Here is a 115343-nt window from a genome sequence, read left to right on the forward strand (position 1 = left end):
ATTCATTTCATAAATATCTCCACGACGAATATGTTTTAAAACAGTATCTAAATGTTTTAAATATTCTTTCTTAGTAATACGTTTATGAATTTTCACGTCATGTTGAACTTGTTTTGACATCTCATCATAACCGAAAATTAGCGCGAGATCAAGGTCAATTTCATTCTCAATTTCTTCTAAATATTGAATTTCTAACTCATCATCCTTTATAAAGAATAACTTTTTAGGTTGAAAGAAATACAATTCAGGAAAATTTAATCCGTCAAAGTTATCTGATGAAAGATTCTCTATATCATTCTTTAGGTCATAACTGAAATAACCAAAAATGAAATCATTGATATCGTTTTTATACTGCTTTAACTCAGCGAAAGCATTATTAGAATCACATATTAATTGTGTTTCAGCATCCACTGCTAATACTGCTTCAAAACTTGAATAATTTTGAGGATATTCATTACTATCTAACCAAAGAACTTCATTGAATTGTTGAGACCAAGCCAGTAGCTTGGCCTTTATTTCTGGTTGATTCTGAATATTAATTTTTTTGATATTCCTTTTCACTCTCGCAAAGGTAGCAATTCAGCCTCTTTAGCCTGATTTTTTAAAAGATTATTTAAGGCTAAGTTCTTTATCAATTAAACTTGTAATTGTGTTAATCTCATCTAAAGCTTCATTATAAACCATATCTTTTTCCGTCATAATTTGGAGAAGTGAAAGAAGTAAATTTTGAAACTCATATGAATACAGCTCATTTGGTTTTTTTACTTCACCATTAGAAAATTTAATAACTTGAGTAGTAGATTGTACAACATGTGTCATCATGGCATCGTAGTGAATGTTTTCCATTCTGTTTAAGTAGATATACTTTTCTTCTAATTCTCTAACGCCATTTACAATTTTATGATTTTTAAGTAATTTAATTTCACCACTATTAACCAGGGTTTCATAAATATTACCTTGTTTGTCAAAGTCTGAATATTGAGTCATATTTCTTACAATAATTCCTAAGGTGTCAATTTTATTACGATCATTCGCTTCTAAGATGTTATTGGCATAAATAAATTGAGACATATAACCATTATTAAATACTATCTGTTCTTCAAGTAAGGTTTTATCATCTGCAATTTGATCTTTAATATTGTTGTAGTAAGTTTTTTCGGCATTCTTTTCTATTCTTTGATCATTCCATCGATTCACCTGAAAAGCTAAAAGAATTCCTATCATTACTAAAAGAATTTCGCCAATGGCATACCAAAGATATTTTTTAACTCTGCCTTCTTTAATTAAATTTTGTCGAAACTCTCTAAATAACTTCATTTGTCTAAAAGTACGTTATTTTTTAGTTGAGTTTTAGCATGAGTACTTTTAATTGATTTTACCTTCATGCCAAAAAGTACTCTAAGCAGGTTAAATGGTCGTATAAAAAGCCAATAGAGGATGCATATTAAGAATAAGGAAATAACAATAACCAACAAAGCTTGCATTCCGTAAGGTAGATTCCATTGTAGAACAACATAACCTACAATTATAAGTATGGGTTGGTGTAGCAGGTAAAAGGGATAAATAGCTTCATTGAGAGTTTTTCTGAATTTATGATCCTTATTAAAATAAGCTTTACAGTATCCTATTGCAGTTATACCGCATGAAAAGGCAATGATGATTTCTGTAATTCCATAGATAGTATTTTTACCCATGATATTGATTTTGAATAGCCAGAAAGAGAATAAGATACTAGTAAATATCAACGTTTGCAATAGATACAACCTTCTTTGATATGTTACGGCTTTAATAACCTTATTACTAGTGAAAAACACAAACCCTATAATAAAGAATAACAAATAGAAAGTAATATAAGCCCAATCATTAAACAAAGCATGGGTGCTATTGGGAAAATATTGACGTAAGATAGCTTGCGAACCAATAATAATAGGTAAAAGCCAATTCAAACGCATTTTTTTTGATACTATTGTTATGCATCTCTTTCGTGCCATTTTAAAATGATTGCTTCTACTGTATTTTATAAAAGGGGCTACAATAAGTGAGATGAAAAATAGGTAAATAATAAACCATAAGTGATGCCATGAAAAGTTACCTTCAGGATAAATACCTTCAAACATATGGGTGTAATAGTTTCCTAAAGAACTGTATTGGTCAATTTTTTCAATATATACTTGTATGGGTACTAATGTGAATATTCCTATAAGAAAAGGTAAAAATAATCTAATAAACCGCTCTTTTAGGTATTGTCTGGTGGTTCTAAAACCTAAAGCATAATAGGTGCCAACTCCAGATACTAAAAAGAGCAGCGGCATCCTCCATAGGTGTAACCAGCTCATAATAGGTTCTAAAAACGGAAAGCTCTCTAGGCTGTTTACATGCCATTGTTCTGGCCTAAAGATCATGCCCACATGAAAAAAGAAGACACTTATAATAAGCCCAATGCGTAGCCAATCAATAAAATATTTTCGTTGTTTTGGTGCTGTAGTTTGAAGGTTCATGTCTTTAAATTTTTAATGATGACACAAATCTAAATTGCGGGTTGCTTTTTAGAAGTATTTCCCTATAAAGTTGGCGTTCAAGTTTATCGGCAAGAACAATTAATTAGCTTGTCTAAATTCAGATGGTGTTAGTGAAGTGATCTTTTTAAAAGCTGTGTTAAAAGCAGATTTTGAATTATAACCTACCTGTTCAGCTATTTCCTCAATAGTTAGTTTTTTCCCTTTTTCGGTAGAAAGTATTTGCTGCGCTTCTTTCACTCTGTATGAAGCCAGTAATTCAAAAAAAGATTGATCTAATTTTTCATTAATCACTTGAGAGACATGGTGTGAACTTTCGTTAATTGTACTTGAAAGTTCTCTTAAGGATGCCATATTACTTTTGTAATAGCTGTTTTGTTCCATTTCATTTTTTATCTTATTTAAAATAACCTCTTTATTAGAAGCTGTTAATGATGACTTCTGATATTTTAAGGAAGGGAATTCTAAAAAAGAAGAAGGCTTGTTAAAATAAGATGAAGAACTGACTATTTGATAAGTTGTTGTTATCAACATAAATGTAAGGTAGATGTACAACAGATAATCACCTACATCATCTTTATAATATGCTTTCACGGTAATTAAAAGTATTAGTAATAGAAAGAAATGGTAAAAAGAATTACGTAAAGACTTTAAGGTTTCATTTTTTGTTTTAAAAATAGATTCGCCTAATGTTCTACTCTTTATCATTAACTTTCTTATTGTAAAAATGGAGTAAATAAGAATGTGAATAATGGTCAGATCGTTTACATAATTTCTTATTCCTAATGGGTTGTCTGAAAACACTTCTTTAACAGGCAAACGTTCTAAATTCAATCGCAAAGAGCTAATATGAGAATTGTATTTAAAATCTGCTGATTGAGCAAAAAAGAATATCATATAAAGTAACCAAAAGACAAAAGGGATGTAATGCATCCATTCATTTTTTAATTTTTTTTCTCCCAGTTGTTTAGATACGAATAGATAAAGTAAAGGGGCAACCAAGAAATTCGTAGGTTCTGAAAAATTGGCAAGATGTAACGCTTTAAAAATGTAGCCCGTATAATTGAGCCAACCCTCTAACATGTTCAGCGAAAAAGTTAGTAACAAAAATCCCATAAAAACATTAGGCGAATTTGTCTTGTATGATTTTTTTAGGAAAAAGTAAGAAAGGAAAAACCCCAAGAAAACGCCAACAAAAATAATGGCAGCAATAAAATCGATACGGATAACAGGTTCCATTCGATAAATGTAGAAAAAATCTTAAGATGAATGATCAGCTATAATCTTCCATTTTCCATCAATCTTTTTTAAGATGATAGAAAAATAGCCACTGGCGTCACCAACAGTTCTTTTTAGATTGTATTTGCCGATAACAAGAAAAACATCGACAGCGAGCTCTTTAAATTCTAATAGGTCAAAACTTAAAGTACCCATATGTTCTTTGGTTGGGTATCCTTTTTTATAATTTTCAAGTGTTTGTTGCCAGCCATAGGTTAAACCACGACTACCAATAAAAACTAAGCTATCAGATTTGATATAACTTTCCATAAAGGCTTCAATATTACCTTCGCTCCAATACTTAGCATCTTGGTTTAACATTTTAGTAATTTCCTTTTTGGACGTTTGATAAGAAGATGAGACTTCTTTTTCTTGGCCTATGGCCATAACTATGGTGGTTATTAAAAATACGAACGTAAAGAGAAATCTCATCTAAATAAATGTTTTAACTGTGTAATGGTCTATTATCTGTCGCAGCTAATGCAGCTTCTTTAACTGCTTCGGCATAAGTAGGATGTGCATGACTCATGCGAGCAATATCTTCGGCTGAAGCTCTGAATTCCATTGCTGTAACAGCCTCAGCAATGAGGTCCGCTACACGAGCACCGCACATATGTACACCTAATACTTCATCAGTATTTGCGTCGGCTAATATTTTTACAAATCCATCTATATCTCCACTTGCTCTAGAGCGCCCTAAAGCACGCATTGCAAATTGTCCTGATTTATAATTAACACCGGCTTCTTTTAATTCTTCTTCGGTCTTTCCAACTGCAGCAACTTCTGGCCAGGTATATACTACGCCAGGAATTAAATTGTAGTTGATATGTGGTTTTTGTCCTGCTAAAGTTTCAGCTACAAATACACCTTCTTCTTCGGCTTTATGAGCTAACATAGCACCACGCACAACATCGCCAATAGCATAAATATTAGAAACGTTGGTTTGTAAATTGTCATTCACTTCTACCATACCTCTGTCATTTGCTTTTATCCCAGCATTTTCTAGGCCTAATCCGTCAGTATAAGGTCTTCTACCTACAGAAACTAAACAGTAATCACCTTTAAATTCTACAGGATTTCCTTTCTTATCATCGACTGTAATTGTTACTTCTTTAGCAGAAGTTTTAACTGCTGTTACTTTATGTTTGGTGTAGAACTTTACACCTTGTTTTTTTAATACTTTTTGTAACTCTTTAGAGAGCGCAGCATCCATCGTAGGTATAATACGATCCATATATTCAATTACAGAAACTTCAGCACCAAGGCGACGATATACTTGTCCTAATTCTAATCCAATGACACCGCCTCCAATAACTACTAAATGTTTAGGAATTTCTTTTAAACTCAAAGCTTCAGTTGAAGTGATCACACGTTTTTTATCCAATTTAATAAATGGCAAAGTTGATGGTTTTGAACCAGTAGCTATAATTGTACTTTTAGCTTCAATCACTTCTGATTTTCCGTCCGCTTTAGCAATATTAATACGTGTTGCGTCTTTAAAAGATCCTAAACCATGGTATACATCAATCTTATTCTTATCCATTAAGTATTTTATACCAGATGTATTAGTGTCAACTACATTTTGCTTACGAGCAATCATTTTTTCTAAACTGGCTTTTACTTCACCGGTAATTTCAATACCATGTTCTTCAAAATGCTTGATAGCATCATAATAATGATGAGAAGAATCTAATAATGCTTTTGATGGAATACAGCCAACATTTAAGCAGGTACCACCAAGGGTGTCGTATTTTTCTATAATTGCAGTTTTCATACCTAGTTGTGCGCAACGAATTGCTGCTACATAACCACCAGGACCAGAGCCAATAACGGCTACATCGTATGTACTCATGTGTGTTTAAAATTTTGAAACACAAAAGTAATCATATTTGTTGAGTTCGAGAAACTAGGATTGGTGGTTTATTATAGTTTATTTTGTAGTATGACTAAGGTATTGATCATAGGTTATGTATGGGTAGAACCGAATTCTTCTGCCGCAGGAAGCAGAATGTTACAACTTATAGAAGTTTTCTTTAAACAAGGATGGAAAATCACTTTTGCTTCACCAGCACAGCGAAGTGAGAAAGCTAAAAATTTATCTGAATTAGGAATAAATGAGGTGGAAATTAAATTAAATGATGCTTCTTTTGATGCCTTTGTTAAGGAATTGAATCCGAGTATCGTAATGTTTGACCGCTTTATGATGGAAGAACAGTTTGGATGGCGTGTAGCTGAAAATTGCCCTGAAGCCTTACGAATTCTAGATACCGAAGATTTTCATACGCTTAGAAAAGCACGTCACCAAGCTTTAAAAGAAAACCGATCATTTGAAGAAGATGATTTGTTGACTTTTGACCTTACAAAACGTGAAATAGCTTCCATACTTCGTTGTGATTTATCGTTGATGATCTCCACTTATGAGATGGATTTATTACAGCGATTATTTAAGATAGATAAAAGGCTTTTATATCACATTCCTTTTTTATTAGATAAAATAGACGATGATCATATTAACTCATGGAAACCATTTGAAAAACGAGAACATTTTACCATTATTGGCAATTGTTTGCATGAACCTAATGTAGATGCTATACTTCAGCTAAAGAAAATTATTTGGCCAATTATCAGAAAGCAATTACCAAAAGCAGAATTGCATGTGTATGTAGCATATGCTACCCAGCAAGTAAATGATTTACACAATAAACGAGAAGGATTTTTAATTAAAGGTTATACAGATAATCCCGAAGAGGTTGTTAGAAATATTCGAGTAGTACTGGCACCACTTCGTTTTGGTGCGGGCATTAAGGGCAAATTAACTGAAGCCATGCTTTGTGGTGCACCAAGCATGACAACTTCTATTGGAGCAGAAGGTATGCATGGTGATTTGCCATGGAATGGATTTATAGAAGATAATCTTGAGTTATTTGCAAAAGAAGCTGTGGAATTATATTCTAATGAATCACTTTGGGACCAGTCTCAACAAAATGGAATTCAGCTCATTAATCAATTGTACAATAAAGAGCAGTTAGGTCAGAAGTTGATTGACAGAGTTGAAGAAATTCAAAGTAATTTAGAAGGCCACCGAACGAAAAACTTTATGGGTTTGTTATTACAGCATCATACCTTACAAAGCACTAAATACATGAGTAAGTGGATTGAAACTAAGAATAATAAGTCTTAAAATTATCCTAAAAAAAACTATTGGCAGTTATTAGCTTAAAAATTAAACTAACTTAGTATCAGTTATTTTAAGGTTTTGAGAACTGCAAAGTTAGATAAGAATATTGAAGTGCTCATGGGTAGTTTAGGTGCTGCTCAGAGCCTTTATATTTCACTTTATAGTTTTTTTGATAAAAAACGTGATTTCAAAAACCTCCTTCTGGCCACTTTCTTTTTTACCATAACGCTTCGCATTGTTAAATCGCTTTCATGGGTTTATATTGAAAATACGCCTAATTGGTTTTTAAATTTAGGTTTTGCTGCTCATGTTGCTTTTGGCCCATTACTTTTTTTATATGTATATCATTATATTTTTGATAAAAAATGGTCTGTTAAAAATTATTTGCACTTTATCCCCACTGTAGTATCATTATTATTTATTTTTCAACTTACTGCAGATAATTTTTGGCATGTTGGAGGATACCAACTGTTGTTATATCACCAATTAGTTTATAGTCTAATTGCGCTAATTGTTTTTGGCTATGCTTTATTTAAGAAGAATAAATATTCATTTAATGATATAGAATGGCTATGGATAGGCATTTTGACTGTAGGAACTTTGGCACTTCAATTGGCATACTTTTCTAATTATATTTTAGGATTAACGCCTTATCTTTTAGGGCCAATTGTGTACGGAGTCTTTGTATATTTTTTGAGTTTCTTTCTGGTTAGGAATCCACAGGTTATCAGAAATTTTAAAAAATATAAACATATTAAACTTAATGAGAATACTTCACAGGTCTATGCTAGCAAAGTACAAAAAATCATGTGTGAGGAAAAACCTTTTTTACAACCAGATTTTACCTTAAAGCAATTATCTGAAACACTCAGATTACCAGCTTATGTTGTCTCGCATACCATCAATAATTCTTTTTCAAAAAACTTCTCAGAATATATTAATAGCTATCGTATTGAAGAAGCAAAGAAACTATTGATTCTTAAAGAATATCAAAATCTTAAGATTTCAGCTGTCGCTTATGAGTGTGGTTTTAACTCATTGTCATCATTTAACATAGCTTTTAAGAAGCAAACAGGTAAAACACCTTCGATTTATAAAAAAAGTCTTTCTGATTTATAAATCGCTCATTCTCTTTAGTAAATCACTTATAGTTTTAGAAAGATTAACTGAATTTTTGATTTGTTTTAAATCAAGAATATGCAATATTTTTTAGATAAACTATTTATAAAATTGATGGTTCGACCTGGAGAGCAAAAAATAGTGTTTTGGTCATTTGTATACTTCTTTTGTTTAATGTCTGGATATTTTATTCTAAGACCATTAAGAGATGAGATGGGTATTATCAACGGAGCTAATAAGATGCAATGGTTGTTTACAGGTACTTTTATTGCGATGCTACTAATAGTTCCATTATTTGGCTTTGTTACAAGAAAATATGCAATTAAAAAAGTTCTTACTATTTCGTACGCATTTTTTATTATCAACTTACTTATCTTTTATATATTATTTGCTTCAACAGGTAAATCTTACGCGCTAGCAAGTGTATTTTTTATTTGGTTGAGTGTTTTTAACTTATTTGTGATTTCCTTGTTCTGGAGTTTTATGGCAGATGTTTTTTCCAGTAATGCCTCTAAAAGACTTTTTGGAATTATTGCTGCTGGAGGAAGTCTAGGAGCTTTAATAGGCCCTTTGATTTCATCATTAATAGCTCAAAATACATCTTTTAAGAATCTATTATTATTAGCGATTAGCTTTCTGATAATTGCAATAATTTCAATAGAAAAAATCACAAAGTTAAAAGTGAAAAAATTAGCAAATAGAAATTCGATCTTATTTAATCCTGATGCTATTTTAAAGAGAAATTTTTGGAAAGAACTTCAAAATATATTTCAATCAAGATATCTTTTAGCTATTATAAGTTTTATCTTATTATATACAACAATTTCTACTTTTCTATATTTTGAGCAAGCTCATATTTTAGAGAATACAATTAAAGATAGCGATAAAAGAATTGTTTATTTTTCAAGAGTAGATCTTGTCACTAATATTTTAGCTATTTCTGGTCAATTTTTAATCACAAATCGTCTTATTAATCAATACGGCTTAGCAATAGCTTTAAGCTCAATTCCTTTATTGTTGACGTTGGGGTTTTTGATTGTCAGTTATAAGTTATCATTATTAGTTATAGCTGTACTCATTATAACTCATCGAGCCGGAAATTTTTCCATTCTAAAACCTTCTCGGGAAATGTTGTATACAGTTTGCACTAAAGAGGAAAAATACAGAGCTAAGAATTTTATAGATACCGTTGTATATAGGGGTGGTGACGCTCTAACTGGATGGTTGTTTACACTCTTTATTTGTTTAGGATTCGGATTATCTATAATTGCTTTAATAGCTGTGCCTTTAATTTTACTATGGTCTTTAACGGGATATCGACTAGGTAAAAAGTACTCAAATAAAGAAAAAGAATTAATTTTAAATACCGTTCAACATGATAAGTAAATTATATAATAGGAGGGAAACACTGAAATTAACTGGTTTGGCTTCTGCTGGATTGTTAGTTAGTTCTAGTTTTTTATCATTGAATCTAAAAGCAGCGATGTTACAAAGAAAGATTCCTTCATCTAATGAGAAACTACCCGTTATTGGTTTGGGTACTTGGCAAACTTTTGATGCAGGTAATTCTGTTGAAAAAAGAAAAATATTAACTCAGGTGCTTACTGAAATGCAAAAATTTGGAGGAAGTGTTATTGATTCCTCACCTATGTATGGTAGTTCAGAAAAAGTAGTTGGTGACTTAGCTATAAGGGCTGGTTTGGCTGATAAATTTTTCTATGCTACGAAAGTCTGGACTTCTGGTAAAGAAGCAGGCATTCATCAAATGGAACGATCATTTAATTTGATGCGTAGAAAGCAAATTGATTTGATGCAAATTCATAACCTGGTAGATTGGAAAACGCATGTAAAAACATTAAAAGAATGGAAAGAGAAAGGGAAGATTAAATATTGGGGTATTACGCATTATGTTGATTCCTCTCATTCAACTTTAGAGAAAATTATAAAACAAGAAAAACCAGATTTTGTTCAATTTAATTACTCAATTAGAGATCGGCATGCGGAGAAATCTTTATTTGAAACCATTAGAGTGAATAAAACTGCAGTTTTGATTAATCAACCTTATGACGGTGGCTCACTTTTTAGAATAACACGTGGTAAGCAATTACCTGAATGGTGCAATGAGTATGATATAAATTCTTGGGGACAGTATTTTTTAAAGTTTATCCTTTCTAATGAGTTGGTAACCTGTGTTATTCCAGGCACTTCAAAACCGAAGCACATAATTGATAACATGATGGCTGGGTATGGAAAATTACCAGATGAATATGTAAAGAAAAAAATGCTAAAAACACTTAAAACCATATAAACAATGAAAAAAATAGCAACAATTTTAATAGTAGTAATTTCTATAAATTCAATTTACTCTCAATCCATCAAAGACTTAGACTTTCTAGTTGGAACTTGGGAAGTAAGAGAAGATAATATAGATAAAAACTGGTGGGAAACTGCAACTCGAATAGGAAAATATGTTTTAAAAGAAAATTTTATTGAGTTAAAAGCCGAGTCAATTGATTCTAATGGAAGAAAAAGAGAGTATCGATGGTATTTCAATTACAATAAAAGAGCGAAACAATTTGAAATGACATCCATGTTTAGTAATTGGCATAAAGTACAATCTGATATTCTAGAATGGGACGTAAAAAGTCGAACATTAACAATTAGAAATAATTCAGCAGTAAGTGAATTTCCCAAAAGATATGGTAAAATGGTCTTTAGCAAAGATTTTAAAAGCTATGTGTGGAAGGGTGAAAATAAATCTGGAGATCCAAAAAAACCGAGAATTTGGAGGTATATAGAAAAAGGTTTTAGAGTTGAATAATCCTATAATGATTAAAGTTAATCTAATTTAAAAGCCCAGCTCTTTTTAATAGTGCTTCGTTATTTGGTTTTTTGCCTCTAAAACGTTTATAAAGTGTCATTGGTTTTTCTGTACCACCCTGTGACAGTACATTTTTCTCTAATTTTTTAGCGGTTTCTTTATTAAAGATACCTGTTTCTTTAAAATATTCGAAAGCATCAGCATCTAATACTTCTGCCCATTTATATGAATAATATCCTGAAGAATAACCACCTTGAAAAATATGTGCAAAAGCGGTACTCATACAGTTTTCAGCAATATCAGGATATAATTGCGTATCAGCAAAAGCCTTGGTTTCGTAATCTTTAACCGATAAAATTGTCTCTGGCGACTCGCCGGCACCATGCCAAGCCATGTCTAGTAAACCAAAACTTAATTGACGTAATGTCTGAATACCTTCTAAGAAATTAGATGAGTCTTTTATTTTTTGAACCAATTCAATCGGGATGGGTTCATTTGTTTCATAATGTTTTGCAAATAGATCCAACGCCTCTTTTTCGTAACACCAATTTTCTAACAGTTGACTTGGTAATTCTACAAAATCCCAATAAACTGATGTACCAGAAAGACTAGGGTAAGTGGTATTAGCCAACATACCATGCAATGCGTGACCGAACTCATGAAACAACGTGGTAACTTCGTTAAATGTTAATAATGAAGGTTTTGTATCTGTTGGTTTTGTGAAATTACACACAATTGAAATATGTGGTCTTGAATTTTCACTTTCTTTTTTCCACTGGCTTTTATAAGAAGTCATCCATGCTCCATTTCTTTTTCCTTTTCTAGGGAAGAAGTCAGCGTAAAAAACTGCTATAAAATCATCTTTAGAGTTAGTAACCTCATAAGTCATTACTTCTTCATGATATTTGTCGATATCATTGACTTGTTTAAAGTTGAGGTCGAATAACTTATTTGCAATAGTAAAAACCCCTTCAATTACATTTTCGAGTTTAAAATATGGTTTCAATTGCTCCTGATCCAAATCAAACAATTGCTTTTTTAATTTTTCGGAATAATAAGCAGCATCCCATTTTTGTAGTTGTTCAATACCATCTTTTTTTGCTAATTCATCAAGCTGTTGAAATTCTTTATAAGCAGCTGGTTTTGCTTTTTTTAGTAAATCATATTCAAATGATAAAACGGTATTGGGCGTTTCTGCCATACGCTCTTCTAATACAAAACCTGCATGGGTTTTGTAGCCTAATAAATTGGCGCGTTTATGTCTTAACTTAACAATGTCGAGAACAATTTGCTCGTTGTTGTATTCATTGTTTTGAAATGATCTTGCACCAAAAACTTTTGCCAATTGCTCACGTAGATCACGATTGTCAGCATAAGTCATAAATGGAATATAACTAGGATAGTCTAAGGTGAATAGCCAACCTTTTTTTTCTTTTTTCTTTGCAACTATAGCGGCTGCCTCTTTAGCACTTTCTGGTAAACCTTTTAATTGATTCTCATCCGTAATATGCAATTCATATGCATTTGTTTCTGCTAAGACATTTTCACCGAATTTTAAAGATAATTTTGAAAGCTGTTTGTCAATTTCTCTTAATTTTTCTTTATCAGTATCATTTAAGTTAGCACCATTTCTTGCAAAACCTTTATATTTTTTTTCGAGTAAAGTGTTTTGTTCAGTTGTTAAGTCAAGGCTATGTTTATCATCATAAACTGCTTTCACTCGTTTAAACAACTCTTCATTTAAGCGAACATCATTAGAAAATTCTGAAAGCCAAGGTGAAACTTCTTGAGCTATTTTCTGAATTTCATCATTTGTTTCGGCTGAGTTAAGATTAAAGAAAATAGAAGAAACTCTATCTAATGTTTGTCCTGAAAACTCTAAGGCTTTAATAGTATTTTCAAAGCCTGGAGCTTCTGTGTTTGTGGTAATTTTATCAATTTCCACTTTAGCTCTACCAATAGCTTCTTTAAAAGCAGGCTTATAATGTTCCTCTTTAAATTTTGAAAAAGGAGCGGTCGTATATTTGGTATTAAATGTTTCTAATAATGGGTTACTCATTTCTTTAAATCTTCAGCAGCTTTATTTACTTTTTCTTTTAATCCTTCTTTATAATCTATAATTGATTGTAAAACGTCTTTATTGGCTGATCCAATGATCTGCGCTGCTAAAATGCCGGCATTCTTTGCTCCGTCTAACGCAACAGTAGCTACCGGAACTCCTCCTGGCATTTGCAAAATAGATAAAACAGAATCCCATCCATCAATAGAATTACGTGATTTAACAGGTACACCAATCACTGGTAACGGACTCATAGAAGCTACCATACCAGGTAAGTGAGCAGCACCTCCTGCACCAGCTATAATAACTGAAATTCCACGTAAGTGTGCATTTTTAGCATAGTCAACCAATTTATCTGGTGTACGATGTGCAGAAACAATATCTACTTCGTTTTCTATATTAAGGTCATGTAAAATAGCAATTGCACCCTGCATAACGGGCATGTCAGAATTGCTACCCATAATAATACCAACTTTAGCCATAGTTTTAAAGAAAAGATTATAATTTACTTAAAATCAGTCAAAACTGATATCAAGAAATATTGTATTTTTATTGGCTAAAGATACTATAAAAACTGGTTTTTAAACACTGGTTTATGGCTGAATTTAACAAACTCAAAATCAATGTTACCCTTATTCAATACTGTTGTTTCGTGGTTTTTAAAAAAGCGAAAACATCAAATGGAATTATTTTTAAAATATCCCATAGATGTACAGCAAGAATTATTGATTCGATTACTTGGAGTTGCGCAGAACACTGAATTTGGCAAGAAGTATGAATTTAAAACCATCTATGATTATAATACTTTTTCTGAAAGAGTTCCAATTCAACAATATGAATCTGTTCAACCTTTAATAGAGCGTACGCGTAAAGGAGAACAAAATCTCTTTTGGCCAAGTAATATACAATGGTTTGCTAAATCTAGTGGAACAACAAATGCTAAAAGTAAATTTATTCCTGTAAGCAATGAAGCTTTAGAAAATTGCCATTTAAAAGCTGGTAAAGACATGCTAGCTTTGTACATTAATAATAATGAAAATGCTGGCTTATTTAACGGAAAAGGATTACGTCTAGGTGGAAGTAGTGCTATTTATGAAGATAATAATTCGTATTTCGGAGACCTTTCTGCAATTATTATAGAAAACATGCCTTTTTGGGCAGATTTTAGCAGTGCTCCGAAAACAGAAGTGGCATTAATGAGCGAATGGGAAACCAAAATGGGAGCCATTATTAATGAAACTATTGATGAGAATATGACCAGTTTAGTGGGCGTACCATCTTGGATGTTAGTCTTATTAAATGGCGTACTCGAAAAATCAGGTAAAGAAAATATCTTAGAAGTTTGGCCAAACCTTGAAGTCTATTTTCATGGAGGCGTGAATTTTAATCCTTATAGAGAACAGTATAAAAAGTTATTACCTAAAAGCGATTTTAAATATTACGAAACATATAATGCTTCTGAAGGTTTTTTTGCAATTCAAGATTCTAATGATCAGAGTGATTTGCTATTGATGTTAGATTATGGAATCTTCTACGAATTCATTCCAATGGACCTATATCAAGGTGAAGACTCGGTAGCAATTCCTTTACAGGAAGTGGAAATAGATAAGAATTATGCAGTGGTAATTACTACTAATTCTGGTTTATGGAGGTACTTAATCGGTGATACGGTAAAATTTGTATCATTGAGCCCTTATCGCATAAAGATTACTGGCCGTACAAAGCATTATATAAATGCTTTTGGTGAAGAATTAATTATAGAAAATGCAGAGGATGCATTAAGACAAGCTTGTAAAAAAACAAATGCAGAAATAACCGATTATACTGCTGCCCCGATATTTATGGATGGTAATTCTAAAGGAGCTCATGAGTGGATTATTGAATTTAAAAAGGCACCAAAAAATATAGATTACTTTACCGAAATGTTAGATAATTCATTGAAATCTATCAATTCTGATTATGAAGCAAAACGTTATCATAATATGACATTAAATATGCCTAAAGTTCATATAGCCGAGCAAGGGCTTTTTTATAATTGGTTAAAACAAAAAGGAAAATTAGGTGGGCAACATAAAGTGCCTAGACTTGCAAATAATAGAGATTTTATTGAAGAATTATTAGAGCAGTCAAAACTGTTATATACTACTTAAAATAGTTAAATGAGCGCTATCGAAAAAGAAGTTCCTTATACTACTACAAATTCATATTCAACGTTAAATAGTTTAACAGATAAAACAAAAAATATTTGGTTTGTTTGCCACGGTATTGGGTATTTAAGCAGGTATTTTTTAAAATATTTTAATGAATTAAATAGTGATGAGAATTATATTATTGCTCCTCAGGCTCAGAGTAAACACTATTTGGGTTCAACATACAAACATGTTGGAGCTAGCTGGCTTACTAAAGAAAACACTGTAAAAGAGACTGAAAATGTAATGCGTTATTTTGATGCCGTTTTGGAAGTAGAAAAATTACCTAGAACTACTAATTTGATAGTTTTGGGTTATTCTCAAGGTGTGTCTGTTGCTGCAAGATATGTGGCTAAGAGAAAATTAAAATGTCAACAATTAGTATTTCTCTCGGGGAGAATCCCTAATGAACTTACTAAAGAAGATTTTGAATTTTTAGACGATAAAAATAAAGTTTCATTTATATACGGTACGCAAGATGAATATTTAAATAAAGAGCTTCTTGATAAAGAGAGGGAACATTTTTATAATTTATTTGGTGACTTGGCTACAATGACTTCTTTTGAAGGGAAACATGAAGTAAAAAAAGATGTGATTCAACTACTTATTAAAGATTAAATTTTTCTTTCTATTACATAATTAACCATTTCTATTAATGAATTTTTGTATTCTGTAGTAGGATATACATCTAAGATATCTAGCGCTTTTGTTCGATATTCATGCATTTTTTTATTGGTATATTCAATACCACCTTGCTTTTTTACAAAAGCAATTACTTCTTTAACACGCTTTCTGTTCTTATTGTGATTTTTAACTGAATTTATCAGCCATTTTTTCTCTTTTGATGATGAGTTATTAAGTGCATAGATTATCGGTAAAGTCATTTTACGCTCTTTAATATCTATACCAGTTGGTTTGCCAATTTTATCGTCTGTATAATCAAAGAGGTCATCTTTTATTTGAAATGCAATTCCTATCAATTCGCCAAACTTTCGCATTTGCTGTATTTCTTCTTCAGATGCATTTACCGAAGCGGCCCCAATACCACAACAAGCAGCGATTAATGTAGCCGTTTTCTGACGGATGATTTCAAAATACACATCCTCAGTAATATCTAGTTGTCTTGCTTTTTCAATTTGTAATAACTCACCTTCGGTCATCTCCTTTAAGGCAATAGATACTAATTTTAGCAGATCAAAATCATCATGATCAACAGATAATAATAAACTTTTTGAGAATAAATAATCTCCAACTAAAACTGCAATTTTATTTTTCCATAAAGCATTTAAAGAAAAGAATCCACGGCGGCGATTGCTATCATCAACAACATCATCATGAACCAGAGAACCTGTGTGTATTAATTCAATTAAAGAAGCGCCACGATATGTTTTTTCTTTAAAATTACCATTTGAAACCATTTTAGCTACTAAGAAAATAAACATTGGCCGCATTTGTTTTCCTTTTCGACGTATGATAAAATGCGTAATTCTGTTGAGTAACGGAACTTTAGAAATCATTGACTCTTTGAACTTTTCTTCAAAGAGTTCCATTTCTTGCTGAATAGGGGTTTTTATTTGCTCAACAACTTTCATTGAAGCGTCAAATGTACAAAAAATACATCCTGAATTAGTCGAATTTTATACTATCTCTAAATATGCTTTTAGATATATTATAATCAAAATTTTCAACTTTATAAAAATCTAGAATACTATTATAGAAAAAATCTGTAGTTATCCTTTTTGTAGAGTTCTTTGTTAAGTTTTCTACATAATTTGGAAAAGCTTCTTTAAATGAATTAGAATACCAAATTACCATCGCCGGATTTTTGCTAGCTTCATCCTCTTGAGCATGTAGCCATTTATCATTCTCACCAAGAATTTCACCATGGTCGGCTACATACATAACAATTGTTTTGGTATTTGTTTTTTCAGCCAATTTTATGACTTCATCAATAAAAAAATCTAGATAAACTAAAGTGTTATCATAAGAATTGATAATATGCTCTTCTTCTAATGAAGGAATATGTTTACTATCGATTACAGGTCTAAATTTTCTAAATTTTTCAGAATACCTATTTTCATACCACCAATGACTTCCCGTCATGTGCAACGTGATGAATTGATTATTAGTAGTGTTGTAAATTGAATCGAAAGGTTTTAGCATTTCTTCATCAAGAGCTTTGTTAAAACTCATTATAGAACGAAATTTATCTATTAAATGAACATTTTGATTACTCATAATAATAGGCTCATAGCTTTTTACCATTGTGCTATTAGCAATCCAATAAGTGTTGTATTTAACAGCATTTAAAATAGAAAACAAAGAGTATAATTTAGTTTTTTTTAATGTGTCATTAACGCTTTCATTTGTTAGTAACTGTTTTACACTTGCTACAGTCCAAGTTAAAGGCGTATAAACATTTGTATAACTGATAATATTTTTTCTTTTAGAAAGTCTAGGATTCGTTTCTCTATGATATCCATTTAACTGTAAATGATCAGCTCTTACTGACTCGCCCAGAATAAAAATAAAATTGACATCTTGAACTTTGGAAGTAACATTTTTAACAGGAATTAGTTTTATATGATCTTCTTCAAAAAATTCTTTTAAACTAAAGAAAGCCACATATGGTAACCTACTTTTAAAAGTATTAAGACGATAACTCTCAATTAAGAAATAAGATAAAATCCCTATGATAGCTAATATAAGTAAGGGTGATTTTAATTGATTTATTTTCAGCCTGTTATATTGTCTAAGTATATAAAATAGTAGACTAGAGATTACTATTATGTAAATTATAAATTGAAGAGAAAAAATGTCTAATGTTACCAGTAAACTAGTTTGAAAAATAGCCTCTATTAATGATTTAGAAATCACAATATCCTGAGAATACTTAAAAAAAGCTAGTAACGAGAGACTAATAAAAAGTAGCGAAAAACATATGCGAAATATGTATTTATTAATGCTCAAAAAATAAAGTATACCAAAAAAAGAAAATTGTAAGATGATAAAATGGACCACATACATTGCATGATCTTTAAAACCATTCAATGGGAGGTGGTAGTAGGAGGATATGGTAATAAAAAAAGCAACAACTACATTCAAAAAAAGATGAAAGTAAATTTGTTGCTTATATTTTTTTAAGAAATTCAATTGTTTGAATTACTTAATTATTCTTCTCAATCTTTGCCCAACTATCACGTAAAGGGACAGTTCTATTAAATACTAGATTTTCAGAAGTGCTGTCATCATCTACACAAAAATATCCCAAGCGTTGAAACTGAAAACGATCTCCAGCCTTAGCTTCTTTTAAACTGGGTTCAACAAAAGCACTTGTATTGATAGTCAACGAATTTGGATTGATGAATTCTTTAAAGTTTTTTTCTTTATGTCCGTCTGGAGCTTCATCACTAAAGAGTCTGTCGTACATTCTAATTTCAGCTTTTTCGGCATGTTTTACCGAAACCCAATGCAGGGTACCTTTTACTTTACGCTTGCTTTCTTCGGTGCCACTACCAGATCTACTTAATGGATCATATGTACATTGAATCTCTGTAATTTCGCCATTCTCATCTTTTGTACAAGATTCTGCCTTAATGATGTATGCATTTTTTAAACGAACTTCCTTCCCTAATTTTAATCGGAAGAATTTCTTATTTGCTTCTTCTCTGAAATCTTCTCTCTCAATGTATAATTCTCTTGAAAAAGGAACCTTTCTGCTTCCTGCACTTTCATCTTCAGGATTATTTTCTGCATCTAACCATTCTTCTTCACCTTCTGGGTAATTAGTAATGACAACCATTACAGGATTTAAGACAGCCATCACACGAGGTGCAGTTTTGTTTAGATCATCTTTCACGCAAAATTCTAAAAGAGCGACATCCGTTACATTATCCCTTTTGGCTATACCGGCAATCTCACTAAATTTTCTAATCGAATTTGGAGTATACCCCCTTCTTCTTAAACCAGAAATAGTGGGCATACGCGGATCATCCCATCCGTTTACATGGTTTTCTTCTACTAATTGTAACAATTTACGCTTACTCATTACAGTATAGCTCAAATTTCTACGCGCAAACTCACGCTGTTTAGGTCTTATTCCGTCTGAATATATTTGATCTAAAAACCAATCGTATAATTCTCTATGTGACTTAAATTCTAATGTACACAATGAATGTGAAATACTTTCTATATAATCTGATTCACCATGTGTCCAATCGTACATTGGGTAGATATTCCAATTATTACCAGTTCTATGATGCGCTTTTTTCAATACACGATAGATAATGGGATCACGCATCAACATATTTGATGAAGCCATATCTATTTTAGCACGTAAAATATGCGAACCTTCATCAAATTCACCATTTTTCATTTTTTCGAATAACTCAAGGTTTTCTTCGATAGAACGATCTCTATTCGGGCTATTTGTACCTGGTTCAGTTGGCGTTCCTTTTTGCTTAGCAATCTCTTCTGAAGTTTGATCATCGACATAAGCCTTTCCTTTTTTAATTAATAGGATTGCCCAATCATACAATTGCTGAAAATAATCTGAAGAATATAATTCATTTTCCCATTCAAAACCTAACCATTTAATATCATTTTTAATTGCATCTACATATTCTTGTTCTTCTTTTGCAGGATTTGTATCGTCGAAACGTAAATTAACGGGTGCATTATATCTTATACCTAAACCAAAATTTAGGCAAATTGAAGAGGCATGGCCAATGTGTAAATAGCCATTCGGTTCAGGTGGAAATCGAAAACGTAAGTCCTCTTTTTTAAACCCGTTTGCTAAATCTTCTTCGATGATTTGCTCTAAAAAATTCAATGATTTTTTTTCTTCAGACATTTCTAAAAATTGAACAGCAAAAGTACTGAAATTATCAATAAAAATGTACTCATATTGTTCATAAGAAAGCCATTATTTATTTTAATAGAAAGCTATTAAGGTTTTGCTATTTTAGCATGCTTTAAAATTTAAATTAATGAAGATTACTAATAGAAGTTTACATCGAGATTTCGCTTATTTTTATGTAGGATTAATTATTGCTTTTTCTTTTTCAGGAATTATACTGAATCATCGACAAGATTGGTATCCAATGGATTATACTTATGAAAGGGAGGATGTGGTAATTTCATTACCAAAAGAAGAAAAAGATATTACTAAAGAGTTTGTAGAGAAGTTTAGTAAAGAGTGGGATGTAAAATATGATGGACACAGGATTAGGGATAACAAGCTGAGAGTTTATTATAAGGATAATAAGATTTTAGATGCAGATATGTCTACTGGTAAAGGTACTTTGGAATTTAAACGAAAAACTCCTTTTATTGGCCATACTATGTATTTGCACAAGTCTACCGATAAGTTTTGGATCTGGTATTCTGATATTTTTGGAGCAGCAATGTTACTTATTGCTATTACCGGTATGTTAATACCTGCTGGTAAAAATGGGTTTAAAAATCGTGGGTGGAAACTAGCTTTAGCTGGGATGATTCTTCCGTTGATTTTCTTGATATTTTTATAAAATTCTAAAAGCCTAAAATCAATTTGGCAATATAGAAGAATAAAAAGATACCAAAAATATCATTACTGGTTGTAATAAACGGACCAGTGGCTATTGCAGGATCAATACCGCGTTTATCTAAAACAATAGGTACAAAAGTCCCAATGAGTGCAGCTACAATAATAACGCTTACCATAGAGATGGCAACTGTAAAGCTAAAGGTAATATCCATTTTCATGGCAAATCCTGCTAGAATGACTAAAAAGCCTAAGACTAAACCATTAATTAAACTTAGTCCAACTTCTTTGACTAAACGATTAAATAAACTCCCTTTTACTGTGTCATTTGCTAAACCTTGAACTATAATTGCGGAAGATTGTACACCAACATTTCCCGCCATAGCGGCAATTAAAGGGGTAAAGAAAAATAAATGTTTGTATTTAGCTAGTGCATCTTCAAAACCTTCCATTATAATAACAGAACCAAGACCACCTATTAGTCCAAGAACAAGCCATGGTAAGCGAGCTTTTGTGAGTTCAAAAATAGAATCATCTGCTTCAACATCTTCGGTAATACCAGCAGCTAATTGATAATCTTTGTCAGCCTCTTCCTTTAATACATCAACTATGTCGTCAATAGTAATTCTTCCGAGAAGGACATCATTATCATCGATTACGGGTATGGCTTCAAGATCATATTTTGCCATAACTTTAGCAACTTCTTCACCGTGATCATCAACATGAACTGAATCTACATTCGTAATATAGATATCAGCAATTTTTTCTTCGTTTTTGGCAATAATTAAATCCTTCAAAGAAAGACGACCAATTAATTGATCTTGTTTATTAACTACATAAATAGAATGGACTCTTCTTACATCTTTTGCTTGCCCTCTAATTCTTCGTAAACATCCAGCAACGGTCCAAGTTTCATAAACTTTAACCAGCTCTTTTGCCATTAAACCGCCCGCCGTATCTTCATCATATGCCAGTAATTCCTCAATTTCTGCTTTATGCTCCTCATCTTCAATAGCTGAGATGACACTTTCTTGACGTTCTTCGGGTAATTCGGCAACCATGTCGGCCGCATCATCGGTGTCAAGTTCTTCTAGCTCTTCTGCAATTTCTTTAGCAGATAGGTTTTTAAGGATTTTTTCACGAGTGTCCTCGTCGAGTTCCATTAAAATATCCGAAGTCTTTTCGCTATCCAATAATTTGATAATGTAAACGGCTTCGTCAAAGTTTAACTCTTCTAAAACTTCAGCAATATCAGCATAATGCTCGTCTTCCAACAGCGTAAGAATAGCCTTCTCGTCTGACTGAGAGATGAGTAATTCTATTTGTTCTATAAATTCTTTGGTTAACTCAAATGGCATCGTTTGCTATTTTTTGCGTCAAACTGACAAATTCCTCGACGGATAATTGTTCAGGGCGTTGCGCAAATATAGCATCTTCTCTTAATTTATCTGAAAGATTAAAAGCTTTTAAACTACCACGTAACATTTTTCTACGTTGATTAAAAGCCGTTTTGACTACGCGAAAAAATAATTTTTCATCAACAGGAAGGGTGTAATTTTCTTTACGAACAAGCCTAATCACTCCAGAATCTACCTTTGGTGGCGGATTAAATACACTTGGTGAAACAGTAAAAAGGTATTCGGCACTATAAAAAGCTTGAGTTAGTACTGAAAGAATACCATAAGTTTTAGAACCTGGTTTTTCAGCAATACGCTGAGCAACTTCTTTTTGAAACATACCAGAAAATTCTGGTATACGATCACGATTCTCTAAAGCTTTAAAAACAATTTGAGATGAGATATTGTAAGGAAAATTACCAATTATTGCAAGTGGCTTGTCATCAAAAAAATCATCTAAATTAATTTTTAAAAAATCTTTGGAAATGATTCGATCAGCCAAATTTAAATAATGAGCTTTCAAATACTCAACAGACTCTGTATCTATTTCAATAACATGTGTAACGAATTTTTTTTCAAGTAGATATTTGGTCAATACGCCCATACCTGGGCCAATTTCTAAGACATCATTGTAATTTTTTCCTGTAAGTGAATCCGCTATTTTTTTTGCGATGTTTTCATCTTTTAAGAAATGCTGACCAAGATGTTTTTTGGCTTTTACCGACATTAAGAGTTAATGAAGTTTTTAGTATGATGAACTACATCTAATTCAGTTCTAAAAGCCACAAATTTATTACCGAAAAGTTTTATGGCCTCTTCACGTAATCTATCAGCATCATGATAATAATAAAGATCAAGTGTTTCTTTGCTATCAGTTGTATATTGAACCGAATAAGTAACACCACCCATTTCTTCTTCAACCATAACCTGACTCATCTTTGCTTCGGTAAATTTACCCGTTTCTAGCATTTCTGGAATATGTTTTTCTTGCATCCACCTTAACCAGTCGTTTTCAACCGATTCGTCTATATTTATTGTTACGTTGTATATATACATTTCTTTAATTTATTTAACAGCCCATTGGAATTTCAAAAGAAATAGTTTCTTCTTTCTTTTCCCCGGTATTTGAATTTATTAAATTAATTTTTAAAAAAATTCTACTCATGCTGACGTCGACAGGCGAAAATTCAGGGTTGTCAAGGTTTTTTAGGAGTTTATGCCAACGTTCTCCGCAATAATCGAAAACAGTTTTTTCTAATTCATCTTTAGTATAAGTGACAAATTTTCCCCAGTCATCTTGAGAGTAGGAATCAGTTATAAAAATATTGCTTTTACTATATAACTTTTTCCAATTAGAATAATAATGTTTCCAATCCAATAAATCACAATGAGGACCTTCATCCATAATAGTAATACTATTTTCATGACGTTGATAAACTACTATTTTATCAAATCCATTAGGTATAATTTTAAAAGTTTTACCTTCTATGGTCTTGCCTAATTCTAAAAACACAAATGCAGTATCTTTTTGTATTTGTTTTAACTTATGTTCATTATCCCATATTCCAATACTATCTAAAAGAATACTAAAATCATTAAATTTGATTTCTAAAGTGTTTTTTGGCTCTTCAAGTTGAACGTAAATTAAAGAATCAGTTTTACTATTTAGTTTTTTTGTTTCAACCTCAGAACTAGCAATACTTTCTTTTGAGGAATTTTTGCTTTTTTCTTTACAAGCAAGTATTGATAAAACAAGAACTATTAAAAATACATAACTTTTCATTCAATTTTAGTTGATTTGATCTCCTCGTAATTTCCTAAAGCGTTTGCGGGCATCGACCAAGTAAATACTGGACGGATGTTCAAAAATGATCTTTTGATACATTTCTTTGGCTTTTTCAGGAATGTTAAGTCTATTCTCATACAATTCTCCTAATCTAAAATAACTATTGTCTAGTAAAATACTAGCGTATTGCATGTCAATTATTTTTTGATAGTTAATTTCTGCTTTTGTGAATTGCGAAGTTTTTTCAAAAAGTTGTGCTTGTTTAAATAAAGCAACGTCTTCTATTTCATGATCTTTATGGTTTTTTAGTACGAAATCTAAACTATCAATTGCTTCCTTGTTTTTGTTTTGAAAAGCTAATAAATCTGCTTTAGCGTATAATTGTAAGGCTTTAGGAATAGAGTCATATCCTAAATTATCTGAAATCAATAAAAATAAATCAACAGCATCATTTGCAATCAATTGGGAAGTTGAACCTTTTAATACTTTTAATTGGGTTGATGCCCATTTAAAATCACCTTTAAAATAAGAGGTTTGCGCTACTTTAAAACGGGCAGTTTGCGCTAATGTGCTATTCTTTAATTTGGTTTGAACTTGTGTGTAATGAATTAATGCTTGGTTAAATTGATTTGTATACACCAAGACATCGGCTAATTTAATTTTTACTTCACCTTTCTGAAAGTCAGATACTGTTCTAGACAAAGCACCATTTAATATTTCTATTGCTTTTTGAGGGTTATTCTTTTTGAATGTTAAAAAATCAGCATAAGCTACTTGAAGATCGATCGTATTACTATTAATACCATACTGTTGAAACAACTCATTAAATCGTTGATCTAATACATCTAATTCTTCTTTAGATGTTGCTGTTGCGATGCCAGCGTCTAACAAATACAGTTGAGCTTCTAATTGTACATTTTGATCAGGAGTATTTTCTAACACATATTGAAAAGTATTTTTTACAGTTTCAAAATCTTCATTATTAAATGCCAGGTCGCCAACTTCAATAATTCTTTCTAGACCTTCTTGATTACGTAGGTAAAGAGCCTTCTCTTGTACTAAGGCCTTGTCATAATCCTTTTGTTGCATGTATAACCAACTAAGCAACATATTCCAAGAGTTATTAGGATTACTTTGTAGTCGCTTTAACAATAACTTTCTAAAAAGTACATTATTTGCATCTTGATTATCATCTGACAAAAAACGACCTGCATAGCGCTGTACAGTAGAAAAATAACTAGGATTTTTATCAACCATGCTTAGATAAGAATCGAACATGTTTTCTATTTCTGCTTTTTCTCCATAAATAAAAGCGATATAAGCATCATAGTTAAGGTTTGAATTTAATTCCATTGCCTTTCTATAAGCTTTTAAAGCATAATCTAGTAAATGATTATCCTGAAAAGTCTTCCCGATAAGGTATCCAGAATTAGGATTCTTTTCAACCGATCGTAAAGCAGATTCATAATAGGGCAGTGCTAAATCTGGCTGATCTTGTAATTGTAAATTATAACCAATTTCGATGTCTAAATATTGTTGAGATGGAAATCTTAACTTCTGTTGATTTAATAAATCTGTGGCTTCTTTAAATTTTTCAGTTAACTGATAACAAGACAGTAACCTTTTAAAATAATCACGTCTAATAGCATTCTTTTCATGCAATTGTTCATACAGTACCGAGGCCTTTTCATACTCTCCTTTTCTAAAATAACTATAAGCTAACTGAGAGCTTTGCGAAAAGCTAAATGTTGTAAAGAATAATAATATGGCAATAAAAGTAATTCGCATAGCGTTATAACGTGAGTAAACTAAAATTTATTTGCTACTTGACCAAAGGTAGTAAAAGAAGTGTTAAAAATTTGATAAAACGTATGAGTTGAACCTTTACTTTGTAACATTTTGGCATGACATTTGTCTTATAAGTAACAACAACTAAATACTTTTACAATGATCGAATTAAAGAAACACTACACGATAGCTAAGAAAAAAGCAAATCTTTTTATGAAGTCTGGTAATATAAACGCATATGTAGATGCGCTTATAGAAATGAACAGATATAAAAAATTAATGGTAGCTGTTACCAATAATTAGTTTATGATCTTAAAACCAGTATATTTCTGTAATACATCAGGTATTACTATGCCTTCTTCTGTTTGGTAATTTTCTAAGATACCCGCTAATACTCTAGGCAATGCTAAAGAACTCCCGTTCAATGTATGCGCCAATTGACTTTTACCTTCGCTATTTTTAAAACGTAATTTTAAGCGGCTTGCTTGAAAAGTTTCAAAATTTGAAATTGAACTTATTTCTAACCATCGATCTTGAGCTGTAGAAAACACTTCGAAATCGTAAGTTAAAGCGGAAGCAAAAGTTAAATCGCCACCACATAATCGTAAAATTCTGTAAGGGAGTTTTAATTCTCTAAGAATTTCTTTTACATGATCGACCATTCCATCTAGAGCTTCGTAGGAATTATCAGGATGCTCTATTCTAACAATTTCTACTTTATCGAATTGATGTAATCTGTTTAGCCCTCTAACATGTGCACCATACGAACCTGCTTCTCGTCTAAAACAGGGAGTATAACCAGTATTCAAAATAGGAAAATCACTTTCTTTAAGTAAAGTGTCGCGATATAAGTTAGTAACTGGAACTTCAGCAGTAGGTATTAAATATAAATTATCACCAGTTACATGATACATTTGACCTTCTTTATCCGGGAGCTGACCGGTACCAAAACCAGAAGCTTCATTCACTAAATGTGGAACTTGAACTTCTTGATAACCAGCCTTAGTATTTTTATCTAAAAAATAGCTAATTAATGCACGTTGTAATTTGGCGCCTTTGCCTTTGTATACGGGAAAACCAGTTCCAGTAATTTTATTACCAAGTTCAAAATCGATAATGTCATATTTCTTAGCTAGTTCCCAATGAGGTAAAGCATTTTCGCTCAATTTAGGCACATCACCTTCACGGAAAGTTTCTTCATTATCATCTTCTGTATTGCCGAAAGGAACTAATGAATTAGGGATGTTAGGTATTTGATATAGTAACTGATTTAATTCTTCTTGAGAAGAGTTTAGTTTCTCTGTTAATAGTTTAGATTGCTCTTTTAACTGACCAGTTTTTTCTTTTAATAAGTTGGCTTTTTGAACTTCACCAGACTTGAAAAGCAAGCCAATTTCTTTAGAAATTTTATTAGATTCTGCAAGAATTGTATCTAACTCTGCTTGTATGTTTCTTCTAGTCTCATCTGTGTTCAAAACCTTTTCGATTGTGCTATCCGCATCTGCGAAATTACGAACCTCTAATCCTTTTAAAACACGTTCTTTATTCTCCCTTATAAAAGCTACCTGTAACATTGTGGTTCAATTTTAAGTGAGCAAAGATAATGATTGCCTCTAGATTTACGAATGAAGATTTATATTTTTAATCTAGAAAAAACGAGTGTGACATCGATGCGCTTTAGAGCTTTCTGTAAATCGATAGGATAGTACAAATTCATGACTACCATCATTAAATTGATTTAAACTTTTTAATGAATAATCAAACGAATAGCCAATAGTAAAAACTGAACTCAAATCGGCACTTACAACTACACTCAATGATTCACCGTTGTTATATGATAGTCCTCCTGTAAACTTTTCATCAAACATAATATTAGCTGCAACATTTAAAGATAAAGGGGCTCCGCTTACAGCTTTAGTTAAAAGAGTGGGTTTGAATTTTAACACTCTACTCAATTCAAATACATAACCACTCATTAGAAAATAGTAAGGTCTATCAGTAATTTCTCCACCAAAATGATTAGTATGCAATAGGTTTAATACTGATAAGCCTACATACCAATTGTCTCCGTACCAAAAAGCACCAGCTCCTAAAGTTGGTGAAAATTTAGATTCTATGGATTCTGCTAATAATGGATCGTTAGAGTCTTGTGGAGAACCTTTACTAAGGTCTACAGTTAAAATCTCACCGCCTATTTTTAAGCCGAATGCTAATTGTGACTTTTCTGTTGCTCTTATAATATAAGAACCATCAATATTTATGTTTTTTTGATCAACTGGGCCTAAACGATCTATTGAAAAAGAAGCACCTATACCAATAGGTCTGTTTTCTAACTTTGTTTGTGCAAAAATATTATGTGTTTGTGGTGCTCCATTTATTGGAGTCCACTGAATTCTAGAAGATAAGGTTAAGCTTAAAAATTCTTTACTACCAACATATGCTGGGTTATATAGCTGCGAGTTGAAAATGTATTGTGTATAATGTGGTGTTTGTTGAGCTTGAGTGTCTAATAATGGTATCAATAGAAAACAACTAAGAATAATATGTTTCAGATAGTTTATCATTATCTAGTTAGGTACAACCACCCAGAGAATTTTTTGTTGTCAAAGTTTAAATCGATAGTGTAGAAGTAAGTTCCAGTTGGTAATCTTTTTGATCCATTAACTGTAGCTCCGGTAGTAGCTATACCATTCCAATCGTTTTGATAACCAATCTTTTCAAAAACCAAATTTCCCCAACGATTATAAATTTGAAGTTTACTGTTTGGAAAGGCTATAATACCACTAATATTAAAAAAGTCATTAAACCCGTCATCATTAGGCGTAAAAATGGTATTCACATTTATGGCTATAAACGTAATGGTAGCCGGTCGAGAATTTTCAAAACAAGTAAGGCTTTGACCTGAGATTTGAACTCTAAATTGTGTTCTGCTAATGGATTGAGAGACATTAGTTAATGTTAATATGTTTGTATCTGTTCCTGTATAATCAAAACCGTCATCTAGATCCTCCCAATCATTTGTAGTAATATTAAACACCTGCCATTGGTAAGAAAGAGTTTCATTACTAGAGGCGTCAACACTCAAAGTAATATTATCGTTATCTAGAAAAAGTTGATTTTGCGGTTGATCATTGATAGTAATACATGCTTGGCCATATGACTTTATACTAAAAACAGAAAAGCAAACTAAAAGGAGAATTAATCTATACATTAGAAATGAGAAAACCTACAACAAAAGAACGGTTAGTAAGTAGCTATATTGTCTTAAATCTTATTAGTTTTTTCCTGAAGGTAACAACCATTTGTTATGTTTAAAATGATCCCATTTTGCTAAGGCTAAATCAATAGTATCATTAACTAAAGGTTTTCTTTCTTTACCATTAACGCTTATATTTCCTTTTACAAAAACAGCAATATCTTTTCCATTTGCAGCATATATTTTTTTAAGACGTTGAGAAAATTGCCAAATCATATCAGGTTTCGCCATTACCGACCGTAGTTGTTTATCGGTAAGGTATTGCCTTAGATTTATTATTTCCTTTTTACCGGTTTCCTTATCAACTATAGTAAAAGTTTGAAAACCTGATTTGGCTCTCAACATCATTCGCCAACTTAAACGATGCCCTTCTTCTGTCCAGAGCACATTATCTTTAATTGTCCAATGTCTTAACGGAAGTACAAATTGAATGATAAAGTAAATTCCAAAAAAAAGAATTATAGTTTTCTTGAAATTAGGTACTATTACTTCATTTTTATTATAAAATGGTTTCCTTTTAAGAAAGATTTTATGAATTGTTCTTGGCTCAAAGAAAAATAAAGCAAAAGCTAAACTTAAGAAGGGAAAAATACCAACTTGAAAAACGATGGCATTAAAAAGGTGAAAAAATATAGAAATAGCAAAAGCAAAAACTCGTGTTCTTTTGAATAATAATAAAGGAACAATCAATAAGTCAAAAAATAATCCGCCATAGCTTAAAAAATATGGAAACCAGCCGTTATTTAATAATTTACCTATTACTGGAAAATTGATTTTAGTTGATAAAAATAATTTTGCAGGAATCGCTTGTAGCCAATCTGGATATATTTTGGCAATTCCGCCATAAAAATAAACCAACCCTATCTGTAACATTAAGATTAGTGAAGTCCAAAATGGAACTGAAATTGCTTTTAGAGAAGGTTTTCTTTTTACATCAAAAGATAAGTAGTTGTTAGCTGGTAAAAAGATCATTAAAAAACTTAATAGAGCTGTTAAGTAGTAATGATTATTATACGAGGATTTTTGCATTAAGTATGTAGCAGACCACATCAAAAAAAAGGAAACTATTGCTAGCCGATATCGATACCCTATCATCACACAAAACCCAAAAACACCCATTATTAGGTAGTAATAGTACATGCCATTTCCTGGTAAGGGCTGCAAGAAATCAAATCCTATAAAATTAAAAGTGAATTTGGGTTCAACCATTGTTTTAGTAACCCATCCAGTAAGGATTGCTCCCCAAGATTCTAGAAAAAGTAATAATCCGAAGATGATTCGAAATATAATTAATGGGGAATTATCTATATGTCTAAATAGAAATTTCTCCACTCTTTATCAGCTCACGTGCTTTTTGTTCATCTTTTTTTATCTGAGCAAATAGATGCTCTACAGAAGCAAACTTTTGCTCGTCACGCAAACGCTTTAATAAACTTACTTGAATATTTTCTCCGTAAAGATTGGCGTCAAAATCAAGAAGATGTACTTCAATAGTTTTGCGTTTGCCATTTAACGTTGGCCTTTTACCAATATTCATAATACCAAAATAATGTTTGTTATTTATATTGGTTTCAACAATATAAACACCAGACTTTGGTATTAACTTGTAATCCTCTTTTATATGCATGTTTATAGTAGGATAATTAAACTGTCTACCTAAAGCTTTACCAGCAACGACCTCGCCTGTAAGTCTAAATGCGTAGCCTAAGTATTCGTTTGCTTTTTCAATGTCTCCATCTTCAAGAGCTTTTCTAATTTTGGTAGAGCTCACAGAAATATTTTCAATGTCTTGAGCTGGAATTTCTTCTACTTCAAATCCATAAATACTTCCATATTCTTGTAATTGCTCAAAATTACCTTCACGGTTTCTACCGAAACGATGATCATACCCAATAACTAATTTTTGAGCACTCAGACTTTTTTTTAATATGTCTCGCGCAAAATCTAATGCCGTAAGTCTTGAGAATTCTTTTGTGAAAGGTTCTATTATTAAATGATCAAGCCCTATTTTTTGAATTAGATCAATTCTTTCATTTATGGTATTTAATAATTTTATAGAATTACCTTTTTGTAATACCATTCTTGGGTGAGGAAAAAAAGTTAGAATCACAGATTCCCCATTATTATCTCTGGCGTTTTTTATTAGATTTTTTATAATGGCTTGATGCCCAACATGTACACCGTCAAAGGTTCCTATAGTAACTATTGAGGTATCTTTTTTATTAAAATCTTGATAGGAGTGATGTATTTTCACTGAAGAGACTTATTGGTCTAAACTTATTTTTTCGTCAATTTTATTAAGTAGCATAGGTATATTTTTGATACTTAAATCTGCGCTCAAAGTTAATTGATTTTTTTTGATATTAAGAGATAGATTGCCTTCTGTTATTTTGAAATATCCAGCAGTTCCTTTACAGTAACATAATCTATGTAAGGTGGCTGATACTTTCTGTAAATCTTTATTAGATAACACTAGATTTTTTGTTTCTTTTGGGATGGATAAATAAATAGTTTCAGAATAATGACTATCAGTGGTGTTTTTTAATTCATTACGTTTGTAAGTGTATTCTAAAAGAATAGAATCTTTATTAACTTTCTCTCCGTAATACATGCCAAATTCATCCTTTTTTAATTTCAAGGTTTTGTTCGGGATAATTTTCAAAAGACAAGTTCCATCTTTTGGACAATTAGCTATAGTAAAAGATTTACTCCTCTTTAATTCTGCTAAAAATGATACTTTTTTTTGAGCAGAGCATGACGATAAAAAAATAATCATACAGAAAGTGAAAGTAATTTTCATAACCTTCTTTTCGTAAAAATATAAAATTTAATTACCTAAATTTGTTTGAATACTTTAATTATTTATGAATTAATGAAGAAAGATATATCACTATTTTTTACAGTTATATTGTTATTATTTTGCTTAGTTTCTTTAGGGCAAGAGAAAACCCTATGGGTAAAATCTAGTACTGAAAAATCATTCTTAACAAAGAAACGAAATATTCCAAAAGCAAATAACATCTATCATTTAGATATTAGTGCTCTTAAAACTAGTTTATCAGAGGTTGCTAAGCACATAAATCCGTCTTCGGTTTTAAAAACGGTAATTCAATTTCCTAACGCTAAAGGTAAATTGATAAAATATAAGGTAGAGGAAGCGTCAATAATGCATCCTGATTTGGCAAATAAATTCTCTAACTTAAAATCTTATATAGGTAAGGGAGTTGATGATAAATCAACTTCACTAAGATTTAGTCTGACTCCTTTTGGTTTACATGCTATGATTTTCACAAATGGAAAAAGTACGTTGTATATTGATCCATTAGAATCTAAAAAGAACATATATATAGCCTACAAGCGTAAAGATATAAATGTAAAGAAAGAATTTACATGCTTTGTAGAAAACCAGTTATCGGTATCAAAAACTAAAAATTTAAACTTTAAAAACGCTAATGATGGTCTACTAAGAACTTTTGAATTAGCACTTGCTACAACCGAAGAATATTCAGATTTTCACACTTCTGGTTTACCTGCAAATAGCACAAGAACGGATTCCATAAACGCTGTTATGAGTGCTATAAATGTAACTATGACTAGAGTGAGTGCGATTTTTGAGCGTGAAGTTGCGTTAACCTTGCAATTAGTTCCAAATAATGATCAACTCATTTTTTTAAGTTCTGATCCGGGTGAAGACCCATATACAAATGGAGACGGTTCAAGCATGTTGAGTCAGAATCAGACGACTATAGATAATATTATAGGTGCCGCAAATTACGATATTGGTCATGTATTTAGTACTGGTGGAGGAGGTGTGGCTTTTTTGGGTTCACCTTGCGGAGCTTCAAAGGCAGGAGGCGTTACAGGACAGAGTGCTCCTGTTGGTGATCCATTTGATGTAGATTTTGTTGCTCACGAATTAGGTCATCAATTTGGAGCAAATCATACATTCAATGGAACTGCTCGTAGTTGCGGAGGAGGTAATAGAAATGATGCAACTGCGGTTGAACCAGGTAGTGGAACAACAATTATGGCTTATGCTGGTATTTGTGCTCCACAAAATGTGCAGTTAAATAGTGATGATTATTTTAATTTAGTGAGCATTCAAGAGATATATAACTTTATATCTTCTGGAAGCTCATTATGTGATGATGAAACGACTTTAACAGGAAATACTAATGCCCCAACAGTTAATGCCGGAGATAATTTTACAGTACCAAAATCGACACCTTTGGTATTAAGAGGTCAGGGTTCTGATATTGATGGAGACGCCATTACTTTTTGTTGGGAGCAACAAGATAATGGAGTTGTCCGTATTTCTAGTCCACCATTATCTACTCAAACACAAGGGGCGGTCTTTAGGTCATTAGACCCAACGACATCGTCAGATCGTTATTTACCTGCACTTAACACAGTCATTGCTGGTAATTTATCATCAACTTGGCAGGTATTACCTAGTGTGGGGAGAACTATGGACTTTAGTTTAACGGTGCGTGATAATGTTGCTGGCGGTGGACAAACTGCCTCGGATGATATGACCATAACAATTGATAATAATTCAGGTCCTTTTATGGTGACAAGCCAAAATACTAACGAAGTTTTTTGGGCATCTGGTACTATAGAAACCATAACTTGGGATGTAGCTGGCACAAATAATGCTCCAGTAAATGCTGCTAATATAAATATTTTATTATCTCTCGATGGTGGATTTACGTATCCAATAACTTTAGCTTCTAATACACCAAATGATGGGGCTCAAATTATCACAGTGCCATCCAATATAACCAATTCGGCAAGAATAAAAATTGAATCAGCTAACAATATTTTTTATGCGCTAAATGATACTAATATTAATATTGTTAATGATTTTGCGGCGAGTGTATCTCAAAGCACTCAAACAGTTTGCTCGCCAGATAATGCTGTCTATAATTTTAATGTAAACTTTGCAAGTGGTTTTACAGAGACTGTTAGCTTTTCGACAAACAATTTACCTTCAGGAGCAGATGCGGTTTTCAATCCAACATCAGCAAATACTAATGATAATGTTCAATTAACCATTGAGGGTATTGTTAATCTTAATCCAGGGTCATATAATTTTGAAATAGTATGTACTTCAACTTCAGTAACTAGAATATTAGATGTTGTACTAAATGTGTTTGAAAGTACTATTTTAAGTCCAACGCTAACATCACCATCTAACGGAACAACAGGAGTGTTGGCTAATGGTAGTATGTTGTTATGGGATGAAGATGTGAATGTTCAAAATTATGATATTGATATAGCTACAGATGCAGGGTTTAATACTATCATAGAAACTGCCACTATCCAAACAAATTCTTATTTGCCGCAAAATTTACAGGATGCCACAACTTATTATTGGAGGGTAAAACCTACTAATAATTGTACCTCAGGTAGTTTTTCTGCAACAAGTGTATTTATAACAAGTGAAATTGTTTGTGAAAATTATAATGCTTCAGATACTCCTTTAGGTATACCTGATGATATTCCTTTAGGTATAAATTCAGTTGTTAACGTAACAGATGATTTTATTGTGAGTGATGTTAATGTAACTATAAGTGTTAGTCATACTTGGATGAGGGATTTAATTTTTACTCTAGAAAGTCCTCAAGGTACAAGTGTTGAGTTGGTAAACCGACAATGTAGTGGAGCTGGAGGGAATGTGAATATGTCTGCAACTTTTGACGATTTGGGGGTTGATTTAGTTTGTGCTAATTCTTCTCCTGTTATAACAGGAACAATCAAATCTTTAGAAGTTTTAGCAGCATTTAATGGAGAGTCATCATCTGGTAATTGGACGCTTAATGTATCTGACAATGCCGGTGACGATATCGGTACCATTAATAGTTGGAGTTTAGAATTGTGTGAAAGTGTGGCAGTAGCTAATACAAATAATGAAGTATTTCAAGACTTATCTATCTGGCCAAACCCTACAAATGGTTTAGTAAATATTTCTTTTGTTTCTTTTAGAACTGATAACACTAGCGTTTCAATTTATGATACTTTAGGAAGAAGAATAATCTCGAAAAGATATGGCCTTGAAAGCATTGTATTCAATGAAGAGTTGGACATTAGCGTATTGTCTAAAGGTTTGTATTTTATTGAAATTAAAAAAGGGAAAGAATCGGCAGTTAAAAGATTACTAGTATTCTGATTTATTAATCCTCTAATTTATTATGCATGCATTGTAAAATGTAAAAAAAATTGTACTTTGCGACATTGTTAACCATATAATTATACATTATGAATAAACTTTTTACTCTTGTAGCTGTGCTATTAATTAGTGTTACTGCTGTTGCGCAAACCGTAGTTACAGGAACGGTTACTGATGCAGCTAATAATGATCCAATACCTGGTGTGAATATTAGACTTGAAGGTAAATTTATTGGTACGAGTACTGATTTTGATGGTAATTTCACCTTGAATGTTACTGAACCATTACCTTTTAAAGTGGTTTTTACGTCTGTAGGGTATGAGAGTCAAACAGTAGAAGTAACCGAGAATAATCAAAAACTCACAATAGCTTTAGTAGAGGGTACTCAGCTAGATGAGGTTGTTGTTTCGGCTTCGAGAACTCCAGAAAGTGTTCGCGAGTCTCCCGTTACGATTGAGAGAATGGACGCCAGAGCAATAAAAAATACTTCTACAGCAAATTTTTATCAAGGGTTAGAAAATTTGAAAGGAGTTGATGTAAACACGAGTAGTTTAACGTTTAACTCAGTTAATACAAGAGGATTTGCAACATTTGCCAATACTCGTTTTGTTCAGTTAGTTGATGGGATGGATAATTCATCACCAGCATTGAACTTTGTATTGGGTAACTTAATTGGTATAAATGAACTAGATGTGCAGAGTGTTGAACTACTTCCAGGAGCATCTTCTGCATTATATGGGGCAAATGCTTTTAATGGTATTTTATTTATGACAAGTAAAAACCCTTTTGAGCATCAAGGTATAAGTGCCTATGTTAAAACGGGGTTAACTGTACAAGATGCTGCTGGAGATAACAATTTTACTGATTTTGGTATTCGTGCAGCACATGCATTCAGCGAAAAGTTTGCAGCAAAAGCTTCTTTTTCATATATGAAAGGAACTGATTGGGTTGCAAATGATACGAATCAATATAGTGATGTTGGTGCACAGGTAGGCGATCCAGATTTTATTATTCCTGCTGACCCTTCAAGACATGCACATGATGGTTTAAATATTTATGGTGATGAAATTTCGACTGGGGCTCTTGGACTTACTTTAAGAGATGTCGGTGTGATCTTAGAAAACACACCAGGAACTGGTTTTCCTGCGGGTGCTGCTGCTTTATTACCTGCAGTAAATGTTGGTCGCACAGGTTATTTAGAGCAAGATTTGACAGATTATAACGCTGAAAGTATGAAGGCCGATTTTTCACTAAATTACAGACCCTTTGAAAATGATATAGAAGTAATCTGGAATTCACGGTTAGGATTTGGAGGAAGTATTTATCAAGGATCTAACAGATATCAATTAAAGAATTTCTTTATTCAACAACATAAACTTGAAGTAAAAGGTGATAATTTCTTTGTAAGAGGGTATACTACCTCTGAAGATGCGGGTGATTCTTACGATATGCGTTTTACAGGGATTAATATGAACAGAGTAAATGCTTTAGAATGGTTTGGTACCTATGCAGGAGGTTATCTACAAACCGTTTTAGGTGGAGGATCTGATGCACAAGCTCACGCTAATGCAAGAACTGCAGCTGATGCAGCTTATAGACCTGAACCTGGAACACCAGAATTTAGAGCTTTATTTAATCAAGTAACATCTGACCCAGATGTGGCTACTGGTTCTAAATTTTTAGATAATACAAAGTCATATCATGCTGAAGGGAATTATAATTTTTCGAAGATGCTGAATGATGCTATGGATCTTCAAGTAGGCGGGTCTTATAGACGGTATGCATTAAATTCATTTGGAACTATTTTTACAGATTACGATGGGCCTATAGAGTATAGTGAGGTAGGTGCCTACGTTCAGGCAAGTAAGAAATTTGCTGATGAACGATTAAAACTTACAGGATCGATTCGTTATGATAAAAATGAATTTTTTGATAGTAATATTTCGCCAAGAGCATCTTTAGTGTATTCTGCAGGCGAAAATAGAAATCATAATTTTAGAGCATCTTATCAAACAGGTTTTAGAAACCCAGATACACAAGCCTTATTTATTGGCTTTAATATAGGTAGAGCTATTTTAGTAGGTGGTTCACCTGATAATTTGGATAGAATATTGCCTGGTACTACGTTGACAGGTAGAGATGCTTATTTCAATTCTTATACAAGAACTTCTGTAGATGCATTTAGGGTTAGTCAAAATCCAGCTGACTTAATTCAAGCACCAGCTGATTTAGTGGCTCCTGAAAAAGTATCAGCTTATGATGTGGGATATAGAGGACGAATAGCGAAAGTTGATATGGATGTGAATTTTTATTATAATAATTACGAAGGTTTTATAAGTCAGGAAGTTGTTATTACACCTAACAATGGAAGCGTGACGGATCTAACAGGAGTCCAAGACCTTGTTGCGGGTGACGTAACAGCCTTTCAAACCTACACCAATACGTCAGCAGATGTTACTTCTTATGGGGCGAATATTGGGTTAAATACAAAGATTGCAGGTTTTGATATTGGTGCTAGCTATACCTATTCTAAACTAGATTTCGATCAAGCAGAGGACCCTGATTTCTTAGTTGGTTTTAATACTCCTGAACATAAGGCTAAGTTGTCATTAGGACATAATAACTTATTTGAGAATTTTGGTTTTAATATTAATGCCAGATGGCAAGAGGAATATTTATGGCAGGCAGGTATTGCTAATGCATTAGTTTCTGAAAGAACAGTTATTGATGCTCAGGTAAATTTAAGAGTACCTAAATTAAAATCAACTTTTAAAATAGGTGGTTCAAATCTAGGTGGTGATGAATACCGTAGTGCTGTTGGAACAGGTGCTGTTGGATCTCAGTTTTTTGTTTCTTGGGTAGTTAATAATTAAAATAAAATGAAAATGTATAAAAAATATAAATATTTACTTATAGCCGTATTTTCTCTAAGTTTTGTTGCTTGTGAAATAGACGATACTATAGAACCGAATTTACCGCCAGAAGCTGTTTACCCTGCCTTAACTACAGGAAGCGCTGATTTTTCTAATTATGTTGCCATAGGAGCTTCATTTACTGCAGGTTTTACAGACGGAGCTTTATTTGTTGCTGGACAGCAAAATTCATTTCCTAATATTATTGCTGGGCTAGCAGGAACTTCTTTAAGTCAGCCTTTAACCAATGATAATATTGGTGGTTTATTGATTAATGGAACTACAACTGATGCGGCCTTACCAAGATTATTTTTTGATGGTGCTGGACCAGTTAGGCTACCAGCTACACCAACAACAGAAGTGCTGGCCGGTACGCCTGGACCCTATAATAATATGGGTGTGCCTGGTGCAAAAAGTTTTCATTTATTATTTAACGGGTATGGTAACCCTGCCAATTTAGGCGTTAGTGCTAACCCTTATTTTGTAAGAATGGCATCTAGCCCTACTGCATCAATGTTAACTGATGCATTGGCTCAAAATCCTACATTTTTTACCTTATCTGAAATTGGAGGTAATGATGTTTTAGGTTATGCGACTACAGGTGGTGATGGTACAGACCCTATCACACCTTCTGCAGGACCTGCAGGTGTTGGTTTCGATGCTACGTTTGCCACTTTAGTTGGTGCATTAACTGGCGGTGCTGCAAAAGGAGTGGTTACCAACGTACCTTATATTACAGATTTACCACACTTTACAACAGTTAATCACGACCCGCTGTTACCCTCTAATCCAGCTTATGGACCATTAATTCCTACACTGAATACAGTATATGGTGCCTTGAACGGAGTTTATGCATTTTTACAATCACAAGGTGCAATTAATGACGCTACAGAAAGAACAATTATTTTTTCTGAATCAGCGGCAAGTGCTGTAGTTATTCATGATGAGAATTTGCCGAATATCGCTGCTCAAATTGCCGGCGTATTAAGTGTTAGCCCTCAATTTGCTGGTTTATTGGCGCAATTTGGGCTGCCCACCGATCCAGGGACTATTGGTGCAGTTGCTGCTTTATTTGGAGCAACTTATGGACAAACTAGACAGGCAACGGCAGATGATCTACTTCTTTTACCTCTTGCTTCTGTGATTGGTACTGTTAATACAGATGTTGTGGCGGCTTTAATGGGGCAAGGCTTGCCTCAAGCAATAGCTGGCCAATTTGCTGTAGAAGGAGTTACATTACCTCTTGCAGATAAATGGGTTTTATTGCCTAGCGAGCAAGATGAAATTAGAGATGCTACAGATGCATATAACTTAACTATTGCAGCTGTTGCAGGTTCAAATCCTAATGTTGCCATGCTAGATTTGAATAGTATTTTAACTGAAGCATCTACAACCGGTGTAGCATTTGATGACTTTACGTTAACAACTGATTTGGTTACTGGTGGTTTAGTTAGTTTAGATGGTATTCATTTAACAGCGAAAGGATATGCTCTAATGGCTAATAAATTTTTAGATGTTATAGATGCGACGTTTGGTTCTAATTTTATAGAATCAAATACCACAGCTAAAGCAGTTGATTATCCTACTAACTATTCACCTTCTTTGCAATAAATTTCAAAAAAATATATATGTAAAGCGCTTCTAATTTAGAAGCGCTTTTTTATTCTAAAAAAAGACTAAAAAACGATTTCTATTTTAAATTAAAAATTTATCTTTGCAGCGCGAAAACCGATAGGGTTTTCTATTAAGTAAAAAGCATAATATTAAATAGATAAGTAATGTCAAAAGTTACAGGTAAGATTGCCCAAATTATTGGTCCTGTTATCGATGTAGAATTCGAATCAGGAGCTGACCTTCCAAAAATTTATGATTCGCTCGAAATAACTAAAAAAGATGGATCATTGTTGGTATTAGAAGTAGAACAACATACAGGTGAAGATACTGTTCGTTGTATTGCAATGGATTCTACTGATGGTTTAAGTAGAGGTCATGAAGTGGTTGCTACGGGTAATCCTATTCAAATGCCGGTAGGTGACGATATTTACGGTCGTTTATTTAATGTAACCGGTGATGCTATCGACGGTTTAGGTAATTTACCAAAAACTGAAAAAGATGGTTTGCCAATTCACAGAGAAGCGCCTAAGTTTGAAGAATTATCAACTTCTACTGAAGTTTTATTTACAGGTATTAAAGTAATCGATTTAATTGAGCCTTATGCAAAAGGTGGTAAAATTGGATTATTTGGTGGTGCTGGTGTAGGTAAAACTGTATTAATTCAAGAGTTGATTAACAATATCGCTAAAGGTCATGGTGGTTTATCTGTGTTTGCAGGAGTAGGAGAGAGAACTCGTGAAGGAAATGATTTACTTCGTGAAATGCTAGAATCTGGGATTATCAAATACGGTGATGACTTTATGCATTCTATGGAAGAAGGCGGATGGGATCTTCAAAAAGTTGATAAAGCTGGAATGAAAGATTCTAAAGCAACTTTCGTATTCGGTCAAATGAACGAACCTCCCGGAGCACGTGCTCGTGTGGCATTGTCTGGTTTAACAATTGCTGAGTATTTCCGTGATGGAGCAGGTGATGGTCAAGGTAAAGATGTATTATTTTTCGTAGACAATATCTTTAGATTTACACAAGCTGGTTCTGAGGTATCTGCACTTTTAGGTCGTATGCCTTCTGCTGTAGGTTATCAGCCAACACTAGCAACAGAAATGGGTGCTATGCAAGAACGTATTACTTCTACTAAAACAGGTTCTATTACATCTGTACAAGCAGTTTATGTACCTGCGGATGATTTAACAGATCCTGCACCAGCAACAACGTTTGCTCACTTAGACGCTACTACTGTATTATCTCGTAAGATTGCTGAGCTAGGTATTTACCCTGCGGTTGACCCATTAGATTCTACATCTAGAATTTTAACGGCCGATATCTTAGGTGATGAGCACTATAATACTGCACAGCGTGTAAAAGAGTTGTTACAGCGTTATAAAGAATTACAAGATATTATTGCCATCTTAGGTATGGAAGAGTTATCTGAAGAGGATAAATTAGTTGTACATAGAGCTCGTAGAGCGCAACGTTTCTTATCACAACCTTTCCACGTAGCTGAACAGTTTACAGGAATACCAGGTGTATTAGTTGATATTAAAGATACTATTAAAGGCTTTAATATGATTATGGATGGTGAATTAGATAAGTATCCAGAAGCAGCATTTAACCTAAGAGGATCTATTCAAGATGCAATTGATGCAGGTGAGAAAATGTTAGCTGAAGCTGAGGCTTAAACAATTTAAAAAGAAATTATGTTTTTAGAAATTGTAACCCCAGAAGCTGTTGTATTTAGTTCTAACGTAGATTCTGTAACTGTACCTGGTATTAATGGTGAGTTTCAAATGTTAGACAATCATGCTCCTATTGTTTCTTTATTATCTAAAGGAGATGTAAAAGTACATGTACATACTCAAGAACATTTAGAATTAGATGAGTTAAGCGGGCATTTAAAAGCTCATATTGATGATGATAAGGTGTTAGTGATGCCAATCAATTCTGGGACAATAGAGTTAAATGAAAACAAAATAATTATTCTAGCAGATTGATATAGAATAATTTTTAATTGATAAAAAAACTCGAAGCATTTGCTTCGAGTTTTTTGCTTTTAAGCTATATATTTATGTAAGGTAGAGTAGTGATTTTAGAATTGACCTGTAATCCATTTATATACATCGTTTCCGTTTGCATATAGAAGCAGTGCAATTAGAAGAATAAAACCTGTCACTTGAGCATATTCTAAAAACTTGTCACTAGGTTTTCTACCCGAGATCATTTCATACAAAGTAAATACCACATGACCGCCATCTAACGCTGGTATTGGTAATAGGTTCATAAAGGCTAACATAATTGATAAAAATGCAGTTAAACTCCAAAAGCGTTGCCAATCCCAAGTTCTAGGGAAAATACTTAAAATGGTTCCAAATCCACCAAGACTGCTTGCTCCTTTCTTCGTAAATACATATTTAAACTGACCAATGTAATCTCTCAATGTCCAATATGCTAAAGATGTGCCCTTTGGTATACTCTCTAGAAAGTTATAATCTTTATGGTCAATCTTAACTTGTTCTGAAATAGTATTTTTTGGGAATACACCAATTTTACCATCTTCTGAGCTTACTTGTAAACTATCTAAAGTACCATTTCTATCTACTATAATACTCATTTGAGTATTCTTATCATTCTTTCTAACTGTCGATGTGAATTCATCCCAAAATTGGATTGTCTTACCATTGACATTGATAACTTTATCACCTTTTTTTAAACCTGCTTTAGCCGCGGGCATACTTGGAATTAAGCTATCAATTACTGGAGAAAATCTAGGAGTAAAAGGCTCCATATTACCATTTGTCCACATTTGCAGCCCTATATCTTCAGGAAGATTTATTGATTCAATTTGTCCATCCAAATGTTTCACTTCAATATTTTCCACATTACGTAGAAATAAACTCTTATTTACATCTGTAACATCAAAAGGTGTCTCACCATTTACTTTTAGAATTTGATCACCATCTTTAAAACCTAAACTTTCAAAGCTTTCAGGAACAGAAAATCCATTTTTTACATTATCAACTGAAACATAATCTTCGCCCCAAACATTAAGTATCATGGTATATATTAGAAATCCAAGAACGAAATTAACTGTTACACCACCGAGCATTATAATTAATCGTTGCCAAGCTGGTTTTGATCTAAACTCCCAAGGTTTTGGTTCTTGTTTCATTTGCTCAGTATCCATACTTTCATCGATCATACCAGCAATCTTTACATAACCTCCTAGAGGAATCCAACCAATACCATAAACGGTTTCACCTATTTTCTTTTTAAATAATGAAAATTTATAATCAAAAAACAAATAGAATTTTTCAACTTTGGTTTTAAATAACTTTGCAGGAATAAAATGTCCTAGCTCATGTAACACAATTAAAATAGATAAGCTTAAAATAAATTGTGAAACTTTTATAAATACTTCCATTAAAATCAAATAAATTTAAAAACGCACAAATGTAGCATTTTATAGCCAATTGAAGGGCTTGGCTATAAATGAAATCGCGTTAAACTTAAGCTAAAGTTACTTTTTAAGTATGGTTTTATGTAGAGTACCTTGAGAAGTTTCAATCTTAACTAAATGCATACCCTCTGATAATGGTTTTAAGTTTATTGAAACGAGAGGATTTGATTCTTCTAAGACTAATTTACCTAGCATATTATAGATAGATACTTTCTCTACAATTGCTTCACTAGAATTTTGAATCTTTATAAGATCTATTGCCGGATTTGGATATAAAGAAATTTCTTTATTTAAAACTTCTTGATCAATACCAGCTTTTACTATGTTATTATTTGATATTAATTGAGATTCTGGATCAATCTCTATTGTTTCAATTTTAAATGGTAAAGAGGCATTGAAACTTTGACCATTCTCGCTAAGTTCAAGGCGTACTAATTGAGATTGCCCTTTTGTACCAATTAACTTGATTGGTACAGGTAGTTCAAAAAAAGAAACAGAAGTATCAGACTGTAATTGCTTTACAGTAAAACTAACTTCATTAGTGTTTTCATTTTGAAACCAACTGATTTGATAAGATGGATGCCCTTTGCTTTTAAACCAATCGTTAAAAAAATAAGTTAATTCTGTATCACTTTCATCTTCAAGGTAATATTGTAGATCTAAAAGATCGACACTTATGTTTTGTTCCTCAATATCGTTTTTATAGCCTTCTATCGCTTTGTAAAAAACAGCATCACCTAATTTATACTTAAGCATATGTAAAACCATAGCAGTTTTAAGAAAACTAGCTTCTTGAATATTGCTCTTAGAGGTTATTTTTTTTACAGTTTCTTTACGCCAATCTAGGTTATCTGTATCTATACCAACAAAAGAATTTTCTTCAAAAGAATTGATGAATTCACTTATATACATGTTTTGCATACTAAATGTTTCGTTTTCTTGAGAAGCGACGACTAGAGGAAATATGAATAAAAATAAACGTAGTATTTTATTCATATAACTTAAATTTGTGATATGTAATTCATAGCAAAGGGGGTAATAGTATAACAAACATACAAAAATTTAATGAGTTTTAGTTTTTTTAATAAGTCGTTTAAATCAATAGCCATTGTATTATCAATATTTCTTATTTCAGTAATTGTCGGCTATTTTTTATTGACTCCAAAAGAAACTTTACCAGTTTATAGTCCGTCTGATGTAAACCCAAGACTGGTTGATTATTCAATTCAGCATATTAAGAATAATCATGAGATTGCTGATTTTAGTTTGATAGATCAAAATGGTTACACAATTACCAATGATACTTATAAAGATAAAATCTATATAGCAGATTTCTTTTTTACACGTTGTGCCACAATTTGTCCGATAATGACCAATAATATGTTAGAGTTACAGAAAATTTATAAAAATGACGATGATATAAAGCTTTTATCGCATTCTGTTACTCCAATTATGGATAGTGTGCCAATTTTAAAGATGTATGCTAGTAATAAAGGGATTATTGATTCTAAATGGCATATTACAACTGGTGACAAGAAACATATTTATGATTTAGCTCGAAAATCGTACTTTGCTACATTAGAAGATGGTGATGGTGGAGATCAAGATTTTATTCATACAGAGCAATTTATTTTAGTGGATAAAAAAAGACAAATAAGGGGTTTTTACGACGGTACTGATAAAGAAGAAATAGAACGTATAAAAGCAGATATAGAAATACTAAAAAAAGAATAAAAGCCGATGAAATTTTCATCGACTTTTTTTAAAATTATATACTCTTAACTAGTACGATTTTTTCTGTCTCTTTTTTAATCTTTTGACTATAAAAATCTTTTAATGAAGGATAATACTGCGGTCCAATTATGGACATATTTATTTTAGTTGAACATAGAATTTGAATTTTATTTTGTTTTTGTGATATAATAAATTTAAAAGAACCCATGTTTTCGGGAAGACCTATTAGTAATTTTTCAGGTAATGATTCAACAGAATAACCTTCAGGTATTTCAATGCTTATTGTAGTTTTATCTTGCCATGGAGAACCGAAATCTACAGGGTAATTGCGTTCCTCTAATTTAAAAGGATTATTGTTGTTAATCATAAATAATAGTGTAGAAAAGTACATTTTATTACCTACTACCTCAACTTGGTCCTCACTTTCGAACTTAAAAAGCTCTGTTATGGGTTTGTAAATATTTTTTTTATTTGTGATTTTCAACTCTTCAATTTCTATAGCGTTATTACTATCTTCTAATTTTCTAATCATGTCATCTTCAGAAATGTTAGCCTTGTTTTTTCTATAATTTAAGGCGTTCAAATTAGTGAATGAAGTACGTTTTATACCTGAAATGATACCATCTTGATCAATTTTGGCGTTTAAAAAAGTAATTTCTTTAGCATGTTTTTTAGGGAATAAATTTATAGAAGCTGAACTACCATCATTACGAACTATTCTTCCTTGCCAGTTCAGATCTCTTAGAGGCAATACATTTGGAAAACTATACGGTTCGGTAGCATCCAAAAGAATTACACCGTTTTGAATTTCTACGCCAGCGATTACATAATTAAATCCTTCGGAGGTTGGAAACAATGGAATACCATGACTTCTTGTACTTAAGAGAATTGGATTAGATGATATGCCTACCTCTCGAAGCATTGCTACTAAAGTTAGATTTATTTCTGCGACATTACCAGTGCCTTCTTTGTATGCCTTTTTAACTCCTTTTGTTGCATATTTTCCATAATAGCCATCCCATTTTATTTTTTCTTTTACTAGTTGCAAAACTTTAAGAATTTTTTCTTCAGTTGGGGCAGAAATATTAATCAGAGTATTTAAGTCTTCTTTAAAATGTGATTTTTTTTCTAACTGAACACCGAAATTAGAACTTTTATAAATAGTTTTTGTAACGTCGCTCCAAGTATTATTAAAATATTCATGTGAACCATATTTTGGTGTATAAGCAGTAAATTCAAATGATGTTTTGCATCTGTAATTATCAATATTGTTCACAAAAGGTTCTTCCTTAAGAGCAGGAATATTTTTCTCTAAAGCAGAATATGTTGTTTCTTGTAGTTCGACTTTAGCATTATGTGAAGATGTTACTGGACTGCCACCAACTCTTCTGTCATTCTTTTCTCTATAAGTAAAATTCAATGCTCTACTTTTTTGGGCTTTATCAATTGTAACAGGGTAAAATAGATTCGGTGTATACTTAAACTTAAAATATTCAGGTATTCTAATTTGTGTGTCAATATATTTTACAGGTATTTTGTATTGAAATACCATATCATCAATATTTGAATAATATGGTGAAGTGATAGTATACTCCCATTCAACTATACTACCTATTTTTAAGTTAGGCATTGTGAATTTCTTCTGTTTCCAATACTTATTAACTTCTTCATTAAAGATTTCACTACTTTTAAGTTTTACTTTCTCTATTTTTTCATCACTTATGTTAAAAGTATAGGCCTTTATAGACACTTTTTCATCTTTACCACCCTTAGTGTAAAGCCTTATTTTTTTTGTTGCCCAATCATTTCCTTCTTTATTATAAATTTTTCTTCGCTCATGTACTTTGGTGATTAATTTCCATCCTTCATTTCCATAGTATTCATAATAGGTCCTTCTTTTTTTATAAAGTACTGCTGCATTAGCAGAAGAATCTAAAGGGTAGAATTTTTCTTCTAGCTCTTCTTTGGTTACTTTACCGAACTTTATTTTTTGTGCATTATTTATTTGTATGATGAATAATAGTAGTACTAGTGTAATTAAACTTTTTTTCATTGATCAATTTTTGGTTAATATAATTTTGGCGTTATCTAGTTTGGCAATCGATTTTCTAAATTTTCTATAAGCTTTATAATCGTCTTTAGGATATAATCCTTTTTTAATTAGTAGTTTTCTTTTGTACTTAATTTGATTTTCAGCTATTTTTTCGATAGAAATTTCATAACTCCCAAATTTTGTATCTAACTTTTCATGATTTGGTATGGCATCTATTACAAACTTATCAGGTAGGTCAATTAAAAACTCATCTTCATCTAATAACCCACGTGAGATATGCACAGGAAATTTTCTGTTTCTATATCTTTTTGGAATAGATATATATTTATTAAATGCGTTTAATGCAATCAACATATTGCTCCCACTGGTAGAAGCGTAATTCTTGGAAGATAGTGTAAGAGATTCTTTAAAGGAAATATTTTTTCTATCGTTTTTAAATTTTACATCGTCTAAAAATAAATCATTCAGATAAGGCCAGTAATCACTTTTGTAGTAATTATCAATATCTTTTTTCGATTTCTTTTCTAGTACATAATGATTTTTATATTGGGTGCCTTTACTAGTAATAGTTACTCTACCAGATAAATTTCCTAATGAGTCAATTGCATATTTAGCATCGGTCTTTTGATAATTATTTTCTACAGGCAAAGCCGTCGTTTTTTTGATTTTGCCACCATCAGCAGAAAGAACTAATACATTTCTATCATCCGTAAATGTGCCTTGATATCCAAATGGCGTTGTTTGACTTGTACATTCTAACCAATAGTCCTTTTCAGGTGAAGGAACATATAGAAAAGCATGATTCCCTTGTACAGAAACTACATCATCTTCCATACTTCTTTTATCACTTCCAGCATAAACAGCTGTGTAATATGATTCTACCCCTACTGCATCTAATAAAGATTTAGTATAATTTGTTAAAGCTTTGCAATCTCCATAACTTAATCTATCAACTTCTTCTGCTAGCATAGGCATCCATCCCCCAATACCAACTTGCACACTTATATAACGTGTCTTTTTTTGAACAAAATCATAAATTAGTCGTGCTTTTTCAATAGGGTCATCAACACCTTTAACTAAAGTTTGAGCCTTTACTTTTGTCTCTTCAGAAATAGATTCTCTATTCTTTATCAAGTTATTATACATCCACGCTCCAAATTCACTCCATGAATTCGCAACTCCATCATAACCTTCGAGATGAAACTTGTTAGAGGCTAATTTTACTGATGGAAATAATTCAATAAATGTAGGGCTATAGTCTTCTGGTTTTGTGGCTATACAATCTTTAATACTATATTCTAACTTATTTTCTTGTATATCACTAATTATTTTAAAGTTCTTGAAATTGCGTTCACTTTTTTGAATGCTCAAACTTATAGGATAAGAAATACTAAAAGAAGCTTTTTCTACACTTTGTAAATAAGAATCTATAGGCATCCATCTTGGTATAAATGCGGTGTTTGAAGTTTCTATTTCTTGTTCATAAAATATGGTATATGGATAAGATATGGGTATATATCTATAATATTTTAATCTATTATCATTAAAAAGTGAAATACCATCTGCAGCTGCATAATCTTCAAACTTATTTTTAGTCACTTTTTTTATTTCTTTTCCCATAGCATCATATGCCACTGCTTTTAAAGATTTAATATTGGTGTTTTTATCATAATACACCATAATCTTCGACTCATGATCGCCTAATTTATTTAAAACTGTTATTGCTTTTTTACGCTTAATGATCATTTTTTTGTGCGATATTAATTCAATATTAGTATCAAAAAAACGAACTATAGAATTTGCATTTTTAGTTAAACTATCAGGTATGGTTAAAATGCTTAGATCTAAATTTTGAGAAAAAGTTGTATGAATTGAAAAAAAAACAAATAGGAGAATACTAATTTTTGTTTTCATGCAATTTTGTTTAGCGATTTTACTAATATAAAAAAATTATTCTTTTAAGCAAGAGTCAATAATTATGGTTACAGGTCCGTCATTTATTAATTCAACTTTCATATCTGCGCCAAAGACACCTGTGCCGACTTTTTTAACGAGCTCATTCTCCATTTGTTGTATAAACTCCTCATAAAGCGGAATGGCTAATTCAGGCGTCGCTGCGTTAATATAAGATGGGCGATTTCCTTTTTTTGTTGATGCGTATAGCGTAAATTGACTGACCACAATGACATTACCCTTGATGTCTAAAATAGATTTGTTCATTACGCCATTTTCATCATTAAAAATTCGAAGATTGGCTATTTTTTTGCATAACCAATCAATGTCTTTTTGAGTGTCATTTTTTGTGATGCCCAGTAGAATCAACAATCCCTTGTCAATAGAGCTAATAACTTTATTATCTACTGTTACTGATGCTTTTAAAACTCTTTGAACTACTACGCGCATACACTAAATATAATTATCAACTCTATAGTTTTCATCTTCACCAGCAAGTAATTGCAAATAGCTTCTGTATCTTGAAAAAGCAATATCATTATTTTCTACAGCTTTTTTTACTGCGCATTTTGGTTCATTGGTATGTAAGCAATTGTTGAATTTACATTCTTGTTTTAGAGCGAAGATTTCTGGAAAAAAATCACCAATTTCTTCTTCTTGAAAATCGACTACTCCAAAACCCTTAATTCCTGGTGTATCTATAATACTTCCACCAAAAGGTAAGTCAAACATTTCAGCAAAAGTAGTTGTATGCTGCCCTTGTTTATGTTGTGTTGAAATTTCTGCTGTTTTTAAATTTAAGCTTGGTGCAATTTTATTAATTAGAGTAGATTTTCCAATACCGGAATGTCCTGAAAACATATTCACCTTTCCTTTCATTAATTCTATCAATTTTTCGATATTAATGTTTTCTTGTGCAGATACATTAATAGATTGATAACCAATATTATTGTAAATAGATTCTAGAGCACTCTTATCTTTTAATTCTTCTTTATTGTAAATGTCAATTTTATTAAAAAGTACTATTACTGGAATAGAATAAGCTTCTGCAGTAGCTAAAAAACGATCAATGAAACTAGTAAATGTTTGAGGCTCTTTAAGTGTAACTAATAGAAATACCTGATCAATATTAGCAGCAATTATATGTGTTTGTTTTGATAAGTTTACCGATTTACGGATGATATAATTCTTGCGATCGTGAATATTGGTGATAATTCCTTTTTTGGATTCTTCTAACTCTAGGTCCACTATATCACCAACGGTAACAGGATTGGTACTTTTAATTCCTTTTAATCTAAATTTTCCTCGTATTCGACAATCAATCAACTGATGATCTTCGGTTTTAACAATGTACCAGCTACCTGTAGATTTTGTAACGACGCCTGTCATTCAATTAAATTTGAACAATAATAACACTATTTCGCTTTTTTGACATTATATTAGTGTCTAAATTTAATAACTATTAAAAACCAATCAATGAAAAAAATCTTTTTAGTAGCAATTTTATTAATTGCCACAGAATTCACTGTTAACGCTCAGTCTGTAGAATATAAAATAGTGACTAGTGTAGAATCTATTGTGCCTAGTGGCTTAGGTAGATCTAGAATCATCTCTTCTAATGATGCAAGAGATTATAAAGCATATACTTCAACTCAAACCGAAGATGATAATACGAGGAATAAATCTGATCGAAAAGAAATGAGGGTAAAAGGGTTCGATGAAACTAAACTTTTGAATTTTTTTAATCTTGGTGGAATTAGATTTCAGAATATAGCAACTAATGATGCAATTGTTTCTTCAAAAATAAATACTATGATCGCTGAAGGTTGGGAGTTAGCTTTTGTAACTAGTGGTGTAGAAAGTGTTGGGGGTAAAGGAGATAATCAAGGTATTTTTATTACTAGATATATATTTAAGAGAAGTAAGTAATAAACGAATGTTAAAATAAAAGCCGTTTCATTTTTTGAAACGGCTTTTTATTTTACTGGTTAATTTTCTGAAGGTAAATTACTATACTTCTTAGCATAATCTAACATTTGTTCCTCAAATGAATTTGGTTGTATAACCTTAATAGCTGTAATTTCTCCGTCATCATTTGTTTCTGGCGTTAAAACTGGGTTTACAAATCCGCTATATGGAGCTGACTTAAATTTGCTATTGCGTTCTAATACCTCTTTATGAAGATCTTGGTCAACTTTTACACCATAACCTTCTACTAAAGCTTCTACCGCAGCAAAATCTCCTTCAGATTTTATGCGCTGTGTTTCACGCAATAACTGCCCGAAAAGGTCATGTAATTTATCATAATCTTTAATGTTGAAATAGGTTTTGCCGTCTCGTGTTACTTTTTCAATTACTCCGTTTGCTAATCCTTTTTCAAATGCCCAAGCAGAGACCCATTGTCTATTACGCATATGTGACTCCTCAACATCATCACCTAATTTTAAACGAATTAGTTGTGTCATTAATCCATTTCGAATGTAACCATCATACGCTGCCATCCCAATTTTCTTCCAATCATCTACTAATCCTAATTCTTGTAATTTAGGGTCATATAAATAATAGAGTCCAACTAAATCGGCACGCCCTTCTTCAAGAGTTGAAGCATAGTTTTTTAATGTCTCTTTAGTTTCACCTACTCCAGGATTTAATTGTCCTGAAGCATGACCAATTACTTCGTGTAAAGCGGTATGTAATTTGTCAGCTTGCTGTCCATATTTCTTTTCTAATTCTAACTCTTCGGCGTCATTTACAAATTCTTCTAAACGACCAGAACTACCGGCATTATTATATGCATTAATAATGTTTCCTAACGAAACTGATTTACTACCAACAGCGGCACGAATCCAATTTGCATTTGGTAAGTTAACGCCAATAGGTGTGCTTGGCGATGCATCTCCAGCTTCGCCAGCAACAGTTACAACTTTATAAGTAACGCCAACCACACTATCTTTTTTATGTTCATCCATTAATGGAGAGTTATCTTCAAACCATTGTGCATTTTCAGATAAAACAGCCATTTTTTTAGACATATCAAAATCTTTTACCTGGACGATGTTTTCATATGAACCTCTATAGCCTAGAGGATCATTATATACTTCTATAAAACTATTAATGTAATCTATATTACCATCAGTTGCAGCTGTCCAAGCTACATTGTAATCATCCCAAGTTTGTAAATCACCAGTTTTATAATATTTGATTAATAAACCAATAGCATCTCCTTGTGCTTTATTTTCTGCAACACCTTGAGCTTTTTCTAACCAGTAAATAATTTTGTCAATAGCCGCACCATATAAACCGCCAGATTTATATATACGTTCTTTTAAAACACCATCTTCTTTTACTAGTTGAGAGTTTAGCCCATAAGATAATGGTCTGTTAGGATTTGGCGATTTTTTATTTTTATAAAAAGACTCAACATCGGCATTAGTTACATTTGGTCCATAGAAATTTACTGCGGAAAGTAATACATTATCAACACCTTTAGCTTGATTCACTTTTTTAATATCCTTATCATTAAAGATAACATCTAATGCTTCTCCTGTTAAAGTGGTATTAGTGTCTTTTAATAATTGTTCTAAATATTCTTTTGAAAACTCTGGCTTTATTTTATCATTTGAATAATGGTGATGAATTCCGTTTGAAAACCACACACGTTTCAGGTAAGTGTCAAAAGATGTCCAGTCATCAGTTGTTTTATCACCTTTATAATTGGTATAGATATTTTCTAAAGCTTTTCTAATTTTTAAGTTGTGACGATAGTTTTGATCCCACATTATATCACGTCCCTCTAAACCTGCTTGCGTTAGATAATAAACTAATTTTTGCTCTTTTAAAGTTAACTCATCGAACCCAGGAATTTGATAACGTAGTATTTTTAAATCAGCAAACTGATCAACCGCATACTCGAATTTTTTTTCTTCTTTTGCTTCAGTTTCAACGGGCTCTTTATCTTTACAAGACCATAAAACGCTCAAAATAAGAACGCTATAAAAAAAATATTTAATTTTCATTTGTTAAATTTTAATTTAATGAGTGCCAAATTTAATTAAAAATTGACTTAATTCTTTATATTTGTGATAATTACTATAACTCTAAATTCTCTAAAATGAAAATTCTAAAATATTTATTGCTATTGGTATTAATAGTAGTTATTGGTGCGGCTATTTATTTGGCTACCCTTGATGGCAACTATGATGTACAACGTTCTAAAGTGATTAAAGCTCCCATAGAGGTAGTATTTAATAAAGTAAACGATTATAAAACATGGCAAAGTTGGTCTCCTTGGTTATGGAAAGACCCTAATACAAAATTAATATTTGGAGATGTTACATCTGGTAATGGTGCCAATTATTCTTGGGAAAGTGAAAATGACGAGGTAGGCGCTGGTAGTATAGAAACAGTTGAAAGTAAGGCTAATGAATCTATTGATCAAAAAATTAAGTTTACTAAACCATGGGAATCTGAATCAGATATTTACTGGGCATTTAAACCTGCTGAAGGCGGTGGAACAGAAGTAACTTGGGGCATGAAGGGCGAAATGCCTTTTATGATGCGATATATGGCTTCTAAAATGGATGATTATGTTGGCAAAGATTATGAATCTGGTTTGGCAAAACTTGATAGTGTAATTCAGTTAGATTTAAAAAAATATAGTGTAAATGTAAATGGTGAGACAACACACGGTGGAGGTTATTATTTATATAATACCACTGCGTGTAAAATAGATGAATTGCCCATAAAAATGAGTGAAATGATGCCTATAGTTGGGGCATATGCTCAGAAAAATAATATTAAAATGGCAGGGTCACCATTTACTTTATATCATAAATATGACCCAGAAAATAATGCTGTTATCTTTTCTTGTGCAGTTCCGGTTGCCGATAGAGTGATTACAGATGCGGCTAGTGGTCTGCAGACAGGAATGCTAAAATCTTTTAAGGCAATTAAAACTACCTTAAAAGGAGATTATGCTAACCTTAAAGAAGCTTGGGAAACAGCGACTAAATATATAACTGATAACAATCTTGAAGAAGTTCACGGTCAACCAGCTTTAGAAGTTTATAAGAATGACCCGATGACAAAACCGAACCCAGCAGATTGGGAAACAGAAATTTACATTCCAGTAAAATAATTAAAAAACCCGAATTTAAAATTCGGGTTTTTATATTTCATTATATCGAAAGCAATCAGTTGTATGGTCATTCACCATACCCGTAGCCTGTATATGTGCATAAATAACTGTTGACCCAACAAATTTAAAACCTCGCTTTTTTAAATCTTTTGATAATTGATCGGATAGTTCAGTGGTAGCAGGAACTTCTTTCATTGATTTGAATTTGTTTTTTATAGGTTTTCCATTAGTAAAACCCCAAATGTATTTTGAGAACGAACCAAATTCTTCTTGAACTTTCATAAACATTTGAGCATTACTTATTGTTGCTTTTATTTTTAGTTTATTTCTAATAATACCTGCATCTTGTAATAGTTCCTCATATTTTTCTTCACCGTATTGAGCAATCTTTTTATAATCAAAATTATCAAATGCTTTTCGGAAGTTTTCTCGCTTTCTAAGTATGGTAATCCAACTTAAACCTGCTTGAAAAGTCTCTAAAATCAAAAATTCAAATAAGGTATCATCGTCATATACAGGAACACCCCATTCTTTGTCATGATATTCAATATATAATGGATCTTCACCACACCAAGTACATCGATTTTTATTCATTAGAAATAATTTTGCTCTAAAATAACATTTTTGCGGCTAAAAAATCAGTTATCTTTAAAACATGAATTTGAGTTATTGGGAACAAAAATCTTGGTTTTCAAATGTTGATTTCACTATCGTTGGCAGTGGTATAGTGGGTTTAAATTGTGCTTTATATTTAAAAGAGATGCACCCTAAAGCAACTATTCTAATCTTAGAGAAGGGCACGCTACCTCAAGGAGCTAGTACTAAAAATGCTGGCTTTGCCTGTTTTGGTAGTTTATCTGAAATTATTGACGATCTTAAATCACATTCAGAACAAGAGGCTTTTGAATTGGTTCAAAAACGTTGGAACGGATTACAGCTTTTACGTAGAAATTTGGGAGATATTATTATTGATTATCAGCAGCTAGGAGGTTATGAATTGTTTTCTGATCAGTACTTATTTGAAGAGTGTAATTCAAAACAAAATGATATAAATCAATTGCTAAAACCAATTTTTAAAAAGGATGTTTTTTCATTCAAAAAAAATATTTTCAAATTCCAAAATATTTTCAATGAGTTGTCTTACAATACTTTTGAAGGTCAGTTAGACACTGGCAAAATGATGGAAGCTTTACTAAAAAAAGTACAGGTACAAGGTGTAAAAATTTTAAATAATATAACTGTAAAGTCGTTTGAAGATACAGCGAATGGAGTTAATATAAAAACAAATGAACTTGAGTTTAAAACAAGCAAGCTTTTTATAACAACTAACGGATTTGCAAAACAATTGATCAATGAAGATGCGCAACCAGCAAGGGCACAAGTTCTAATTACCAAACCGATAAAAAATTTACATATAAAAGGTACATTCCATTTGGATAAAGGCTATTATTATTTCAGAAATATTGATGAAAGAATTCTATTTGGTGGAGGTAGAAACCTTGACTTTAAGACAGAAGAAACAACTGAACTTGGACAAACTAAGTTGGTTCAAGATAAATTAGAAAAGTTCCTAAAGACAACAATATTACCTTCGGTTGATTTTGAAATAGATACTTCTTGGAGCGGTATTATGGGAATTGGTAATCAAAAGAAAGCAATTATAAAACAACTACAAAATAATGTTTTTTGTGGTGTTCGCTTAGGTGGAATGGGTGTGGCAATTGGCAGTACTATTGGTAAAGAATTAGCTGAACTTTTATAAGAAATGTAACCATCTTAATTTTTAATAATCAAAAAAGATAAATCCGTAACTGAAATGAATACTAATACAAAACGTCAAAACTGAAAAACTAGAATTCATGCGATCTGCTTTCTTCATTTATTTTATCTTAATTTCTACCTCTTTGTTTGCACAACAAAAAAATATAGAGCATGGTACTGTAAATTTTAAGATCAAAAATATAGGCACGTATGCTAAAGGCACTTTTTCTGAAAACTCAATAACCGGAAATTTTAAACCTAACGACCTTGAAAATAGTTTTATTAAGGTTTTAATACAAGTTAATTCTGTTGATACAGGAATTAAGAAAAGGGACAAGCACTTACTTGAAGATGATTATTTTGATACAGCAAATTATCCAGTTATCGAGTTCTCATCCACTAAAATTGAAAAGAAATCGGAATTTAATTATGTCCTTCATGGGAAGCTCAAGATTAAAAAAACCAGCGAAACAATACAAATTCCCTTGATGGTTAACAATAAGGGAGAAAATATAGAAGTGACCTCAAATTTTACTTTAAGTAGAAAAACCTATGGTGTAGGAGGAAGGAGTTGGATTTTATCTGATAAAGTAAAAGCCCAAGTACAATTTACAGTAAATAAAATATGAGTAGAGACATCGTAATTATTGGTGCCGGTTTAGCAGGACTATGTTTAGCAATAGCTCTTTCCAAAAAAGGATTAAATGTGCTTCTTATAGAGAAAAATAATTTTCCAAAGCATAAGGTATGTGGTGAGTATGTGTCTAACGAAGTGCTGCCTTTTTTAGATACTTTAGATCTTAACCCTTATGATTATGACGCAAAAAGAATCAATAAGCTTTTGTTAAGTACCCAACAGGGAAAAAGCATAGAATGTGATTTAACCTTAGGCGGATTTAGTCTTAGCCGATACACTTTTGACAATGCTCTAGTGAAAAAGTCAAAAGAAAATGGCACTTTAGTTATAAATGATACTGTTTTAGATATACAGTTTTATAATGATGCCTTTGAAGTGACAACTAAAAGTGGAAAGATTCACAAGGCTAAAATAGTAGTTGGAGCATATGGAAAACGGACAAATATTGACAAAAAATTAAGTAGAGCATTTATTAACAAAAATTCACCTTATTTGGCAGTAAAAGCTCATTACAAAGCTAATTTCGATGAAAATCTGGTGGCATTACATAACTTCAAAGGAGGTTATTGTGGGCTTTCAAAGGTGGAAAATGATCATGTAAATGTTTGTTATATAGCTGATTATAATTCGTTTAAGAAGTACAAGAATATAGACGAATTTCAAAAAGAAGTATTATGTCAAAATCCATACTTACTAGAGTTTTTTGAAAATTCAAGTTCAGTTTTTGAGCAACCTTTAACAATTAGCCAGGTAAACTTTTCTAATAAAAAACTAATTGAAAATCACATCTTAATGTGTGGCGACAGTGCCGGTATGATTCATCCGCTTTGTGGTAATGGTATGAGTATGGCTATTCAAAGTTCGCAATTACTTTCTAAACTTGTTTTTGATTTCTTTTCAAGAAAAATTACATCGAGAAAAGAGTTAGAAACTAGGTATCAAAAGGCATGGGAAAAGGAGTTTAAATCAAGACTGAGAACAGGTAGAGTGTTGGCTAGTCTGTTTCGATGGAATTCTTTTTCAAAAATTATATTATCTGGTATAAGTTTGACACCAACAATTTTACCCAAAATAATAGCGAGAACACATGGTAAACCTTTAGCCTTTGTATGAGTTTATTTGTAGACACAACCTATAGAAGTAATCAGGTGGAACTAATGGATGACCTGAAAATGCAAGGTGATTTATTACGAGATACTCTTGATAAAATTGCACTTATCAATAAACGATTAGGGGGAAATAACGTAACTTTAAGTGGATTCAAAAAGCTTATTAAATCCCAATCGAAAGACAAAGAATTGATCATTGTTGATTTAGGGTGCGGTAACGGAGATATGTTACGAGAAATTGCCAATTATGGAAGAAAAACGAATTGTAAGTTTAATTTAATAGGGGTTGATGCTAATCAATTCACAATAGATTATGCAAGAGAGCAGTCGCAGAGCTATGAAAATATACGCTATGAACAGTTTGATGTTTTCAGTAAAGAATTTGAAAAATTAGAATATGATGTAGCTTTAGCCACATTATTTGTACACCATTTTAAAGAAGAAGAAATTATTAGTCTCGTGCAAAGAATAAAGAACAAGGCAAGTATAGGTGTGATTATAAACGACCTCCATCGCCATAAACTTGCTTACAATCTTTTTAAGATAGTGAGTTTTTTTATTAATAATTCGATGGTTCAACATGATGGATTGGTGTCTATTTTAAGAGGGTTTAAAAGAAAAGAATTAGAATATTTAGCAAAAAAAATAAATTGTAAAAGTAGTATTCGTTGGAAATGGGCTTTTCGTTATCAATGGATCATTGAGAAGTAATATGAGCGTAAAAATACTTTCCGTAGCCAAACAATTACCTCAATACAACAAAAGTACTGGAGAGATATTACCCTATGTGAAAGTTTGGTTATCCGGTCAGGAAGAGCGCTTTCAGCGTAAAGCACTGAAGATATTTGAAAATGCAGGTGTTGATAGACGCTATTCAATGTTGGACGCCGAAGATGTTTTTCTAAACAGTTCTTTTGCCGAAAAGAATGCTATTTATAAAAGAGAATCAATAAAATTGGCTGAGTCTTCTTTAAAAAAAGCACTCGAAAAAGCAGAGTTATTAGCAACGGATATAGATTATATTATTACCGTGAGCTGTACTGGTATCATGATTCCTTCGTTAGATGCTTATTTAATAAATAAGTTAAAAATGAAACAAGATATTATTCGATTGCCAGTAACGGAAATGGGATGTGCTGCAGGGATTTCAGGTATGATTTATGCTAAAAATTTTTTAAAAGCAAACCCTAGTAAAAGGGCTGTAGTGGTAGCTATTGAATCACCAATGGCAACGTTTCAGGTTGAAGATTTTTCAATGGTCAATATTGTGAGCGCAGCTATTTTTGGTGATGGAGCAGCGAGTGTGATTTTATCTTCATGCGATGATGATGAAGGTCCGGAGCTAATAAATGAAGCAATGTATCATTTTTATGATGCGGAGCATATGATGGGGTTTGATTTAGTAGATTCGGGATTGCAAATGATACTCGATCAGTCAGTACCAGAAACGATTGCAGAACATTTTCCTAAGATTGTGCATCCATTTTTAGAACAAAACAATTGCACTATTGAGGATGTAGATCATCTAATTTTTCACCCAGGAGGAAAAAAAATTGTGCAAACTGTTGATGATCTTTTTGGTTCTTTAGGAAAAAGTATTGAAGATACTAAAGAAGTGTTACGTTTGTACGGAAACATGTCTAGTGCTACAATTTTATATGTCTTAGAACGATTTTTAGATAAGAATTTGCCTAAAGGTGATAAAGGCTTAATGTTGAGTTTTGGGCCAGGCTTCTCAGCACAAAGAATATTAATAGAATGGTAAAAGAATTTCAAGATAAAAATTATTGGACTATTATTCTAGGAGGCTCAAGTGGACTAGGTTTAGCTACTGCCAAAAAATTGGCAAGGCATGGTATGAACATCTGTGTAATTCATCGTGATCGAAGGTCACAATTATCACAAATTGAAAATGAATTTTCTAAAATTAAAAAAGAAGGTGTTGAGTTATTGTCTTTTAATGAAGATGCATTTAAACAAGAAACAAGAGATAAGATTATTGATCAATTAAGTACTAAACTTGGTAATCAAGGTAGAATTCGAATGTTGGTGCATAGTGTGGCTAAAGGAAATTTAAAGCCTATGATTTCCAGCACAAAACCGAATCTAAAAAATGATGATTTTCACCTGACCTTAGAAACAATGGCAATTAGCTTATACGATTGGACTAAGACATTATTCGATCAAAATATATTTGCGCCAGATGCTAGAATTGTCAGTTTTACAAGTGAGGGCAATTCTAAAGCCTGGCCTAATTATGCGGCGATCTCAGCAGCTAAAACAGCACTGGAAGCTATTACAAGAAACATCGCTTTAGAGTTTGCGGCTTACGGAATTAGAGCAAATTGTATTCAAGCAGGAGTAACTGATACTTCTTCATTAAGAGCTATTCCAGGAAATGATCAAATAAAAAAACATTCATTGTTGCGTAATCCGTTTAAGCGATTGACTCAGCCTGAAGATGTTGCAAACGCTGTATACTTATTATGTAAAGATGAGGCATCTTGGATTAATGGAAGTATAATTCCTGTAGATGGAGGGGAACACATAAGCTAATATGAAAAAAGAAGAAATCATAGCAGTATTACCATATCAAGAACCCTTTTTGTTTGTAGATAAATTGCAAGAGGTTTCAGAAGAAGGTGTAAAAGGAAACTATACTTTTAAAGAAGATGCTTATTTCTTTGAGGGTCATTTTAAAAATAATCCAATAACGCCTGGTGTGATTTTAACAGAAACGATGGCTCAGATAGGTGTGGTTTGTTTAGGTATATATTTACTAAGAGATTATATAGTTGAATCAGGTTTTCCTAAAATTGCTTTAACATCGAATACAGTTGATTTTTATTTGCCCGTATATCCTAATGAAAGAGTTTATGTGGTTTCCGAAAAAGAATATTTCAGGTTCAATAAGTTAAAATGCAAAGTGCAACTTTTTAATGAAAAAGAAGAATTAGTTTGTAGAGGGATTATAGCAGGAATGATCAAATTTTAATATGAACAGAGTTGTAATTACAGGGTTAGGTGTTGTAGCTCCAAACGGAGTTGGTAAAGAGGTTTTTACTAAAGCTATCAAAGAAGGGAGGTCGGGAATTCAATTTTATCAAAACCTTAAAGCCCTTAATTTTTCTTGTTGCATAGGTGGTATTCCGGAAGTTTCAGAAGATTTAAAACGATGCTATTTTTCAGAATTACAACTACGTAATTTTAATGCTCCAGATATACTTTATGGGTGCATAGCAGGAATAGATGCTTGGAAAGATGCCGGTTTAACTATTAATGAGGATGTAGATTTTGATAGCGGAATGGTCTTTGGTGCTGGAACATCTGGTGTCGATAAATTTAGAGAATCTGTTTATAAATTGGATGCTGGAAAAGTAAAGCGATTGGGTAGTACTACTGTCGCGCAAACTATGGCTAGTGGTGTTAGTGCATATTTAGGTGGAATCTTAGGTCTAGGGAATCAAGTCACTACAAATTCTTCGGCTTGTGCTACAGGTACTGAAGCTATATTAATGGGTTTTGAGCGTATTCAATCTGGTAAAGCAAATCGAATGCTTGTGGGCAGTTGTAATGGAGGTGGACCTTATGTTTGGGGTGCTTTTGATGCTATGCGAGTAATGAATTATAAACATAATAATGAGCCAGAAAAAGGCTCAAGACCTATGAGTGCATCGGCATCTGGATTTGTACCTGGCAGTGGAGCTGGAGCATTAGTACTAGAATCTTTAGATAGTGCTCAAGAAAGAGGTGCAATTATTTATGCTGAGGTTTTAGGTGGTGCGGCAAATTCTGGTGGGCAAAGAAATGGAGGTACAATGACAGCACCAAATACCGTTGCAGTACAACGTTGCTTAAAAGATGCCATAATAAACTCTAATATACATACAAATGATATTGACCTTATCAATGGTCATTTAACAGCTACCTCGAAAGACCCTGAAGAAATTAAAAACTGGGCTGTAGTGTTAGGGCGAGAAGGGAAAAATTTTCCACATATTCAATCTTTAAAATCAATGATAGGGCATTGCTTGGCTGCTGCAGGATCAATAGAAAGTGTGGCAGCTATTATTCAATTGAAAGAAGGATTTATATTTCCGTCTATTAATTGTGAAGATATTCACCCTAAAATAGAACAGCTAATCGATACAGATAAAATTTTTAATGAAGCTATTGATAAAGAGTTAAACATCATTGCGAAGGCTAGTTTTGGGTTTGGTGATGTAAATACCTGTGTTATATATAAAAAATATACTCCTGCTTAGAAGGAGCCTCAAAATTAAATACTAATAAATGACAAAAGAAGAACTAATTACCTCGTTAAGAAAGATTGTAAAACCTTACATACAAAATGAAGAAGCTTTTGAAAATTTAACCGAAGAAACAGATTTTATAAATGATTTAAAAATTAACTCTGCAAATTTAGTAGATGTAGTTTTAGATGTTGAAGATGAGTTTGATATAGAGATTGATAATGAATCTATGGAGCAAATGCTAAATGTAAAATCAGCTATGGATATCATTACAGCAAAATTAAATGCAAAATGATAGGCAATGATATTGTAGATCTTAAAATTGCAGCTACCGAAAGCAATTGGCAACGAAAAGGTTTTTTGGATAAGATTTTTTTAAATTCCGAGAAGAAGTATATCTTAAATTCAAGAAATCCTTTTCAAGCGGTATGGCTTTTATGGAGCATGAAAGAGAGTGCCTATAAGGCATATCTTCAAAAGAATTCAAAACGTTTTTTTAATCCAAAGAAAATAGTCTGTTTATTAAAGAGTGATAAACAAGGAATGGTTAAAATAAAAGATCAAGAGTTTAGTACAAAATCTGAGGTTTCTGAAAGTTATATTCACACAGTAGCAGTTTCAATTAGAAATGACACTTTTTTTGCCAATCACTTTGGTTTAGCCAGTGAATTTAAAACACAAAAGACCAATATTTATAAGGAAGCACTTAAGAAAATTTCAAAGATTAAACATATGTCGCTAAATATTTTAGAGATTAAAAAGAACACAATTGGCATACCTAAAGTTTATAAAAATAATGTTGATTTAGATATGTCATTATCTCTATCACATCATGGCAATTATGGCGCTTATGCTATCTTAAATTAAGATTTTATGCAAGATTTTTTCACCTATGTTAGGAATAAATTAAACGTTGATAAGAAGCTTATTCTAACGTATATCATAATTTATATTTGTGCAGGGTTTATAATGGACAAAGTAGGTGCTAGTGCCCAAATTGCTCGATTTACTCATTGGTGGCAAGTGTTTACTGTTTATGGATTGTATATGATTCCAATATCCTTACTATTAAAGGGGTTGCCGTTTCATATGCAATATGCTTATGGATTGATTGCTATGGGATTGTTAGAATTCGGAGGTTATGCTTTGCAAAGTTCTTATGCCTACCCTAATAATATTTTAGATCAATTGTTTAATGTAAGGAACTTTAGTTTAGGAATGGCTTTATTCTTTGCATTGTATTTTCCCTTAGGTAATGCCCTTGTAGGAAAAATTTATGCTTCATTATTTAAAGGGTAGTTCATGAAAACATCTTTAAAAGAACAATTATATCAGAGGTGTATGGCTTTTGTTAAGGACAAAGAGGATAGTATTAATAAAACTATAAAATCACATCAAGAAGCTTTAAATTCTGAGACAAAAAGTAGTGTAGGTGATAAGCATGAAACTGGTAGGGCGATGTTACAATTAGAAATGGAAAAAGCTGGTCAGCAGATAGAGGTGGTTCATAAAATGAGAGCTATTCTACAACGATTAGATATTCTAAAAACTTCTGAAATTATCACTATCGGAAGTCTTATTATAACAGATAGTGCTAATTATTTCTTGTCAATTAGTGCAGGTGAGATAAGAATAAGCGACATAAGTTATTATGCAGTTTCTGCTAGTTCTCCTATTGGCAAACAGTTATTAGGAAAAAGTGTAGGTGATACAATAACTTTTAATAAGAAAATTGAGATTAAAGAAATTCTTTAACTCTAAGATCTATTAGCTCTTCTGAAATTTTAAAGGATATTTCTCTATCTAACTTAACAAGGCTTTTTATAAAAATAGTGGTACCTTTAAAATTGGCTTCAACTAAAAAATAACTCCCTTGAAAATAATTTTTTACAATAGAAGCATTAAATGAAGATGAATCCACTATTTCAATTTCATGAGGGTATATTAAAATAGTTTTTTCATTTTTGGTGTTACTTATATCTGAAAGTTGAAACTCATTAAACTCATCAAAGAAAGAAGCAATTAGTTTGTTCTTAGGATTGTTATAAAGCTCTTGTGGTGAGCTGTGTGCAATGGTTTTTCCTTTATCTAAAACTATCATCGAGTCAGCAAAACTGAGTACATCATTTTTATCATGAGTAGCAACAATGCAAGTAATATTCTTTTCTTTAAGAAATTTAAATAGACTACGTCGTAACGATTGCCTTTTTAAATTATCAATATGGCTAAAAGGTTCATCCAATAGTAATATCTCTGGCTCTTTGGCTAATGCTTTAGCAATCGCAACACGTTGTTTTTGTCCACCACTTAAATATCGAACATGTGTTTTAGCTACTTCCTGTAATTCAACTGTCTCTATAAGTTCATCTACTCTTTGTTGCTTTTTTTCAGGATATAGATTTGAAAGAAAATCGCCGATATTGGTTTCTACAGAAGTGTAGGGCATTAGGTCAAACTCCTGGGCTACATGCTTCATAAAATCGGGACCCGTGATGAGGTTGAATTTTGGGCCTAATATTTTTTTACCATTCCAATTAATAAAACCATTATCTAGATTATATTCTCCATAAAGTAACTTAAGCAACGTAGTTTTACCGGAACCACTTTCACCTACAATAGCAAGATTTTCACCTTTCTTAATTGAAAAAGAAATATCATCAATTACTTTCTGTTGTAGATAGCCAAAAGATATGTTTTGAACCTTGAGCATAAGCGGCAAAAATAACACAAAAAAACCGCTTGAATTTCAAGCGGTTTTTTTAAAAAGTTTACGGTCTTAATTAATCCTTATACTTAGATTTTAATTCTTTAACTCCCATATTGTAAAGTGTAAAACCAAAGACATCAGCAGCTTGTTCGATAGTTTTACTAATAGGTGTTCCAGCGCCATGACCAGCGTTCGTTTCAATACGAATTAAAGTTGGGTTACCGCCAGATTGTTTATCTTGTAATTCAGCAGCGAATTTAAAACTGTGTGCTGGTACTACACGATCATCATGATCACCTGTAGTAACCAATGTAGCCGGGTATTGTACACCTTCTTTAACGTTATGTACAGGTGAGTAGCCTTTAATATACTCAAACATCTCTTTACTTTGTTCAGACGTTCCATAGTCATATGCCCATCCTGCACCAGCAGTAAATGTGTGATAGCGCAACATATCTAATACACCCACAGCAGGCAATGCCACCTTGATTAATTCTGGTCGTTGTGTCATAGTAGCGCCTACAAGCAATCCTCCATTTGAACCACCGCTAATTGCCAAATAATCTGAAGATGTATAATTTTCGGCTATTAAGTATTCTGCTGCCGCTATAAAATCATCGAATACATTTTGCTTTTGTAGTTGCGTACCGGCTTTGTGCCATGCTTTGCCATACTCACCTCCTCCTCTTAAATTAGCAACTGCATATATACCACCTTGCTCCATCCAAACAACACTTGTTGTTCTAAATCTTGGGGTTAGGCTAATATTAAACCCTCCATAACCATATAAAATAGTTGGGTTTTTACCATTTAATTCTAAACCTTTTTTATAGGTAATTACCATCGGCACTTTAGTCCCGTCTTTAGAAGTATAGAATACTTGTTTAGACTCGAAGTCATCACTATTAAAGTCCATCACGGGTTTTTTAAATACTGTAGAGCTTCCATCTTTAGGGTTTAAATTGTAAATAGTAGAAGGGGTTGTATAATTACTAAAATTAAAGTATACCTCTTTAGCATCTTTTTTAGCATTAAACCCACCAGCTGTACCGATACCAGGTAATTCAACTTCTCTGATTAGTTTACCATTATAGTCGTATTGTAATACTTTAGAAACAGCATCTTTCATATATCTTGCAAAAAGAAATCCGCTGCCAGTACTTATATTAAGTACATTTTCGGTTTCAGGTATTAAATCTTTCCAGTTATCAGAAGCTGGATTATTAACGTCTACTTTAATTAATCGTTGATTAGGGGCATTTAAATTGGTTAATATAAATAAAGTGCTACCATCATTATCAACAACTGTATAGTCACTATCAAAGTTGTCAACAAGAGTTATTAATTTACTATCCGGTTTCGATAAATCTTTAATATAAAGATCATTACCTGATGTAGAATTTGCTCCACTAATAATTAAATAGCGATCGTCTTCTGTAACACCTCCAAAAATATACCTGTGTTTTTCTTGTGGAATTCCACCAAAAATTAATTGATCATCTTTTTGTTTGGTACCTAGTTTGTGGTAATATAATTTATGTTGATCTGTTTTTGCGGATAATTCACTTCCTTTTGGTTTATCATAACTAGAATAAAAGAAACCATCATTACCTTTCCAAGAGATGCCACTAAATTTAACATCTATAATAGTATCTTCTTTAATTTCTTTATTTAAAGCATTCATTACTATTATTTTTCTCCAATCGCTACCTCCTTCCGAAATAGAATAAGCAGCAATACTTCCATCTTTAGAAAAAGATAATGTACCTAAAGAAGTAGTGCCATCTTCAGAAAACGTATTTGGATCTAAGAAAACCTCAGGATCTTCACCGTCTTTTTGTCTATAAACTACTGATTGATTTTGTAATCCATCGTTTTTTCTAAAATAAGTGTAATCACCTTCTTTTACAGGAGCGGTATATCTTTCGTAATTAATTAATTTTTCAAGACGATTTTTTAGCTCTTCGCGATAAGGAATCTTATCTAAATAACCGAAGGTAGCCTTATTTTGCTCTTGTACCCATTCTGCAGTTTCATCAGACATGTCATCTTCTAACCAACGGTAAGGGTCTTTTACATTTGTTCCAAAGTAAGTATCTATAGTATCAACTTTTTTAGTTTCTGGATAAGTCATTGCAACTTGTTCTTCAGTTTTTTGTTCTGTTTTACAGGAAATTATAATTAGTGTAGTAATTAATAAAAAAAGAATTTTTTTCATGAGTAAGCTAGTTTTGTTTTGAAGTTGCACAAAACTACTAAAAAAGAAACTTCAAATTACCTTATTATAAATGAATAACTGAATTTTAACTATTATATGTGATAATCAGGTTTTGTAATTTTTAAGCATATCTTCGTACCAATAGGAACAAAAGAAAAATTTATATGACTGAATTATTGACCAAAGAAACTTTTTTAGAAAAAGTTTTTAATTATAATGAGAGTAAAGAGTGGAAGTTTGAAGGGGATATTCCATGTATTGTTGATTTTTATGCTGATTGGTGTGGGCCTTGTAAAATGATCGCTCCAGTTTTAGAGCAATTGAGTGAAGAATACGAAGGTAAAATCAATATTTATAAAGTTGATACAGAAGTAGAGCAGGAGTTGTCGGCTGCATTTGCGATTAGAAGTATACCTTCTATGTTATTTTGTCAAGCAGGAGAACAACCACAAATGGCTAATGGAGCTTTGCCCAAACAAGAGTTAGAAAGAATAATTGAAGAAGTATTAAAAGTAAAAAAGCCTGAATTATAATTCATACTTTCTTATATTCTTAATTATTTTTAGGAAACAACTTTATTTGAGATTAGGTTATTTTCTACTAAATATTCTGCAATTTGTATCGCGTTAGTAGCAGCTCCCTTACGTAGATTGTCTGAAACAATCCACATATTCAACGTTTTAGGTTGAGATAAATCTCTACGAATTCTACCCACAAAAACATCATCTTTTCCTTCTGCATAGATTGGCATAGGATATGTATTAGTATCAATATTATCTTGAACAGTTATACCGTCAGTTTCACTTAATATTTGGCGTATTTCTGATTCGTCGAAATCATTTTCAAATTCAATGTTCACACTTTCACTATGTCCGCCAACTACAGGAATCCTAACAGCCGTGGCTGTTATAGCAATGGATCTATCATCTAAGATTTTTTGAGTTTCTCTAACAAGTTTTAATTCTTCTTTTGTATAACCGTTGCTTTCAAAAACATCACAATGTGGAATGGCATTTCTATGTATTGGATAATGATAAGCCATATCACCTTTTTCACCATTATATTCATTTTCTAATTGTTGAACAGCTTTTACACCAGTTCCAGTAATAGATTGATAAGTAGAAATTACAAGGCGTTTAATGCCATATTTTTTATGCAAAGGTGCTAACGCAACAACCATTTGTATTGTAGAACAATTTGGATTTGCAATAATTAAATCATCCTCGGTTAGCTGGGAAGCATTAATTTCAGGAACCACTAATTTTTTAGAGGTATCCATTCTCCATGCCGAAGAATTATCAATTACTATGGTGCCGACTTCTGCGAATTTTGGTGCCCACTCTAAAGAAGTATTTCCTCCTGCAGAGAACAATGCGATATCTGGTTGCATCTCTACAGCAGTTTTTAAGCCCACAACTGAATATTCAGAATTTTTATAAGTCACCTTTTTCCCAACAGATCTTTCCGATGCAACGGGAATTAACTCGGTTACAGGGAAATTACGCCCCTGTAATGTTTTTAACATTACATTACCTACCATTCCGGTAGCACCAACTACAGCTACTCTCATAATTTATAGTTTACTAATTTCAATACAAAGGTCATAAAAAAGGCTAAGATTACATATGTACAAACGCCTAAAAAATGGCTTAAGTTTAATTTGAATCAAAATTATTATTTTTGCCGCAAATTATAACATTCTTTTAATCTTAAAATTAGTATAGCATGCAACTGTACAATACACTAAGTGCGAAAGAAAGAGCTGCGTTAATCAAAGAAGCTGGTCAGCAACGATTAACCTTATCTTTCTATCAATATGCCAAAATTGGCAACCCTCAATTATTTAGAAATCATTTATTTGTTACTTGGAATGAGTTAGATGTTCTTGGTAGAATTTATGTTGCCCATGAAGGAATTAATGGACAATTATCTGTACCAGCAGAAAATTTTAAATTATTTAAAGAACATTTAGATAGTATTCCATTTTTAAAGGACATTCGTTTGAATATTGCAATTGAACAAGATAACATGTCTTTCTTAAAACTAAAAGTGAAGGTACGGCATAAAATTGTAGCCGATGGTTTAAACGATAAAACTTTTGATGTAACAAATAAAGGGGTTCATTTAAAGGCGAAGGAATTTAATCAACTACTAGAAGACCCAAATACTATTTGTGTTGATATGCGCAATCATTATGAAAGTGAAATAGGTCATTTTAAAGGGGCAATTACTCCAGATGTAGATACTTTTCGTGATTCGTTAGATATAATAGAAGAAGATTTAAAAGATAGTAAAGAAGATAAAAATCTATTGATGTATTGTACTGGCGGTATACGTTGTGAAAAGGCGAGTGCTTACTACAAACATAAAGGATTTAAGAATGTTTATCAGTTAGAAGGAGGTATTATAGAATACGTTCGACAAGTTAAAACTGAAGATTTAGAAAATAAATTTGTAGGTAAAAACTTTGTATTTGATCATAGAAGAGGTGAACGAATTTCGGCTGACGTGATTGCTAATTGTCATCAATGTGGTGAAAAATGTGACACTCATGTAAATTGCGAAAACGAAGCATGTCACTTATTATTCATTCAATGTGATTCTTGTAAAGAAAAAATGCAAGGATGTTGCTCGCCAGATTGTCAAGAAGTTTATAATCTTCCTTTTGAAGAACAAAAAGCACTTCGTAAAGGAAAACATAACAGTAACAAAATCTTTAAAAAAGGGCGCTCAGAAGTTCTTAAGTTTAAGAAATAGCTATTCGTGTAAATAGTAAGCTAGATATTTAAAAGCTAATATTGTTAGGATAATACCTAAAGCAACCAGCCATACTTTTTTATAATATGTTTTATGAAGTTTGATGTCTTTTCGATAACTCCAAACAATACCTACTGCAAAAGCTATAATAAATAAAAGTGCAAAAATTTTCTGTCCTGTACTAAATTGCATTGAGATTCTTTTATGTCGACAAAAATACGTTTTTTTGTGTATTAAATATTCCATATGAATAAGAATGCAATTGTCTTTGGAGCTACTTCAGGTATCGGTAAAGAGCTGTCAAAATTATTAGTAAATGATGGTTATAATGTTTTGATTACTGGCAGAAGATTAGAACGATTAGAAGAAATTAAGGCTGAAAATCCGAATCAATATAAAGTTCGACAACACGATGTGACCGATGTGAATGATACCAACACATTTTTTGAAGAGCTTCCTTCTTTTTTTGATAAAGTAGACCTTATAGTTCATAACTCAGGAATTATGCAGCCAAATTTCAATCTTGATTGGAGTCGCGATTTGCCTACTTTAGAAACAAATGTTCTTGGAGCAACAAAAATATATCAACAGTCATACAATTATTTTGCAGCACAAGGTTACGGACATTTAGTTGGTATTACCTCTGTAGCGTCATTAAGAGGGAATAGACAAGTAGCTGCTTATCATGCATCAAAAGCATTTCAGTCTAGCTATATGGAGTCTTTATATATGAAAGCTAAGAGAACCAAAAAGGCAAAGATTGATGTTACTAATATTTTACCAGGTTATGTAGATACTGATATCATTAAAGGAGAAACTTTTTGGATGGCTCCTTTAGATAAAGCCACAAATCAGATTTATACTGCAATAAAAAAGAAAAAGAAAAAAGCGTATATAACAAAACGTTGGGCATTTGTTGCTTTTATGCTCAAATTTGTTCCAACAAAATTATTAATGAAATATTTTTAAGTTAAAGAATGAAAGATAAAATTAATGCAGTAAAAGAGTTTCATAAAGCCTACAATATAGGGTATCAAACAGAACCTGTGGCCAGACTCTCTAACCAGAAAATGCAACTACGATTCGATTTAATGGACGAAGAAAATAGAGAATATTTAGAAGCGGCTAAAAATAATGACTTGGTTGAGGTTGCCGATGCTCTAGGTGATATGTTGTATATATTGTGTGGAACAATTATAGAACACGGTATGCAAGATAAGATCGAAGAGGTTTTTAATGAAATTCAACGTAGTAATATGAGTAAATTAGGCGCCGATGGCAAACCAATTTATAGGGAAGATGGTAAGGTTATGAAGGGACCTAATTACTTTAAGCCAAATATTGCTGAAATTCTAGAATAAAAAAAGGAACTCATCGAGTTCCTTTTTTTATTCTTGTTTTATACTTTATACCTCCACCCGTAAGGATCATCAGAAGCATTGTATTGAATGTTCATCAGTTTTTCTTTAAAGCTAACTGCATAAGAATCTTCTTGGGTATTTATTTCATACTCTTCATCATCATGGCTAAAAGCTGATATTTGCGTAATTACTGCTGCCGTACCTGCTCCAAACATTTCTTTTAAAGTACCTTTTTTTGCTGCTTCTTTAATTTCTGCTACTGCTACTGGTCTAACTTCTACATCTATATTATGATCTTGTGCTAATTGTATTATACTTTTACGTGTAATACCATCTAATATTCTGTCATTAGTCGGTGCCGTTAATAGCTTGTCTCCAATTCTAAAAAAGACATTCATTGTTCCAGCTTCTTCTAAATATTCATGAGTATTTGCATCCGTCCATACTACTTGTTGAAACCCTTTTTCTTGGGCTAATTTAGTTGGGTAAAATTGTGCAGCATAATTTCCAGCAGCTTTTGCATAGCCAACACCTCCATCAGCAGCTCTACTATATTTTTGTGCAAATAGTACTTTGACAGGTTTATCATAATAAGCCTGTACTGGCGAACAAATGATCATAAATTTATATTCTTCAGATCTAGAAGCTGCAACAGCATGCTCAGAAGCAATAACAAAAGGGCGTACATATAACGCATTACCTATTCCTTTCTTTACCCAATCTTTATCTAATTGTAATAAGGTTGTTAATCCTTCGAAGAAATATTCTTTTGGAAATTCAGGAATAGCCATTCTTTCAGAAGACTTGTTAATCCTGTTAAAGTTATCTTCTGGTCTAAAAAGCCATATTTCATCATTATCATCCTTATAAGCTTTCATGCCTTCAAAAACTGCTTGTCCGTAATGGAAAACACGAGCTGAGGGCTCAATGCTTAAAGGTCCATAAGGCATAACTTTTGGGCGTTGCCATTTTCCATCTTTATAATCACAAACAAACATATGGTCGGTAAAGATTCTACCGAATTGTAAATTATTAAAATCTACTTGAGAGATTTTAGAATTTATAACTTTTTGAATATCAACATTTGATGAAATTTGTACACTCATTAGGGTAAATTTTTACGGTGCAAAAGTACAAAATTTAAGACCTTATTCAAGGGTTAACTAGTTTTAGTTACTAATTATAACTAAAAAGCCTTTTTTGTGTAAAATAGTTTTGAATTACAATTAAGTAAACGTTAAAAAGTAAAAAAACTTACTTATAAAGTGTTTTTTAGTTGAGGTATAATGCTCATTATTAGTATTTTTGTAATATAAAAAATGATTATGAGATACTTTTTATTATTAACCTGTCTGACTTTTTTAATTGTAGGGTGTAAAGAAAATAAAGAAGCAAAAATAAACGAAGCTTCTTATATATCATTCGGAGATAAAATTGATAAAGAAGATGTGCTCACCAAAGCAGAAATGGTAGAAAAATTTGATACTCTTAGCGAAGGAGATACACTTAATTTAAAATTTGCTTCTACTGTTAATGAGGTTTGCGTTAAAAAAGGATGCTGGATGAAGCTTAATCTAGGTAATGAAAAAGAATCTATGGTTCGTTTTAAAGACTATGGTTTTTTTGTTCCTAAAAATATTAATAGTAGAGATGTAATTGTTGAAGGTAAAGCTTACATAACAAAGATTTCTGTAGATCAGCTAAGGCATTATGCCAAAGATGGTGGAAAGTCAGATGAAGAAATTGCAGCCATAATAGAGCCAGAATTTACATATGCTTTTGAAGCAAACGGAGTTCTCCTTAAAGAATAATGTCTCTTGAAACGCGAAATATTAATCACTGCTGACGGTTCAACTACAATTCACTTACCAGAGTGGGATGAGCAATATCATTCTAAACATGGCGCTATTCAAGAAGCCTATCATGTGTTTATTAAGAATGGATTTCAGCAATTTATAAATAGAGATTGCATAGCAATTTTAGAGATTGGTTTTGGTACAGGATTAAACAGTTTTATTACTTATTTAGAGGCCAAAAAGCATAAGATAGAAATTAATTATTGTGGTGTTGAAGCCTATCCAGTTAAGGATGGAGAAATAAATAAACTAAACTATACTTCTAAATTAGATGCTTTTAATGAAGCCGAAATTTTCAGTAAAATACATAGACTTTCGTGGAATAAATCACATCAACTTTCTGAGAAATTTTCCTTAACAAAGAGGCGGCAGTTCTTTAATGATATTGAGGATGAAAATGTGTTTGATTTGATCTACTTTGATGCTTTTGGAGCCCGTGTTCAACCTGAATTGTGGACAGAAGAAATTTTTAAAAAAATGTTTAAGTCATTAAAGATTAACGGAGTTCTGGTTACATATTCTGCCAAGGGAAGTGTTCGTAGAACTATGCGAAAAGTTGGGTTTTTAGTAGAAAGACTGCCTGGACCTCCTGGTAAAAGAGAAATGCTTCGTGCAACTAAACATTCAATTTAATGTTTGAACTACTATTTTATAAAATAGTTTTAATAAACTGTAACCACTTTCTCCTAGAAGTAGTCTTATCTATTAAATGAAACCAACCGACGACCAAATTTATATTGATAAAGTATTATCTGGCGATACTTCATCGTTTAGCTATCTTGTTGAAAAATATAAAGATATGTCCTATACTGTAGCAATAAAAATAGTACGAAGTGCTGAAGATGCAGAAGAGGTTGCTCAAGACAGTTTTATAAAAGCATTTCAACAATTGGGAACGTTTCAAGGGAAATCTAAGTTTTCTACTTGGTTATATACTATAGTTTACAGAACAGCCATTTCTAAAACTAGAAAAAAGAAATTAGAGGTAACCGATATAGATGAATATGTAACGGATAATTATACAACGGGTAATTCTAATTCTCAAATTGATGATTTAAGGTATGAAGAGCAAGAGCATTATGTAAAAGCTGCAATTGATAAATTGTCAGAATTAGATGCATTATTGATAACTTTGTTTTATATCAACGGCAATACATTAGATGAAATAAAAGATATTACTGGTTATTCAAAAACAAATGTAAAGGTTCGATTATTTAGAGCAAGAAAAAAATTATATAAAGAATTAGAAACTGTATTGCAAGGTGAATTGAAAACACTTTTATAATGAAAAAAAAGGATCAACATATCGATAGACTATTAAGAAAATTACCTGTAGAAAATGCGCCTGCAAATTTTACAGATGCTATTATGAAAGATATTTCGATTCTTACCAATGAAGAATTATTAGAAGATATTAATCTTAGTACTGTTTTAAAAAATAATGCTATAGAGCAACCCTCGGTAGATTTTGTTTCTAATATATTGTCTGGTATAGAGAGCAATTCCGAAAAGGTATATCAACCTTTAATTAGTAAGAAATCTTGGTTTATCATTGGTCTTATATCTGCTATTGTTGTTATGTATATATCTTATAACACTACTCCTACTTCAACTCCTTCAATTCTAGATAAAACGACTCCTTATGTAGATCGTCTACAGGCGTTATTCACTAATTTTAAAATTAGTTTAAATTTATCAATGATATTTGTTATTAGTTTACTGTCTATCTGCTCTTTAATATTTATCGATTTTTTCTCTAAAAACAGAATTTCTCTTTAATTTATCAAATAATGCTTTATTAATTTGGTCTTTATAATTTATTTGTAAATTTGTCGACTATTTTAAAAAAGTGCCCCTTTTTAGAGCTTTAGCTTTAAAGAAGAAAATAATTTGATAAAATAATTAGTAAAATCAGTGACTCAGTTGTTATATAGTGTGTCATAGATATAAATTGTGAACGAAAGAAAATATGATAAAAAACTACACTCCTCTTAAAAATCATATGAGCTTTTTAACTAAACAACTTACAATATTTATTGTGCTGTTTGGTTTAACGAGTTTGTCTCTCAGTGCTCAAGCTGATTTAAGTATAACAAAAACTGTAAGTGATTCAGCTCCAAATGTTGGTGATGAAATTACCTTTACAATTACAATTCATAATGAAGGCCCTAATATTGCGACAGGCGTAACTGTAAGAGATGTTATACCGAATGGTTATGGTAATTTGACAAACATTAGTAATGGTCAATCTGCATCTGGAAATACTGTTTTATGGCCTAATTTGACAATTCCAGTTGGAGTAAACCCTTCAGATGATATTGTATTAACAGTGAATGCTACAGTATTAGCTTCTGGCGATTATAATAACAGAGCAGAAATAATAGCTTCAGATCAAGTAGACCCAGATAGTGATCCGTCTTTAAGCTTTGATACAGATGATGGTTTAGATGGTACACCAGACGGTATAGATGATGACGAAACTAACCTTGTTATTGTTGTACCGATGAGAGCTGATCTAAGCTTAACAAAAACTGTAGACAATTCAACACCAAATATTGGAGACGTTGTAGTTTTTACATTAACATTAACAAATGACGGACCAGATACAGCTACAGGCGTATCTGTTCAAGATGTTGTTCCAAATGGATATGGAAACATCACAAATGTAAGTAATGGTGGTTCGCCCAATGGAAGCGTTATTAATTGGGTTGGACTAACTGTTAATTCAGGTCAGTCAGTTCCGTTAACAATAACAGCAACTGTGTTACCTACTGGTGAATATAATAATAGAGCAGAAATTACTGCTTCAGATGTTCATGATTTAGATAGTGACCCTTCATCTAGTTTTGATGATGACGATTATTTAGATGGTATAGCTGATGATGATGAAACAGGTTTTGTAATTGTAACACCAACTGTGTCGGATTTGAGTCTTTCGAAAGAAGTTGAAATTTTAGATAATAACCCTGTAGGGGGAAGACCACATAGAGGTACAAATGTGGTTTTTACAATAACTGTGACAAATGATGGTCCTGAGGATGCTTCTAATGTAACTGTTAGAGATATTTTACCGCAAGGATATATTTATCTTTCCGACGATGGTGACTATGATTCTACGACCGGTATTTGGAGTATTGGAGATATTGCCAATGGTGATTCTGTTTTTTTAAACATAACGGCTGTTATTGGATTAATTGAAGACTATGTAAATACAGCAGAAATTGTTACATCTAATTTTGATCCTGATTCAACCCCAGATAATAATGATCCTACTGAAGATGATCAAGATAGCGCTTCTGTAGATCCAATTGATATTTTCATCCCAGAAGGATTCTCTCCGAATGGAGATAATATCAATGAAACATTTGTAATACCTGGTTTAGGGTTTTTATACCCTGACTTTAAAATGGAAATTTATAATCGTTGGGGTAATAAAGTGTTTGACTATACCAATCAAGGTAGAACTAATCCGCAGTGGTGGGATGGTTTCTCAAACGGAAACTTAAACTTTAACGGTAGTGAACAAGTACCAACCGGAACCTACTATTACATTATATATTTCAATCAAGATAATTTAGATCCGATTTCTAATTGGGTATACTTAAATAGATAAAAAAAGTTAGATGAAGAAGATTATTCTATATATAACAATTGTATTTTGTTTATTGACTGTTATTGATGGTTCTGCACAGCAAGACCCTCAATATACCCAATACATGTATAATATGAATGTTGTGAATCCGGCTTATGCAGGTTCACGAGAAACATTAAGTATTGGTTTGTTAGGAAGAAAACAGTGGACAGGTTTAAACGGTGCTCCAGAAACATTTACAGCTTCGTTACATGCGCCAATTGCTAAGAGTGTAGGTTTAGGTTTATCTGTTATTGCAGATCAACACGGTCCTATAAAAGAACATAATATCTATGGTGATTTTTCATATACATTACAAACATCAGAAGAAGGTAGATTGGCACTTGGTTTAAAAGCGGGTGTTACATTATTTAATGCAGACTTGTTATTAGAAACTGTAGACCCAGACCCTGTGTTTGATAATGTCGATTCATCGTCAGATTTAAATTTTGGTGTTGGAGCATTCTATTATACTGATCATTTTTATATTGGTTTGTCTATGCCGAATATGTTAAAAGCATCTCATATTAGAACTTCCAATGGCGAAATAACAGCGATCTCAGATAACATGCACTACTTCTTAACCTCTGGTTATGTGTTTGATTTAAATAAAAATGTTAAATTTAAGCCATCGGTAATGCTTAAAGCAACTTCTGGCGCCCCCTTATCAGCAGATATATCAACTAATTTTTTGTTTAACGAGCGCTTCGAAGTTGGAGCCAGCTATCGTTTAGACGATTCTGTTAATGGTTTAATTAACTTTGCAATCACGCCAACATTTAGATTAGGTTTTGCTTATGATTATACCTTATCTAATTTGGGTGACTTTAATAATGGGTCTTTTGAAGGTATTTTAATATGGGATATTAGATCGGCAGAGAAGAAAATTAAATCACCGAGATTTTTCTAATAAAGAAAACAACATTGTCATGAAAAAAATATTAACCACACTATTATTGTTGAGCTCATTTTTTATAGTGGCTCAAACAACCCCTGGAAAACATTTAGTAAAGCTTCAAGATATAAATACTAAGCTAGCCGATTTTGGAGTTGCTTTTTTTGGAGATGGAAAAGTAGTTTTTGCTTCACCAAGTGAAAAGGTAACAATTGTAAAAAGAGTATGGCGTGAAAATGGCCAACCTTATTTAGATCTATATGTAGGTGACATAGATAGTACTGGAGCTGTAGTAAACAAGCGTAAGTTTGAAGGAGAAGTAAATAGAAAGCTACATGAAGGTTCAGTAGCATTTACTAAAGATTTAAAGACGGTATATTTTAGTGCTAATAATTACAACGAAAAAGAAAAATCTATTCGAGGCACTAAAGGATACGATAATATACAGATGTATAAAGCAACGGTAAATGATGCTGGCGAATGGTCTAATGTTGAAAAATTACCTTTTAACAGTGACGATTTTCAGACTGGGTTACCAACTTTAAACAGTGATAATTCTAAACTATATTTTGTTTCAGATAGAGAAGGTGGTCTAGGTAAAACAGATATTTATGTAGTAGATATTAAATCTGACGGTACTTATAGTGAACCAAGAAACTTAGGGCCAAAAATTAATACAGAAGAAAGAGAAATGTTTCCTTTTATGGCAGAAGACAATATTTTATATTTCTCTTCTAATGGTCATCCTGGACACGGTAATCTAGATGTATTTGCAAGTAAAATATTCGATAATACAGTTTCTACAGCTTTAAACTTAGAACAACCAATAAATAGTGCTAAAGACGATTTTGCGTATATCATAAATGAATCAGCTCAAAAGGGTTTTTTCTCTTCTAATAGAGCTGAAGGTAAGGGTGATGATGATATCTATTCTTTTATAGAAGATGAAGAATTATTTATAGAATGCCTACAAGAAATTAAAGGTGTTGTTAGAGATATTGATACTAAAGAATTAATACCTGGAGCACTTGTTCAGGTTTTAGACGCTGATGGTAATCAGATCCAAATTACTGCTGCTCATGAAGATGATGCAACTTTTAGTTTTAAAGTTCCTTGTGATAGTGACTACAAATTGGTAGGTACAAATGATGGATACTTAAGAGAAGAACGCTCTGTTAAGACGGTAAATGATCTGGATGCCGATGCCATAGAAGAAAACCTAGAATTGACGCCAGACTTTAAAATGGTTGGTGATGAATTGTTGATTAATATCAATGTAATCTATTTCGATTTTGATAAACACAATATAAGACCTGATGCTGCCGAGGAATTAGATAAAGTTGTTGAAGTAATGAAAAAGTATCCGGAGTTAGATATTCATGCTACTTCACATACAGATTCTAGAGGTCCAGATTCTTATAACATGAAATTATCAGATAAGAGAGCAAAAGCTACTGTAGATTATATAATTTCTAAAGGTATTGATGCAGAAAGAATTTCTAGTGAAGGTAAAGGTGAGACACAGCTAGTGAATGATTGTGTAAATGGACAAAAATGTACCGAAGATCAACACCAATTAAATAGAAGAACAAACTTTAAAGTTCAAGAGCAAATAAGAGTTAAAAGAGACGATAATTAAGTCTTCTTAAAAAAATAAAAAAAGCCGTGATTATCACGGCTTTTTTTATTTTAAATATTTTAATAAAGACTCTAGAACAGGATTTCTATTGTTTTTATTCCAAACTACGGACAATACTGTCCTATGTTTTATTTTACTTAATTCTATAAATTTCACACCCATATTATAGCCTAGTTGCAACGATCTGGGTACAATAGATATTCCTAAACCATTTTCTACAAGTCTATAAATCGAACTTGCATGAATCGTGTTATGAGAAATAATAGGTGAGAAACCACCATCATCGAAAAGTTGCATTACTTTTTCATAATAAGATGGACTATAAGAAGGATCAAACATGATGAAGGATTCATTTTTTAATTGATCTAAACTTCTGAATGTTTTGGTATCTAAAGGATGATCTTTTGGCAGTACCAAGCAAAAAGGTTCCTTAAGAATGGGTCGAATATTTAAGGTTCTAGGTACGCGTTCTAATCGTACAAAACCAATATCAATATCCTTAGATAGTAAGTTTTTTATTTGCCGCTGATTATCCATTTCTTTCAAATTGAAAATAACATTTGGATATTCTTTTTTGAATTTTAATAATAAATCTGGAATCAATTTATGCATAGCAGAACCAACATAGCCAAAACTCAAATTTCCTTTTACCCCATCGTTCAATAGTTTTGTATGTAATAATATATCATTGAGCTCTTTTAAGTTACGTGTAACTTCTGATTTAAGATATAAGCCAGCTTCTGTAAGTTCTACTTTTCTATTATGACGCTCAAATAGTTTTACTCCTAAAGCATCTTCCATTTGTTTTATTTGTCGACTTAATCCTGGTTGAGATATATACAAGCGTTCAGCTGCTTTTCTAAAATGAAGGTCCTCTGATACCGCTAAAAAATAACGCAAATGACGATATTCAATTTGATTACTCATAATTATCAATAATTATCAATAATAGTATTAAAAAGCATCAAAAATAAGAATAACTTTGATAAAATTTATAAAATTAGAATGTTTAAGTACGGAATTGATCATTTAACAGTAGATACGGTAATAGAAATTGCTAATGGTAACTTAAAAACCAAACTTTCTGAAGACGCTATTGCTCAAATTATTGCTTGTAGAAAGAAGGTTGAAGTCATGGCAAATGGTAATAAAGCGGTGTATGGTATTAATACAGGTTTTGGGCCTTTGTGTGATACACGAATAACACCAGAAGAAACTAGTAAACTACAAGAAAACCTCCTAATTACTCATGCTGTTGGTGTAGGAAATCCAATAGAAAAAAAGTTATCGAAAATAATGATGATTTGCAAGGTTCATGCACTTTGCCAAGGATTTTCAGGTGTACGTTTAGAATTAATAGAACGTATTATTTATTTTATTGAAAACGATTTATTACCAATAGTTCCCGAACAAGGTTCGGTGGGAGCATCAGGAGATTTAGCCCCGTTATCACACCTGTTTCTACCACTTTTAGGGGAAGGTGAATTTTGGGTTGAAGATGAAATAGTTTCTGCTAAAGAAGTGTTAAAGTCTGAAGGATTAAAACCTTTGCAATTAGAATCTAAAGAAGGGTTAGGGCTTATAAACGGCACCCAATTTATTTTAGCTCATGCTATTGTAGGTTTAAAAAAGATGGAATATCTATTAGATTTAGCAGATATTTCTGGAGCTATGAGTTTAGAAGGTTTTCAGGGAAGTGCTTCTCCTTTTAAAGATGAATTACATCAAATACGCCCATTTAGAGGTAATTTAAAAGTTGCTGAACGCATTCGGATGCTATTAAAAGATTCCCAAAATGTAGAGAATCATTTAGAATGTGAACGTGTTCAAGACCCATATTCAATTCGTTGCATGCCTCAAGTGCACGGTGCATCTAGAAATGCGTTTTATCATTTAAATGAATTGGCAGAAATTGAAATGAATGCCGTTACAGATAATCCCATTGTTTTGAGTGAAACAGAAGCGATTTCTGGTGGTAATTTTCATGGACAGCCTTTAGCAATGGTGTTAGACTATGCCTCTATAGCAGCTTCTGAAATTGGTAATATTTCTGATAGACGATGCTATTTATTGCTTGAAGGTAAATATGGCTTACCAAGATTATTGACAAAAAGCGGAGGTTTAAATTCAGGATTTATGATCCCTCAATATACAACGGCAGCACTCGTTACAGAAAATAAATCATTATGTTTTCCACCATCAGCAGATAGTATTCCAACTTCTTTAGGGCAAGAAGATCATGTATCTATGGGAAGTATTTCAGGACGTAAATTCAATCAAATTTTAGGAAACCTTGAAAAAATATTGGCTATTGAATTAATGTATGCCGCTCAAGCCATGGAATTTAGACGGCCAAATACGTTCTCTAAAATTTTGGAGGAGACTTTTAAATTAATAAGAAGTAAGGTTGCTATGTTAGAAGATGATCGTGTATTAAAAGATGATATTAATAATATGATAGACTTAGTAAAAAATCAATCCTTTATAGTAAAATAATTGCTATGACATTTAGAGATCAAATACAGCAAGGTATACCGACGGAGCTTCCTGCTAAGAGAATATATCCAAAAGGTGTAAATAGAGCACCAAAGCGAAAAGATATTTTATCTAAAGAAGAAAAACAATTGGCAATTCGTAATGCTTTACGCTACTTTCCTAAAGCTTGGCATCAAGAACTGGCAAAAGAATTTGCAGAAGAGTTACAAGATTATGGTCGCATTTATATGTATCGGTTTAAGCCAGAGTATAAAATGTATGCAAGGCCAATAGGAGAATATCCAGCAGCGTCAAAACAAGCAGCATCTATTATGTTGATGATTCATAATAATTTAGATCCCGTCGTTGCACAACATCCAGAAGAATTAATCACCTATGGCGGTAATGGTGCTGTATTTCAAAATTGGGCACAGTATTTAATTACAATGCAGTATTTATCTCTAATGACAGATGAACAAACGTTGCATATGTATTCAGGTCATCCAATGGGTTTGTTTCCATCCTCTAAAAATGCACCACGGGTTGTTGTAACTAACGGTATGATGATTCCTAATTATTCAAAACCAGACGATTGGGAAAAATTCAATGCACTTGGAGTTACACAGTATGGTCAAATGACAGCAGGTTCATTCATGTATATAGGTCCACAAGGAATTGTACATGGAACAACAATTACTGTAATGAACGCTTTTAGAAAAGTATTAAAAAAAGGAGAAACACCAGCAGGTAAAATATTTCTAACTGCAGGTTTAGGGGGTATGAGTGGCGCGCAACCAAAAGCAGGAAATATTGCAGGTTGTATTACCATTGCTGCAGAAGTAAATTCAAAAGCTGCTACAAAAAGGCATGAACAAGGGTGGGTAGACGTACTTATTGATAATATTGATGACCTAGTTATTCGTGTGCAAGAAGCACAAGCTAAAGATGAGGTAGTTTCTATTGCTTTTATTGGTAATGTTGTCGATGTTTGGGAAAGATTTGATAAAGAAAATATTTTTATTCATTTAGGGTCAGATCAAACTTCGTTACATATTCCTTGGACAGGAGGTTACTATCCGGTTGGTATTTCTTATGACGAGTCAAATAGATTGATTCGAAAAGAACCAGAAGTATTTAGAGATAAAGTGCAAGAAACTTTACGTAGACATGCTGCGTCTATAAATAAGCATACATCAAAAGGAACATACTTTTTTGATTATGGCAATGCTTTCTTATTGGAAGCTTCACGTGCTGGAGCAGATGTAATGGCAGAAAATCAAATTGATTTTAAATATCCTTCTTATGTGCAAGATATTTTAGGTCCTATGTGTTTCGATTATGGATTTGGTCCTTTTCGCTGGGTATGCACTTCAGGAAAGCCAGAAGATTTAGATAGTACAGATCAAATTGCTGCAGAAGTTTTACAAGATATTATGGAAAAATCTCCAGAAGAAATTCAATTGCAAATGCAGGATAATATAACCTGGATTAAAGACGCCAAGAAAAATAAAATGGTAGTGGGCTCTCAAGCACGGATTTTGTATGCTGATGCTGAAGGGCGTGCTAAAATAGCAAGAGCTTTCAATGACGCTGTTGCTGAAGGCAAAATAGGGCCAGTTGTTTTAGGTAGAGACCATCACGATGTGAGCGGAACAGACTCACCTTATAGAGAAACATCTAATATTTATGATGGGAGTAAATTTACAACAGATATGGCAATTCACAATGTAATTGGAGATAGCTTTAGAGGTGCTACTTGGGTATCAATTCACAATGGTGGTGGAGTAGGATGGGGAGAAGTTATAAATGGAGGTTTTGGTATGTTGTTAGATGGAACTCCAGAAGCAGAAGAGCGTTTAAAATCTATGTTGTTTTATGATGTAAATAATGGAATTGCACGTAGAAGTTGGGCAAGAAACGATGAAGCTCTTTTTGCAATTAAAAGAGAAATGGAGCGTACTCCAAATTTAAAAGTTACAATCCCTAATTTAGTGGAAGATAATTTATTAAAAGATTTGTTTTAATGGTTACGTTATTTAAAAATATAAAAGAGCTTATACAAGTCAGAACAGAACCAATTTCATTTGTTTCCGGGAAAGATATGAATGAATTACCAACTATTAAAAACGCTTTTTTGGTAATAGAGAATGATTTAATCTCTGATTTTGGAAGTATGGAAAATTGTCCAGCTTCTAAGTTTGATTTAATAGTTGATGTAACTGGTAAAATGATTCTACCCTCTTGGTGTGATTCACATACACATATTGTATATGCTGGTAATCGCGAAGGTGAATTTGTAGATAGAATTAATGGATTATCATATGAAGAAATTGCAAAAAATGGGGGAGGAATTTTAAACTCTGCAAAGAAACTTCAAGAAACATCCGAAGAAGATTTATATCAACAAAGTAAAGCACGTTTAGAAGAAGTGATGCGATTGGGTACTGGCGCTGTAGAGATTAAGTCAGGTTATGGTCTGAGCAAAGATGCTGAGCTTAAAATGCTTCGTGTGATTCGACGCTTAAAAGAAAACTACTCTATAGAAATAAAGGCAACTTTTTTAGGAGCGCATGCTGTTCCTAAAGAATATAAAAATGATAAGAAGGGATATTTAAAAATGCTTGTAAATGATATAATGCCTGTTATCGCCAAAGAAAATTTAGCAGAATACGTAGACATTTTTTGTGAGACAGGTTATTTCTCTGTAGCCGATACTGAATTTATTCTTCAATCTGGTAAAGAATACGGACTAATACCTAAAATACATGTGAATCAATTTACAGCTATAGGTGGTGTGCAGGCTGGAGTAAAATACAAAGCACTTTCAGTTGATCATTTAGAAGAAATGCGTGATGAAGATATTGATGCTTTAAAAGATACTTCTACGATGCCTGTTGCATTGCCAAGTTGTTCTTATTTTTTGAGTATTCCTTATACTCCCGCTCGTAAAATGATCGATGCGGGTTTGCCATTAGCTTTGGCTACAGACTATAATCCAGGATCAACCCCTTCTGGAAATATGAATTTTGTAGTTGCCACTGCATGTATTAAGATGAAAATGACACCAGAAGAAGCGATCAATGCAGCAACTATTAATGGGGCGTATGCTATAGGTTTAGAAAATAAAGTAGGTTCTATTACTAGAGGTAAACAAGCAAATTTAATAGTGACTAAACCAATCAATTCTTATGGGTTTATTCCTTATTCTTTTGGGAATGATCAAATCGAAAAAGTTTATTTAAAAGGAAAAGAAGTTGTCTAAAAGCAAATTAAATGTTGATTATCAGCCGGCTCAACGTTTGTATTGGACGGGAAGAAAATCAAATCCAGATATAGGTAAACAATATTGGTATCAAGAAATAGATTTATTAGATATTGCAGAGTTTGAAGCAGAATCGATAAAGAATAAAATTGATATAGCTTTAGTTGGTTATGTGTGTGATGAGGGTGTACGTAGAAACTTGGGTAGAGTTGGTGCTCAACAAGGTCCAAGAGTTCTTAGAGAAAGATTAGCAAAGTTACCCATTCATTTTGATGGAAAAAGAGTTGTTGATTTTGGAGATATTATTTGTCTTGAAGAAAGTATGGAAGATTGTCAAAAAGAGTTTTCTAATTTGATAGAGCTTCTTGTAAAGAAAGACACATTCCCAATTGCTATAGGAGGAGGCCACGATCTGGCTTATGGACATTTTATGGGTTTGAGAGACGCTATAAAGAATACTGCAAAAAGTAAAATAGGAATTATAAATTTTGATGCGCATTTTGATCTGCGCCCTATTGAAGGTAAACCAAATTCTGGCACTCCGTTTAACCAGATAATTTCTGAGCTCAAAAAGACAGATGAAAGAGTTGATTATTTTGCAATTGGTATTCAACGTCAATCAAATATAAAACAGCTTTTCGATATAGCAGAACAAGAGAATGTTCAATTTGCTGTTAATTATGACTGTGAATCTTCTAGTACTGAACTACAAGCTTTAAAAGATAAATTAGACCCTTTTATTGATAGGAATGATCATTTATACATTACAATAGATATGGATGGATTTTCTTCCGCTTATGCGCCAGGGGTGAGCGCTCCATCACCTCTCGGTTTTACACCATATTTTGTGTTTAAAATGCTAAAGTATCTATTTGGAACAAGTAAAGTAATATCATGTGATATTGCAGAACTCAACCCTACATTAGATCGTGATAATCTTACAGCAAACTTGGCAGCAAAGATTATTGACTTTATAGTTATGAATAAATAACTTCAAGTTAATAGATTATTTGTGTTTATATTGTAATGCAATTCATTATGTATGGATACAGAATTTCTAAGAGGTGCAGTAAAGTATAGTGAATTAATAGCAGCTATATTCGCCACTGTTTACTATTATAAGTTTAGATCAAAGCATATTAAATATTTTGTAATTATGCTTTGGTATATAGTCATAATTGAGTGGGGTATACATTTTTTAAAGATGTTTAAAATAAGAACATTGTTTTTTTATAAAGATAATCCTGATGAAGCTTATAATTTATGGCTTTACAACCAGCTAATATTTGTCATGACTATCACCTTTTATTATTTGTATTATAAAGTGATTAACTCAATTTTGTTTAAGAGAATAATAAAACTGTTTAGCTCAATTTATGTTATTAGCTTTATAATAAATTATTTGTTTTTTCAGAGTTTTATTTGGGAATCTACAACTATACCTAAAGTAATAGGCTATGCTTTTATTATAGTCTGTTGTATATTTTATTTAATGGAAATTTTAAGGTCAGAAAAAATACTGTCTTACAAGAGGTCATTAATGTTTTGGATTACTAGTGGAGCCATTTTATATTTTTCTGGAGTAACTCCATTTATTCTTAAAAAAAATACATACATGCTGATAGATGGAGTGCACTGGCTATATAATATAAATACCTTTTTAGCAGTGTTAATGTATTTATTAATTGCCTTTGGGTTTTACTATAGTAGGCGAGAATAAGAAAACGAAAAGAGCTACACTTTCGTACAGCTCTTTTAATTTTTGCTCCCCCTCTTGGGCTCGAACCAAGGACCCTCTGATTAACAGTCAGATGCTCTAACCAACTGAGCTAAGGAGGAAGTTAGCAAAACCATTTTTCGTTTTGCGTGTGCAAATATAAATGTTTTTAAACTTTTCACAAGCTTAAAGAATCTTTTTTTAATATTTTTTTGATAAACATTTTACGCTTATTTAGAGAGAGATATTATTCCAAATAATTGTACTTTTGTTATAATTAAATAACCAGAATTGTTTCAATGGATAGGTTTTCATTTTTAAATGCTGCTCATACAGGTTTTATATCAGATTTATACGATAAATATTTGACCAATCCTGATTCGGTTGAACCTAGTTGGCGTAGTTTTTTTCAAGGATATGATTTAGCTAATTCTAATTATTCCCTTAACGGTGAAGACTCGATTGATGTTGAAGTTCCTGAGCATGTTCATAAAGAGTTTAAAGTTATTGAGCTTATCAATGGATATAGATCTAGAGGACACTTGTTTACTAGAACAAATCCAGTTCGTGAACGTAGAAAATATGAACCAACACTGGCAATTGAAAACTTCGGACTAACCTCTGATGATTTAGATATTGTATTTGGCGCTGGTGATGTTTTAGGTATTGGCAGTGCTACACTTACAGAAATTGTAAAACATTTAGAAGCTGTTTATTGTGACTCTATAGGTATAGAGTACATGTATATTCGTAAGCCCGAAGAAATTAAATGGTGGCAGAATGCATTACATAAAAATAATAATCATCCTGATTTTGATACCGAAAAGAAAAAGTATATCCTGTCAAAGTTAAATCAAGCGGTAACATTCGAACAGTTTTTACAAACGAAGTTTGTAGGGCAAAAGCGTTTTTCACTTGAAGGTGGCGAGGCGTTAATTCCTGCCATTAGTAATGTGCTTTATAAAGCTGTGAATGACTTTCAGCTTGAAGAGTGTGTGTTAGGTATGGCACATAGAGGTCGTTTAAGTACATTGATCAATGTATTTAGAAAACCCGTACGCGACCTATTCAGCGAGTTTGAAGGAAAAGATTTTGAAGATGATAGTATCGATGGCGATGTAAAATACCATTTAGGTTTAACATTAAATAAGACTTACCAGAATGGTAAACAAATAAAAATGAATTTATGCCCGAATCCTTCTCATTTAGAAACAGTTGATGCTGTTGTAGAAGGAATCACAAGGGCAAAGATTGATAGAAAATATGAGGGAGATTCATCTAAAATATTACCAATATTAGTTCACGGCGATGCTGCAATTGCTGGTCAAGGTATTGTTTATGAGGTGATTCAGATGGCACAGTTAAATGGTTATAAAACTGGTGGTACTGTACATATAGTTGTAAATAATCAGATAGGTTTTACCACTAATTACTTAGATGCAAGATCAAGTACCTATTGCACAGATGTAGCCAAGGTAACCTTATCTCCGGTGTTACACGTAAATGCGGATGATGCTGAGTCAGTGGTGCATGCTATAGAAATGGCTTTGGAGTTTAGAATGCGATTTAAACGTGATGTTTTTATCGATTTACTCGGATACCGTAAATATGGTCATAACGAAGGTGATGAGCCTCGTTTTACACAGCCAAATTTATATAAAGCAATTGCAAAGCATAAGAACCCAAGAGATATTTATGCAGAGCAGTTGATTCAACAAGGTATTATTGACGAGGATTATAAAAAGAAAATCATTGCCGATTTTAAAGCAATGCTCGAAGCGGAATATGAAAAATCTAAAGAAGATCAAACTTCTAAAGTTGTTCCGTTTATGGAAAGTACTTGGAAAGGATACTCTCGCCAAGGAGTAGAAGCTATGCTTTCTAAAACTGACACGAAATATTCTGATAAGAAATTAAAAGATATTGCAAAAGTTGTTTCAACTGTTCCAGACGGGGTTAAATTTTTACGTAAAGCCGAACGTATTTTGGCTGATAGAGCTAAAATGATTGAAAATAATGTGATAGATTGGGGAATGGGAGAAACTATGGCTTATGGTAGTTTACTAGAAGAAGGTTACAACATTCGTATTTCCGGTCAAGATGTTGAGCGTGGCACATTTAGTCATCGTCATGCTATCTTAAGAGATGAAATATCAGAAGAACGCATTAATTTATTAAATACAAACCCTGCTAATAAAGGAGAGATGTATATCTATAATTCTTTATTGTCAGAATATGGTGTCTTAGGATTTGATTATGGATACGCTATGGCTAATCCTGATACATTAACAATTTGGGAAGCGCAATTCGGAGATTTTTCTAATGGGGCTCAAATAATGTTCGATCAATATATTTCTGCGGCCGAAGATAAATGGAAAATGCAAAATGGTATTGTTATTTTGCTTCCACATGGTTACGAAGGACAAGGTTCAGAACATTCTTCTGCACGTATGGAACGTTATTTACAATTATGCGCTATAGATAATATGACAGTTGCAGATTGTACAACACCAGCAAATTTTTATCATTTGTTACGTCGTCAAATGAAACGAAAATTTAGAAAACCATTAATTGTTTTTACACCTAAAAGTTTGCTAAGACATCCTAAGGCTGTATCTACTATGAATGATTTTTCTAAAGGAGAATTTCAAGAAGTGATAGATGATACTGTTAATCCTGATAAAGTAAAAAAACTGGTATTCTGTACAGGTAAATTTTATTATGATTTATTAGCTGAACGCGAAAAGTTAAATAGAGAAGATATTGCATTGGTACGTATTGAGCAGTTATTTCCGTTACATACAGAGAAATTACGGCAGATTATAGATAAGTATAAGAATGTGAAAGATTACGTTTGGGCGCAAGAAGAGCCACAAAATATGGGTGCCTGGAGCTATATGTTACAACGATTTAATTTAGTTAAATTGAACGTAGCTTCTAGACCATTTTATGCTGTGCCAGCTGCTGGTTCTAGCGCTAGATTTAAGAGAAGACACCAACGAGTGATAGATCAAGTTTTTGAATAAAAGAATAAAATAATAAACGATGGTTTTAGAAATGAAAGTCCCTTCACCAGGGGAATCAATTACCGAAGTAGAAATAGCAACATGGCTGGTTGAAGATGGCGATTATGTTGAAAAAGATCAGGCTATTGCCGAAGTAGATTCAGACAAAGCTACTTTAGAATTACCAGCAGAAGAAAGCGGAATAATTACGCTGAAGGCGGAAGAAGGAGATGCTGTTGAAGTAGGCGCTGTAGTGTGTCTTATCGATACATCTGCTACTAAACCATCATCGAACGGTGCTCCTGCAAAAGAAGAGAAAAAAGAGGAAGCAACGAAAAAAGAAACTGCCCCAGCTGAGTCTAAAGCAACTACATATGCTACAGGAACTGCTTCACCAGCAGCAAAAAAGATTTTAGATGAAAAAGGGATAACTGCTAGCGGTGTAAAAGGAACAGGCAGAGATGGTAGAATTACTAAAGATGATGCTGTAAAAGCAACACCAAGTATGGGTACTCCAACTTCTGGTGGAGCTCGTGGCACTGAACGTAAAAAACTATCGATGTTACGTCGTAAAGTAGCTGAACGATTGGTGGCAGTAAAAAATGAAACTGCTATGTTAACTACATTTAACGAGGTTAACATGCAGCCGATATTTGATCTACGGAAAGAGTACAAAGAAGATTTTAAAGCAAGGCATGGTGTTAGCTTAGGCTTTATGAGTTTCTTTACAAAGGCTGTTGTAAGAGCCTTGCAATTGTATCCTGATGTGAATTCTATGATTGATGGGGATTTTAAAGTATCATATGATTTTCAAGATATATCAATTGCTGTTTCGGGCCCAAAAGGGTTAATGGTACCTGTAATTAGGAATGCTGAGAATTTAACCTTTAGAGGTGTTGAATCTGAGGTAAAGCGTTTAGCTATTAGAGCTCGTGAAGGCGAAATTACCATAGATGAGATGACAGGAGGTACATTTACAATTACAAATGGAGGCGTATTTGGTTCTATGTTATCTACACCAATTATCAATCCGCCTCAAAGTGCGATTTTAGGAATGCATAATATTGTAAATAGACCAATGGCTGTTGATGGACAAGTAGTGATTCAACCAGTAATGTATGTAGCATTGTCTTATGACCATAGAATTATAGATGGTCGAGAATCCGTAGGTTTCTTAGTTGCGGTTAAAGAAGCATTAGAAAACCCAGTTGAATTATTAATGAATAACGACCCTAAAAAGGCATTGGAAATGTAAAATAATGTCGCTTAGCACCGCCGTAGAGTAAATTATATCGAGAAGTTTAAATAATTTTAAAGCCGGTTTTTAAGCCATAGGTTTTTAATTAAACTTTAATTCGTCTAGCGAGTGAAAAGTAAAACATATTTATCGGGAGCTGTACCAGTTGAGGTAATAGTCTGATCGATTGTCAGACGCGTCGAAGATAATGAAAGTGCACCATATTCCTCATTATCTATTATTAAAAAATGCTCATTTCCAGAGCGCTCAACTCTATAATTATATTGCCCATCTTCAATACCTGTGGGGATACCCCCAACATTATTGGTAACAAAAAGCTCACTAGTTAGTTCATTAAATACCCAAGTAATTTGCCCGGAATCAATATCTGTATTTGATCCATTAATACCTCCTTGAATATTAATCAAATTCCAGGGCCCAACTTCTTGAGAGAGGTCTCCACCATTACTTTCAGTATCGCAGCTTAGCACAAATAAAATGGCAATAACTAATAAGGATTTTTTCATTATAAATATTTTTAATCAGATAAGATATTGTGGTAAAGGTTGCGTAATATATGCAATTAATCTAAAAAGGCAACTTCTTTACATCAACATTACCACCTGTTAAAATCAATCCAATCTTTTTACCTTTAAATTGAGTTTTGTTTTTTAAGATAGCTGCCAGTGTTACTGCAGAAGAGGGTTCTACAATTATTTTCATACGCTCCCAAATCAACTTCATAGCTTCAATGATTTCTTCTTCTGTTACACGAATAATTTCAGATACATAATTTTGAATAATTGCAAATGTAATATCACCTAAGTTGGTTTTTAATCCATCTGCTATGGTATTAATAGTCATATTTGATTCTATGCCACCACTTTCTAAAGAGCGATAGGCATCATCAACTTCAAATGGCTCAGCGCCAATAACTTTACAATTATTAGAGAATACTAATGTGCTTAAAGCGGTACCAGAAATTAAACCACCTCCGCCAACAGGAGCAATAATAATATCTAAATCAGGTTGCTCCTCTAATAATTCTTTTGCAGAAGAAGCATTACCTAAAATCACATTAAAATCATTAAATGGATGTACAAAAGTTGCACCAGTTTCATCTTGTATTTTTTGAGCGGTAGCTTTTCGAGATGTTATATTAGGTTCACATTCGGTAATAATTCCGCCATAACCTTTAACAGCTTCCTTTTTTACTTGCGGTGCATCACTTGGCATCACTATATAAGCTTTTATACTTAAATTTTTTGCTGCTAGCGATAACGCTTGAGCAAAATTACCAGAAGAATGTGTTACTACACCTTTTCTTTTTTGTTCTTTAGATAATTGTAAAACAATATTAGTTGCACCACGCATTTTAAAAGCACCCATTTTCTGAAAATTTTCGCATTTAAAAAAGAGCTCAGCTCCAGATAAAGTATTCAACTGTTGCGAAGTTAATATTGGAGTCTTATGTATGTAAGGTGCTAAACGATCAGCCGCAGCTAGAATATCATTTTTTATTTCCACTGGTTTCGTAATTTTTAATGCCAGCTTTTATGGCGATTGGTAATCGATTTTCTTTAGGTGGTATTGGGCAAGAGTATTTTGAATTATACACACAGTATGGGTTATAACTTAAATTAAAATCTATAGTTATTTTTCCATCCTTAGGTAAGTCAGGTTCTATATACCGACCGCCTCCATATGTTTCATCACCACTTGTTGCATCAGTAAATGGAATAAACAAAACATCGTAGAAGTTAGGTGAATCTTTATCTTTACTTTGGTAGATGTGTATTTTTACTTCTTTCCCACTAAGGGTAAAAGTTGCAGTACCATATGTAGTATATAAGGGTGTTCTATCGGTTGTAGTTTGCATTTCAAAAAGCCTAGGATTTTCATCCTTCTTAAAATTAGCTTCAACTTTATAAGACTTATCTATTTTAAAAAAATCAAGGCTTCTAAAGTCTTTAAAATTTTCTTCATTAAAAGGTGTTGTCTCCTTGTCAGAAAATCGCTTGTTCATATTATACTGATACTCTTTAACCATACCTTCATAAGCAGTTCCGCTATTCTTTTGGGCGCAAGACATTAAAGAAATGAATACCAGAAATAACATTAATTTTTTCATTCTTTAAAAATAGCAATTAATAAATAATGATTTCTAAAATTATTTTGTAGTTTTGAACCATCAAATAAGAAAAATGAAATTATATACAACAAATATCAATGTAAGATCACAGAAGTGTGTAAACGCACTCTGCTGGTGTTTTAATTTGTTGTAACTATAAAGAAATAAATAATAACAATACAAATTTAACCCAGCACTAAGCTGGGTTTTTTAGTTTTATATAACCAAACTTTATATCAATTAACTATGCAATTGATCAACTTTTTTAACGGAAAAATTATACAACCTTACCTAAATACGTTTAAGGGGTTGTCTAAAGAGGTATGGTGGTTAGCTTTAATAACATTAATTAATAGGGCCGGTACCATGGTCATTCCATTCCTGTCATTATACCTTACCAAAGATTTAGGTTTTAGTTTAGGGAAAGTTGGGTGGATAATGTCTGCTTTCGGTTTAGGGTCGGTAATAGGGTCTTGGGTTGGAGGTAAGTTGACAGACAAAATAGGATACTATAAGATAATGGTATTTAGCTTGCTTTCAACAGGATTTTTGTTTGTAGGCTTACAGTACTTAAAAACATTTGAATCTATTCTTTTAGGAATTTTCTTGGTTATGCTTGTAGCAGATATGTTTCGCCCGGCAATGTTTGTGGCTATGAGTGCTTATAGTAAGCCAGAAAATAAAACACGTTCGGTTACTTTAATACGTTTAGCAATAAACCTTGGGTTTTCTGCTGGACCTGCGGTTGGCGGATTGATTATTACATCTATAGGATATGATGGATTGTTTTGGATAGATGGGGTAACTTGTTTTCTGGCGGGGATTTTATTGTTGAATGTATTGAACCCTAAAAAGGCTAAAATACAGGATGAAATTAAAGTAGATAATCCAGTATCAGCATATAGTGATAAAGCATTTATATTGTTTTTAGTAGCGATGACATTGTTTGGTTTTATTTTCTTACAATATTTTTCGACTATGCCATTGTATTATAAAGATCAGTCAATGACGGAGTTCGAAATAGGACTGTTAATGGGTATGAACGGATTTATAATATTTCTCTTAGAAATGCCCTTTATTAAAAAATTAGAAGATGGTAAAAAATCTAAAGCTAATTTAATGATAGTTGGCGCAGTTTTAACAGGTGCAAGTTTTCTAATTCTAAACCTAAGTGGATGGGTTGGAGTATTAATTATTGGTATGCTATTAATGACCGTTGGAGAAATGATATTATTTCCATTTTCGAATTCTTTTGTAATGGATAGAGCAAAGATTGGTAATCAAGGAGAGTTTATGGCGCTGTATACCATATCATTTTCTATTTCACATGTATTTGCTCACAATGCAGGGATGCAATTGGTTGATAAAATTGGGTATGAATTTACTTGGTACTTAATGACGTTTCTTTCAATACTTTGTATTCTTACTTTATTGCGATTGAATAGTATTACTAAAAAGGAGGTGACAGTTAAATAGTTAACTTCTTATAAGTTTTTTAAACCTTTCATTGTTTTTTAACGATTGAAAGGTTTTTTGCTTCTTGATAATATCTATATTAGAATAACCTGTTTCGAGTAATTTTTCTAGATAATCTAAGGCTTTCGATTGATCGTTTATAGAAAGGTAATTTTCTATTTGTCTAAAATATGGGAAATGGTATTTTGGGTAGACTAAAATGCAAATATCAAAACAAAAAATTGCATCATCTTTACTTAGAGATTGATTATCTAAAGTAACTCTTTCTATTGCCATTGCAAAAATGTTGTAAAGCAACCGGGAGAGCATTTTGTTTTTATAATAATTAGCATTTCTTTGCTCTTTTTTGAACTTGTCAAGTTCAGCAACCCACCATTTTAAATTCTTTTTCTTCTTATCTAAATCATTTTCGAAACGTTCAGAGAAAAAATTCCTTAGTTTGATTTCTCTTTCGAAAATAGGTTTTAATTGTCTTTTGGTTTTTTGGAGGTTTTTATTGTTATTCAAAGAAATTAAACGATTTGAAACACTGTCTAAGTTATAGTAGCTATTAAAAGTTCTAATAATTCTTTCATATTCTTCTTTTGCATAAAGTAACTTATCATTATGTTCTAACTTCTTAGCTTTTTGATAATATTTATTAAATATTTTTTTTATTTGTATTTCATTCTTGTGACTTACACCATTTTTAATTGCTTCTATTCTTAACCAATCAAAAGCTTCCAAAATTTGATCTTGTGAAGGCCATCGATGATTCATTTCATAAACAAATAGTTCGTTAGGGGTTTTAAGTTTTGTAATATAATCTTTGGTTTTATAAAGCTCAAGTAGATTCATATCTTCATCCCCAATAATGGCAGCATACGAAAAATTTGGTGGACTTTGCATTAAATTAATATATGATGAGAACCCACCACCACATGCTATGACACCAGCAAATTGATTAGACACTGTAGCTATAGTCGAAGCTAAACGAGCACCACCGGAAAATCCTGCTGTATACATCAATTTTGAATTTATGTTAAATAAGGAGAATATTTTCACAAATAATCTATCGGCAATTTCAAAATTTTTATCCATAAGCCCATTTCTCGAGTTATTGGAGCAAACGAGAATATGACCGTACTTTTCCGAAGCTTTTATAAAAGGATTAATTCCTACTTTTCCTCGTGCCATTGGCTCATAAATAAAAACTATTGGTGAAGGCTCATTTTGATCAAAAGATTTCGGAAGATAAAGAGCAAATGTTTCTTTAGATGTAGTACTAACTTTTACTGAATCAATCAATACACCTTTCTGAAATATTTTATACTGAGCAATCGAGCTATTTAGAAAGCATAAGAGTATTATGAGTACTATTCTTTTCAAAAAAGAAGATAATAAAAAATACAATATATTAAATATTGATTTTCAACAGGGTACAGCAATGTTAAATCTATCTTAAAACTGAGAACAAAAGTAATTAGAAACTTAAAGGTTTAATTTCTTTTTGATGTATTACTTGAGATAACACAATTTGAGTTTTTGTTTCTCCATAAGAAATAAGTTGATCTATAAACGACTCTAAATGTTGCTGATCTTTTAAAACTACTTCCATAACAATATTTTCGTTACCAGTTACACGATAGCAGTTTACAACTTCATCATAAGATTTTACTTTTTTCAGAAATGGTTTTAGTTTGCCCATAAAAGCTTTTAATGTAATAATAGCTTTAAACTGATACCCTAATTCTTTCGGTGATACAATAGTTTTATAGCTTTCAATAATGCCTGTATCTTCTAGTTTCTTTATACGTTCTGATATAGCTGGTGAACTAATACCAATTTTTTTACTGATGGCAGTATTTGTTTGCTTTGCATCTTCTTGCAATAGTACAAGTATTTGTCGATTTATTTTGTCTAAAATCATTTTGAATTTACATGTGTAATCTTTAATAATTAAAGTAAAAATATACTTTTTATTTAATAGTAAAAGTATTATCTATTTGTTAGTATGTAATTTTGCTATGAAATAATGATTTAAATTAATATGTCGTCTCAATTCTTTGATTTGCCTATTTATAGAAAAGCTCTCGAAATTAGAACACTTTCGTTGAGTATATCTCATTATTTACAGGACGATTTAAGTAGATTAAAAGAGGATGGTTCTGAAGATGAAGATATTTATTTTTCTGGTGATATTGTGCAACAGTCTAGTGCATTAGGTCCAGAAATTTTAAATGCAGAAAAGAATAGATACCACTTTTATAGAAAAGATAAACATATCGATTCATTATATAGGTTAACTAATCTTTTATACAAAAACAGCAAGCGATTAGAGCGCTCAAGTAGTAATGCTAGAGATTATTTAAAGCTATTGCAACGAGAAATAAAAATCTTTAGCAGATTACAACGAAATTGGAGATTAACTCTTTAGCTTAAATTCAATAACCATCTACATATTTCTACGATACTGCCCACCTACTTCAAATAAAGCAGAAGTTATTTGACCCAATGAACAATATTTAGTTGCCTCCATTAATTCTTCAAAGATATTATTATTGTTAATAGCAGCTTGCTGAATGGTAACTAGCTGTTCTTTTACTTTACTTTCATCTCTTTGATGAAGATTCTCAAGAGTGATTATCTGAAACTGTTTTTCTTCTTCAGTTGCCCGGATAACTTCTTTTGGTTGAATAGTTGGTGAACCTTTAGAACTCAAAAAGGTATTTACACCTATTATTGGAAACTTTCCATTATGTTTTAAGGTTTCGTAATACAAACTTTCTTCTTGAATTTTAGAACGCTGATACATGGTTTCCATAGCGCCCAAAACACCGCCACGTTCTGTAATTCTATCGAACTCTAGCAAGACTGCTTCTTCAACCAAATCAGTCAATTCTTCGATAATGAATGCACCTTGAATTGGGTTTTCATTTTTTGCTAATCCTAATTCTTTATTGATAATTAACTGAATTGCCATTGCTCTACGAACAGATTCTTCTGTTGGGGTTGTAATAGCTTCATCATATGCGTTAGTATGTAATGAATTACAATTGTCGTAAATAGCATATAAGGCCTGTAAAGTTGTTCGGATATCGTTGAAATCAATTTCCTGAGCATGTAAAGAACGTCCAGAAGTTTGAATATGATATTTCAACATCTGGGCTCGAGCATTTGCTCCATATTTATGCTTTAAAGCTTTTGACCAAATTCTACGTGCTACACGACCAATAACGGCGTATTCAGGATCAATACCGTTTGAGAAAAAGAACGATAAATTAGGTCCAAACTTATTAATGTCCATTCCGCGAGAAAGATAATATTCGACGTAAGTGAAACCATTTGCCAATGTAAATGCTAATTGTGAGATTGGGTTCGCACCTGCTTCTGCAATATGATAACCTGAAATAGATACCGAGTAAAAATTACGAACCTGATTCTCAATAAAATATTCTTGTACATCCCCCATCAAACGAAGTGCAAATTCAGTTGAAAAAATACAAGTATTTTGCGCTTGATCCTCTTTTAAAATGTCAGCTTGTACCGTACCACGAACCTGAGCAATAGTTTTAGTTTTTATGTCATTATAAACATCGGCTGGCAAAACTTGATCACCAGTAACACCCAAGAGCATAAGACCTAAACCGTCATTTCCTTCAGGAATATCTCCATTGTATTTTGGACGATCTTTTCCTTTGTAGATGCTAGCAATTTTATTTTCTACTTCTTTTTTTAGTCCATTTTCTTTAATGTATAATTCACATTGCTGATCAATGGCAGCGTTCATAAAGAAACCAAGTAGCATAGGGGCAGGTCCATTAATTGTCATTGAAACTGAAGTCATGGCATCAGCTAGGTTGAACCCTGAATATAATTTTTTTGCATCATCTAAGCAGCAGATAGAAACTCCAGCATTACCAATTTTACCATAAATATCTGGTCTGTGATCAGGATCATTTCCGTAAAGGGTTACTGAATCGAAGGCAGTTGATAATCGTTTTGCAGGTAAACCTAAACTCACATAATGAAAGCGCCTGTTAGTACGTTCTGGTCCACCCTCGCCAGCAAACATACGTGTTGGATCTTCTCCAGTTCGTTTAAAAGGGTACAATCCTGAAGTATATGGAAATTCACCTGGTACATTTTCTTGCAAACTCCATCTTAAAATATCGCCCCAAGCGTGATATTTTGGTAAAGCTACTTTTGGTATTTGAGTATGCGATAGTGATTCGGTATGAGTTTTAATTTTAATTTCCTTATTTCGAACTTTGAATGAATAAATGGGTGCTTTATAACGATTTATTTTCTCATTCCAATTAGTTATAATTTCCCAATTGTAAGGATCTAAATTCATTTTTACCCGATCAAACTCCGCTACCAATAACTTTACAAAGCCTTTATTATCTTCATTTACAGAACCAATATCTATTCCAGATTTATCAAGACTTGGTGTTGAGCCTATTACAGATTCGATAGTCTTATATATTCCATATAATTTTTGAGCTACTTCAACTTGGTCATTAGCTTTTTTGTCATAAGCTCTGTTATTTTCCGAAATTTCAGATAAATACCGTGTACGAGCAGGAGGAATCACAAAAATCTTTTCGCTCATTTCTTTAGAAATCTCAAAAGTAGATTTGAGTTCAGCCTCAGTTTTCTCAATAATTTTGTCCATGATTGCTTTGTAAAGCGTATTCATTCCAGGATCGTTAAATTGAGAAGCAATTGTTCCAAAAACAGGCATTTCATCTTGTGGTGTATCCCAAAGATTGTGATTACGCATGTATTGCTTTTTCACATCACGTAAAGCATCCTTTGCACCTCTTTTATCAAATTTATTGATAGCCACCAGATCTGCAAAATCTAACATATCAATTTTTTCTAACTGGGTGGCTGCACCAAATTCAGGTGTCATTACATACAACGAAACATCACTATGTTCTAAAATTTCTGTATCAGACTGTCCAATTCCTGAAGTTTCTAAAATGATTAAATCATACTCTGCAGCTTTAAGCACTTCTACGGCCTCATTTACATATTTTGACAAGGCTAAATTTGATTGACGTGTAGCCAAACTACGCATGTACACTCTTGGTGAGTTGATTGCATTCATGCGGATTCTATCGCCTAAGAGTGCTCCGCCAGTCTTTCTTTTCGAAGGGTCAACAGAAATAATTCCAATTGCTTTTTTAGGAAAGTCAATTAAAAATCGTCTTACAAGTTCATCCACTAAAGAGGACTTTCCAGCTCCTCCCGTTCCAGTGATTCCGAGAACAGGTGTTTTAGAAGTTTTGTTTTTCATATGGATAGTCACTAAAGCATCCTTGGCAACCTCAGGAAAGTTTTCAGCTGAAGAAATAACTCTAGCTATAGATCTTGGATTCTTTTTTGGTAGCACTTCAGCTTCCCCGTTAAGGATATCACCAATTGCAAAATCTGATTGTTGTACTAAATCGTTAATCATTCCTTGCAAACCTAGCTCACGACCATCATCGGGCGAATAGATACGAGTAATTCCGTATTCCATTAATTCTTTGATTTCTTCTGGTAAAATTACGCCGCCTCCGCCACCAAAAATCTTTATATGCTCCGCACCTTTTTCTTTTAGTAGATCATGCATATATTTAAAATACTCGTTATGACCTCCTTGATAAGAAGTCATGGCAATAGCGTTTGCATCTTCTTGAATGGCAGTATTTACAACTTCTTCTACACTGCGATCATGCCCAAGATGAATAACTTCGACTCCAGTTGATTGAATAATGCGACGCATAATATTAATAGCGGCATCGTGCCCATCAAATAAGGAAGCTGCTGTTACAATTCGTACTTTATGTTTTGGTTTATAAGGTGCAATTTGCTCCATCAAAGAATAGTTTTTTGTGGTGCAAATTTACGTAAATATTGCAGATTATTTTAGATACTTAAGAAATGCCCAAAATTTACGATCTAGCAAATAGTTCGGATTTCCTTCGTGATGGTATGCTTCTTTTTCAAAACTAATACTATGGTAAGCTCTACTCCAATTACCAAACCTAATAAGGTGAAAAAGAAACTCGACAAAATACCAAATAAAGAAAAAAATTATTAATAGTTCAATTTGCTGTCGTAAGTGAATTTTCTCATGATTTATGAGAATATCATTATTTGATAGTGACCTGTTCTTTAAAAAAATAAAAGGATAAATAGCTAAACCGCTATAATTTTTAGGAATTAAAAATTTAGAAAATAATATCATAGCTTGTGGGTTGGTCATAAATTTACAATTTATTTTTTTTAAGTATTTATTATCTAATTTGTACACCTCGTATGGTTTAAATTCAACAGTAAGATATTATCGGGTTGTACTTTGTAAAAGCGTTTTAACAAATAGTTAACTTATTTATTGATTAATTTTAAAATGTAATTCAAATAATCTACCTTTTACAATGAAGTCTGAAAGAGTAATATTTTTACTATTATTTCTAATGTGTACTAATATATATGCATCTAATGGTACAAATACTCTTGCGGAAATTTTGAGCCAAAAAAAAGTGTTAGATAGCCTGTATTTCCCAAGGTCAGCTTCTGCATTTACCAAAAAATCTGCACAAGAAGTAATTAGCACTTATTTAGAATTAAAAGTTAAAGACATAAGCTTATCAAATGATGATCTTAAAAGATTGACAATAAGCTATGCAGTATTAAATGATACCTTAAAAACAAGTCAATATCTTACACAATTTATCAAAAATTCTCACAATATAGATATTTTAAATAGAGATGAATTAAAAAAATTCGAAGGATCTTATGTTTACCAACAAGTTATAGATAAATATAAGCCAACATTAAACGGCTGGATTATATTTTTCTTTGCTACTGGTTTATTGGGTATATATATAGCTGTTATTTTAAATTTAAGAAAGAAAGGTGATGTTATTGCCAATTTATTGATTAGCGGTTTTTTATTGATACACTCATTGTTTATGATTCATTTGAGTTTGTTTTTGTCAAAATATAACTTTAATGTCCCCCATACACTGTATGCATCCACTTCTTTTTCATTTTTATATGGACCTTTAATTTATTTTTATTTTAAGAGAATTTCTGAAGAGTACAAGTTTAAAATAATAGATATATTACATTTAGTACCAACTCTATTATTATTTTTATTCTTTGTTCCTATTTATCTAAAAACCGCGGATGAAAAATTACATCTTCTTTACAATAGAGATGAAATTTTGCATTCTATTTTGACTACACTAGTTATTCTAAAGGGTATTTCTTTAGTTGTCTATGGTTACCTAATATTTCGAGTTTTTTTTAAGTCGGTTAATAGCAAACATTTACAGATTCAGAAATGGAAGAGAAATATCTTAATTTTAAATTCTTCTTATGTTATAACATATGTAGTATACGGTATAGCACTTATTAATATTGTTATGATACAAAATTTAATATATCCACAAATATTTGTAATGTGCCTTATCGTACTTTATGTGGGTTATATTGCTTATGTACAACCTAAAGTTTTTAGTAAAAAGTATTTATTTGATATAGCTCAGCAGTTTAAATATCAAAAGTCAGGGTTAACAGAAGGTTTTTCAATGGACCTTAAAGAGCAATTATTGACATTATTAAATGATGATAAGGTTTATAGAATAAATGATCTTAATCTTGAAAAACTGTCTGAAATTTTAGGAACAACAAGACATAATATTTCTCAGGTTATAAACGAACATTTTAATATGAACTTTTTTAACTTGATAAATAAATATAGAATTGAAGAAGCAAAAAGAATATTTGAAAATGATTACCATAAAAATCTAAATATCATTGATGTCGCATATGATGTTGGATTTAATAATAAAGTAACATTTAACAAAGCTTTTAAAGAAGAAACCCAGACGACTCCTTCTCAATTTTTAAAACAGATACAACATTCTTCATTTGGCGTAAATCTGAGGTAAATCTTTTTCGGATAGGTTAATTATTATAAGATTTACCTACATTTTTCTAATTAGACATTTTATTTGATCTGTATTTGAATTAATTGGCAGGTTATTGTGAAACTGTATTTTTAAATTTCCACTAAACTTTGACTTCATTTAAAGGTATATTCATAGACCTGCCATTTTTTTTGAATTACACTAATTCAAATGTTTAATTTAAAAATTAATTTATGAAAGTTAAAAAACTTTTATTGTTGATGTTATATGTCTTTAGTATAACTTCAATAATTGCACAACAAAAAACTGTTTCAGGTACTGTTACTGATGGTGATAGCCCATTACCTGGTGTAAGTGTTGTTATTAAAGGAACACTCACTGGTACAGAAACAGATTTTGATGGAAAATATTCAATTAGTGCAAATGTAGGCGACATTCTACAGTTTAGTTTTGTTGGAATGACTACGCAAGAACGAACAGTTGGTGCGTCAGACACAATAGATATTGTGTTGCAAAGTGATAATTTGCTCGATGAAGTAGTCGTTGTTGGATATGGTCAACAAACTGAGAAAAAGATCATTCAAAATGTAGCCGTAATAAAAGAATCTGCTATTGAAAATTTAAGTGTCATTTCTCCTGATCAATTATTACAAGGACAAAGTTCTGGTACTCAGGTAGTAAATGCTTCAGGTGTTCTGGGATCGGCTGCTGTTATTAGAGTAAGAGGTGTAAATTCAATTAATGCTGGTAGTCAGCCACTAATAGTTATCGATGGTGTTCCATTAACGGATACTGACAACACGCTATTAAGAGGTGGAAATACAGGAATAAATCCTTTATCATATGTTAACGCGAATGATATTGCATCCTTAACAGTATTAAAAGACGCCGGAGCAACATCAATATACGGATCTAGAGGTGCTAATGGTGTAATTTTAATAACTACTAAAAAAGGTAAGAGAAATTCAAAAACGACCGTTACGCTTGATGTAAATACACAGTTCAATGAATCTACTGATGTTCCAGATATATTAACTGCAGATCAGTTTAGAGCATTTAAAGCTGAAGTTGCTTCCATTCAACAAGGAACTAATGTTACGCCAGAAAGTTTAGGTCTTGGGTCCATTGGTACTCCAGGGACTGATTGGCTGGGCGGTGTGCAAAGAACAGGAGTTGCTCAGAATTATAATCTTGGAATTAGAGGAGGTAGCGAAAATACTTCTTTTTACTTTGGAGCAGATTATCAAAATATAGAAGGTTTTATAATTGGGAATGATTTAGAAAAGGTATCCGCTAGAATTAATATTGATACACAGGCAACGGAGTGGTTAAAAGTTGGAATGAATTTAAGTGCTACAAATTCTACCTTAAATAGGGTAGGAATAGAGAATAATATTAATGCGCCTTTCACCACGGCTTTTTTACAAAGCCCTATTGTACCTGCTTTTGATGCTGATGGAAATTTTGTACAATCAGGCTCATTCATTCCAAATATTTTTGCCAGAGTGGCGCTAAATTCTGATGAATTAAAAACATTTAGATTGATTGGTAATGCCTTTGCAGAGTTTAAATTATATGAGGGTTTAACTTTTAAATCGGAAGTAGGCGTTGATAAATTAGAATTAGAAGAATTTGTAAGAAATGCAGAATTTAATACACCTGGTGGCTTAGCTCAACAGATTTTTATTTCTGAGGATAGATGGTTAACAAATCAAGTACTTAAATATAATACTGTAATAGCTGATCATCATAGTGTTTCACTTACGGCTGGTTTGAATTATGAAGAAACGCTGCGTACGAGATCTAATGTTCAAGGAACAGGTTTTTTAACAGATGACCTTCGGAATTTAGGTTCTGCTAATACGGTAACCGTACTTAATGGTGATCGTTTTCCAACAAGATTGTTTGGTTTATTTTCAAGATTATCTTATGACTATCAAGGGAAATATATACTCGAAGGCTCATTCAGACGCGATGGATCTTCTAGATTTGGTAAAAACAATAGATTTGGTAATTTTTGGTCGGTAGCTGCGGGTTGGGTTTTATCAGAAGAATCTTTTATTCAAAATTTAAATTTCTTTGACTACTTATCCTTAAGAGGAAGTTTAGGTACTGTTGGTAATGACAGAATAGGTACATTTCCATCTTTAGGATTATTTTCTGCAGGTGGTATTGGTGATTTTGGAGGGCAATCAGGCTTAATACCTAATCAACCAGAGAATCCTGATTTAAAATGGGAAGAAAGTGAGACTTTTGATATTGGTATTAAATCTACTTTTTTAAATGGAAGAATTGGTTTAAATATTAATTACTTTAAAAAAGTTACTAGTGATTTGTTATTAAATCAATTATTACCTCCTCAAACAGGTTTTGCAAGTATCAGAAGAAATATTGGTGAGATGCAAAATACAGGATGGGAGTTTGACCTAAATACAGTTAATGTTCGTACAGATGATTTCGAATGGAATACTAGCTTTAATATTTCCTTTATTGATAATAGAGTAAATAAATTGAATGCAGATGCAGCGACAGATGCACAAGGAAGAAGAATTATCGACGGAGCCATTCAAAGAGCGATTGAAGGAGAATCATTAAATAATTTCTTTTTGATAAGGTATGTTGGTGTAAATTCTCAAACTGGTGATGCAGAATGGTTAGATGTCAATGGAAATATTACTTTGAACCCAGGAAGTGGCGACAGAGTTGTTGTAGGAAGTCCTTTACCAGAATTTTCTGGAGGTATTACAAACACATTTAAGTATAAGAACTTTGATTTATCAGCCTTAATGAATTATTCTTATGGGAACGATATTGTCGTTGATGGCTTACGATTTGCAGATGGTAATGATGCGATTGGAGGTATTGTAAATATCAGAACTCAAAATCTGAATTTTTGGAGACAACCTGGTGATAATGCATTTTTACCAAATCCAACAAGCGTAACATTTAACAGATATAATCAACGATCGTCTGTGCAAATGCTTGATGGGTCTTATTTACGATTGAAAAATGTAACATTAGGGTATAATGTTCCGAAAAGTATTCTAGATAAAATAGGTGTTATATCGGGTATAAGATTCTACGCCTCTGCCACAAACCTGTTTACAATTAAAGGAGATGATCTTGATGGAATAGACCCAGAGGTAACGGATGATATTGACCCTTTATTTCAAGGTGAAACGTTTTTTACAGCACCTCAATCGAAATCATATTTAATAGGTGCAAGGTTAACTTTTTAAAATGAAAAAAATGAAAAAAATTCAAATAATAATATTATTCAGTATTCTAATTTTTTCTTCTTGTGAAGACCGATTAGATGTTTTACCTGAGGATAATGTGGCTTCTAGTACCGTATTTAATAGTAGAGCTACAATAGAAGGTGCCGTAGTAGGTATGTATAGTAAATTACAAAGTGGTGACTTAAACGGAATGTCACAGTTGATATCAGATTATATGTCTGATAATGTAAATTTTGTAGGTAGTTTTCCTGCACTGCAAGAAATTGATCAATTTGAAACATTAGCAACAAATGGATCTCTAGATAATATTTGGTTAGATGGTTACGAAGCCATTGCTGCCGCTAACAATATTATAATAAACTTACCAGCTGTTGATTTAGTATCGGTATCTGATGCCGAAAAAGCACAATTTATAGCGGAAGCTAAATTTGTTAGAGCATGGACGCACTTTCATTTAGTAAACTTATTTGCGCAACCCTATCAATTTTCTAATGGAAGTAATTTAGGAGTTCCATTAGTGCTTGATTTTTTTACTGGTGATATTGGAGGTTTTCAATTGGAAAGATCTACTGTGAATGAAGTTCATGCTCAGGTGGAACAAGATTTAACCGAAGCAATAGCTGATTTACCAACTACTAATGGTGTAAGAGCTAGAAAATCATCTGCTGAAGCCTTGCTGGCACGTTTGTATCTTTATAGAGAAGATTGGGCAAATGCCGCTAATTTTGCTAACACAGCTATAGCAGGAGGTAGTTTAGCATCAGCTTATGATTTTTATGATGATAATCCTTCATCACCTGAACATTTATTTGTAATCGTAAACACACCAACGGATGGGCCGCAAGAACCAACTGCGTCTGATGAAGTTTATGTTAATTTTTACAATGCTTCACCAGGAGGAAGGGGAGACGCTCCTTTTAGTCAAGATTTAATAGACTTATTTGCCTTAACACCTACTGATAAAAGATTTACTGATTTATCTGTAGCAGCTACCGATGCTGGAGGGAATAATACATTTTTCACTACTAAATATCCAGATATTGTTAATAATGCCTCAGATGGAATGGCTTTGAGAGTTACAGAAATGTATTTGATTAGAGCTGAAGCCAATTTAATAGGAGGTACCTCTGTCGGAGATACGCCTTTAAATGATATAAATGCCTTAAGAAATAGAGCAGGTTTAGCCAACTTAGGTTCGGTAGATTTAGCAGCGATATCATTAGAGAGAAGAAAAGAGTTATGTTTTGAAGGTCATAGAAGGATGGACTTATTAAGAAATAATTTGAATCTTAAACCTGGTGGTGGTGCTCAATCTGCACCCGGTGCTAATAAGGTAATATTTCCGATTCCAGATGATGAACTAACAAATAATCCTAATATTACACAGAATCCCGGTAATTTTTAAGAAATGATAAAAACCCTCTAAAACTTTGGAGGGTTTTTTTCAAGAATAAAGAAATCTCAAATGAGCAAAAGTATAATTATAATGTTCTTATTTATAGCATTCGGAGGAACCGTTGGGTATTCACAAAATGTCAATTCTTCTGGAGATAATGACGTAAATATCTATACCAATGGTGATAATCAATTAACTAGGATTGCCTTTAAAAGAGAAAATACCCGGATTGAGGGAAATATTTACTTGTTTCCAAAATGGATCGAAAGTGGGAAATTGTTAACAAAAACAGAAAAAGAATATACCTTATTAAATTTAAATTATAATGTTTTAAGTGATAATTTTGAGCTTAAGGCATCAAAAGACTCTCTATTTATATTAGATTCAAATTATATCCGTCAAGTAAGTGTTTCAGGAACAATTTTTAGAAATTATAATGTAAAATTTCTTAAAAACCACTTTGTTGAAGTGCTTTTTGAGAATAATAATGTTTTATTACTCAAGAAATATAACATAAGAACATTAAGAGGAAGTTTGGATCCTTTAAATGGAGAGGTAACACCTGAAAAATATCATATTTATAGCGAATATTATTTTCTTCAAGATAAAATTCCAACTAAAATAAGTTTAAGTAAAAAGGATATAATTTCTTTATTTAAAGAAAATTCTAAACTAATAAAAAGTTATGTCAAGAAGAATAAACTATCATATAAAAAAGAAAAAAACATAGTTAAAATTCTTCATTATGGCATATCGTTATAATGTCATTTCATTAAGAATAGCACAATGTAAATGGTTTTTATGGTAAACTCTTGAAATAATCAAGTGCCAATAATAACCGAGAACCATGCCAACTAAAATATTCACCATCTACAAATACTACTTTAGCATTCGTAAAGCATTTTATTTCTTCGATATGTTTTTCTCTGAAAGGATATGGCTCAGACGAGAGTAGAAGCAAATCTATGTTTAAATCATTTAAAGATTCAAGGTCAATTTCAGGATATCGGTCATAATCTTCGAATGCATTTATAAATTTATTTAATTTTAGAAGTTCATTTATAAAAGTATTACTTCCAACAACCATCCATGGATCTTTCCAGATAAAATAGGCAACTTTTCTAATAGATTTTGTATTAATAAATGATTTAAATTCATCAAACTCTGCTTGAATATTTTTTACTAATTGCTGAGCCTTTGATTCGATATTAAAAATGTTTCCGATACCTGAAATAAATTGAAGATTGTCTTCAATAGTTATAATATCAGAAACGTAAACAAGAGAGGTTTTTTCTAGTTCATTTACTATTTGTTCTGTGTTTTCTTCTTTATTACAGATAATAATATCAGGTTTTAACTCTTTTATCTTATCGTAATTCACATTCTTTGTGCCTCCAACAACAGTTTTAGAGCTTTGTATATGTTTTGGATGCACACAAAATTTTGTAATTCCAACTAGAGATTTTTCAAGACCTAAATAAACAAGTAACTCAGTTTGACTTGGTACCAAAGAGATAATTCGTTTTGGGATATTCTCAAAAATCAAAACTCTATTTAGCTGATCTTTAATTTTCAAGGATTAATTATTTTTCCAGAAGTAAGGAGTGAACAAGATTAATACTGTAAACAGTTCTAATCTACCTAAAAGCATTAAAAAGGCTGACCACCATTTACCTAAATTTGGTAAGCTGCTAAAATTATTTACAGGACTTAATTGACCAAATGCAGGCCCCACATTACCTAAAGATGATGCGGATCCGCCTAAAGCCGATTGATAGTCTAACCCTAGTAAACTAAAAACCAAAGCTCCTAAAGCAAAGACTATTAAGTATAGAATAAAAAATGCAATAATATTAAATACTATATTCTGAGATATTGATTTACCATTATAACGCACTGGAATGATAGCATTTGGATGCATCGTTCTCTTAAATTCTAAAAAACCATTTTTTATCATAATTATATGACGTACAATTTTTACACCTCCAGCAGTAGACCCTGCTGAAGCTCCAAAAAACATTAAGAGAAAAAATAGAACTGTTAAAAATGGAGTCCAAATCGTGAAATCTGCAGTTACAAAACCAGTAGTAGTAATAATTGCAGTTACCTGAAATAACCCATGCCTTATGGCACTTTCTAATTCGCCTAAAACCATTGGATGTGCAAAAGCTTGAAATTCGGTTGGTGCTTTAGAAATATCTGCTATAAAATAAATAACTGAGGTAACTACGATAGTTATGCCAATAATATTTAAAAAGTATGTTTTAAACTCTTCATCTTTTAAAACTTTTTGAATTTTACCTTTAAAAGCAAAATAGCTTAAGACAAAATTTGTGCCCGCAAGGAACATAAAGACTATTATGATATACTGAATTATTGGCCGGTCGTTCCAATGTGCTATACTGCTATTTTTTGTTGAGAATCCTCCAGTTGAAAGTGTACTCATTGCATGATTTATGGCATCGAACATTCCCATACCTGCAAATTTTAATAATAATGCTTCAGCAAGAGTTAACCCTAAATAGATATACCACAAACGTTTAGCCGTATCTGTAATTCTAGGGTGTAATTTATCTGCTGAAGGTCCTGGTGCTTCAGCCGCAAACAACTGCATACCACCAATACCAAGTAATGGTAGAATTGCTATTGTTAAAACAATAATACCCATACCACCAATCCAATGTGTAGTACTTCGCCAGAAGAGAATACCTTTGGGTAAACTTTCAATATCATTTAAAATCGATGCACCAGTAGTTGTATAACCTGAAATTGTCTCAAAAAATGCATTGGTAAACTGAGGAATGGCGTTAGAGAACATATAGGGTAACGAACCCGAAAGTGACATAAAGATCCAACCTAATGTTACTATTAAATACCCTTCTCGTTTTTTTACTTCTTTACTAAATCCTTTTGTTGCAAAACGAAATAGTAAACCTATAATAATGGTAATAACTCCAGAAAAAAAGATTTCTTTAGTAGCACCGTCTTTATAAAAAAAGCTTATCCCACTAGATATAAACATAAAAATTCCATTAAAAATGAGTAAAAAACCCATCATCTGGAAAATTATCTTTATGTTAAGTTTTTGCATATTTAAGATTAGAAGTTAATCAAATAACTTTTCTACTTTAGTAATATCTTCATTAAAGCAACACACAACAACTTTATCATTGGCTTTAATTTTGAAATCACCTAAGGCAATAATTCCTTTACCATTTCTAACAACACCACCAATAGTTGCTGTCCGCGGGAAATTTAATTCTCTAATAATATTCTTTGTTATTAAAGAATTTTTTCGAACATTAAACTCTAATATTTCAACACCAAAATTATCTAGAGTAGTAATATCTATTACATCTCCTTTTCTAATGTATTTAAAAATATTATTGGCAGCCAAAAGTTTTTTATTAACCACGGTATCTATACCAATAGATTGAGAAAGGTTCGAATAATCAACATTATCTGCTAATGCTATTGTTTTTTTAACTCCTTTAGATTTCGCAGCTAAACAAGACATAATATTAATATCAGCGCTACCAGTAGCACCTAAAAAAGCATCCATTGAGTTAACACTTTCTTCGTCTAATAATTCACCATCTCTACCGTCACCTAAAACAACAAGAGCATTGGGTAATCGATCGGCTAACTCAAAAGCCCTTTCTTTATTTTTTTCAATAATTTTTATATTCAACTTGCTGTCACATAATTCTTTAGCTACTCTTTCGCCAATGCGACTGCCACCTAAGATCATCACATTTTTTATTGTTTCTTTATGTTTTCCAGTAAGCTTATAAAGCTCATTGACTCCTTGTTTTAAAGTTACAAAGTATGCTAAATCATTTTCTTTAAAAACAGTATCTCCACGAGGAATGGCAGTTTGATTACTATTCAAATTTTGAATAGCAATTGGCATAAAATTGATGTTGGAAAAAGTCGTAGCAGCTTCTTTTACTGACATACCTACAAAAGGAGCCGATTTAGATAGAACTGTGCCTATCATAGATAGCTCTCCACCCTCAAATTCATGCATATCATTAAAAGCAGCTTCACTTAATAAAGATTTTATTTCGTTTGTTGCCAGTAATTCGGTTGAAATCAATTCATCAATCCCTAATTCATCAAAATCAATTTCATCTTTAAAATCAATAAATTCTGTATTGTTAATTCTAGCTATAGTTTTTTTAGCTCCAAGCCTTTTAGATAATGTAGAAATAGTAATATTTATTGCTTCGTTAGATGAAACCGAAATGACCAGATCAGCTTCATTTACCTTACCCTCTTTTAGAATAGAAATTGAGGTTGCATCACCAGTTACGGTTCGTATATCTAATTTACTTTCAATATAACTTAATCTATCTTTTTTTAAATCTATTAGAGTAATATCATGGTACTCATACGATAGTAATTTAGCTAAATGAAAACCAACTTCACCAGCACCAGCAATGACTATTTTCATGCGTTTCTTAGTTAAGAAAATATAGTATTGGCAAAAGTATTACTTTTTTCTTTTATATCTTTAAAGACCAATTTTTAATTAATGAAAGAAAAGAAAAAGTCTTTTTCTATAAAGTATTGGAATGAAGATGATAGACCTCGTGAGAAATTAATTATAAAAGGGAAAAATGCCTTATCAGATGCCGAATTAATTGCTATTTTATTAGGATCAGGTAGTAGAGAAGAAACTGCTGTAGATCTTGCAAAAAGAATGCTAAGTTTTACCGATAATAATCTAAATGCATTTAGCAAGCTTACTATAAATGATTTGACACAGTTTAAAGGGATAGGCGAGGCAAAAGCAATTACCATTATTACGGCATTAGAACTAGCTAGAAGATGTAGATTAGAAGATGCTCTAACACAGCCAAAAATTACTTCAAGTAAATATGCTTTTAATATTATGCAACCTATTATAGGGGAATTAAAACACGAAGAATTTTGGGTATTGTTTTTGAACAATGCTAATAAAGTGTTGTTTAAAATGCAGTTAAGCAAGGGAGGGTTAACGGGAACATTAGTAGATAGTAGAATAATTTTTAAAAAGGCTTTAGAGTTATTAGCAACAGGTATCATTTTATGTCATAATCATCCTTCAGGAAAATTAAAAGCTAGTGAGTCTGATAAAAAATTAACACAGAAAGTAAGACAGGTGGGAGAAGCATTAGATATAAAAGTATTAGATCATTTGATAATTACCGAAAAAGACTATTTTAGCTTTGCTGATAGTAATCTACTTTAATGCTTCTAGTTTATACACATAAGATAACGCCCCGGCTTAACTATACTTTTAAACATTTTTTTACAAGAATTTTACAGATTCCTGTTGAATTTACCACTAAAGTCGAAAGATTTGTAGCTCATAATGGCTCAAAATTGACTTATGCAAAACAGCCACTAGGAAAAGAAGTTTTTGTTAGAAGTTCTGATTTATTATTTGAACAAGGCATCAATCATATAGAAATTAGTATAAGTAATTGGCAAGACGTCCCTTGTTTCTTTCAATACAGAACGGAAGCGACTGTTCCATTCGATATTTTTGCTGCAACTTTTTATCTATTAAGCAGGTACGAAGAATATTTACCACATTTAAAAGATCAATTTGAGCGTTTTCCTGCGGAGGAAAGTTTGGCCTATAAAAATCATTTTTTAGATATACCTCTAATAGATATCTGGGCATATAAGTTTAAAGAAATTTTACTAGAGAGATTTAAAGACCTTGAATATAAAGAGCGCTCATTCGAATATATTTCAACTATAGATGTTGATATAGCATATTGTTTTAAGCATAAGGGAGTAGTTAGAACATTGGGCGGATATATTACCGATTTATTCGCGTTAAAACTAGGTGATATTTGGACTAGAACTATGGTTGTTTTAGGTTTCCGAAAAGACCCTTTTGATACTTTTGATACCTTAATAAATCTTCAAAAAGAATACAATATTAAGACCGTTTTTTTCTTTTTAGTAAGTGAGTATACCACTTATGACAAGAATACCTCTTCAAGAAATAATCATTATAGATCATTAATAAAGTCTGTGGCCGACTACTGTAAAGTTGGCCTACACCCTTCCTACTTTACGATGAATAATGAATTCAAACTAAAAAAAGAAAAAAAGAGATTAGACGAGATTACCAATATGCCTGTGGCTAGATCTAGACAGCATTATTTAAGATTAACAATGCCAGATACCTATCATAATTTGATCAACTTAGAAATCAATGAAGACTATACTATGGGATATGCGAAGCATTATGGTTTTAGGGCAAGCACTTGTACACCATTTTATTTTTACGATTTAGATTTCGAAATTCAAACCCCATTAAAGATTTTTCCTTTTGCTGTAATGGATGGTACTTTGAGAGATTATCAAAGTTTATCAAGTAAAAGAGCTTTTGAAATTATCATGAAACTAGCATATGAGGTAAAAAAAGTAGAAGGTACTTTTATCACACTTTTTCATAATGAAACATTGAGTAATAAAGGAAGGTGGCGTAGATGGAAGAAAGTTTATATAGATATTTTAAAGAAACTTTCCAAAATTAAATGATACATTATCTTACCCGTAATGAATTAGAAGTGCATAAATATGATGCATGTATTTCTAATGCTGTCAACTCTAGAATTTATGCTTACAGCTGGTATTTAGATATTGTATCTGATAATTGGGGTGTTTTAATTTTAGACGATTACAAAGCAGTAATGCCATTGCCTTGGCGCAAAAAATATTTTACAAAATATATTTATTTACTACCTTGGGTACAACAGTTAGGAGTGTTTTTTCGAAATGAGCACGATCATAAATATGTAAATGATTTTATAATTGCTATACCAAAAAAGTTCAAGTTTATTGAGTTATTTCTAAATTCTCAAAATTTTATAGAAAATAAAAATTTAAATAGAAGAACAAACTATATTCTTAGTTTAAATAAATCATACGAAAGTATTTTCAAAAACTATAGAAAAGGTAGAAGGAGTGATGTTAAAGCTACATACAATTCCAATCAAAGAATTGAAGAAACTAATAGTCCTGCAAAAATTTTAGAGTTGTTCAAAGAGGTTAAATCGAACGAAGTAAATCGTGATCACAATGATTATCAGATTTTAAATAATCTTGTCGAAAAACTTAAATCTTTAAATATGATTAAGATATGTGAATCATATAATCAGAAAAAAGAATTTTTAGGAGGAGCTATTTTTTTAATTGATACAAATAGAATTACCTATTTGTTTTCAGCAACCAATGAAAAAGGGCGTAAAGAAAAAACGATCTCGTTTATTATAGATTCTGTTATTAAAGAATTTGCAGATTCAAACATTACGTTTGATTTTGAAGGTTCAATGATTGATAATTTGGCTTCTTTCTTTAAAAGTTTTGGTGCTGAATTAGAGGAGTATTATATATATAAGAAATATGTGATGTGGAGGTAATCAAAAAGAAAATAAGAATATGTTTTTTAGCTGATAAGCATGGATTATATGATGATAGAATCTATTGGAAAATGGCAGTGCCTCTTATTAATAGAGAATATGAAGTTCATTATTTATTAATAGGAGACAGGAATGAAATAGGAATCACTAACGAGGGCATTACTTTTGAAATAATAAAAGTTAAGGCATTTTCCTCAAATAGATATTTAAATTTTTTATTAAAAAACTTAAATCCTAATAGCAACTATAAATTACTTTTAAAAAAGTCAAAAAAAATAGAGGCAGACATTTATCATTTTCATGATTTATGGATTAATAAAATTGGAAAAAAATTAAAAAGTCTAAATCATAAACCAGTTGTGTTTTATGATGCAAGAGAACCTTATGCTGAAGATTATATTTCTTATGTTAATTCTAAAGGGTTGTTTAAAATATGTATTAATGTTTTTGCCAAATTTGTAGATATCTGGGAGAAAAAATCCGCAAGAAACTACGATTTAGTCATATCAAATGAAGATATAGTTAGAGATAAATTTAGGCAAATTTTGGGTGAAGAAAAAGCTGAAACCCTTTATAATTTTACAGATATATATAAGACCTATAATGAAACTCAATTTGAAAATAAAAAATTCGATATTATTTATTGCGGTGGGGTATCAGTTTTAAGAGGGGCATTTAAAATAGTAGAAGCAACATTAAAAGCTAAACAGAAATTACCTAATATAAAAGTTGCTATAGTGGGTAAATATTCTCCAAGTAATTTAAAAGAAGACCTTCAGAGTTTTATTAATAATAAAAAACTAAACGAGAACATTATATTATTTTCGGCAGTGAATTATTCTGAGGTTAGTAGATTCTATAACAATAGTAAAATAGGATTAGTTACATTATTTCCAGTGCCGACCTTCAAGATTAGTATGCCAATAAAAATCTTTGAATATATGGCATTCGGTATACCAATAATAGGGAGTGATTTCGGGCACATAAAAGAATTTATAGAGAATGAAAATTGTGGAATTACAGTTGACCCTAAAAATTCAGATCAAATAGCCGAGGCTATGGTAGAGATTTTATCGGATGAAGAAAAATATAAATTTTTTAGTAATAATGGTAGAAAAGCTACTCTTGAAAAATTTAGATGGGAATTTGAGTTTGAACGATTGTTGAGTTTTTACAATAGATCATTAAATGAAAGAAATAAGCTCAAATAATAACACAAAGAAATCTTTTATGAAAGATTTTTCTTGGTACTTTTTAGGGTCATTTTTACCGTTGGCAATAGGTTTTGTAAAGACTCCAATTTTTAC

Annotated in this window: 104 protein-coding genes, 1 tRNA gene and 1 pseudogene (2 of these 106 running past the window's edge); 58 read left to right on the forward strand and 48 right to left on the reverse strand. The window is 32.1% G+C overall.

Annotation, left to right across the window (positions count from 1 at the left end):
• The 6 genes from AC1EUV_RS12790 to lpdA form a co-directional block, all read right to left on the reverse strand.
• Window positions 1–561, reverse strand: partial view of an anthranilate synthase component I family protein gene (locus AC1EUV_RS12790; protein WP_480199112.1) — the 5' end (the start) only. 732 nt of this gene lie to the left of the window's left edge; the window shows 561 of its 1293 coding nt (coding positions 1–561); it begins with the start codon at window positions 559–561; its stop codon lies beyond the left edge, outside the window.
• Window positions 562–609: 48 nt separating this feature from the next.
• Complete coding sequence (locus tag AC1EUV_RS12795; protein WP_480199113.1) at window positions 610–1317, reverse strand: DUF6090 family protein; 708 nt, start codon at window positions 1315–1317, stop codon at window positions 610–612.
• A complete protein-coding gene (locus AC1EUV_RS12800) occupies window positions 1314–2498 on the reverse strand; it encodes an acyltransferase family protein (RefSeq protein ID WP_480199114.1) in 1185 nt (394 codons plus the stop codon). The genes AC1EUV_RS12795 and AC1EUV_RS12800 overlap by 4 nt, the downstream gene beginning before the upstream one ends.
• A 99-nt stretch (window positions 2499–2597) precedes the next feature.
• Entirely contained in the window at window positions 2598–3755 is a 1158-nt protein-coding gene (locus AC1EUV_RS12805; RefSeq protein WP_480199115.1) for a helix-turn-helix domain-containing protein, read from the reverse strand.
• 21 nt (window positions 3756–3776) lie between these two features.
• Window positions 3777–4226 carry a YybH family protein gene (locus tag AC1EUV_RS12810; RefSeq protein ID WP_480199116.1) on the reverse strand — a complete coding sequence of 150 codons (450 nt, stop codon included), beginning with the start codon at window positions 4224–4226 and terminating at the stop codon, window positions 3777–3779.
• Between the two features lie 13 nt (window positions 4227–4239).
• Window positions 4240–5646, reverse strand: coding sequence for a dihydrolipoyl dehydrogenase (gene lpdA, locus AC1EUV_RS12815; protein ID WP_480199117.1), 1407 nt, complete (start codon window positions 5644–5646; stop codon window positions 4240–4242).
• A 90-nt stretch (window positions 5647–5736) separates the two neighbouring features.
• Here lpdA and AC1EUV_RS12820 point away from each other — a divergent pair, with 90 nt between their 5' ends.
• The 5 genes from AC1EUV_RS12820 (at window position 5737) to AC1EUV_RS12840 (ending at window position 10912) form a co-directional block, all read left to right on the forward strand.
• A complete protein-coding gene (locus AC1EUV_RS12820) occupies window positions 5737–6975 on the forward strand; it encodes a glycosyltransferase (RefSeq protein ID WP_480199118.1) in 1239 nt (412 codons plus the stop codon).
• Between the two features lie 75 nt (window positions 6976–7050).
• Window positions 7051–8091 (forward strand): helix-turn-helix domain-containing protein, encoded by a 1041-nt coding sequence (locus AC1EUV_RS12825; RefSeq protein ID WP_480199119.1) that lies wholly within the window; start codon window positions 7051–7053, stop codon window positions 8089–8091.
• A gap of 78 nt (window positions 8092–8169) precedes the next feature.
• Entirely contained in the window at window positions 8170–9477 is a 1308-nt protein-coding gene (locus tag AC1EUV_RS12830) for an NTP/NDP exchange transporter (RefSeq protein WP_480199120.1), read from the forward strand.
• Complete coding sequence (locus AC1EUV_RS12835; protein WP_480199121.1) at window positions 9467–10399, forward strand: aldo/keto reductase; 933 nt, start codon at window positions 9467–9469, stop codon at window positions 10397–10399. The genes AC1EUV_RS12830 and AC1EUV_RS12835 overlap by 11 nt, the downstream gene beginning before the upstream one ends.
• Before the next feature lie 3 nt (window positions 10400–10402).
• Complete coding sequence (locus AC1EUV_RS12840) at window positions 10403–10912, forward strand: hypothetical protein (protein WP_480199122.1); 510 nt, start codon at window positions 10403–10405, stop codon at window positions 10910–10912.
• A 22-nt stretch (window positions 10913–10934) separates the two neighbouring features.
• Here the strand turns inward: AC1EUV_RS12840 and AC1EUV_RS12845 are convergent, their stop codons facing one another.
• Window positions 10935–12971 carry a M3 family metallopeptidase gene (locus AC1EUV_RS12845; protein WP_480199123.1) on the reverse strand — a complete coding sequence of 679 codons (2037 nt, stop codon included), beginning with the start codon at window positions 12969–12971 and terminating at the stop codon, window positions 10935–10937.
• Window positions 12968–13453, reverse strand: a complete 486-nt coding sequence (gene purE / locus AC1EUV_RS12850; protein ID WP_480199124.1) for a 5-(carboxyamino)imidazole ribonucleotide mutase — start codon at window positions 13451–13453, stop codon at window positions 12968–12970. The genes AC1EUV_RS12845 and purE overlap by 4 nt, the downstream gene beginning before the upstream one ends.
• A gap of 141 nt (window positions 13454–13594) precedes the next feature.
• On the opposite strand from purE, the gene AC1EUV_RS12855 reads away from it, so the two are divergent.
• Window positions 13595–15121 carry a GH3 auxin-responsive promoter family protein gene (locus tag AC1EUV_RS12855; RefSeq protein ID WP_480199125.1) on the forward strand — a complete coding sequence of 509 codons (1527 nt, stop codon included), beginning with the start codon at window positions 13595–13597 and terminating at the stop codon, window positions 15119–15121.
• Window positions 15122–15130: 9 nt separating this feature from the next.
• Window positions 15131–15778 carry an alpha/beta hydrolase gene (locus AC1EUV_RS12860; protein ID WP_480199126.1) on the forward strand — a complete coding sequence of 216 codons (648 nt, stop codon included), beginning with the start codon at window positions 15131–15133 and terminating at the stop codon, window positions 15776–15778.
• On the opposite strand, the gene AC1EUV_RS12865 is transcribed toward AC1EUV_RS12860, so the two are convergent.
• The 4 genes and pseudogenes from AC1EUV_RS12865 to AC1EUV_RS12880 all read right to left on the reverse strand — a co-directional run bounded on the left by AC1EUV_RS12865 (window position 15775) and on the right by AC1EUV_RS12880 (window position 20012).
• A complete protein-coding gene (locus AC1EUV_RS12865; protein ID WP_480199127.1) occupies window positions 15775–16752 on the reverse strand; it encodes a polyprenyl synthetase family protein in 978 nt (325 codons plus the stop codon). The two genes, AC1EUV_RS12860 and AC1EUV_RS12865, sit on opposite strands and share 4 nt — an antisense overlap.
• A gap of 34 nt (window positions 16753–16786) precedes the next feature.
• Window positions 16787–17785 (reverse strand): phosphoethanolamine transferase, encoded by a 999-nt coding sequence (locus tag AC1EUV_RS12870; protein ID WP_480199294.1) that lies wholly within the window; start codon window positions 17783–17785, stop codon window positions 16787–16789.
• A 57-nt stretch (window positions 17786–17842) separates the two neighbouring features.
• Window positions 17843–18187 (reverse strand): annotated as a pseudogene (locus AC1EUV_RS12875) (phosphoethanolamine transferase domain-containing protein); the annotation flags it as partial.
• Between the two features lie 139 nt (window positions 18188–18326).
• The gene (locus AC1EUV_RS12880; RefSeq protein ID WP_480199128.1) at window positions 18327–20012 is read right to left on the reverse strand and encodes a glutamine--tRNA ligase/YqeY domain fusion protein; all 1686 of its coding nucleotides are present in this window, start codon (window positions 20010–20012) and stop codon (window positions 18327–18329) included.
• 136 nt (window positions 20013–20148) lie between these two features.
• Here AC1EUV_RS12880 and AC1EUV_RS12885 point away from each other — a divergent pair, with 136 nt between their 5' ends.
• The gene (locus AC1EUV_RS12885; RefSeq protein ID WP_480199129.1) at window positions 20149–20688 is read left to right on the forward strand and encodes a PepSY-associated TM helix domain-containing protein; all 540 of its coding nucleotides are present in this window, start codon (window positions 20149–20151) and stop codon (window positions 20686–20688) included.
• Window positions 20689–20692: 4 nt separating this feature from the next.
• Here the strand turns inward: AC1EUV_RS12885 and mgtE are convergent, their stop codons facing one another.
• The 5 genes from mgtE to AC1EUV_RS12910 are packed head-to-tail and all read right to left on the reverse strand — an operon-like array spanning window position 20693 to window position 25655.
• The gene (mgtE, locus tag AC1EUV_RS12890) at window positions 20693–22042 is read right to left on the reverse strand and encodes a magnesium transporter (protein ID WP_480199130.1); all 1350 of its coding nucleotides are present in this window, start codon (window positions 22040–22042) and stop codon (window positions 20693–20695) included.
• Complete coding sequence (rsmA, locus tag AC1EUV_RS12895) at window positions 22032–22808, reverse strand: 16S rRNA (adenine(1518)-N(6)/adenine(1519)-N(6))-dimethyltransferase RsmA (protein ID WP_480199131.1); 777 nt, start codon at window positions 22806–22808, stop codon at window positions 22032–22034. Before rsmA ends, mgtE begins: the two co-directional genes overlap by 11 nt.
• Window positions 22808–23137, reverse strand: coding sequence for a DUF4286 family protein (locus AC1EUV_RS12900; protein WP_480199132.1), 330 nt, complete (start codon window positions 23135–23137; stop codon window positions 22808–22810). Before AC1EUV_RS12900 ends, rsmA begins: the two co-directional genes overlap by 1 nt.
• A 13-nt stretch (window positions 23138–23150) precedes the next feature.
• The gene (locus tag AC1EUV_RS12905) at window positions 23151–23864 is read right to left on the reverse strand and encodes a hypothetical protein (protein WP_480199133.1); all 714 of its coding nucleotides are present in this window, start codon (window positions 23862–23864) and stop codon (window positions 23151–23153) included.
• A 6-nt stretch (window positions 23865–23870) separates the two neighbouring features.
• Window positions 23871–25655, reverse strand: coding sequence for a tetratricopeptide repeat protein (locus AC1EUV_RS12910; RefSeq protein ID WP_480199134.1), 1785 nt, complete (start codon window positions 25653–25655; stop codon window positions 23871–23873).
• Between the two features lie 159 nt (window positions 25656–25814).
• Here AC1EUV_RS12910 and AC1EUV_RS12915 point away from each other — a divergent pair, with 159 nt between their 5' ends.
• The gene (locus tag AC1EUV_RS12915; RefSeq protein ID WP_480199135.1) at window positions 25815–25958 is read left to right on the forward strand and encodes a hypothetical protein; all 144 of its coding nucleotides are present in this window, start codon (window positions 25815–25817) and stop codon (window positions 25956–25958) included.
• Here the strand turns inward: AC1EUV_RS12915 and serS are convergent.
• The 6 genes from serS to AC1EUV_RS12945 form a co-directional block, all read right to left on the reverse strand.
• Window positions 25955–27229 (reverse strand): serine--tRNA ligase, encoded by a 1275-nt coding sequence (gene serS / locus AC1EUV_RS12920; RefSeq protein ID WP_480199136.1) that lies wholly within the window; start codon window positions 27227–27229, stop codon window positions 25955–25957. The two genes, AC1EUV_RS12915 and serS, sit on opposite strands and share 4 nt — an antisense overlap.
• Window positions 27230–27301: 72 nt before the next feature.
• A complete protein-coding gene (locus tag AC1EUV_RS12925; RefSeq protein WP_480199137.1) occupies window positions 27302–28219 on the reverse strand; it encodes a PorP/SprF family type IX secretion system membrane protein in 918 nt (305 codons plus the stop codon).
• On the reverse strand, window positions 28219–28866 hold the full coding sequence (locus AC1EUV_RS12930) for a T9SS type B sorting domain-containing protein (protein WP_480199138.1): 648 nt from the start codon (window positions 28864–28866) through the stop codon (window positions 28219–28221). Before AC1EUV_RS12930 ends, AC1EUV_RS12925 begins: the two co-directional genes overlap by 1 nt.
• A gap of 63 nt (window positions 28867–28929) precedes the next feature.
• The gene (locus tag AC1EUV_RS12935) at window positions 28930–30243 is read right to left on the reverse strand and encodes an HTTM domain-containing protein (protein WP_480199139.1); all 1314 of its coding nucleotides are present in this window, start codon (window positions 30241–30243) and stop codon (window positions 28930–28932) included.
• Window positions 30224–31165: a bifunctional riboflavin kinase/FAD synthetase gene (locus tag AC1EUV_RS12940; protein ID WP_480199140.1), complete on the reverse strand. Its 942-nt coding sequence runs from the start codon at window positions 31163–31165 to the stop codon at window positions 30224–30226. The genes AC1EUV_RS12935 and AC1EUV_RS12940 overlap by 20 nt, the downstream gene beginning before the upstream one ends.
• A gap of 9 nt (window positions 31166–31174) precedes the next feature.
• Complete coding sequence (locus tag AC1EUV_RS12945) at window positions 31175–31711, reverse strand: hypothetical protein (protein ID WP_480199141.1); 537 nt, start codon at window positions 31709–31711, stop codon at window positions 31175–31177.
• A gap of 72 nt (window positions 31712–31783) precedes the next feature.
• Here AC1EUV_RS12945 and AC1EUV_RS12950 point away from each other — a divergent pair, with 72 nt between their 5' ends.
• From AC1EUV_RS12950 to AC1EUV_RS12970, 5 genes are all read left to right on the forward strand, one after another.
• On the forward strand, window positions 31784–35080 hold the full coding sequence (locus tag AC1EUV_RS12950; RefSeq protein WP_480199142.1) for a reprolysin-like metallopeptidase: 3297 nt from the start codon (window positions 31784–31786) through the stop codon (window positions 35078–35080).
• An 89-nt stretch (window positions 35081–35169) separates the two neighbouring features.
• Entirely contained in the window at window positions 35170–37953 is a 2784-nt protein-coding gene (locus tag AC1EUV_RS12955) for a TonB-dependent receptor (RefSeq protein WP_480199143.1), read from the forward strand.
• 12 nt (window positions 37954–37965) lie between these two features.
• Window positions 37966–39603, forward strand: a complete 1638-nt coding sequence (locus AC1EUV_RS12960) for a G-D-S-L family lipolytic protein (protein WP_480199144.1) — start codon at window positions 37966–37968, stop codon at window positions 39601–39603.
• Window positions 39604–39770: 167 nt separating this feature from the next.
• A complete protein-coding gene (atpD, locus tag AC1EUV_RS12965) occupies window positions 39771–41285 on the forward strand; it encodes a F0F1 ATP synthase subunit beta (protein ID WP_480199145.1) in 1515 nt (504 codons plus the stop codon).
• Between the two features lie 18 nt (window positions 41286–41303).
• A complete protein-coding gene (locus AC1EUV_RS12970; RefSeq protein WP_480199146.1) occupies window positions 41304–41597 on the forward strand; it encodes a F0F1 ATP synthase subunit delta/epsilon in 294 nt (97 codons plus the stop codon).
• A gap of 95 nt (window positions 41598–41692) precedes the next feature.
• Here AC1EUV_RS12970 and rseP read toward each other — a convergent pair whose 3' ends face one another.
• Both rseP and AC1EUV_RS12980 read right to left on the reverse strand, forming a co-directional pair.
• Window positions 41693–43024 carry an RIP metalloprotease RseP gene (rseP, locus tag AC1EUV_RS12975; protein WP_480199147.1) on the reverse strand — a complete coding sequence of 444 codons (1332 nt, stop codon included), beginning with the start codon at window positions 43022–43024 and terminating at the stop codon, window positions 41693–41695.
• Between the two features lie 96 nt (window positions 43025–43120).
• A complete protein-coding gene (locus AC1EUV_RS12980; protein WP_480199148.1) occupies window positions 43121–44056 on the reverse strand; it encodes a T9SS type A sorting domain-containing protein in 936 nt (311 codons plus the stop codon).
• 69 nt (window positions 44057–44125) lie between these two features.
• Between AC1EUV_RS12980 and AC1EUV_RS12985 the strand changes: the two genes are divergently transcribed.
• Window positions 44126–44794 (forward strand): SCO family protein, encoded by a 669-nt coding sequence (locus AC1EUV_RS12985; protein WP_480199149.1) that lies wholly within the window; start codon window positions 44126–44128, stop codon window positions 44792–44794.
• 34 nt (window positions 44795–44828) lie between these two features.
• On the opposite strand, the gene AC1EUV_RS12990 is transcribed toward AC1EUV_RS12985, so the two are convergent.
• The 4 genes from AC1EUV_RS12990 to rsgA are packed head-to-tail and all read right to left on the reverse strand — an operon-like array spanning window position 44829 to window position 50189.
• Entirely contained in the window at window positions 44829–46847 is a 2019-nt protein-coding gene (locus tag AC1EUV_RS12990; protein WP_480199150.1) for a DUF3857 domain-containing protein, read from the reverse strand.
• Window positions 46848–46850: 3 nt separating this feature from the next.
• Entirely contained in the window at window positions 46851–48761 is a 1911-nt protein-coding gene (locus AC1EUV_RS12995) for a DUF3857 domain-containing protein (RefSeq protein ID WP_480199151.1), read from the reverse strand.
• Window positions 48762–48797: 36 nt separating this feature from the next.
• Window positions 48798–49250 (reverse strand): D-aminoacyl-tRNA deacylase, encoded by a 453-nt coding sequence (gene dtd, locus AC1EUV_RS13000; protein ID WP_480199152.1) that lies wholly within the window; start codon window positions 49248–49250, stop codon window positions 48798–48800.
• 3 nt (window positions 49251–49253) lie between these two features.
• On the reverse strand, window positions 49254–50189 hold the full coding sequence (gene rsgA / locus AC1EUV_RS13005) for a ribosome small subunit-dependent GTPase A (protein ID WP_480199153.1): 936 nt from the start codon (window positions 50187–50189) through the stop codon (window positions 49254–49256).
• Between the two features lie 87 nt (window positions 50190–50276).
• Between rsgA and AC1EUV_RS13010 the strand changes: the two genes are divergently transcribed.
• Window positions 50277–50729: a hypothetical protein gene (locus AC1EUV_RS13010; RefSeq protein WP_480199154.1), complete on the forward strand. Its 453-nt coding sequence runs from the start codon at window positions 50277–50279 to the stop codon at window positions 50727–50729.
• Window positions 50730–50788: 59 nt separating this feature from the next.
• On the opposite strand, the gene AC1EUV_RS13015 is transcribed toward AC1EUV_RS13010, so the two are convergent.
• Window positions 50789–52816, reverse strand: a complete 2028-nt coding sequence (locus AC1EUV_RS13015; protein WP_480199155.1) for a dipeptidyl-peptidase 3 family protein — start codon at window positions 52814–52816, stop codon at window positions 50789–50791.
• A gap of 95 nt (window positions 52817–52911) precedes the next feature.
• On the opposite strand from AC1EUV_RS13015, the gene AC1EUV_RS13020 reads away from it, so the two are divergent.
• Window positions 52912–53937 carry an SRPBCC family protein gene (locus tag AC1EUV_RS13020; protein ID WP_480199156.1) on the forward strand — a complete coding sequence of 342 codons (1026 nt, stop codon included), beginning with the start codon at window positions 52912–52914 and terminating at the stop codon, window positions 53935–53937.
• Between the two features lie 30 nt (window positions 53938–53967).
• Here the strand turns inward: AC1EUV_RS13020 and AC1EUV_RS13025 are convergent, their stop codons facing one another.
• A complete protein-coding gene (locus AC1EUV_RS13025) occupies window positions 53968–54531 on the reverse strand; it encodes a DNA-3-methyladenine glycosylase I (protein ID WP_480199157.1) in 564 nt (187 codons plus the stop codon).
• A gap of 61 nt (window positions 54532–54592) precedes the next feature.
• On the opposite strand from AC1EUV_RS13025, the gene AC1EUV_RS13030 reads away from it, so the two are divergent.
• From AC1EUV_RS13030 to AC1EUV_RS13085, 12 genes are all read left to right on the forward strand, one after another.
• Complete coding sequence (locus AC1EUV_RS13030; protein WP_480199158.1) at window positions 54593–55699, forward strand: NAD(P)/FAD-dependent oxidoreductase; 1107 nt, start codon at window positions 54593–54595, stop codon at window positions 55697–55699.
• Between the two features lie 97 nt (window positions 55700–55796).
• Window positions 55797–56327, forward strand: coding sequence for a YceI family protein (locus AC1EUV_RS13035; RefSeq protein ID WP_480199159.1), 531 nt, complete (start codon window positions 55797–55799; stop codon window positions 56325–56327).
• Window positions 56324–57448 carry an NAD(P)/FAD-dependent oxidoreductase gene (locus AC1EUV_RS13040; protein ID WP_480199160.1) on the forward strand — a complete coding sequence of 375 codons (1125 nt, stop codon included), beginning with the start codon at window positions 56324–56326 and terminating at the stop codon, window positions 57446–57448. Before AC1EUV_RS13035 ends, AC1EUV_RS13040 begins: the two co-directional genes overlap by 4 nt.
• On the forward strand, window positions 57445–58155 hold the full coding sequence (locus AC1EUV_RS13045) for a methyltransferase domain-containing protein (RefSeq protein WP_480199161.1): 711 nt from the start codon (window positions 57445–57447) through the stop codon (window positions 58153–58155). Before AC1EUV_RS13040 ends, AC1EUV_RS13045 begins: the two co-directional genes overlap by 4 nt.
• Before the next feature lies 1 nt (window position 58156).
• Window positions 58157–59209, forward strand: a complete 1053-nt coding sequence (locus tag AC1EUV_RS13050) for a type III polyketide synthase (protein WP_480199162.1) — start codon at window positions 58157–58159, stop codon at window positions 59207–59209.
• Window positions 59203–60000 carry an enoyl-ACP reductase FabI gene (locus AC1EUV_RS13055; RefSeq protein ID WP_480199163.1) on the forward strand — a complete coding sequence of 266 codons (798 nt, stop codon included), beginning with the start codon at window positions 59203–59205 and terminating at the stop codon, window positions 59998–60000. Before AC1EUV_RS13050 ends, AC1EUV_RS13055 begins: the two co-directional genes overlap by 7 nt.
• Before the next feature lies 1 nt (window position 60001).
• Window positions 60002–60439, forward strand: coding sequence for a 3-hydroxyacyl-ACP dehydratase FabZ family protein (locus AC1EUV_RS13060; protein ID WP_480199164.1), 438 nt, complete (start codon window positions 60002–60004; stop codon window positions 60437–60439).
• Window position 60440: 1 nt separating this feature from the next.
• Window positions 60441–61709: a beta-ketoacyl-[acyl-carrier-protein] synthase family protein gene (locus AC1EUV_RS13065; RefSeq protein ID WP_480199165.1), complete on the forward strand. Its 1269-nt coding sequence runs from the start codon at window positions 60441–60443 to the stop codon at window positions 61707–61709.
• A 28-nt stretch (window positions 61710–61737) separates the two neighbouring features.
• Window positions 61738–61992 (forward strand): acyl carrier protein, encoded by a 255-nt coding sequence (locus tag AC1EUV_RS13070; protein WP_480199166.1) that lies wholly within the window; start codon window positions 61738–61740, stop codon window positions 61990–61992.
• Window positions 61989–62564, forward strand: coding sequence for a 4'-phosphopantetheinyl transferase family protein (locus AC1EUV_RS13075; RefSeq protein ID WP_480199167.1), 576 nt, complete (start codon window positions 61989–61991; stop codon window positions 62562–62564). Before AC1EUV_RS13070 ends, AC1EUV_RS13075 begins: the two co-directional genes overlap by 4 nt.
• Window positions 62565–62570: 6 nt before the next feature.
• A complete protein-coding gene (locus AC1EUV_RS13080; RefSeq protein WP_480199168.1) occupies window positions 62571–62996 on the forward strand; it encodes a hypothetical protein in 426 nt (141 codons plus the stop codon).
• 3 nt (window positions 62997–62999) lie between these two features.
• Window positions 63000–63452: a GreA/GreB family elongation factor gene (locus AC1EUV_RS13085; RefSeq protein ID WP_480199169.1), complete on the forward strand. Its 453-nt coding sequence runs from the start codon at window positions 63000–63002 to the stop codon at window positions 63450–63452.
• Here the strand turns inward: AC1EUV_RS13085 and AC1EUV_RS13090 are convergent.
• A complete protein-coding gene (locus tag AC1EUV_RS13090; RefSeq protein WP_480199170.1) occupies window positions 63436–64407 on the reverse strand; it encodes an ABC transporter ATP-binding protein in 972 nt (323 codons plus the stop codon). The two genes, AC1EUV_RS13085 and AC1EUV_RS13090, sit on opposite strands and share 17 nt — an antisense overlap.
• A gap of 70 nt (window positions 64408–64477) precedes the next feature.
• Window positions 64478–66622, reverse strand: a complete 2145-nt coding sequence (locus AC1EUV_RS13095) for a prolyl oligopeptidase family serine peptidase (RefSeq protein ID WP_480199171.1) — start codon at window positions 66620–66622, stop codon at window positions 64478–64480.
• A gap of 164 nt (window positions 66623–66786) precedes the next feature.
• Between AC1EUV_RS13095 and trxA the strand changes: the two genes are divergently transcribed.
• Entirely contained in the window at window positions 66787–67155 is a 369-nt protein-coding gene (trxA, locus tag AC1EUV_RS13100) for a thioredoxin (protein WP_480199172.1), read from the forward strand.
• 29 nt (window positions 67156–67184) lie between these two features.
• Here trxA and AC1EUV_RS13105 read toward each other — a convergent pair whose 3' ends face one another.
• Window positions 67185–68192 carry an aspartate-semialdehyde dehydrogenase gene (locus AC1EUV_RS13105; protein ID WP_480199173.1) on the reverse strand — a complete coding sequence of 336 codons (1008 nt, stop codon included), beginning with the start codon at window positions 68190–68192 and terminating at the stop codon, window positions 67185–67187.
• A gap of 155 nt (window positions 68193–68347) precedes the next feature.
• Here AC1EUV_RS13105 and trhO point away from each other — a divergent pair, with 155 nt between their 5' ends.
• Window positions 68348–69379, forward strand: a complete 1032-nt coding sequence (trhO, locus tag AC1EUV_RS13110) for an oxygen-dependent tRNA uridine(34) hydroxylase TrhO (protein WP_480199174.1) — start codon at window positions 68348–68350, stop codon at window positions 69377–69379.
• On the opposite strand, the gene AC1EUV_RS13115 is transcribed toward trhO, so the two are convergent.
• The gene (locus AC1EUV_RS13115; RefSeq protein WP_480199175.1) at window positions 69380–69571 is read right to left on the reverse strand and encodes a hypothetical protein; all 192 of its coding nucleotides are present in this window, start codon (window positions 69569–69571) and stop codon (window positions 69380–69382) included. It lies immediately after the preceding gene.
• A 54-nt stretch (window positions 69572–69625) separates the two neighbouring features.
• Between AC1EUV_RS13115 and AC1EUV_RS13120 the strand changes: the two genes are divergently transcribed.
• On the forward strand, window positions 69626–70348 hold the full coding sequence (locus AC1EUV_RS13120) for an SDR family NAD(P)-dependent oxidoreductase (RefSeq protein WP_480199176.1): 723 nt from the start codon (window positions 69626–69628) through the stop codon (window positions 70346–70348).
• A gap of 8 nt (window positions 70349–70356) precedes the next feature.
• Complete coding sequence (locus AC1EUV_RS13125) at window positions 70357–70740, forward strand: pyrophosphohydrolase domain-containing protein (RefSeq protein ID WP_480199177.1); 384 nt, start codon at window positions 70357–70359, stop codon at window positions 70738–70740.
• A 38-nt stretch (window positions 70741–70778) separates the two neighbouring features.
• On the opposite strand, the gene AC1EUV_RS13130 is transcribed toward AC1EUV_RS13125, so the two are convergent.
• Window positions 70779–71846 (reverse strand): branched-chain amino acid aminotransferase, encoded by a 1068-nt coding sequence (locus AC1EUV_RS13130; protein WP_480199178.1) that lies wholly within the window; start codon window positions 71844–71846, stop codon window positions 70779–70781.
• A gap of 219 nt (window positions 71847–72065) precedes the next feature.
• Here AC1EUV_RS13130 and AC1EUV_RS13135 point away from each other — a divergent pair, with 219 nt between their 5' ends.
• From AC1EUV_RS13135 to AC1EUV_RS13165, 7 genes are all read left to right on the forward strand, one after another.
• The gene (locus AC1EUV_RS13135; protein WP_480199179.1) at window positions 72066–72551 is read left to right on the forward strand and encodes a DUF4920 domain-containing protein; all 486 of its coding nucleotides are present in this window, start codon (window positions 72066–72068) and stop codon (window positions 72549–72551) included.
• Window positions 72552–72557: 6 nt separating this feature from the next.
• A complete protein-coding gene (gene mnmC2, locus AC1EUV_RS13140) occupies window positions 72558–73229 on the forward strand; it encodes a tRNA (5-methylaminomethyl-2-thiouridine)(34)-methyltransferase MnmC2 (RefSeq protein WP_480199180.1) in 672 nt (223 codons plus the stop codon).
• Between the two features lie 76 nt (window positions 73230–73305).
• A complete protein-coding gene (locus AC1EUV_RS13145; RefSeq protein WP_480199181.1) occupies window positions 73306–73881 on the forward strand; it encodes an RNA polymerase sigma factor in 576 nt (191 codons plus the stop codon).
• Window positions 73881–74375: a hypothetical protein gene (locus AC1EUV_RS13150; RefSeq protein WP_480199182.1), complete on the forward strand. Its 495-nt coding sequence runs from the start codon at window positions 73881–73883 to the stop codon at window positions 74373–74375. The genes AC1EUV_RS13145 and AC1EUV_RS13150 overlap by 1 nt, the downstream gene beginning before the upstream one ends.
• A gap of 223 nt (window positions 74376–74598) precedes the next feature.
• The gene (locus AC1EUV_RS13155; protein WP_480199183.1) at window positions 74599–76209 is read left to right on the forward strand and encodes a T9SS type B sorting domain-containing protein; all 1611 of its coding nucleotides are present in this window, start codon (window positions 74599–74601) and stop codon (window positions 76207–76209) included.
• A gap of 10 nt (window positions 76210–76219) precedes the next feature.
• Window positions 76220–77137: a PorP/SprF family type IX secretion system membrane protein gene (locus AC1EUV_RS13160; RefSeq protein ID WP_480199184.1), complete on the forward strand. Its 918-nt coding sequence runs from the start codon at window positions 76220–76222 to the stop codon at window positions 77135–77137.
• Window positions 77138–77156: 19 nt separating this feature from the next.
• Window positions 77157–78761 (forward strand): OmpA family protein, encoded by a 1605-nt coding sequence (locus tag AC1EUV_RS13165; protein ID WP_480199185.1) that lies wholly within the window; start codon window positions 77157–77159, stop codon window positions 78759–78761.
• Window positions 78762–78806: 45 nt separating this feature from the next.
• Here AC1EUV_RS13165 and AC1EUV_RS13170 read toward each other — a convergent pair whose 3' ends face one another.
• The gene (locus AC1EUV_RS13170; protein WP_480199186.1) at window positions 78807–79688 is read right to left on the reverse strand and encodes a LysR family transcriptional regulator; all 882 of its coding nucleotides are present in this window, start codon (window positions 79686–79688) and stop codon (window positions 78807–78809) included.
• Between the two features lie 78 nt (window positions 79689–79766).
• On the opposite strand from AC1EUV_RS13170, the gene hutH reads away from it, so the two are divergent.
• The 5 genes from hutH to AC1EUV_RS13195 are packed head-to-tail and all read left to right on the forward strand — an operon-like array spanning window position 79767 to window position 86218.
• A complete protein-coding gene (gene hutH / locus AC1EUV_RS13175) occupies window positions 79767–81257 on the forward strand; it encodes a histidine ammonia-lyase (RefSeq protein WP_480199187.1) in 1491 nt (496 codons plus the stop codon).
• 5 nt (window positions 81258–81262) lie between these two features.
• Window positions 81263–83260, forward strand: coding sequence for a urocanate hydratase (locus AC1EUV_RS13180; RefSeq protein ID WP_480199188.1), 1998 nt, complete (start codon window positions 81263–81265; stop codon window positions 83258–83260).
• Window positions 83260–84498 carry an imidazolonepropionase gene (gene hutI, locus AC1EUV_RS13185; RefSeq protein WP_480199189.1) on the forward strand — a complete coding sequence of 413 codons (1239 nt, stop codon included), beginning with the start codon at window positions 83260–83262 and terminating at the stop codon, window positions 84496–84498. Before AC1EUV_RS13180 ends, hutI begins: the two co-directional genes overlap by 1 nt.
• Window positions 84491–85489: a formimidoylglutamase gene (hutG, locus tag AC1EUV_RS13190; RefSeq protein WP_480199190.1), complete on the forward strand. Its 999-nt coding sequence runs from the start codon at window positions 84491–84493 to the stop codon at window positions 85487–85489. The genes hutI and hutG overlap by 8 nt, the downstream gene beginning before the upstream one ends.
• A gap of 51 nt (window positions 85490–85540) precedes the next feature.
• Entirely contained in the window at window positions 85541–86218 is a 678-nt protein-coding gene (locus tag AC1EUV_RS13195) for a hypothetical protein (RefSeq protein WP_480199191.1), read from the forward strand.
• A gap of 45 nt (window positions 86219–86263) precedes the next feature.
• On the opposite strand, the gene AC1EUV_RS13200 is transcribed toward AC1EUV_RS13195, so the two are convergent.
• Window positions 86264–86337, reverse strand: a tRNA-Asn gene (locus tag AC1EUV_RS13200).
• Between the two features lie 177 nt (window positions 86338–86514).
• On the opposite strand from AC1EUV_RS13200, the gene AC1EUV_RS13205 reads away from it, so the two are divergent.
• Complete coding sequence (locus tag AC1EUV_RS13205; protein WP_480199192.1) at window positions 86515–89241, forward strand: 2-oxoglutarate dehydrogenase E1 component; 2727 nt, start codon at window positions 86515–86517, stop codon at window positions 89239–89241.
• Between the two features lie 19 nt (window positions 89242–89260).
• On the forward strand, window positions 89261–90475 hold the full coding sequence (gene odhB / locus AC1EUV_RS13210) for a 2-oxoglutarate dehydrogenase complex dihydrolipoyllysine-residue succinyltransferase (RefSeq protein ID WP_480199193.1): 1215 nt from the start codon (window positions 89261–89263) through the stop codon (window positions 90473–90475).
• A 104-nt stretch (window positions 90476–90579) separates the two neighbouring features.
• Here odhB and AC1EUV_RS13215 read toward each other — a convergent pair whose 3' ends face one another.
• The 3 genes from AC1EUV_RS13215 to AC1EUV_RS13225 form a co-directional block, all read right to left on the reverse strand.
• Window positions 90580–90984, reverse strand: a complete 405-nt coding sequence (locus AC1EUV_RS13215; protein ID WP_480199194.1) for a hypothetical protein — start codon at window positions 90982–90984, stop codon at window positions 90580–90582.
• Between the two features lie 61 nt (window positions 90985–91045).
• The gene (locus AC1EUV_RS13220) at window positions 91046–91978 is read right to left on the reverse strand and encodes a pyridoxal-phosphate dependent enzyme (protein ID WP_480199295.1); all 933 of its coding nucleotides are present in this window, start codon (window positions 91976–91978) and stop codon (window positions 91046–91048) included.
• Window positions 91968–92588 carry a DUF1684 domain-containing protein gene (locus tag AC1EUV_RS13225; protein WP_480199195.1) on the reverse strand — a complete coding sequence of 207 codons (621 nt, stop codon included), beginning with the start codon at window positions 92586–92588 and terminating at the stop codon, window positions 91968–91970. The genes AC1EUV_RS13220 and AC1EUV_RS13225 overlap by 11 nt, the downstream gene beginning before the upstream one ends.
• 246 nt (window positions 92589–92834) lie before the next feature.
• Here AC1EUV_RS13225 and AC1EUV_RS13230 point away from each other — a divergent pair, with 246 nt between their 5' ends.
• Window positions 92835–94064 (forward strand): MDR family MFS transporter, encoded by a 1230-nt coding sequence (locus tag AC1EUV_RS13230; RefSeq protein ID WP_480199196.1) that lies wholly within the window; start codon window positions 92835–92837, stop codon window positions 94062–94064.
• Here AC1EUV_RS13230 and AC1EUV_RS13235 read toward each other — a convergent pair whose 3' ends face one another.
• Together AC1EUV_RS13235 and AC1EUV_RS13240 are read right to left on the reverse strand one after the other, a co-directional pair.
• Window positions 94065–95432 carry a TPR end-of-group domain-containing protein gene (locus AC1EUV_RS13235; RefSeq protein ID WP_480199197.1) on the reverse strand — a complete coding sequence of 456 codons (1368 nt, stop codon included), beginning with the start codon at window positions 95430–95432 and terminating at the stop codon, window positions 94065–94067.
• 94 nt (window positions 95433–95526) lie between these two features.
• Window positions 95527–95973 carry an Lrp/AsnC family transcriptional regulator gene (locus tag AC1EUV_RS13240; RefSeq protein WP_480199198.1) on the reverse strand — a complete coding sequence of 149 codons (447 nt, stop codon included), beginning with the start codon at window positions 95971–95973 and terminating at the stop codon, window positions 95527–95529.
• A 120-nt stretch (window positions 95974–96093) separates the two neighbouring features.
• Here AC1EUV_RS13240 and AC1EUV_RS13245 point away from each other — a divergent pair, with 120 nt between their 5' ends.
• Complete coding sequence (locus tag AC1EUV_RS13245) at window positions 96094–96480, forward strand: hypothetical protein (protein WP_480199199.1); 387 nt, start codon at window positions 96094–96096, stop codon at window positions 96478–96480.
• 18 nt (window positions 96481–96498) lie between these two features.
• Here AC1EUV_RS13245 and AC1EUV_RS13250 read toward each other — a convergent pair whose 3' ends face one another.
• The gene (locus tag AC1EUV_RS13250) at window positions 96499–99912 is read right to left on the reverse strand and encodes a methylmalonyl-CoA mutase family protein (protein ID WP_480199200.1); all 3414 of its coding nucleotides are present in this window, start codon (window positions 99910–99912) and stop codon (window positions 96499–96501) included.
• 45 nt (window positions 99913–99957) lie between these two features.
• A complete protein-coding gene (locus AC1EUV_RS13255) occupies window positions 99958–100302 on the reverse strand; it encodes a hypothetical protein (RefSeq protein WP_480199201.1) in 345 nt (114 codons plus the stop codon).
• Between the two features lie 211 nt (window positions 100303–100513).
• Here AC1EUV_RS13255 and AC1EUV_RS13260 point away from each other — a divergent pair, with 211 nt between their 5' ends.
• From AC1EUV_RS13260 to AC1EUV_RS13275, 4 genes are all read left to right on the forward strand, one after another.
• Window positions 100514–101995 (forward strand): helix-turn-helix domain-containing protein, encoded by a 1482-nt coding sequence (locus tag AC1EUV_RS13260; RefSeq protein WP_480199202.1) that lies wholly within the window; start codon window positions 100514–100516, stop codon window positions 101993–101995.
• Window positions 101996–102207: 212 nt separating this feature from the next.
• Window positions 102208–105213, forward strand: a complete 3006-nt coding sequence (locus AC1EUV_RS13265; RefSeq protein ID WP_480199203.1) for a SusC/RagA family TonB-linked outer membrane protein — start codon at window positions 102208–102210, stop codon at window positions 105211–105213.
• Between the two features lie 10 nt (window positions 105214–105223).
• Entirely contained in the window at window positions 105224–106618 is a 1395-nt protein-coding gene (locus tag AC1EUV_RS13270) for a RagB/SusD family nutrient uptake outer membrane protein (protein WP_480199204.1), read from the forward strand.
• A gap of 60 nt (window positions 106619–106678) precedes the next feature.
• The gene (locus tag AC1EUV_RS13275; protein ID WP_480199205.1) at window positions 106679–107371 is read left to right on the forward strand and encodes a hypothetical protein; all 693 of its coding nucleotides are present in this window, start codon (window positions 106679–106681) and stop codon (window positions 107369–107371) included.
• Window positions 107372–107408: 37 nt separating this feature from the next.
• Here the strand turns inward: AC1EUV_RS13275 and AC1EUV_RS13280 are convergent, their stop codons facing one another.
• Genes AC1EUV_RS13280 through trkA form a run of 3 tightly spaced genes read right to left on the reverse strand, consistent with a single transcriptional unit; the run spans window position 107409 to window position 111065 of the window.
• Window positions 107409–108185, reverse strand: coding sequence for an ABC transporter substrate-binding protein (locus AC1EUV_RS13280; protein ID WP_480199206.1), 777 nt, complete (start codon window positions 108183–108185; stop codon window positions 107409–107411).
• 3 nt (window positions 108186–108188) lie between these two features.
• Window positions 108189–109700, reverse strand: coding sequence for a TrkH family potassium uptake protein (locus AC1EUV_RS13285; protein ID WP_480199207.1), 1512 nt, complete (start codon window positions 109698–109700; stop codon window positions 108189–108191).
• Between the two features lie 15 nt (window positions 109701–109715).
• A complete protein-coding gene (trkA, locus tag AC1EUV_RS13290; RefSeq protein ID WP_480199208.1) occupies window positions 109716–111065 on the reverse strand; it encodes a Trk system potassium transporter TrkA in 1350 nt (449 codons plus the stop codon).
• 81 nt (window positions 111066–111146) lie between these two features.
• Between trkA and radC the strand changes: the two genes are divergently transcribed.
• The 5 genes in view from radC to AC1EUV_RS13315 are tightly spaced (each overlapping or abutting the next) and all read left to right on the forward strand, a layout consistent with a single transcriptional unit that may run on beyond the window.
• The gene (radC, locus tag AC1EUV_RS13295; protein WP_480199209.1) at window positions 111147–111845 is read left to right on the forward strand and encodes a RadC family protein; all 699 of its coding nucleotides are present in this window, start codon (window positions 111147–111149) and stop codon (window positions 111843–111845) included.
• Entirely contained in the window at window positions 111845–113155 is a 1311-nt protein-coding gene (locus tag AC1EUV_RS13300; RefSeq protein ID WP_480199210.1) for a polysaccharide deacetylase family protein, read from the forward strand. Before radC ends, AC1EUV_RS13300 begins: the two co-directional genes overlap by 1 nt.
• Window positions 113152–114036 (forward strand): hypothetical protein, encoded by an 885-nt coding sequence (locus tag AC1EUV_RS13305; protein WP_480199211.1) that lies wholly within the window; start codon window positions 113152–113154, stop codon window positions 114034–114036. Before AC1EUV_RS13300 ends, AC1EUV_RS13305 begins: the two co-directional genes overlap by 4 nt.
• The gene (locus AC1EUV_RS13310) at window positions 114027–115247 is read left to right on the forward strand and encodes a glycosyltransferase (protein WP_480199212.1); all 1221 of its coding nucleotides are present in this window, start codon (window positions 114027–114029) and stop codon (window positions 115245–115247) included. The genes AC1EUV_RS13305 and AC1EUV_RS13310 overlap by 10 nt, the downstream gene beginning before the upstream one ends.
• Window positions 115225–115343, forward strand: partial view of a lipopolysaccharide biosynthesis protein gene (locus AC1EUV_RS13315; RefSeq protein WP_480199213.1) — the 5' portion only. Its footprint extends 1336 nt past the window's final position; only the first 119 of its 1455 coding nucleotides appear in the window; its start codon is at window positions 115225–115227; its stop codon lies off the right edge, out of view. The genes AC1EUV_RS13310 and AC1EUV_RS13315 overlap by 23 nt, the downstream gene beginning before the upstream one ends.

It is taken from the genome of Maritimimonas sp. 2304DJ26-3, from assembly GCF_056591635.1.

Excerpts from the sequence above, each read along its gene's own strand:
- AC1EUV_RS12795 (WP_480199113.1), bottom strand. The coding sequence starts at position 1,317 with ATGAAGTTATTTAGAGAGTTTCGACAAAATTTAATTAAAGAAGGCAGA.
- AC1EUV_RS12800 (WP_480199114.1), bottom strand. The coding sequence starts at position 2,498 with ATGAACCTTCAAACTACAGCACCAAAACAACGAAAATATTTTATTGAT.
- AC1EUV_RS12805 (WP_480199115.1), bottom strand. The coding sequence starts at position 3,755 with ATGGAACCTGTTATCCGTATCGATTTTATTGCTGCCATTATTTTTGTT.
- AC1EUV_RS12810 (WP_480199116.1), bottom strand. The coding sequence starts at position 4,226 with ATGAGATTTCTCTTTACGTTCGTATTTTTAATAACCACCATAGTTATG.
- lpdA (WP_480199117.1), bottom strand. The coding sequence starts at position 5,646 with ATGAGTACATACGATGTAGCCGTTATTGGCTCTGGTCCTGGTGGTTAT.
- AC1EUV_RS12820 (WP_480199118.1), top strand. The coding sequence starts at position 5,737 with ATGACTAAGGTATTGATCATAGGTTATGTATGGGTAGAACCGAATTCT.
- AC1EUV_RS12830 (WP_480199120.1), top strand. The coding sequence starts at position 8,170 with ATGCAATATTTTTTAGATAAACTATTTATAAAATTGATGGTTCGACCT.
- AC1EUV_RS12835 (WP_480199121.1), top strand. The coding sequence starts at position 9,467 with ATGATAAGTAAATTATATAATAGGAGGGAAACACTGAAATTAACTGGT.
- AC1EUV_RS12840 (WP_480199122.1), top strand. The coding sequence starts at position 10,403 with ATGAAAAAAATAGCAACAATTTTAATAGTAGTAATTTCTATAAATTCA.
- AC1EUV_RS12845 (WP_480199123.1), bottom strand. The coding sequence starts at position 12,971 with ATGAGTAACCCATTATTAGAAACATTTAATACCAAATATACGACCGCT.
- purE (WP_480199124.1), bottom strand. The coding sequence starts at position 13,453 with ATGGCTAAAGTTGGTATTATTATGGGTAGCAATTCTGACATGCCCGTT.
- AC1EUV_RS12855 (WP_480199125.1), top strand. The coding sequence starts at position 13,595 with ATGTTACCCTTATTCAATACTGTTGTTTCGTGGTTTTTAAAAAAGCGA.
- AC1EUV_RS12860 (WP_480199126.1), top strand. The coding sequence starts at position 15,131 with ATGAGCGCTATCGAAAAAGAAGTTCCTTATACTACTACAAATTCATAT.
- AC1EUV_RS12865 (WP_480199127.1), bottom strand. The coding sequence starts at position 16,752 with ATGAAAGTTGTTGAGCAAATAAAAACCCCTATTCAGCAAGAAATGGAA.
- AC1EUV_RS12880 (WP_480199128.1), bottom strand. The coding sequence starts at position 20,012 with ATGTCTGAAGAAAAAAAATCATTGAATTTTTTAGAGCAAATCATCGAA.
- AC1EUV_RS12885 (WP_480199129.1), top strand. The coding sequence starts at position 20,149 with ATGAAGATTACTAATAGAAGTTTACATCGAGATTTCGCTTATTTTTAT.
- mgtE (WP_480199130.1), bottom strand. The coding sequence starts at position 22,042 with ATGCCATTTGAGTTAACCAAAGAATTTATAGAACAAATAGAATTACTC.
- rsmA (WP_480199131.1), bottom strand. The coding sequence starts at position 22,808 with ATGTCGGTAAAAGCCAAAAAACATCTTGGTCAGCATTTCTTAAAAGAT.
- AC1EUV_RS12900 (WP_480199132.1), bottom strand. The coding sequence starts at position 23,137 with ATGTATATATACAACGTAACAATAAATATAGACGAATCGGTTGAAAAC.
- AC1EUV_RS12905 (WP_480199133.1), bottom strand. The coding sequence starts at position 23,864 with ATGAAAAGTTATGTATTTTTAATAGTTCTTGTTTTATCAATACTTGCT.
- AC1EUV_RS12910 (WP_480199134.1), bottom strand. The coding sequence starts at position 25,655 with ATGCGAATTACTTTTATTGCCATATTATTATTCTTTACAACATTTAGC.
- AC1EUV_RS12915 (WP_480199135.1), top strand. The coding sequence starts at position 25,815 with ATGATCGAATTAAAGAAACACTACACGATAGCTAAGAAAAAAGCAAAT.
- serS (WP_480199136.1), bottom strand. The coding sequence starts at position 27,229 with ATGTTACAGGTAGCTTTTATAAGGGAGAATAAAGAACGTGTTTTAAAA.
- AC1EUV_RS12925 (WP_480199137.1), bottom strand. The coding sequence starts at position 28,219 with ATGATAAACTATCTGAAACATATTATTCTTAGTTGTTTTCTATTGATA.
- AC1EUV_RS12930 (WP_480199138.1), bottom strand. The coding sequence starts at position 28,866 with ATGTATAGATTAATTCTCCTTTTAGTTTGCTTTTCTGTTTTTAGTATA.
- AC1EUV_RS12945 (WP_480199141.1), bottom strand. The coding sequence starts at position 31,711 with ATGAAAATTACTTTCACTTTCTGTATGATTATTTTTTTATCGTCATGC.
- AC1EUV_RS12950 (WP_480199142.1), top strand. The coding sequence starts at position 31,784 with ATGAAGAAAGATATATCACTATTTTTTACAGTTATATTGTTATTATTT.
- AC1EUV_RS12955 (WP_480199143.1), top strand. The coding sequence starts at position 35,170 with ATGAATAAACTTTTTACTCTTGTAGCTGTGCTATTAATTAGTGTTACT.
- AC1EUV_RS12960 (WP_480199144.1), top strand. The coding sequence starts at position 37,966 with ATGTATAAAAAATATAAATATTTACTTATAGCCGTATTTTCTCTAAGT.
- atpD (WP_480199145.1), top strand. The coding sequence starts at position 39,771 with ATGTCAAAAGTTACAGGTAAGATTGCCCAAATTATTGGTCCTGTTATC.
- AC1EUV_RS12970 (WP_480199146.1), top strand. The coding sequence starts at position 41,304 with ATGTTTTTAGAAATTGTAACCCCAGAAGCTGTTGTATTTAGTTCTAAC.
- rseP (WP_480199147.1), bottom strand. The coding sequence starts at position 43,024 with ATGGAAGTATTTATAAAAGTTTCACAATTTATTTTAAGCTTATCTATT.
- AC1EUV_RS12980 (WP_480199148.1), bottom strand. The coding sequence starts at position 44,056 with ATGAATAAAATACTACGTTTATTTTTATTCATATTTCCTCTAGTCGTC.
- AC1EUV_RS12985 (WP_480199149.1), top strand. The coding sequence starts at position 44,126 with ATGAGTTTTAGTTTTTTTAATAAGTCGTTTAAATCAATAGCCATTGTA.
- AC1EUV_RS12990 (WP_480199150.1), bottom strand. The coding sequence starts at position 46,847 with ATGAAAAAAAGTTTAATTACACTAGTACTACTATTATTCATCATACAA.
- AC1EUV_RS12995 (WP_480199151.1), bottom strand. The coding sequence starts at position 48,761 with ATGAAAACAAAAATTAGTATTCTCCTATTTGTTTTTTTTTCAATTCAT.
- dtd (WP_480199152.1), bottom strand. The coding sequence starts at position 49,250 with ATGCGCGTAGTAGTTCAAAGAGTTTTAAAAGCATCAGTAACAGTAGAT.
- rsgA (WP_480199153.1), bottom strand. The coding sequence starts at position 50,189 with ATGACAGGCGTCGTTACAAAATCTACAGGTAGCTGGTACATTGTTAAA.
- AC1EUV_RS13010 (WP_480199154.1), top strand. The coding sequence starts at position 50,277 with ATGAAAAAAATCTTTTTAGTAGCAATTTTATTAATTGCCACAGAATTC.
- AC1EUV_RS13015 (WP_480199155.1), bottom strand. The coding sequence starts at position 52,816 with ATGAAAATTAAATATTTTTTTTATAGCGTTCTTATTTTGAGCGTTTTA.
- AC1EUV_RS13020 (WP_480199156.1), top strand. The coding sequence starts at position 52,912 with ATGAAAATTCTAAAATATTTATTGCTATTGGTATTAATAGTAGTTATT.
- AC1EUV_RS13025 (WP_480199157.1), bottom strand. The coding sequence starts at position 54,531 with ATGAATAAAAATCGATGTACTTGGTGTGGTGAAGATCCATTATATATT.
- AC1EUV_RS13030 (WP_480199158.1), top strand. The coding sequence starts at position 54,593 with ATGAATTTGAGTTATTGGGAACAAAAATCTTGGTTTTCAAATGTTGAT.
- AC1EUV_RS13035 (WP_480199159.1), top strand. The coding sequence starts at position 55,797 with ATGCGATCTGCTTTCTTCATTTATTTTATCTTAATTTCTACCTCTTTG.
- AC1EUV_RS13040 (WP_480199160.1), top strand. The coding sequence starts at position 56,324 with ATGAGTAGAGACATCGTAATTATTGGTGCCGGTTTAGCAGGACTATGT.
- AC1EUV_RS13045 (WP_480199161.1), top strand. The coding sequence starts at position 57,445 with ATGAGTTTATTTGTAGACACAACCTATAGAAGTAATCAGGTGGAACTA.
- AC1EUV_RS13050 (WP_480199162.1), top strand. The coding sequence starts at position 58,157 with ATGAGCGTAAAAATACTTTCCGTAGCCAAACAATTACCTCAATACAAC.
- AC1EUV_RS13055 (WP_480199163.1), top strand. The coding sequence starts at position 59,203 with ATGGTAAAAGAATTTCAAGATAAAAATTATTGGACTATTATTCTAGGA.
- AC1EUV_RS13060 (WP_480199164.1), top strand. The coding sequence starts at position 60,002 with ATGAAAAAAGAAGAAATCATAGCAGTATTACCATATCAAGAACCCTTT.
- AC1EUV_RS13065 (WP_480199165.1), top strand. The coding sequence starts at position 60,441 with ATGAACAGAGTTGTAATTACAGGGTTAGGTGTTGTAGCTCCAAACGGA.
- AC1EUV_RS13070 (WP_480199166.1), top strand. The coding sequence starts at position 61,738 with ATGACAAAAGAAGAACTAATTACCTCGTTAAGAAAGATTGTAAAACCT.
- AC1EUV_RS13075 (WP_480199167.1), top strand. The coding sequence starts at position 61,989 with ATGATAGGCAATGATATTGTAGATCTTAAAATTGCAGCTACCGAAAGC.
- AC1EUV_RS13080 (WP_480199168.1), top strand. The coding sequence starts at position 62,571 with ATGCAAGATTTTTTCACCTATGTTAGGAATAAATTAAACGTTGATAAG.
- AC1EUV_RS13085 (WP_480199169.1), top strand. The coding sequence starts at position 63,000 with ATGAAAACATCTTTAAAAGAACAATTATATCAGAGGTGTATGGCTTTT.
- AC1EUV_RS13090 (WP_480199170.1), bottom strand. The coding sequence starts at position 64,407 with ATGCTCAAGGTTCAAAACATATCTTTTGGCTATCTACAACAGAAAGTA.
- AC1EUV_RS13095 (WP_480199171.1), bottom strand. The coding sequence starts at position 66,622 with ATGAAAAAAATTCTTTTTTTATTAATTACTACACTAATTATAATTTCC.
- trxA (WP_480199172.1), top strand. The coding sequence starts at position 66,787 with ATGACTGAATTATTGACCAAAGAAACTTTTTTAGAAAAAGTTTTTAAT.
- AC1EUV_RS13105 (WP_480199173.1), bottom strand. The coding sequence starts at position 68,192 with ATGAGAGTAGCTGTAGTTGGTGCTACCGGAATGGTAGGTAATGTAATG.
- trhO (WP_480199174.1), top strand. The coding sequence starts at position 68,348 with ATGCAACTGTACAATACACTAAGTGCGAAAGAAAGAGCTGCGTTAATC.
- AC1EUV_RS13115 (WP_480199175.1), bottom strand. The coding sequence starts at position 69,571 with ATGCAATTTAGTACAGGACAGAAAATTTTTGCACTTTTATTTATTATA.
- AC1EUV_RS13120 (WP_480199176.1), top strand. The coding sequence starts at position 69,626 with ATGAATAAGAATGCAATTGTCTTTGGAGCTACTTCAGGTATCGGTAAA.
- AC1EUV_RS13125 (WP_480199177.1), top strand. The coding sequence starts at position 70,357 with ATGAAAGATAAAATTAATGCAGTAAAAGAGTTTCATAAAGCCTACAAT.
- AC1EUV_RS13130 (WP_480199178.1), bottom strand. The coding sequence starts at position 71,846 with ATGAGTGTACAAATTTCATCAAATGTTGATATTCAAAAAGTTATAAAT.
- AC1EUV_RS13135 (WP_480199179.1), top strand. The coding sequence starts at position 72,066 with ATGAGATACTTTTTATTATTAACCTGTCTGACTTTTTTAATTGTAGGG.
- AC1EUV_RS13145 (WP_480199181.1), top strand. The coding sequence starts at position 73,306 with ATGAAACCAACCGACGACCAAATTTATATTGATAAAGTATTATCTGGC.
- AC1EUV_RS13150 (WP_480199182.1), top strand. The coding sequence starts at position 73,881 with ATGAAAAAAAAGGATCAACATATCGATAGACTATTAAGAAAATTACCT.
- AC1EUV_RS13155 (WP_480199183.1), top strand. The coding sequence starts at position 74,599 with ATGAGCTTTTTAACTAAACAACTTACAATATTTATTGTGCTGTTTGGT.
- AC1EUV_RS13160 (WP_480199184.1), top strand. The coding sequence starts at position 76,220 with ATGAAGAAGATTATTCTATATATAACAATTGTATTTTGTTTATTGACT.
- AC1EUV_RS13165 (WP_480199185.1), top strand. The coding sequence starts at position 77,157 with ATGAAAAAAATATTAACCACACTATTATTGTTGAGCTCATTTTTTATA.
- AC1EUV_RS13170 (WP_480199186.1), bottom strand. The coding sequence starts at position 79,688 with ATGAGTAATCAAATTGAATATCGTCATTTGCGTTATTTTTTAGCGGTA.
- hutH (WP_480199187.1), top strand. The coding sequence starts at position 79,767 with ATGTTTAAGTACGGAATTGATCATTTAACAGTAGATACGGTAATAGAA.
- AC1EUV_RS13180 (WP_480199188.1), top strand. The coding sequence starts at position 81,263 with ATGACATTTAGAGATCAAATACAGCAAGGTATACCGACGGAGCTTCCT.
- hutI (WP_480199189.1), top strand. The coding sequence starts at position 83,260 with ATGGTTACGTTATTTAAAAATATAAAAGAGCTTATACAAGTCAGAACA.
- AC1EUV_RS13195 (WP_480199191.1), top strand. The coding sequence starts at position 85,541 with ATGGATACAGAATTTCTAAGAGGTGCAGTAAAGTATAGTGAATTAATA.
- AC1EUV_RS13205 (WP_480199192.1), top strand. The coding sequence starts at position 86,515 with ATGGATAGGTTTTCATTTTTAAATGCTGCTCATACAGGTTTTATATCA.
- odhB (WP_480199193.1), top strand. The coding sequence starts at position 89,261 with ATGGTTTTAGAAATGAAAGTCCCTTCACCAGGGGAATCAATTACCGAA.
- AC1EUV_RS13215 (WP_480199194.1), bottom strand. The coding sequence starts at position 90,984 with ATGAAAAAATCCTTATTAGTTATTGCCATTTTATTTGTGCTAAGCTGC.
- AC1EUV_RS13225 (WP_480199195.1), bottom strand. The coding sequence starts at position 92,588 with ATGAAAAAATTAATGTTATTTCTGGTATTCATTTCTTTAATGTCTTGC.
- AC1EUV_RS13230 (WP_480199196.1), top strand. The coding sequence starts at position 92,835 with ATGCAATTGATCAACTTTTTTAACGGAAAAATTATACAACCTTACCTA.
- AC1EUV_RS13240 (WP_480199198.1), bottom strand. The coding sequence starts at position 95,973 with ATGATTTTAGACAAAATAAATCGACAAATACTTGTACTATTGCAAGAA.
- AC1EUV_RS13245 (WP_480199199.1), top strand. The coding sequence starts at position 96,094 with ATGTCGTCTCAATTCTTTGATTTGCCTATTTATAGAAAAGCTCTCGAA.
- AC1EUV_RS13250 (WP_480199200.1), bottom strand. The coding sequence starts at position 99,912 with ATGGAGCAAATTGCACCTTATAAACCAAAACATAAAGTACGAATTGTA.
- AC1EUV_RS13255 (WP_480199201.1), bottom strand. The coding sequence starts at position 100,302 with ATGACCAACCCACAAGCTATGATATTATTTTCTAAATTTTTAATTCCT.
- AC1EUV_RS13260 (WP_480199202.1), top strand. The coding sequence starts at position 100,514 with ATGTGTACTAATATATATGCATCTAATGGTACAAATACTCTTGCGGAA.
- AC1EUV_RS13265 (WP_480199203.1), top strand. The coding sequence starts at position 102,208 with ATGAAAGTTAAAAAACTTTTATTGTTGATGTTATATGTCTTTAGTATA.
- AC1EUV_RS13270 (WP_480199204.1), top strand. The coding sequence starts at position 105,224 with ATGAAAAAAATTCAAATAATAATATTATTCAGTATTCTAATTTTTTCT.
- AC1EUV_RS13275 (WP_480199205.1), top strand. The coding sequence starts at position 106,679 with ATGAGCAAAAGTATAATTATAATGTTCTTATTTATAGCATTCGGAGGA.
- AC1EUV_RS13285 (WP_480199207.1), bottom strand. The coding sequence starts at position 109,700 with ATGCAAAAACTTAACATAAAGATAATTTTCCAGATGATGGGTTTTTTA.
- trkA (WP_480199208.1), bottom strand. The coding sequence starts at position 111,065 with ATGAAAATAGTCATTGCTGGTGCTGGTGAAGTTGGTTTTCATTTAGCT.
- radC (WP_480199209.1), top strand. The coding sequence starts at position 111,147 with ATGAAAGAAAAGAAAAAGTCTTTTTCTATAAAGTATTGGAATGAAGAT.
- AC1EUV_RS13300 (WP_480199210.1), top strand. The coding sequence starts at position 111,845 with ATGCTTCTAGTTTATACACATAAGATAACGCCCCGGCTTAACTATACT.
- AC1EUV_RS13305 (WP_480199211.1), top strand. The coding sequence starts at position 113,152 with ATGATACATTATCTTACCCGTAATGAATTAGAAGTGCATAAATATGAT.